General features: G+C 52.5%; 72 protein-coding genes (1 of these 72 cut by a window edge). 50 read left to right on the forward strand and 22 right to left on the reverse strand.

The genetic code is table 11. From position 1 onward, the window contains the following. The 30 genes from terL to ACQ4M4_RS13070 form a co-directional block, all read left to right on the forward strand. A protein-coding gene (terL, locus tag ACQ4M4_RS12925; RefSeq protein ID WP_430684895.1) for a phage terminase large subunit crosses the window boundary here: on the forward strand, nt 1–1,182 show its 3' portion. It extends 309 nt beyond the left edge of the window; only the last 1,182 of its 1,491 coding nucleotides appear in the window; the start codon falls outside the window, past its left edge; it ends in the stop codon at nt 1,180–1,182. Between the two features lie 43 nt (nt 1,183–1,225). After that, nucleotides 1,226–3,082: an AAA family ATPase gene (locus ACQ4M4_RS12930; protein WP_430684896.1), complete on the forward strand. Its 1,857-nt coding sequence runs from the start codon at nt 1,226–1,228 to the stop codon at nt 3,080–3,082. Nucleotides 3,083–3,123: 41 nt separating this feature from the next. Continuing rightward, complete coding sequence (locus ACQ4M4_RS12935) at nt 3,124–4,506, forward strand: hypothetical protein (RefSeq protein WP_430684897.1); 1,383 nt, start codon at nt 3,124–3,126, stop codon at nt 4,504–4,506. Continuing rightward, nucleotides 4,496–5,416 carry a minor capsid protein gene (locus tag ACQ4M4_RS12940; protein ID WP_430684898.1) on the forward strand — a complete coding sequence of 307 codons (921 nt, stop codon included), beginning with the start codon at nt 4,496–4,498 and terminating at the stop codon, nt 5,414–5,416. Before ACQ4M4_RS12935 ends, ACQ4M4_RS12940 begins: the two co-directional genes overlap by 11 nt. Nucleotides 5,417–5,768: 352 nt before the next feature. Further along, entirely contained in the window at nt 5,769–5,966 is a 198-nt protein-coding gene (locus ACQ4M4_RS12945) for a helix-turn-helix domain-containing protein (protein WP_430684899.1), read from the forward strand. Between the two features lie 36 nt (nt 5,967–6,002). After that, nucleotides 6,003–6,692, forward strand: coding sequence for a DUF4417 domain-containing protein (locus tag ACQ4M4_RS12950; protein WP_430684900.1), 690 nt, complete (start codon nt 6,003–6,005; stop codon nt 6,690–6,692). 41 nt (nt 6,693–6,733) lie between these two features. Further along, nucleotides 6,734–7,432 (forward strand): hypothetical protein, encoded by a 699-nt coding sequence (locus tag ACQ4M4_RS12955; RefSeq protein WP_430684901.1) that lies wholly within the window; start codon nt 6,734–6,736, stop codon nt 7,430–7,432. Nucleotides 7,433–7,498: 66 nt separating this feature from the next. After that, complete coding sequence (locus tag ACQ4M4_RS12960; RefSeq protein WP_430684902.1) at nt 7,499–8,125, forward strand: hypothetical protein; 627 nt, start codon at nt 7,499–7,501, stop codon at nt 8,123–8,125. A gap of 61 nt (nt 8,126–8,186) precedes the next feature. Continuing rightward, nucleotides 8,187–9,362 (forward strand): hypothetical protein, encoded by a 1,176-nt coding sequence (locus ACQ4M4_RS12965; protein WP_430684903.1) that lies wholly within the window; start codon nt 8,187–8,189, stop codon nt 9,360–9,362. A 32-nt stretch (nt 9,363–9,394) separates the two neighbouring features. Then, nucleotides 9,395–9,775 (forward strand): hypothetical protein, encoded by a 381-nt coding sequence (locus ACQ4M4_RS12970; RefSeq protein ID WP_430684904.1) that lies wholly within the window; start codon nt 9,395–9,397, stop codon nt 9,773–9,775. Further along, nucleotides 9,768–10,181, forward strand: a complete 414-nt coding sequence (locus tag ACQ4M4_RS12975; protein ID WP_430684906.1) for a hypothetical protein — start codon at nt 9,768–9,770, stop codon at nt 10,179–10,181. Before ACQ4M4_RS12970 ends, ACQ4M4_RS12975 begins: the two co-directional genes overlap by 8 nt. A 2-nt stretch (nt 10,182–10,183) precedes the next feature. Beyond that, complete coding sequence (locus ACQ4M4_RS12980; RefSeq protein WP_430684907.1) at nt 10,184–10,984, forward strand: hypothetical protein; 801 nt, start codon at nt 10,184–10,186, stop codon at nt 10,982–10,984. Next, complete coding sequence (locus tag ACQ4M4_RS12985; protein WP_430684908.1) at nt 10,984–11,391, forward strand: hypothetical protein; 408 nt, start codon at nt 10,984–10,986, stop codon at nt 11,389–11,391. The genes ACQ4M4_RS12980 and ACQ4M4_RS12985 overlap by 1 nt, the downstream gene beginning before the upstream one ends. Before the next feature lie 3 nt (nt 11,392–11,394). Further along, entirely contained in the window at nt 11,395–11,820 is a 426-nt protein-coding gene (locus ACQ4M4_RS12990; RefSeq protein WP_430684909.1) for a phage virion morphogenesis protein, read from the forward strand. Next, entirely contained in the window at nt 11,817–12,329 is a 513-nt protein-coding gene (locus tag ACQ4M4_RS12995; protein WP_430684910.1) for a Gp37 family protein, read from the forward strand. The genes ACQ4M4_RS12990 and ACQ4M4_RS12995 overlap by 4 nt, the downstream gene beginning before the upstream one ends. Nucleotides 12,330–12,364: 35 nt before the next feature. Continuing rightward, entirely contained in the window at nt 12,365–12,598 is a 234-nt protein-coding gene (locus tag ACQ4M4_RS13000; protein WP_430684911.1) for a hypothetical protein, read from the forward strand. Continuing rightward, a complete protein-coding gene (locus ACQ4M4_RS13005) occupies nt 12,599–14,137 on the forward strand; it encodes a phage tail sheath subtilisin-like domain-containing protein (RefSeq protein ID WP_430684912.1) in 1,539 nt (512 codons plus the stop codon). 58 nt (nt 14,138–14,195) lie between these two features. After that, a complete protein-coding gene (locus tag ACQ4M4_RS13010) occupies nt 14,196–14,714 on the forward strand; it encodes a phage major tail tube protein (protein WP_430684913.1) in 519 nt (172 codons plus the stop codon). A gap of 1 nt (nt 14,715) precedes the next feature. Continuing rightward, on the forward strand, nt 14,716–15,291 hold the full coding sequence (locus ACQ4M4_RS13015) for a hypothetical protein (RefSeq protein WP_430684914.1): 576 nt from the start codon (nt 14,716–14,718) through the stop codon (nt 15,289–15,291). A 132-nt stretch (nt 15,292–15,423) separates the two neighbouring features. Beyond that, nucleotides 15,424–17,907 carry a phage tail tape measure protein gene (locus ACQ4M4_RS13020; protein ID WP_430684915.1) on the forward strand — a complete coding sequence of 828 codons (2,484 nt, stop codon included), beginning with the start codon at nt 15,424–15,426 and terminating at the stop codon, nt 17,905–17,907. Then, nucleotides 17,900–18,394 (forward strand): phage tail protein, encoded by a 495-nt coding sequence (locus tag ACQ4M4_RS13025; RefSeq protein ID WP_430684916.1) that lies wholly within the window; start codon nt 17,900–17,902, stop codon nt 18,392–18,394. The genes ACQ4M4_RS13020 and ACQ4M4_RS13025 overlap by 8 nt, the downstream gene beginning before the upstream one ends. Continuing rightward, on the forward strand, nt 18,391–18,612 hold the full coding sequence (locus ACQ4M4_RS13030) for a tail protein X (protein WP_430684917.1): 222 nt from the start codon (nt 18,391–18,393) through the stop codon (nt 18,610–18,612). Before ACQ4M4_RS13025 ends, ACQ4M4_RS13030 begins: the two co-directional genes overlap by 4 nt. A 1-nt stretch (nt 18,613) precedes the next feature. After that, nucleotides 18,614–19,378 (forward strand): hypothetical protein, encoded by a 765-nt coding sequence (locus ACQ4M4_RS13035; protein ID WP_430684918.1) that lies wholly within the window; start codon nt 18,614–18,616, stop codon nt 19,376–19,378. A gap of 61 nt (nt 19,379–19,439) precedes the next feature. After that, entirely contained in the window at nt 19,440–20,477 is a 1,038-nt protein-coding gene (locus tag ACQ4M4_RS13040; protein WP_430684919.1) for a phage late control D family protein, read from the forward strand. Beyond that, nucleotides 20,431–20,949 (forward strand): phage baseplate assembly protein V, encoded by a 519-nt coding sequence (locus tag ACQ4M4_RS13045; protein ID WP_430684920.1) that lies wholly within the window; start codon nt 20,431–20,433, stop codon nt 20,947–20,949. The genes ACQ4M4_RS13040 and ACQ4M4_RS13045 overlap by 47 nt, the downstream gene beginning before the upstream one ends. 123 nt (nt 20,950–21,072) lie before the next feature. Next, on the forward strand, nt 21,073–21,513 hold the full coding sequence (locus tag ACQ4M4_RS13050; RefSeq protein ID WP_430684921.1) for a GPW/gp25 family protein: 441 nt from the start codon (nt 21,073–21,075) through the stop codon (nt 21,511–21,513). Further along, nucleotides 21,506–22,612: a baseplate assembly protein gene (locus ACQ4M4_RS13055; protein WP_430684922.1), complete on the forward strand. Its 1,107-nt coding sequence runs from the start codon at nt 21,506–21,508 to the stop codon at nt 22,610–22,612. The genes ACQ4M4_RS13050 and ACQ4M4_RS13055 overlap by 8 nt, the downstream gene beginning before the upstream one ends. Continuing rightward, nucleotides 22,602–23,297 (forward strand): phage tail protein, encoded by a 696-nt coding sequence (locus ACQ4M4_RS13060; RefSeq protein ID WP_430684923.1) that lies wholly within the window; start codon nt 22,602–22,604, stop codon nt 23,295–23,297. Before ACQ4M4_RS13055 ends, ACQ4M4_RS13060 begins: the two co-directional genes overlap by 11 nt. Nucleotides 23,298–23,334: 37 nt before the next feature. Continuing rightward, nucleotides 23,335–24,483 (forward strand): hypothetical protein, encoded by a 1,149-nt coding sequence (locus ACQ4M4_RS13065; protein WP_430684924.1) that lies wholly within the window; start codon nt 23,335–23,337, stop codon nt 24,481–24,483. A 2-nt stretch (nt 24,484–24,485) separates the two neighbouring features. Then, the gene (locus tag ACQ4M4_RS13070; RefSeq protein WP_430684925.1) at nt 24,486–24,944 is read left to right on the forward strand and encodes a hypothetical protein; all 459 of its coding nucleotides are present in this window, start codon (nt 24,486–24,488) and stop codon (nt 24,942–24,944) included. Nucleotides 24,945–25,659: 715 nt separating this feature from the next. Here the strand turns inward: ACQ4M4_RS13070 and ACQ4M4_RS13075 are convergent. Beyond that, nucleotides 25,660–26,916, reverse strand: a complete 1,257-nt coding sequence (locus tag ACQ4M4_RS13075; RefSeq protein WP_430684926.1) for an AmpG family muropeptide MFS transporter — start codon at nt 26,914–26,916, stop codon at nt 25,660–25,662. A gap of 489 nt (nt 26,917–27,405) precedes the next feature. On the opposite strand from ACQ4M4_RS13075, the gene ACQ4M4_RS13080 reads away from it, so the two are divergent. Then, the gene (locus ACQ4M4_RS13080) at nt 27,406–27,813 is read left to right on the forward strand and encodes a hypothetical protein (protein ID WP_430684927.1); all 408 of its coding nucleotides are present in this window, start codon (nt 27,406–27,408) and stop codon (nt 27,811–27,813) included. 123 nt (nt 27,814–27,936) lie between these two features. Here the strand turns inward: ACQ4M4_RS13080 and ACQ4M4_RS13085 are convergent, their stop codons facing one another. Together ACQ4M4_RS13085 and topA are read right to left on the reverse strand one after the other, a co-directional pair. After that, nucleotides 27,937–28,923: a cysteine synthase A gene (locus ACQ4M4_RS13085; protein ID WP_430684928.1), complete on the reverse strand. Its 987-nt coding sequence runs from the start codon at nt 28,921–28,923 to the stop codon at nt 27,937–27,939. Nucleotides 28,924–29,206: 283 nt separating this feature from the next. After that, the gene (gene topA, locus ACQ4M4_RS13090; RefSeq protein ID WP_430684929.1) at nt 29,207–31,942 is read right to left on the reverse strand and encodes a type I DNA topoisomerase; all 2,736 of its coding nucleotides are present in this window, start codon (nt 31,940–31,942) and stop codon (nt 29,207–29,209) included. A 595-nt stretch (nt 31,943–32,537) separates the two neighbouring features. Between topA and ACQ4M4_RS13095 the strand changes: the two genes are divergently transcribed. Continuing rightward, complete coding sequence (locus tag ACQ4M4_RS13095; protein WP_430684930.1) at nt 32,538–34,106, forward strand: NAD(P)H-quinone oxidoreductase subunit N; 1,569 nt, start codon at nt 32,538–32,540, stop codon at nt 34,104–34,106. Nucleotides 34,107–34,284: 178 nt separating this feature from the next. On the opposite strand, the gene accB is transcribed toward ACQ4M4_RS13095, so the two are convergent. Both accB and efp read right to left on the reverse strand, forming a co-directional pair. After that, nucleotides 34,285–34,782, reverse strand: coding sequence for an acetyl-CoA carboxylase biotin carboxyl carrier protein (gene accB / locus ACQ4M4_RS13100; protein WP_430684931.1), 498 nt, complete (start codon nt 34,780–34,782; stop codon nt 34,285–34,287). A gap of 24 nt (nt 34,783–34,806) precedes the next feature. Next, entirely contained in the window at nt 34,807–35,364 is a 558-nt protein-coding gene (efp, locus tag ACQ4M4_RS13105; protein ID WP_430684932.1) for an elongation factor P, read from the reverse strand. 418 nt (nt 35,365–35,782) lie between these two features. Between efp and ACQ4M4_RS13110 the strand changes: the two genes are divergently transcribed. After that, the gene (locus ACQ4M4_RS13110) at nt 35,783–36,799 is read left to right on the forward strand and encodes a sulfate/molybdate ABC transporter ATP-binding protein (protein WP_430684933.1); all 1,017 of its coding nucleotides are present in this window, start codon (nt 35,783–35,785) and stop codon (nt 36,797–36,799) included. A 403-nt stretch (nt 36,800–37,202) separates the two neighbouring features. Here ACQ4M4_RS13110 and ACQ4M4_RS13115 read toward each other — a convergent pair whose 3' ends face one another. Then, the gene (locus ACQ4M4_RS13115; RefSeq protein WP_430684934.1) at nt 37,203–37,760 is read right to left on the reverse strand and encodes a DUF305 domain-containing protein; all 558 of its coding nucleotides are present in this window, start codon (nt 37,758–37,760) and stop codon (nt 37,203–37,205) included. A gap of 907 nt (nt 37,761–38,667) precedes the next feature. On the opposite strand from ACQ4M4_RS13115, the gene ACQ4M4_RS13120 reads away from it, so the two are divergent. The 5 genes from ACQ4M4_RS13120 to ACQ4M4_RS13140 all read left to right on the forward strand — a co-directional run bounded on the left by ACQ4M4_RS13120 (nt 38,668) and on the right by ACQ4M4_RS13140 (nt 42,476). After that, entirely contained in the window at nt 38,668–38,835 is a 168-nt protein-coding gene (locus ACQ4M4_RS13120) for a hypothetical protein (RefSeq protein WP_430684935.1), read from the forward strand. Nucleotides 38,836–38,885: 50 nt separating this feature from the next. Next, nucleotides 38,886–40,019: a sugar ABC transporter substrate-binding protein gene (locus ACQ4M4_RS13125; RefSeq protein WP_430684936.1), complete on the forward strand. Its 1,134-nt coding sequence runs from the start codon at nt 38,886–38,888 to the stop codon at nt 40,017–40,019. Between the two features lie 196 nt (nt 40,020–40,215). Further along, nucleotides 40,216–41,034 carry an ATP-binding cassette domain-containing protein gene (locus ACQ4M4_RS13130; RefSeq protein WP_430684937.1) on the forward strand — a complete coding sequence of 273 codons (819 nt, stop codon included), beginning with the start codon at nt 40,216–40,218 and terminating at the stop codon, nt 41,032–41,034. 18 nt (nt 41,035–41,052) lie between these two features. Continuing rightward, the gene (locus ACQ4M4_RS13135; RefSeq protein WP_430684938.1) at nt 41,053–42,288 is read left to right on the forward strand and encodes a sugar ABC transporter permease; all 1,236 of its coding nucleotides are present in this window, start codon (nt 41,053–41,055) and stop codon (nt 42,286–42,288) included. Nucleotides 42,289–42,320: 32 nt separating this feature from the next. Further along, nucleotides 42,321–42,476 (forward strand): hypothetical protein, encoded by a 156-nt coding sequence (locus tag ACQ4M4_RS13140; protein WP_430684939.1) that lies wholly within the window; start codon nt 42,321–42,323, stop codon nt 42,474–42,476. A gap of 119 nt (nt 42,477–42,595) precedes the next feature. Here the strand turns inward: ACQ4M4_RS13140 and menB are convergent, their stop codons facing one another. Further along, nucleotides 42,596–43,426, reverse strand: coding sequence for a 1,4-dihydroxy-2-naphthoyl-CoA synthase (gene menB, locus ACQ4M4_RS13145; protein WP_430684940.1), 831 nt, complete (start codon nt 43,424–43,426; stop codon nt 42,596–42,598). Between the two features lie 112 nt (nt 43,427–43,538). After that, complete coding sequence (gene menD, locus ACQ4M4_RS13150; RefSeq protein WP_430684941.1) at nt 43,539–45,383, reverse strand: 2-succinyl-5-enolpyruvyl-6-hydroxy-3-cyclohexene-1-carboxylic-acid synthase; 1,845 nt, start codon at nt 45,381–45,383, stop codon at nt 43,539–43,541. Between the two features lie 135 nt (nt 45,384–45,518). On the opposite strand from menD, the gene ACQ4M4_RS13155 reads away from it, so the two are divergent. Further along, complete coding sequence (locus ACQ4M4_RS13155; protein ID WP_430684942.1) at nt 45,519–46,268, forward strand: glycerophosphodiester phosphodiesterase; 750 nt, start codon at nt 45,519–45,521, stop codon at nt 46,266–46,268. A 57-nt stretch (nt 46,269–46,325) separates the two neighbouring features. On the opposite strand, the gene ACQ4M4_RS13160 is transcribed toward ACQ4M4_RS13155, so the two are convergent. The 6 genes from ACQ4M4_RS13160 to ACQ4M4_RS13185 all read right to left on the reverse strand — a co-directional run bounded on the left by ACQ4M4_RS13160 (nt 46,326) and on the right by ACQ4M4_RS13185 (nt 58,445). Next, nucleotides 46,326–49,769: a sensor histidine kinase gene (locus ACQ4M4_RS13160; protein WP_430684943.1), complete on the reverse strand. Its 3,444-nt coding sequence runs from the start codon at nt 49,767–49,769 to the stop codon at nt 46,326–46,328. Nucleotides 49,770–50,298: 529 nt separating this feature from the next. Further along, complete coding sequence (locus tag ACQ4M4_RS13165; RefSeq protein ID WP_430684944.1) at nt 50,299–51,624, reverse strand: glutamine synthetase family protein; 1,326 nt, start codon at nt 51,622–51,624, stop codon at nt 50,299–50,301. 447 nt (nt 51,625–52,071) lie between these two features. Beyond that, nucleotides 52,072–53,211, reverse strand: a complete 1,140-nt coding sequence (locus tag ACQ4M4_RS13170; RefSeq protein WP_430684945.1) for an aromatic ring-hydroxylating oxygenase subunit alpha — start codon at nt 53,209–53,211, stop codon at nt 52,072–52,074. 141 nt (nt 53,212–53,352) lie between these two features. Beyond that, nucleotides 53,353–54,792, reverse strand: coding sequence for an FAD-binding domain-containing protein (locus ACQ4M4_RS13175; protein ID WP_430684946.1), 1,440 nt, complete (start codon nt 54,790–54,792; stop codon nt 53,353–53,355). A 250-nt stretch (nt 54,793–55,042) separates the two neighbouring features. Beyond that, a complete protein-coding gene (locus ACQ4M4_RS13180; protein WP_430684947.1) occupies nt 55,043–55,681 on the reverse strand; it encodes a histidine phosphatase family protein in 639 nt (212 codons plus the stop codon). A gap of 232 nt (nt 55,682–55,913) precedes the next feature. Further along, nucleotides 55,914–58,445 carry a glycogen/starch/alpha-glucan phosphorylase gene (locus tag ACQ4M4_RS13185; protein ID WP_430684948.1) on the reverse strand — a complete coding sequence of 844 codons (2,532 nt, stop codon included), beginning with the start codon at nt 58,443–58,445 and terminating at the stop codon, nt 55,914–55,916. Between the two features lie 969 nt (nt 58,446–59,414). On the opposite strand from ACQ4M4_RS13185, the gene ACQ4M4_RS13190 reads away from it, so the two are divergent. Then, nucleotides 59,415–60,326 (forward strand): MBL fold metallo-hydrolase, encoded by a 912-nt coding sequence (locus tag ACQ4M4_RS13190; protein ID WP_430684949.1) that lies wholly within the window; start codon nt 59,415–59,417, stop codon nt 60,324–60,326. 191 nt (nt 60,327–60,517) lie between these two features. On the opposite strand, the gene ACQ4M4_RS13195 is transcribed toward ACQ4M4_RS13190, so the two are convergent. Next, nucleotides 60,518–60,901, reverse strand: a complete 384-nt coding sequence (locus ACQ4M4_RS13195; RefSeq protein ID WP_430684950.1) for a hypothetical protein — start codon at nt 60,899–60,901, stop codon at nt 60,518–60,520. A gap of 752 nt (nt 60,902–61,653) precedes the next feature. Between ACQ4M4_RS13195 and ACQ4M4_RS13200 the strand changes: the two genes are divergently transcribed. The 4 genes from ACQ4M4_RS13200 (at nt 61,654) to ACQ4M4_RS13215 (ending at nt 67,178) form a co-directional block, all read left to right on the forward strand. Beyond that, nucleotides 61,654–62,589 carry a DnaJ domain-containing protein gene (locus ACQ4M4_RS13200; RefSeq protein ID WP_430684951.1) on the forward strand — a complete coding sequence of 312 codons (936 nt, stop codon included), beginning with the start codon at nt 61,654–61,656 and terminating at the stop codon, nt 62,587–62,589. Between the two features lie 191 nt (nt 62,590–62,780). After that, nucleotides 62,781–64,019 carry an FtsX-like permease family protein gene (locus ACQ4M4_RS13205; protein ID WP_430684952.1) on the forward strand — a complete coding sequence of 413 codons (1,239 nt, stop codon included), beginning with the start codon at nt 62,781–62,783 and terminating at the stop codon, nt 64,017–64,019. A gap of 339 nt (nt 64,020–64,358) precedes the next feature. Beyond that, nucleotides 64,359–65,117: an ABC transporter ATP-binding protein gene (locus ACQ4M4_RS13210; protein ID WP_430684953.1), complete on the forward strand. Its 759-nt coding sequence runs from the start codon at nt 64,359–64,361 to the stop codon at nt 65,115–65,117. Nucleotides 65,118–65,762: 645 nt separating this feature from the next. Beyond that, a complete protein-coding gene (locus tag ACQ4M4_RS13215) occupies nt 65,763–67,178 on the forward strand; it encodes a SpoIIE family protein phosphatase (protein WP_430684954.1) in 1,416 nt (471 codons plus the stop codon). A 93-nt stretch (nt 67,179–67,271) separates the two neighbouring features. On the opposite strand, the gene ACQ4M4_RS13220 is transcribed toward ACQ4M4_RS13215, so the two are convergent. After that, a complete protein-coding gene (locus ACQ4M4_RS13220) occupies nt 67,272–67,430 on the reverse strand; it encodes a hypothetical protein (protein WP_430684955.1) in 159 nt (52 codons plus the stop codon). Between the two features lie 82 nt (nt 67,431–67,512). Here ACQ4M4_RS13220 and ACQ4M4_RS13225 point away from each other — a divergent pair, with 82 nt between their 5' ends. Both ACQ4M4_RS13225 and argH read left to right on the forward strand, forming a co-directional pair. Continuing rightward, the gene (locus ACQ4M4_RS13225; protein ID WP_430684956.1) at nt 67,513–67,716 is read left to right on the forward strand and encodes a hypothetical protein; all 204 of its coding nucleotides are present in this window, start codon (nt 67,513–67,515) and stop codon (nt 67,714–67,716) included. Between the two features lie 265 nt (nt 67,717–67,981). After that, entirely contained in the window at nt 67,982–69,400 is a 1,419-nt protein-coding gene (gene argH, locus ACQ4M4_RS13230; protein ID WP_430684957.1) for an argininosuccinate lyase, read from the forward strand. Between the two features lie 325 nt (nt 69,401–69,725). Here the strand turns inward: argH and ACQ4M4_RS13235 are convergent, their stop codons facing one another. The 3 genes from ACQ4M4_RS13235 to ACQ4M4_RS13245 all read right to left on the reverse strand — a co-directional run bounded on the left by ACQ4M4_RS13235 (nt 69,726) and on the right by ACQ4M4_RS13245 (nt 74,498). Then, on the reverse strand, nt 69,726–71,153 hold the full coding sequence (locus ACQ4M4_RS13235) for a sugar transferase (RefSeq protein WP_430684958.1): 1,428 nt from the start codon (nt 71,151–71,153) through the stop codon (nt 69,726–69,728). A gap of 1,010 nt (nt 71,154–72,163) precedes the next feature. Next, entirely contained in the window at nt 72,164–73,702 is a 1,539-nt protein-coding gene (locus ACQ4M4_RS13240) for a sensor histidine kinase (RefSeq protein WP_430684959.1), read from the reverse strand. A 439-nt stretch (nt 73,703–74,141) separates the two neighbouring features. Further along, on the reverse strand, nt 74,142–74,498 hold the full coding sequence (locus ACQ4M4_RS13245) for a hypothetical protein (protein ID WP_430684960.1): 357 nt from the start codon (nt 74,496–74,498) through the stop codon (nt 74,142–74,144). 500 nt (nt 74,499–74,998) lie between these two features. Between ACQ4M4_RS13245 and ACQ4M4_RS13250 the strand changes: the two genes are divergently transcribed. The 4 genes from ACQ4M4_RS13250 to ACQ4M4_RS13265 all read left to right on the forward strand — a co-directional run bounded on the left by ACQ4M4_RS13250 (nt 74,999) and on the right by ACQ4M4_RS13265 (nt 78,738). Continuing rightward, nucleotides 74,999–75,907, forward strand: coding sequence for an aldo/keto reductase (locus ACQ4M4_RS13250; protein WP_430684961.1), 909 nt, complete (start codon nt 74,999–75,001; stop codon nt 75,905–75,907). 348 nt (nt 75,908–76,255) lie between these two features. After that, on the forward strand, nt 76,256–77,146 hold the full coding sequence (gene argB / locus ACQ4M4_RS13255; protein WP_430684962.1) for an acetylglutamate kinase: 891 nt from the start codon (nt 76,256–76,258) through the stop codon (nt 77,144–77,146). A gap of 122 nt (nt 77,147–77,268) precedes the next feature. Continuing rightward, complete coding sequence (locus tag ACQ4M4_RS13260; RefSeq protein WP_430684963.1) at nt 77,269–77,856, forward strand: tetratricopeptide repeat protein; 588 nt, start codon at nt 77,269–77,271, stop codon at nt 77,854–77,856. A gap of 147 nt (nt 77,857–78,003) precedes the next feature. Then, nucleotides 78,004–78,738: a DUF3153 domain-containing protein gene (locus ACQ4M4_RS13265; RefSeq protein ID WP_430684964.1), complete on the forward strand. Its 735-nt coding sequence runs from the start codon at nt 78,004–78,006 to the stop codon at nt 78,736–78,738. On the opposite strand, the gene ACQ4M4_RS13270 is transcribed toward ACQ4M4_RS13265, so the two are convergent. The 3 genes from ACQ4M4_RS13270 to ACQ4M4_RS13280 all read right to left on the reverse strand — a co-directional run. Further along, a complete protein-coding gene (locus ACQ4M4_RS13270) occupies nt 78,704–82,297 on the reverse strand; it encodes a hypothetical protein (protein ID WP_430684965.1) in 3,594 nt (1,197 codons plus the stop codon). The two genes, ACQ4M4_RS13265 and ACQ4M4_RS13270, sit on opposite strands and share 35 nt — an antisense overlap. Continuing rightward, the gene (locus ACQ4M4_RS13275) at nt 82,257–85,952 is read right to left on the reverse strand and encodes a hypothetical protein (RefSeq protein ID WP_430684966.1); all 3,696 of its coding nucleotides are present in this window, start codon (nt 85,950–85,952) and stop codon (nt 82,257–82,259) included. Before ACQ4M4_RS13275 ends, ACQ4M4_RS13270 begins: the two co-directional genes overlap by 41 nt. Before the next feature lie 354 nt (nt 85,953–86,306). Then, nucleotides 86,307–86,665: hypothetical protein (locus ACQ4M4_RS13280; protein WP_430684967.1), on the reverse strand; the 359-nt coding region annotated here is incomplete at its 5' end.

Genomic DNA, 86,665 nt, shown 5'->3' on the forward strand with positions numbered 1-86,665 from the left:
ATTAACAGCTATGCAGCGGAGTTGGCGTACACGTTTAGCCGTGCGGCTCGGCAGAACTTTAAGCAAGCAGGTGGCAGCATTAGCGATGCCTCTAGTGCGGTGAACCACTGGGAAACGAATTCGGGCGGTGGTGTGTGGGCTGCGGGTGTGGGTGGGCCGATTACTGGTAAGGGTTTCAGCCTGGGGATTATCGACGACCCGCTGAAGAACCATGAGGATGCCAGCAGCAGCACGATTCGTGAGAAGCAGAAGGATTGGTACGACAGCACCTTTTACACGCGGGCGGAGGAGGATGGGGCGATCGTGCTGCTCCAGACCCGCTGGCATGAGGATGACCTATCGGGGTGGCTGCTTTCCAAAGAGCATGATGAGGACCCGGAAGGTTGGCATATTGTGTGCCTGGAGGCGATTAAGGAGTCCGGAACTCCGGAGTTTCCCCCAAGCTGCACGATAGAACCTGACTGGCGATCGCCGGGTGAGCCGTTGAACCCGGTGCGGTTGGGCCTGCGGCGGTTGCAGAAGATTCGCGCTCGCATTCGGGGCTATTTTTGGCAGGCGTTGTATCAGCAGCGGCCCCGGCCTGTGGAGGGCAATACGTTTAAGGAGTCGTGGTTTCAGCGATTTCGTGAGGTGCCTGACCAGCTGGAGCAATTGATTGTTTCGGTGGATGCGTCGTTTAAGGGCAATAAGACGAGCAGCTTTGTGGTGATTCAGCTGTGGGGGCTGAAGGGTGCTGACTTCTACCTACTGAACCAGCAGCGCGATCGCATGGGGTTTGTGGCGACGAAGGAAGCAATTCGGCGGATGATTGACTACTGCCAGGAGGAGTTTTTGATTGCGCCGTCGGCGGTGCTGATTGAAGATAAGGCGAATGGGCCTGCAATCATTGATGAGCTGAAGACTGAGATATCTGGTCTGGTGCCTATCAACCCTGGCCAGTCGAGTAAGGAGGCCAGGGCTGAGGCGGTGAGCCCGTACTACGAGGGCGGGAATGTGTGGATTCCTGAGAGTGCGATCGCTCGGTTTTCGGTGAAGGACTATGTGGACGAATTCCTATCCTTTCCAGATGGGGTGACCGATGATCAGGTGGATGCCAGCTCCCAAATCATTTGGTGGGTGATGCAGCGCCGGCGACTGCCTAAACACAAGCGTCACCAGGCGCGATCGGTTGGGAATTGGTGAGTACTGTTTGCTAACCTCATGATGGCGGCACTAGTTTGAAAAAATGTACATCTCCAAACTCCAAATCTACAACTACAAAAGCTTCTACGAGTCCGAAGAAGTTGAGTTTACACCTGGATTTAACATTATTGTTGGGCAGAACAATGCGGGAAAAACAGCCCTGGTAGAGGCATTAAGCCTCAAATTTGACAACAAACCTCACCGCAGCTTCAAGACAGCACCTAGAGAAGAATCCAATTTAACCAGTAAAAGTCGAGTTAGTATTACTCTTGGTTTTGGGCCCAAGGAAGCACTTCAAATATTAATTAACCACTTCTCTTTAAAGCAGAAACAAGAGATCAGTTTTACTACGATTGCAGATGGCTCTGCCGAGATAAAAACTGCAAAAGCCTATTTGTTGCTGAGAGAAGTCTTGGAAAGTGGTGGGAATCTGGTCTGTAACTTCCGAGATCAAAAGTTTATCAATCCAGTTCCGTACTTTCAGGAGTATGGATTGATGCTAGGCAATACAGCAGAAATGGCAATACAGCTTAATGAGCTAGGAAACGATCTGAAATATGTTGGATCCCGTTGTTTAGATAATCATCAAAACCATGGTTTTATTCTGGCAAATTTTGCACAAGAGAGGATTTATACATTTAGGGCTGAAAGGCTCAATGTCGGTACGTGCCAGCTAGGCAGATGTACTGAATTGATGAGGGATGCTAGCAATTTGCCAGAAGTGTTGAGTCAGTTGCAAAGCAATCCTGCTCGTTATCGAGAATTCATTAAAAACGTCCAATCCGTATTTCCAAGCATTGCGACTATCACCACGCCTTCAATTGGAAGTGATAAGGTTCAAATTAAAGTCTGGTCTCATGATCCAAATGATGAGCGACCTGACTTAGCTGTATCTCTGGAAGAAAGTGGAACTGGGATTGGTCAGGTTCTAGCGATGTTGTACGTGGTGACAACTTCCAAGCATCCTCAAGCCATAGTTATTGATGAGCCCCAAAGTTTCTTACATCCGGGAGCTATTAAAAAGCTATTTGAGGTTCTAAAGAAATACTCTCAACATCAGTTCATCATCACCACACACTCACCAACAGCGCTGTCTGTCATCAGACCATCTGTGCTATTACTTGTACGGAAGGATGGCTTTGAAAGCCATATTGATACTCTTAAAACAGCAGAAGCGGCTCAAGTACAAGACTTTTTGTCAGAAGTCGGTGCAAGCTTCTCTGATGTGTTTGGGGCAGACAACATTCTTTGGGTGGAAGGGCCTACAGAAGTACAATGCTTCACCTTCATAGTGGAAGAAATTCTTAATGAATCTCTAAAAGGAACCAAAATTTTAAGCGTTTTGCAAACTGGCGACTTTGATGGTAAACACGCCAAAACTGTTGCGCAGATTTACGAGCGGCTAAGCGGAGGTGGAGGGCTGCTGCCTCCAGCAATTGGATTTATTTTTGATCGTGAGGGTAGAAGCCTAAAGGAGCGCGAAGAAATAATCAAGATGAGTAAGGGTAAGTTCTCTTTCCTTCAGAGAAAGATGTACGAGAACTACCTTCTACACCCAGAAGCGATCGCCGCTTTGCTCAACCAGGAAGATTCATCACGCGAAACTCCAGTATCAGCACAGGAAGTGAACGAATTTCTGGAGGAGCATTCTCAGGAAGCCGGGTTATGGAAGGATAAAAAGCGTTTTGATCATCTCAGTCAAGAATGGTTAGAAAATATTGACGGCGCGGAACTTTTGCAGCTTTTGTTTGGGAGCCTAACAGACTTTCGGGTGTCATATAAAGACAACAAAGTGAGATATGGCTTGATACTGACGGAGTGGTTAATTCAGAACAAGCCTTCTGATTTACAAGAAATCGCTGATTTGCTGAAATCAAAGCTATTTCCAGAAACTGCTTGATCTAGTAGGAACCCTGGGGCTGAAGTGTTTCGCTGTCAGACATGGGTTACAAGCCTGCTCAGAGCTGCAAGTCAGCCCAAGAGAATATCGAGTGGTACAAGGGTTTCGACCTGTTTAAGCTGGCCTGGGTTGGGCCGAAGTTCGACAGTCGGGACCCTGAGTACGAGCGGAAAATGGCCGAGCTGAAGCGGGTGTTTCAGGGCCATAACGTGCTGGCAGAGCTGGTTGATAACTGGAAGGATGGGCTGGTCAGCGAGCCGTTTACCTGGTACTTGAAGGACTCGAATGGGCAACGGGTAGAGGCAGCTGAAGCAGAAATCGCCTTGCAGCGGTGGCTGGACTGGGTGAACCAGCAGGCGCTGGAGCTTGACCCGTGCACCACCAATTTTGAACAGACGGATATTTGGTCGGAGTTCGTTTTATCCCTGGGAGTTACAGGCGAGGCATGCCTGCGGCTGTGGCAGCCGGAGCGGTTTGCCGATGACCCTGACCCCATTCACCAGATTCACCTGCATGCACCGAAAACTGGAACGGTGCAGGTGGAGCGTGGGGATGATGGGTTTGTGGATGAGATGTCCTATGCATACGGCCAGGGCACGCAGGAGAAACACACCCGAAACGACCGGGGTGAAATGGTTATCACGACTTCTACCAATGAAGAACCGCTGGTGATTGATACGGGTGGGCGTTGGCTGATTCAACGGGTGCAGGGGCGATCGCTGCTGACGCCTAGTGCGAAGCAGAAGCAGGGCAGCATTTGCCATGCGCTGACGATGAAGCTGCGGAATCAGGAAATTGGCGGGTTTAAGGAACGGACCCTGCTGAATGCTGAGTTTCCGGAAGATGAAGAGGGCAATCCGGTAGCGGTGGAGCGCGGGCCAGGGATTGACCAATACCTCTACGGCATTCCCACCGGAGATCCAACCTCGCCAGGGTATGCGATGCCGCAGATTCATGAATCGCAGCCGGTGAGTGTGCAAACGTTTATCGACAGCATTCAGATTGACCGTACGCTGCTGTATTTGGAGTTCAAGCAGGGGCACCTGCTGAGCAGTGGTGATGGTGGCCTGTCGGGTGAATCACGCATCCAAATGCGCCAGGGATTTGAACTGTTTTTGCGGGGCTACAAACGCCCGGTGGAGAGTGCGATCGCCAACATTTTGAACATTGTGTTGCGGATTTTGGGATACACCGAGCTGGAAGCGGTGGTGCAGTTGAACATCACCACGGGCAAGCTGAGCGCTGAGGAGCGATCGCAAATTATTGAGGAGTATCAATCGGGATTGCTGAGTAAGGCAACGGCGATCGCCACGTTGGGCACGGTGAAGGATGTGGATGCTGAGCTGAGCTTGATTGAGGAGGATATTAACGCTGCGATGGCTCGTCAGGCAGCATTGGCTGAGGCTGAGGACGATGAATCCTGAGGTGTTGAGCCTGATTCGGCGCTATGACCGCCTGATTCGGCAGTTGGAGGAGCCGGTGATTCGGCGGCTGGATGCCTCGCTGGATAGTGCTTATCGAGAGTTTGAGCGGGAGTTTTTGCAGCAGTATCCGGCGATCGCCCAAAAGACCAACTTGCTGGCTACACAACGGCGGGCAGTGCTGATAAACGACCTGGGCAACCTGTTGGCGGTGATTCGCCCTGAGATGGCCGATAGCTATGAGCAAACGTTTGAGCGGTTGATTCGCGGTGCAGGCGTGCTGGGTGGAAACCTAGCGGGTGAACTGATGCGGGCGATCGCCCCTGATAGCTTTGTGCGCCTGTTTGCGGGGATTCCGCTGGAGGCAGTGGCGTTGCAGGCGAGAGATGCCAGGAGACGGCTATACCGCTATAACGAGACTTTTCAGAATAAAGCGAGCGCCATTATTGAGCAGTCGCTGATTCAGGGTTGGGGGCCGCAGCGTGCGGCGGAGCTGCTGCGACGGCAGATGGGGCTGGCCAAGAGTAAGGCGGAGCAGATTGCACGAACTGAGACCCTATCTTCCCTCAACGACGCTGCCCAGATGCGATACCAGGACAACGGCGTTGAGGGTGTGCAGTGGATTGTTACGCCGTCTGAGCAGCTTTGCGCGTACTGCGCGGCGCGGAACGGGTACGTTTACGCGGTTGGGAAGGTGCGGATTCCGGCGCATCCGCTGTGTCGATGTGTGGTGCTGCCGTGGCGGGCTGCTTGGCAGGCTGACGGGTTGACCGCCGACGCGATGCTTTTGGAGTATCGACGGGCGCGGCTTGAGGAGCTGTATCAGCAGAATCAGCAGCCGAACTATGGACCGACTCCGTTTGAACGGGCTGCGGGGCTGACGTGGGCTCCTGAGCCGCTGTGGAAACCGTGAGGCTGGATTCTACGAGGCGATCGCACCACTGGCGAGACATCTGCCCTAGAACGATTACCGTCGCGCAGAGCAGCAGGAATGCGGACCATAACCAACGATAGGTGGCGATCGCCGCTGGTGAAGTGAGCTGGCGATAGCGACGGGTGGTGTCAAACCGACCTTTGCGGTAGACCAGGCGGAATCCGTAGGCGGCAGAGGACGCGGTGATTGCGAAGGAATGGGTAGCGTATTGCATTTTGAAAAACTCCTTGTAGGGTGAGGCCCGGTGTAGAGAGTGGGCCGGAACGTCGCGGCGCTTGGAACGATGCCGCTGAATTCAGGTTAATCTGGTGTTGATGGATATGTCAACACCATGAGCAAAGATCAGTTTTTGAATGCCAGCCTGAGTGAGCTGCAAGTGGCTACGGGGGTCGATCGGGCAACTTGGTCGAAGTGGCTGAATGGGCATTTGTCGCCCCGGCTGGATACTTTGGAGGCGATCGCTGTGAAGCTGGGGGTTGAGGTGTGGGTGCTGGTACATTGGTTCAAGCTGCGGCAGGGGCAAATGTAGGAACCATTGCGGGGTGAACATTTTGAACCCCTGGCCATGACCCGTAGACGAATGATTGATGGCAGCTGGACTGCCAGAATTGCGCGAAATCACTACAACCTCAACACCTTTTGCTTTATGTGGGGCATTCGGTTTGTGGGTGAGTTTGGCATGCCGGAGCTGCGGCCCTGTGATGCAGTGCCGGAGAGCATTTTTCCCTATGACGAGCGGAACAAATGGAAGCCGGAGGATGGGGCAATCCATTTCTACTGTGAGGATTGCGAGTTTGAGAATGTGTGGCTGCGAGCGAACCGCTACCCTCACATGCCTGCGGTGGTGCAGAAGGCTGGTGTGGTGCTGACGCCGGACTTTAGCCTGTTCACAGATTTTCCGGTGGCAACGCAGATTTGGAACGTGTATCGCAGCCGGCTGCTAGGCGCGATTTGGCAACACCAGGGCTTGCAGGTAATTCCTTCGGTGGTGTGGGGCGATCGCGCTTCGTTTGCGTGGTGCTTTGATGGGTTACCTGTAGGTGGCACGCTGGCAGTGAGCACAGGCCATGTGGCCAAGCATGAGCAAGCCGGATTTATGGCGGGGTTTGAGGTGATGCTGGAGCGCTGTCAGCCGGATACGGTGCTGGTGTATGGGCGCGGGATGAAGGGGCAACTGGAGGCGATCGCCAATGTGCGGCGGTATGACTCGCGGCTGACCCAAATCTATGAGGCACGGAAGCGGAAAACTGCTTAGTGCGTGGGAACTCTGCCGCTGAACTGAACGGCATTTCCACGATGGATTTCAAAGAAGCTCTGGCAGCTATCAAAAAACTCGAAAACGGTGCTGAGCTGGTTTCAGCAATCGAGGCGGAAACGGAACGCCTGAACACCAAGAATTTTGAGGTGATCGGCGAGAAGCGAAATGCCACCAGTAAGCTAACGGCCTATGAGACGGCGCTGACTGCGATCGCCACGGCATTGGGTGTCGAAGGTGATGCAGAAGCGGTGCTGGCCAATACAGAGGCCAAAGTGCGGGCGATCGCTGGTGAAGCGGCACAGCTGCGCACCGATAAGGCTGCGCTGGAAACTCGTGCCACTGAGGCCGAGGGCAAGGTGAAGGGACTGGAGCGAAAAACCAAAATTAGTGATGCCGCGGCAAAGTCTGGGGCTAATGCTGCGGTACTGGAACGGTTGCTGGGCGACAAGATTGATGAGCTGGCGATCGCCGAGGATGGCGTGAAAGTTGGCGATAAGTTGCTCAAGGACTATATCGAGGCTGATGAAGGGCTGAAACCGTTTGTGCCTGCGCTGTTCCCCTCTTCAACCGAGCAGAAGCAGGAACCTGAGAAGAAGCCTGCTCCACAACCAAAACTCCCCAGTTCGGCTCCAACCGCAGGCCAGGGCGATAAGCCTGACTTGCTGGCCACCTATGCCGCGAAGAACTACGGCGGTGCGAAGGCCCTAACCGCGACAAAAGCCAAATCTGAAGAATAGCTGCTGGCAGCAGAGCCGCTCGTCTGGTACGGCGGAACCCCGAAACCGTTTACCTAAGGAAACATCATGCCCGGAGTAACTTGGAAAAGTTTTACGATGCAGCAGCCGAATTGGTCGGCTGAGCAGTTGACGGCAGAACGACTGCTGAATGCTGGCACCCAATTGGATATTGCTCAATTTCCCTTTTCTGACAGTGTTGTGGTGACGTTGGCAGCTGGAGCCGTAACCGCTGGCTCGAACAAAACATTGGCTCTAACTTCGCCACTGACGAACGATATCCCTGCTGGAACAATTTTGGATTTTGGCTCTGGCGAATTCGCCACGCTGAGCAGCAAGGCGGTGAAGGGCTCTAGCAGTATTGCTGGGGTAACGCTGGCCGCAGACCTAGAGGGTGGTGAATCGGCTACCTACCGAGGAACTAGCGGTCAGATTACGGTGGCGAGTGGAACATTGGTGGGCCGGACGTATGCCGAGCGGGAGAGTGGGGACGGGTTTGGCCCTGCGACTCATACGGACGATGAGTTTTACATCGTTGCCTTTCAGGTGGAGCGGGCGGAAATTGACGCCGGGGTGACTTTAGTTCGGCATCAGACGCTGGTTTATGAGGATCAGCTGCCCGGTTGGGGGACTGCCAGCGCCGATATGAAAGCCAAGGTGCGATCGCTCTACCAAACAATCGTTTCTGCGGGCTAAGGCTGGCCTAGCCGCATTCTCTGAACGTTTTATCCAGTCTTAGTTAGGGGTAACAGAAACCATGCCAACATCATTTTTTGACCTGTATCAACAGATCCAGGAGGATCGGTACTTCGAGCGACTTGCGCTGGAACCTCAAGCGCAGTTTGGCTCTGAGCAGCAGCCACTTTTGGGTGCAAGTATTCTGCCAGAGCGTCTGGTGGAAGAAAACAGCTACGAAGAAACGCAGGTACGCTACCGTACGCAGCCAGCGCTGGACAACAACCGCTATAGCCCTACCCAGAAGCAAGCCAATGGTCATTTGATTGGCTCTTTTAGAGTAGATTTGGGCCACACAGATACCCAGAAAGAGTTTACTGGCAAGGATTACGACGATCTTTTGAAGCTTTTGATGCGGGACAGCGATATGGAGGCAATTCAGCGCCTGATTCGCTGGAGTGATAACGAACTTGTACGCCCACACACCATCAAAAACGAGATCCAGCGGTGGCAGGCGCTGTTGAAAGCGGAGGTGCAGCGACGCACGAACAACGGTGAGATGGAGACCGTAACCTATTACCGACCCGAAACCCACTTTGTTGAGGTGGAGAGCGGCAGTTTGGCGAACCCTGAAGGCTGGTACGACAACGATTACGACCCATTTGACGACATTGAATTGGGCGTAGAAACGCTAGAAGGCTTGGGCTATCAGGTGACGGGGGCTTACAGCACCAGTTATTTGGCTCGGGTACTGCGGCGCAATGCCAAAATTGTGGGCCGTTCGACTTCGATTACGGTCAACGCCAATGGGCAGATCACTTCGACGACGAACCGGGTGAGCAATACGGTGTTGGATGATGTGATGCTCGACGAGAGCTACCCCGTCATCACGCGCTACAACGGCGGCTATGAAGGTCCGACCAAGTTTCAGCGGTACATGCAGGTTGACGAGGATGCAGACTATTTGCTGCTGACGGGTTCGACGCAGCGCCGCTACGAGCTGGCCACAGACTACGTGGGCGTTACTCAGGCTGACGTGGGTGAGTTTGCTGATGGGGCCTTGGTTTTGGACAACACGCTGGGCTACTACGCAGTGGGCCGCAACGTGGGTCAGTCCAGCCCAGGGCGCACGCTGAAGACCTGGCCTAACGAGAAGAAGCCGGTGGGCATGGGTGGTGAGAGCTATCAGACTGGCCTTCCTGTGCTGGCCGACCCTCAGGCTTACTACGTGATTAAGGTCAAGCGACCCACCGCGTAATTGGATCGAAAGGTTAAGAGCAGATTAAGTAAATGGTTTCTATCCCACCGCTCACCGCTGCAAAATCGTGGCGAGGGAAGTTGTACCGCAAGGGCTGCACGCTGGTTCCTGAAGACCTGGCGATCGCTCTGGGTGTGCTTCCCTTGCCGACTCAACCTGTAACCTCGACCTCGGAGGATGACCTATCGGAGTCCGGAACTCCGGACTCGGTAGCGGCATTGGAGTGCCTGAATGGGGATGCGATGACGATGGCGCAGCTGCCAACCATCGGGCGGGGTGCGGCAGCTCTCATTGTTCGATCGCGGCCTGCGGCAGGCTACTCCAGCATTGACGAAGCGATCGCCCTAAACCCGAAGGTGACGCGCCATCCCTACACGGTGGATTGGGACAAGGTGAGGGCGTGGAATGGTTGATTATCTTGACTCGGCAAGCTGTTTGGATGAGGTGAAGACCAACCCATCGGTGAGGGGTTTGGCCGGAGTTGAGTACGACAGCTATTTAACGAATCAGCTCATGATTTCGGCTGGCATGAATGCTGAAGTGCAGACGGTGTATCGGCCCTATTACGTTGCCGCGAAATTTTTGGAGCAGCTGCGATCGCAGCAAACCGTAAGCAAGGCCGATGGGGCTGATTTTACCGGATTGGCTAAGCCGATTGAGTCGCTTTTGGGGCTACAAGCCTCGTTGGATAAGGCGATGGGGCTAACGATTTCAGATGGATTTGAAGCAATTTTGCCGGACTGCCAGGTTTGTGAAAACAAGCTTGGCGGTGCATCTCGCTACAGGACGCGATCGCACACACCCACAATGAGACCTTAGGTATGAAACCAAATGCTTTAAGTACAATGCCGCTGCAAGAGCTGGGCAAAGCCCAGGCGAAGTGGGTGCAACAGCAATTGATTCGGGGTGGATACCTGCCATATGGCAGCGATGATGGTGTGGTTGGCCCGATGACCCAACGCGCTTTTGCCAAGTGGAAGCAGGATGCGAGTCAGGCATTTCCAGATTTGATTAGCCAGGGCAGCATTGAGCTGCTGGCAGTACTAGACGAGCCCAACCCTGTTTCTGAACAGGTAAATGATTCACCAATTGTTTTAGACCCTAATGCTGGACGATTGACCGGCAAAACGGCACAACTACCGTTGGTTGGTTTGGTGTATCAAAACCAATGGATACTGCCAGATTTGCCTTTTTTCACCTATGGCGAAGCCACGCAAGGCATGAACCCACGGCGGTTGCCAACCACTGAAGAAGAGGTGCGCGGGCTGTTACTGATGGCGCGGGCTGCTGGTGAGGTGAGGAAAGTACATGGTGAGCCATGGCGTATCAACAGCTGGGGACGCCCTGGAAAAGAGAATGAGCGAGTGGGTGGAGCAAGGGGCTCGACACATCGCTGGTTTCGTGGTGTGGATGTGCGCCCAATCAGCGCTAAGCACCGCAGCCCCAACGATCCAGCCTTCAAAAGGTTGACGGCGATCGCCCGCGACAATAAACGAATTTGTGGGATTGGCCACGGTGAGGTACGCGGAATGTTTAAGCACCTGGATGTGGGTTGGGGCAGTGAGCGTGGCGTGCCAGCCAATCTGAGAAACAACACTAGACGGCGAGAGTTTCCCTATTAATGGCCAGCCCGTTTCCAGCTAATGCCACGCTGACGTTCCAGGTTCCTGTGGGTGAGCCTGGAATTGATACGTTGGGAAACATGACCCAAGCGACAGAACCATTTGTGGCGCAGGTTTATTTTCGGGAGGCGAAGAATCGAGGTTCAACCAGCAACGTAGCTGAGGAGAGCGAGCGGGTATCACGCTTGCAGTTGGAGGGGAGATTGGTGGAGCCGGACAGCCTGCCTGCAAACGTATCGGTGAAGGCAGCGGCAGTGTTGCGCGACCTGGGTGGGGTGGCTACCGAACTCGATGGCGATTTCTTTTTGGAGGAATCGTTGGGGAGTGCGTTTGGCACTTCTGCGGTGTTAGGGGCTCCCATTCGCGGCTATTTTGTGCGGCGGGTGCGATGGGGGGAGGCGCTGTAGTTGGTGCGACTCCGGATTGAAGTGAGGGACTTGGGGGCGATCGCCAGCTTGGAGCGGTTGCAAGAGGTGTTGGGCGATTTGTCGGCCCCACTGGATGAGGCTGGGGTCTTTATGGAGAGGGAGACTCGGCTGAATTTTGTGAGCCAAACCACACCTGATGGGGCAGGTTGGGCAGGGCTACGGCCTGCAACGCTGCGACGGAAAAAGACGCGGGCAATTTTGCGGGAGACCAGCACACTGATGGGTGGAATCCAGAAGCAGGCTGCCACGGCCAGCAGTGTGCAGGTAACGAGCACCGGCGCGAAGTATGGGATATTTCACCAGACCGGGACGAGCAAGATGGAGCAGCGGGAATACATTGGCATTGGCGATCGCCACATTCCACGCATTAAGCAGATTTTTGACGGCTACATTCAGAGGGCGCTATGAGACCTGAAACAGAGCAGAGCATTGTTGCCCGATTGGCACCGCTGCGCAGCGTGAATGTGGTGGTACGGGCAGTGCCCAATATACCTGCTGAGTTGGGTGAGCCGACGGGGAACGGTGAGGTGTTGCTGATCTGTAAGCGTGGCAAAGCGGAGAAGCCTTCTGGGATGGGTCGGTTTCAGCAGGAGGTGAACGACGAGTGGCACCTGACGCTGACACTGAAACACATTCGTAGCGAAGCCGGGGTGATGACCTTCATCAACGCCATTATTGCTCTGCTGTTGGGGTTTCGCCCGGAGCAGTGCGGCAAACTGTGCCTGGGAAGCTATGAGATACTCGGGATAGACCAGATGGGCTTTTGGCGGGCTGACCTGATGTTTATGGCTACGCGCTTAGTGCTGGAAACGAGCGAGGATGAGGCGATCGCCCTGCTCAGCCAGATTACTTTTGAGACTGAGGTTTGGGACACACCCGTTGAGCCAGATTTGGTAATTCCTGAGACTGCGGAGTAGTGGGAACGCTACGTCAGCAATTGGGCTGAAGTGGCATGCAGAAATTTCTTTATACAGGCCCGTTAACGGCGCTGACCCTACCTGTAAAGGAGGGTGAACCCATTCGAGAAGTGCAGCTGATTCCTAACAAGGTGGTGGAGTTGCCGACTGATTGGGTTTTTACCACCCGACTGAAAGCGTTGGGTTATTTGACTGCCGTTGAAACGACCGTAAATGAGCCGACGTTGCCAGCCCCGAAGCGCACCAGTCGCAAGCAGGAGGCAGAATAAATGGCAGCAAATTTTTTACACGGCGTTGAGACGATCCAGATTGATGATGGGCCTCGCTCTATCCGCGAGGTGAAATCGGCTGTAATTGGCCTGATTGGGACTGCGCCACTCTACAAGGTGGCAGAAGGCGATCGCACCATCAACACTCCCAAGCTCATCCTCAGTGATGACCGGGAGGCAATTCGCTATTTTGGCAATCGCGCGGCTGGGTTTACGATTCCTGCTGCATTGGATGCGATTTTGGACCATGGCGCGGGCGTCGTGGTGGTCGTGAATGTGTTTGATCCCAGTGAGCATAAGACTGTCGCTGAGGCCATTTCCTACACCTTCTCCACCACTGGTACCAGCAAAGACAAAATTCAGTTGCAGCAGGTAACGGGCACAGCACCCAGCCAGACCGTTGTGGACGGAACCACAGCAGAAGGGCTGACGGGCGCGTTTACCGTGACGAACCAAGATGCTTCAGTCACCTATGTTGCCGCGACGGATTACACCATTAACGTGGTGACGGGGGAGCTGGCACGGGTGACGGGGGGAGCCATTACCAGTGGGCAGCAGGTGCAGGTGACTTACACCTATGCAGACCCTAGCTTGGTGCAACCTTCGGACATTATTGGCACGGTGGATGAGTCGGGCAGTCGCACTGGATTGAAGGCGTTACAGGATGTCTACTCGCTCTATGGCTTTACGCCCAAGATCATCATTTGCCCTGGCTTTAGTGAGCTAACGGCAGTTTCGACTGAGATGCTGGCGATCGCTGAAAAGGTGCGGTCGATGGCGTTGCTAGATGCTCCGGTGGGTGCAACTCGGGACGAGGCGATCGCGGGCCGTGGCGGTGCAGCTCCGGTGGGCAACTTTGGCACGAGTAGCCGACGGGCAATTTTGCTGTACAACCGTCCTCAGGTCTATGACACGGTGACCGACTCCAACCAGATTGAGCCCTATTCGGCTCGGTATGCAGGCGTGATGGCTGCGAATGACCGGGCAAATGGCTATTGGTGGAGCCCTTCTAACAAGGAAATTCGCAGCATTGTGGGCGTAGAGCGCACGCTAACCGCTGGCATTAATGACCCGGATAGCGAAGTGAACCTGCTGAATGAGGCGGGCATTGTCACCATCTTTAACGCCTTTGGCAGTGGGCTACGCACCTATGGTAACCGCTCTGCGGCTTGGCCCACTGACACTAGTGCGCTGAACTTTATCAGCATTCAGCGGACGGTCGATATCTTGCACGAGTCGGTTGAATATTCGATGCTGCAATTCCTCGATCGCCCGATTAACGACGCGGTTTTGGATGCGGTGGTGGAGAGCGTCAACGGCTTCATTCGGGAGCTAATTCTGCGTGGGGCGCTGATTGCAGGCTCTCGCTGCTTCTATGACCCGGCACGGAACCCGGCAAGCCAACTAGCGAACGGCCAGGGCGTATTCAACCTGGATGTGATGCCTCCGCCTCCGTTGGAGCGCATCACGTTTGAGTCTCGCGTGAACATCAACCTGCTCAACAACGTTGGGCAGAATTTGGCACCGCTCGGCATTTAGTTGGGCTGAGTTTTGTTTGCTTCAAGTTTGTGTCAACTCGCTCAGCAGTGAGGTTTAGATGAGCAATAACGCCAATGTTTTGGAAGATGCCGTGTGTTGGCTTGATGGGCGATCGCTCGCGGGCTATGTGAAGGAAATTGAGTTGCCTGAAATTAAGTGGGCAACCGTGGAGCACGAAGCACTGGGCATGGTGGGCACACCGGAATATCCGGTTCGGATTGAGGCGATGGAATGCACTATCACCTGGTCTGAGTTTTATGAGGAGCTAGCGCTGGCTTCCGCTGACCCGTTCAAGCCGGTGCGTCTCCAATTCCGGGCCAATATGGCCCAATACGGCACCGAGGGCAAGATCGGCGATCGCTTGATGAAAGTCGATCTGACGGGACGCTTTAAGGAAAATTCGCTGGGTAGTTTTAAGTCTGGCGAGGCGGGTGAATTTGAAACCATGATGGTTTGCACCTACGTGAAGCAGCACTTTAACGGGCGCGACATTCTCGAAGTGGATGTAAACATTCCGCTTTATCGGGTGAATGGCGAAGACAAGTTAGCTAACTTTCGCAAGAACTTAGGAAATTAAGATGGCGAAGAACGCAGTAATTGAAGCGATCGCCGTCGAAGCGGCTCCTGAGGCTCTGAATACGGTGATTGTGCTACCGGGTGGCCAGGTGGCTGTGGAGCAGGAGCTAAGCGGCGCGGACTATTGGGAATTTTTGAAAATTGCCAGCAAGAACGCCGCAGAGGCTACTCGGTGGCTAATGCTGCGGGCCTATGTGGTGAATGGTGAGGCCCTAACCATTGACCAGCTAGAGGATGAGGACGGTATTGGCTTTGAGGGTGCTGCGGTGCTGAGCAGTGAGGTAGCCAAGCTGTTTGCCCCTGAGGGTGAGGTTGTTGAGAGTGGTATTGCTCTGCCTGGTGGCAAGGTGGCGGTGAAACAAAAGCTGCCGGGGCGGAAATTCTTTGAGTTTCAGCGGATGGCGGGTGAGGATGCGATCGCCGCTACGCGGTGGGTAATGACCCAACTGTTTGAGGTGGATGGGGCAGCGTTGACAGAGGCCATGCTGACAGCGGATGGCCTTGGCTTCAAAGGTGTGGCCCTCCTCAATCAGGAAATTAACAAGCTTTTCAAGGCAGCCCTAGCCCACAAGAAGTAATTGCGATTTCGAGGGAAACGGGCTGGGGCATTGGTGAACTAAAGGAGCTGTCGCTGGAGGAGCTGAAGTTCTGGCGACGCGAGGTGATTACGTTCCAAAAAGCGCGAGAAAAAGCGGAGCGCGACGCGGCGAATGTCTAGCCAGAAGCTACAAATTCTTATTGAGGCGCTGAACCAGGCTTCTGGCCCGATTCGTGAGGTGCAGCAGCAAATTGAAGCAATGCAAAACACCAGCCGGGGTTTCCAGGATTTGGGCAACCAGATCACTGGGGTTGGTAGGGCGATGAGCCTGGGTGTAACGGCTCCCATTGTGGGTGGGCTAGGTTATGCCGCTCATGCTGCGATCGGGTTTGAAGCGGCCATGGCGGATGTGAATAAGGCGCTGGGAGCCGACACGCCAGAGGCAATGGCGGATGTGCGCGAAACGGTAATGTCTCTGAGCACGGAGATGGGCCGATTGCCAACTGATATGGCTGCGATGGTGACTGAGGCAGGCAAATTAGGTGTAGCCAGGGATCAGATTGAAGACTATAACCGCCTTGTTGCCCAGGTCGGGGTGGGTTTTGACATGAGCGCGGGGCAGGCTGGGGAGTCGATCGCCAAGATGACCAATGTGCTGGGCTATATGGACAGCCAGGGCCGTGTCAATATTGACGGTTTGGTGCAGCTCAGCGATACCATCAACTACCTGGCTGATACCGGTGCGACTAGTGAAGCGGCGATCGCTAATGTTCTAGGGCGAGCGGGTGGTACTACTCGAATTTTTGGGATGGCCAATACCTCGGCAGCGGGTTTGGCCACGGCATTTTTAAACCTGGGTGATGCGCCGGAAGTGGTTGGTACGGCTTTGAACAGCATGCTGCCAAAGCTGCAAACGGCAACTAAGCAGAATGACAAATTTCAAAATGCGCTGAAGTCGATTGGTATTGACGCGGGGCAATTTGAGCAGGCGATCGCCAAGGACGCGACGGGGGCATTTCTCGATTTTGTGGATGCGGTTTCGCAGGCGGATAACGTGAGTGGCGTGATCTCTGACCTGTTTGGGACGGGCAGCGATAGCGCGATGCTGGCAAAGGCAACGCAGAACGTTGAAGCATTTCGTGCCACGGTTGAAGGTGCAGGCAACGTTGAGAGCGGAGGTTTGCAGAAAACGTTTGAGATGCGAGCTGCCACGACGGGACAACAGCTGCAAATGCTGGCTGCTCAGGCTCAAATTATGGCCATCAACATTGGATCGGCTTTGTTACCAACAATTTTGTCGATTACTCAAGCGCTGACACCGATGGTTGCAGGCTTTGCAAAGTTTGCAGGGCAGAACCAAGGAATCGTTACCATTGGCGTGGCGATCGCAGCGATTGCTGCGGCGATTGGCCCGGTGCTGGTGGCAGTGGGTGCTGTAGTGAGCGCGATTGGTGCGATTGGTGGAGCGATCGCGGGTATTCAAAGTTTTGGGCTACTGGTAAGCGCCATTATGGCGGGGGTGGCTCCGGCTACTGGATTTGCAGGCGCTGTGGCGGGGATTGCTGCGGCGATCGCGGGTATTGGTATAGGCCCCATTTTGGCAATTGGGGCAGCGCTAGCGGCTGCGGCATTTTTGGTGATTACAAATTGGCAGCCAATCAGCGCCTTTTTCATGAATTTGTTTGCGCAGATTGGGAGTGCGATCGCCCCAATTGCGGCTAGCATTCAGCAGTTTTTTGGTGGGCTTGCGGCTGGTTTTATGACTGGGCTTGCCCCTGTAATGCCAGTCATTCAACAATTTGGCCAATCACTGATGAGCATTGGGCAATCTGTTCTGCTCATTGGCCAAGCCTTCTTTAACGTGGTGGGTGCTATTTTCAACTTCGCGATGGCATTGATGCAGCTGACGCCAGCAAGCATGATTTTGAGTTCGGTGGGCTCGGCGTTTCAGGGTGCGGGGATGAGTGCGGCTAGCTTTGGCCAAATGGTAGGAGGGGCGATCGCCTTTGTGATTGGTGGTTTGGCGCGGTTGGGTGCAGCTGCGGTGGGTGTGATTGCCAATTTTGTGGCGATGGGCGCTGGCATTATTAGCACGGTGAATGGTATTGCGGCGCAAATGTTTAGTGCTGGGGCGCGCATTGTGCAAATGCTAGCGAATGGCATTCGCAGTGCCATTGGAGCGGTGACTAGTGCGATTGGCAGTGTGGCCAATGCGGTGCGCAGCATGCTGCCCAACTCGCCTGTGCCTACTGGACCACTCACGGTGCTGAATAATCCCAATGCGGGACCTGGTGGCAACATTGTGCGGATGCTGGCAGCAGGTATTACGCCGGGGCCGTTGCAAGCGGCTATGGCACGAGCGATCGCACCAGTGCAGCAAATGGCGATGAATTTGCCGTTGCCAGGAATTGCTGGAGGGATGAGCTTGGGGCAACCCGGATTTGGGACTAGGCCCACCGGTGGTGATGTGGGAGTGCGCCCAAGTGTGGGTGCAGGTGGCACGAATAACCAAATTACGCTGTCGATTTCGGTGGATGCGAGCGGTGGAGCTGATGGTGGGGCGATCGCTGACACGTTGGAGGAGCGGTTGAGAGACCTGTTGCCCGGTTTGTTGGCGGGTGAGGATAGACGACGGGAGCGGGTTGCTTATGGCTAGCTGGGTTGGGCCTCCACCGTTGAATAAACCGAAGAAGCGGCTGTGGGGGCTGTTGGGAGATCTGGAATTTGAGGTGGGTGAAGCGCCCAAAAGCTTTGGCCTACAAGAAAAAACCAACTATGCTGAGCACGAGCGAATTGAGGGAAAGCCACGGCTGCAATGGACGGGGGACAGCCTCGACAGTTTGGACCTGGCATTTGCTTGGCATTGCGACTGGTGTGACCCGGATCAGAAGTTGGAAGAGCTACGGCAGTTGAAAGACACGCACGAACCCCAACGCCTGGTGATTGGGGCTCGGTTCATTGGCAGCTTTGTGATTGAGTCTATTAGCTCGAACCTGAAACGTACTGACCCAACCGGGGTGACTATCCAAAGCGAGGCTCAGGTGAAGCTGAAGGAATCTCCAATCATGAAAGACTTCTCGACTGTTGGAAGCCGCTCAGCTAAGAATTTCGCGCTGATTTCACCGTTTAGGAGGCAGGCGTGAGCAAGTTTGTTGAGCTTGTAACAGTGGAGGGCCAGCGGTGGGATGCGATCGCCAATTTGGCGTATGGCAATCCCTATGGGTATGAGCCTATTTTGCGGGCGAATCCACAGTGGCTGGGCGTTGACCGATTGCCAGGGGGAACTGTATTGCAGATTCCGGTGATTGACCAACCGGCTGTGACCATGACCCGCGAACAATTGCCACCCTGGAAGCGCTGATATGGAGCTAGACCAAGATGACTATTTGATGCTGAACCAGTTTCGGCTGGAACGGATGCGATCGCAGGTGAAGGAACTGCAGCTGGCAATGCTGCATGTGGACCATGAAGCGCGAACGCTGAACATTCACTGCACGAACCCAGGCCAGGTGGATGAGCTAATGGAGATGGCCGACCTAGCAGCGATCGCATGGGAAGTGTTGGGCTGCTGGGTGGTGGAAATTTGGTTTGAGCTGGAAGCGGTATGGACGGAACAGTCTTTGCTACCAGATGGCTTTGAGCTACCGCGACTCTCAACAGAAGAACTAGAATTGTTGGCAATCGAAGCTTTTGAGGAAATCGATATGCCGACCGCAACGCTCGACAAACCTGCTGTGATTGAAAAGCCTGCCTCGACTGCATCTACAGCATTACCAGGTCAAAGCTTGAGCAATATTGCCAGCGACTTGGAAATGGATGTGGCGGAGCTGCTGAGCTGGGTGCTGCAACAGAATGCTGTTGTGATTCCTTACAACAATGAGGACATTGTGAGCGGGGAAACGGCGATCGCGGCCTATCAGCATTGGGAAGCGAGCGTGGTTCGCCGGCGCATGGAGCGACGGGGTCTGACTGTGACCAGCACGGCTCCAGTAGAGAACGGAGCTGCACCAAAAGCAGCCACGCCCACTCGCAAAAAACCTGCGGCGAAGAAGCCTGCTCGTAAGACGACGGCTCGCAAGACGACGGCTCGCAAGCCCCAGGCAAAAGCATCTCAAACCGAGGGCTAAATTTCGCTCCCACACACCACATCGGGAATTCTTAACGGGAATTCCCGGTTTTTTATTGCCTATGATTCGCTATCCGACTTTTAAGCTGGTGTATGAGGGCACGGACATTACAGAAGGCCTGAAGCCGTTTGTGCTGTCGATTAGCTACAGCGACAAACTGGAGGGCGAGAGTGATGAGCTGGAGATTGCGCTGGAGAATAGCGATCTGCGGTGGATGGGAACGTGGCTGCCTAAGGAGGGAGATGCAGTTTCCCTGGAACTGGGTTATGACGGCGGGGTGATGCTCGGCCCCATTTTGTTTGAGGTGGATGAGCCGGAGTTTTCGGGGCCACCGGATGTGATTCGACTGAAGGGTTTGGCGACTCCGGTAACGGCCAGCCTACGGCAGCGCAACAGTGCAGCTTATGAGAACACAACTCTGCTAGCGATCGCCCAACAGATTGCCCAAAAGCACAAGCTGGAGTTGGTGGGTGAGGTGCCCGAAATTAAGCTGGAGCGGGTAACCCAGAAGGAGCAAACCGATCTGGAGTTTTTGCGTGAGATAGCTGCGGATTATGGGCTAATTTTCAAGGTGGAAAGCTCGACTAAGCTGGTTTTCTTTCGGGAGTCGGACTTGGAAGCGGCTGATCCGGTGCTGACGTTTACTCGGCAGGATATTGGCCGATATCGAATTCGACGTGGAGCGAAGGGGACTTACCAAGCAGCTGAGATCAGCTATAACGACCCAAAAACTGGCAAGCTGATTAGCGTGAAAATTGACGCGGCGGGCAAGGAAGTGGCAACGCCAGCGGGCGGAAAAACCGAGGTGGCCAGCGGTGACATCCTGAAAATTCGGGAGCGGTGCGAGAACCGGGCTCAGGCCGAGGTGAAGGCCACGGAGGCGCTGCGGAGGGCTAACCGAGGCCAGGTGGAGGGCACGCTGGATATGGAGGGGAATACCTCTGTTGTGGCGGGGCTGAACTTGACACTGAACGGCTTCTTGAACCTGAGTGGGAAGTACCAAGTGAAGCAGGTCAGGCACTCGCTATCTCGCAGTAAGGGATACACCAGCAATGTTGAAATCACAGGGCTCGAACTCGAAGGGGAGCCAGAGCAGTAAGGGGCAGTCGTCGCTGCATTTTGGCGAGGTGACGGCAGTGAATGAGGCCACCGGTGAGGCAAAAGTCCAATTACCAGATTTGGGCATTGAGAGCTATTGGCTGAAGGTTCTGGTACGGCGATCTACTGCTGACCGACATGCTGACTGGCTAGATGTTGGCGATCGCGTGGCGGTGCTTTTGGATGAGAAGGGCGAAGCCGGGGTGATACTCGGATCGGTCTATACCGAATCCAACCCACCACCTATCAGTACGAAGGATAAATGGTATCGCCAGTTCTCAGACGGCAGTTTTATTGAGTTTGACCGCAGTGCGGGTCGTTTGAAAATTAGCTGCGACACGGTTGAGATTGTGTGCAGCAATCGGGTTGAGATTGTGTCGAGCGCTCCATCGGTGCTGCAAGGGAAGGAAATTGTTGTGGTCGGGGGAACTGATAACGATAATCCGGACACGATTATTTTAAGTGGGCAGTGATGGGGAAAATTGTTCGTCGGTGGCAAGCATGGTGGGTATGGCGGTGGCCACTACTGGCCAGTGATGAGCAACGGCGATCGCATGTGAACTATTTGGAGCGTTGTTGGCGGGAACCTTTAGCACATGAGCGATCCAGCAACGAACCATCCTGATTTTGCAATGCTGACGGCCTGGTGGAATAACCGGTTGGCAGTGGCTGTTCCAATTCGACCAAAACAGCTGTGGTGGCAGCACAAGCTTGGCGAAATTGGGGCGATCGCGGCGGATGGTGAAGATCTACAGCAGGCGGTGACGATTATTTTGCAAACACCCAGGGGATCTGATGTGCATCGACCTGAGTTTGCCAGTGACTTGCGGGATTATGTGGATTATCCGGTGGAGCGGGCAACATCGTTTGTGGTGCGGGATAGCGTTGCGGCGGTGGAGCTTTGGGAACCGCGAGTGGATTTGCAATCGGTAGAAATTTTGCCCTATGACTCAGCTATCCATCAAATGACGGTGGCGTTGAGCTGGAATGTCGCAAATAGCGACATCGTAGGAGGAACGGAGGTGCTTGTTGGCTAATTTGCCTCAACCTAATTTTGTAGAACGTGACCCGGCTCAGATTGAGACAGCCGTGATTGCACTATGGGAAACAATTACTGGAACAACGTTGTATCCAGCTCAAGTTGAGCGCCTGTGGCTGGATTTGCTGGTTTACCAGGAAACGCTGATTCGGATTGCGGCGCAGTACACTGCTGAGCAAGAGCTGGTGAACTATGCGGTAGGCAACAACCTTGACCAGCTTGGGGAATTGGTGGATACGCCCCGGCTCCAAGCCGCAGCGGCGCAGATGACGCTGCAATTCACGAAGAATGCCATCAATAGCACGGTACTGGTGCCAGCTGGGACGCGAGCCCAGGCTCAAAACGGGGTGGCCTTTGCGACTGATGAGGATTTGGTAATTGCGCCGGGGAGTTTGACTGGGACGGCGATCGCCACTTGTGAAGAGGCTGGGTTAATTGGGAATGACTTTGCTGTTGGGCAGGTTAACCAATTTGTGGACGCAGCGCCGACAGGGATTACGACGGTTTCTAGTACGACTATCAGCGCTGGTGGTTCTGAAGTGGAAACTGATGAGCCTTACCGTGAGCGCATTAAGCTTGCACCAAATGGGTTTACTACGGCTGGGAGCAAGGGCCAATACCGCTATTTGACACGCAGAGTTAGCCCGCTCATCACAAATGTTGCAGTAACTAGCCCGAAGCGATCGCATGTAAATGTGTATCCGCTTTTGACGACAGGTTTGCCCTCGGTGGAACTGCTGGCCGCTGTTGAAGAAGCGCTAAATGCAGAGGATGCGAGACCTCTGTGTGATGTGGTATCTGTTTTGGCTCCGACAGAGGTGAGTTACCAAATTACTGCTGAGGCGATCGCCTACAGTAATGCGGACCTAAGCCTACTGCAAAGCCAGCTTACGGCTGTGGCTGAGAAGTTTGCAGTGGAGAAGCGGGCCAATTTAGGACAGGATGTGCCCCGCAGCCAGGTTGTAGCGGCCCTGGGAATTGCGGGAGTGTACAGCATTTCGCTGACCAGCCCTGTGGCTGATTTGGTCGTGGCTGAAAACGAATGGGCGAACTGCACCGCAATTAACGTCACTATTTCGGGCACGAATGATGGATAGCTTGTTGCCACCACCCATTGCGATGGATGGGCGATCGCGGGCGTTTGAGCAAATTGCTCAACGACTGAAAGATATTGATTTGAGTGCCTTGCAGGTCTATGACATTGACACGGTGGATAGCTCAGCACTGATTCACCTGGCAGAGCAGTTCAATGTGCTGGGCCTGCGGGGTTGGAACCTGGCGCTGACAGATGCGGACAGGCGATTGCTATTAAAGGAGGCGATTGCGCTGCACAAGCGAGCAGGCACGCCTTATGCCATTCGGCGATCGCTAGCTCTGGTTGGCTTTGGGGATGCGGTTGTGAATGAAAATCCGATTCACTACGCCAATGGTCAAACGTTTGTGGAAGATGGCAGCGTCAGCCTAGCGGATGGGCAGAGCGATGCAGATGGACGATTGTGGGATGCGTTTCAGATCGATTTAGATCCAGACGTGCGAGACCCTAGCCCTGAAGAGGTTAACCTCATCATTCGCTTGGTGATGGAGTGGAAGAATGCACGCACCAAGCTGATTGGGATCAATATTTTGCGGTTAATCCTGCCTGCAAATGGCTTGCCACGGCTGAGAGCAAATGGCGTAATTTTGGCTGATGGCTCGGACGTAGCCGATGGCTACACCGTATTTGCTGATGGAGCACAGCTTGCGGCAGGCATCTACAACCCTGATGGGGTGCCGGTGCCTTGAAGCTGAGGGAACAATGCTGGCAGTTTTGGGCTGACCTATGGCTGACTTAGCAGAATCTGCAATTTGGGAAGGCGTTTACCAAATGGAGCGAACCGACCCTTTAGATGCTGGGGTTGGTGGAAACGGCCAGCTCAATTTGGCTCCTAAAAATCTGGCCAATCGAACTTTCTGGCTGCGACAGAAGATTGAAAATTTAGGTATTGACCTGAATGATGCTGTCGCACAGCTATCGTTTGAGCGTTTTTTGCTTGGAGGCCAAGCTGGGATCGCGCAAGGGCGCTTAACCCTGCAAAGTAACCAGGCAATTCCTACGGGCGATCGTGTTGGCGCTAATGCCACAAGCCTTTTCTATACGCCTTATAACGGCAACCTGATTGGTTTGTACAACACGTCTAAACAAAGCTGGGAAGTTTTTGAATTTGCACAAATTGAGCTTTCACTCGCAGCGTTAACGGCTAACACAAACTACGACATCTTCCTATACGACAACAACGGCGTATTAACACTTGAGACGATTGCTTGGAGTAGTCATGGTGCCGGAACCAGTGCTAGGAACGTATCACTAGCACGGCAGAATGGAATTTTCATCAAATCGACTGATGCACGCCGATATTTGGGCACAATTCGCATGCAGGCGAATGGGCAGTGCGAGCAATCGCTTGGGCTGAGTGGCGGCGCTGCCGGTGGTAACCACCCAAAACAATTTGTTTGGAACGCTGAAAACCGTCGTCAGTACACGGCTGTTGTAAACGACTCGACTGGCAGCTGGACTTATAACGGGGCAATTCGGAACAAGAATAATAGCGCCAACAATCGATTTGGTTTTGTGGTTGGGACATCAGAGGGTGAAGCCTTGAACGTAACGAGCTATGCCCTGACCTCAACCAGCGGAGCCTCAAACAACATCACAAACACTCGACGTGCAGGGTTTGGGTTGAACCAAAACACAAATTACACCATTCCTAACAGTGGTGGAATTGTTGGTTTTACTCCCTCAGCAGACGCAAATATCGCTGACGGCTCGACAGGAAATCGCCAAATCATCAGCACGGCATCTTTTAGAGGCAACACCTTGCTTGGTTACAACTGGATTCAAGAAATTGAATTTAGTGACACAACCGGGAGTGTTGTCACGTCCTGGACTGGCGGTTCATCTTCTGGATCAATCATTACAGGATGGTCATAGTGATGGATGGATTAGCAAAACTGACTCTAGAGCTAAGAGCGATCGCACCCATTTTGGGTGTAGCAGACTTAGGAGGTGGCAACTACCGCATTGATTTTCATGCCGATGCAACACCACAGCAGCAGTTTGAGGCAGAATCCTTTGCAGCAAGTTGGGAGCCTTCACCAGAGACAGTCGAGAAGAATTGGGACGGCATCGAAAATGATTTGCGCGGCTCTGCGGTTTTCTCGCGCATCTACTCCGCAGCGTACATCTCTCCTGGAGTTGGCGTGAACCTGTATGTCATCCTGAACGGGTTGAGAGCACAAAACCTCGAAGACTTGGTTTTTGGATTTAGCCAAGCGCGGCTGGCCATGTCAGAAACAGCGGTGGGAGATTTTGATTCTGATCAGTTGCAGTGGTTGAGAGATCGGCTAGCCGCAAACGGGTTTGATGTCAACCTGTTTGGGCTGGGAGACTAACAGGTTCTCATAAACTGTGAGAACCTCAAATTGTCAAGTCCTGAGGCCAAGAAACTGGCACAACTAGCAGTTTGGGCGCGTACTACAACCTTGGACTAAAAACGGAATGTAATACGATACTACAGGGCTTCACAACCCTGATTCTGCCGTTGCTTGCTGTGGACTAACGATCTGGCCTAAAAAACACGCAAAACCTCCTTAAACAAAGGCTTCTACGCTTTTGCTTAGTTGCGACTTGCGCAACTAAGCAAGCCCAGGCTTTTACCCAACTGTCACAACGAACTTTTTAGGGTCAAGTTGCTCTTCCTGGTCTGTTATTGGTCTACCAACTGTTGAGAATGGTCGTATTGCTTTGGTGGCAATAGCTTCGGATGAAATATTTCATCCTTGACATCGTGGGGGTCACTGGTTCGAGTCCAGTTGTGTCCATCGCCTCAAACCCGCTTCTAAAGCGGGTTTTGTCGTTTATAAGCTTGGTTGTTCATGTCGTGCGCGGCTTGGATGTGCAGCCCAGAGGTGTTGTATCCGTCGTGTTGCCTCTGATCGCCTTCTTGATAGACAAGCCGTCGTGATAAGTAAAACAGTGAGTGGGCTGGATTTTTTGCTGGCAGCTCATAAAAGAACCCATCCTATCTGATGAACCCTTGCACTACGCTTCATGAATAAGTGGAGAGCGATCGCTCTCCACTTATTTTGTGAGTCACCGCCTAAATCTCTACTCTTGCCCCTCTTGCTGAGTGTCTCCTTCCCAAGGCGCAAAAAAGGGCAGCAATGCTAAACCCGGTACCGCTGCAAAAATGGTGCATAGAAAAAATAGTGGCCATCCGGTTTGCTCTGCTAACGTTCCTGCTGGCGCTACTAGGATGTCTCGGCTAACGGCCATCAGACTGGATAGTAGTGCATATTGGGTTGCCGAAAAGCGCGGGTTACAAAGGCTCATCAAAAATGCAACAAACCCTGCGGTGCCCAAGCCGCCACAAAAATTCTCAACGTTAATGGTGAGTACCATTGTGGGATAGTTTTGCCCAACTGTGGCCAGGATGAAGTAGGCCAGATTGCTCAGGGCTTGAAGGCCACCAAAAACCCAGAGCGAGCGATGAATCCCAAGCTGGCTGAGGACTGCCCCGCCAACCAATGTCCCCACAATGGTTGCTAGCAACCCCATACCACCCTGAATAGTTCCAATATCGGTTTGGCTAAAGCCTGTTTGTAGTAGAAATGGGGTGGCCATGTTGTTGACCAACGCATCCCCAAAGCGATAAAGCGTGATGAATGCGAGGATCAGAATGCCTTTTGTCACTCCAGAGCGCTGAAAAAATTCTAGGAATGGAAGTTTGACGGCAGCGGCTAGGGTTTCTGGTGGGCGATCGCGGCCTGCGGGTTCTGGAGCCCAAATTGAGCACAGGACACTAAGCAGCATCAACCCAGCCATGCAGAGGTAAACGAGTGGCCAGGTTAGCCGATCGGCTAAGACGAGCGCTAGCGCTCCGGTGACCAACAGTGCCACCCGATAGCCTAATACCGAGAGGGCGGCTCCTGCCCCCATTTCGCGTTCCTCAAGCAGGTCAGTACGATAGGCATCAAACGCAATATCCTGGCTTGCACTAAAGAAGGCAATTAGCAAGGCATTGATGGCAAGCAGTTGAAGCGACTGTCTAGGGTTTTGCAAGGCCATTGCCGCGATCGCCAACGTTAGGCAGACCTGCATGATCACAAGCCAGCCGCGACGACGACCCAAAAAGGGTGGCACAAATCGATCGAGTAACGGCGACCACAAAAATTTTAGGGAATAGGGCAACGCTACCAGGCTAAACGCTCCAATAGCGCCCAAATCTATATTTTCGACGGTCATCCAGGCTTGTAGCGTCCGACTCGTTAAAAATAGTGGCAGCCCAGATGCAAAGCCAAGTAGCAGGAGGGCGGCCATCTTGCGGCTGGAGAAAACCTGAACAAGGGAAGAAACGTTTTTCACAATCGGCGGCGATATAACAGCTCAGACATCCTTTATAAGAGAGCGGACCTCTTTTGCCAATCTTCGGGTTCCCCAGGGTAGGTTGATACTCCTTGCATCAGCTCCTTCCATCAATGCCTTTCATGCACGTTCGCTTGTAGTCACGGCTTGGTTCCTATCAACAGGTTCCTAACGCTCTTCTGTCACTTTTGCTGGAGCCAACTCTGAAACCCGCTCTGTGGCTCGATCGAACTCAAAGCGCTACAAATAATGGGTAATGTTAGGAAGACAAGCTCTATAAAACCCCAAAACTCCGTGCTGCCCGCACTGCGGGCAGCACGGAGTTTTGGGTCTGGTTTTTAATGGTGTCGAGGTACTTATCAATAGAGTTCGTTCTGATGACAGATGAAGCGGAAGTTTGTCTGGTGTTAGGTTACACGCACTCGGTTGAGCTTAGATGTCTGTTGATGAAAGACAGGTTTGCCCCAAGATTAGTTGAATAGGTTTGCAATGCTTAAACACATGATTTCTGGCTTTAAGGTAGCTGTGGTTGTGACGGTAGGGTTGGCGATCGCGCTCTCTATGGGTTTGTGGAATACTGCGATCGCGGCACCTCTGCCCGCCAGTATGTCCATTTCAGCGTTAACTCAAGGAATGAACCCGAATTTGGATGTAGACAAAGCCGCAGAAAGTGCAGAGCGAGCGTCTGACCAAATCTACGAAGGTTTGGAGCAAACCAAGCAAAAAATTGGGAAAACCGAGGGCCGCAACGAAATCATTCAAAAGGCCCGCGACCATGCCAGTGCAAAGTGGGAAGCGTTAGCGGATAAAGCCCGTGACGCCAATGATACCAAAGCGGTCGAACTGTCACCCGTCGATAAGCATACGCTCACTCGCCTTCAAGACTCGGAACCCTAACGTTCGTCGGTTCCCCGGCTTTTACGCAGGACGCACAGCCTTAGCTTAATAGCCAATAGCTGTACAGAAGCTCTACAGAGCAAGACGCGATCGCCCCCTCCAGCGCAACTCAGGCTGCAAAACTTAAGCTGCAAACGTGGGTGGAGTCAGCCCTTTCGATTGGAGCCACTCCGCATTGTACAAGCGCGACTGATAGCGAGCACCCCCATCGCATAATACCGTCACAATGGTGTGACCTGGGCCAAGTTGCTTTGCCAACTGCACCGCAGCGCCTACATTAATGCCAACCGAGCCACCCATAAATAGGCCATCCTTGTGCAACAGCTGGTACACTACCCTCAGCATCTCCGCATCCCCAACTTGAACCGCACTGTCCACAGGGGCATCTTGCATATTTGAAGTCAGGCGGCTCGTGCCAATTCCTTCAGTAATCGAGCTGCCTTCCATTTTAAATTCGCCCGATTTGAAATAGTGATAGAGTGCACTTCCCATCGGATCAGCCAACACGCACTTCACATCAGGATTTTTATCTTTTAGGAACATCGAAACTCCGGCATAGGTGCCGCCTGTGCCAGTTGCCGCTACCCATGCATCAACCTTGCCATCGGTTTGTGCCCAAATTTCGGGGCCTGTCGTTTCGTAGTGGGCTTGGCGATTGGCCAAATTGTCGAATTGATTGGCCCAAATTGCATTTTCCAGCTCCTCGGCAATGCGGCCCGACAGTTTGACGTAGTTGTTGGGATCGCGATAGGGCACAGCTGGCACCGGACGCACCTCTGCACCCAACGTGCGGAGCAAATCCATTTTTTCTTGAGACTGGGTTTCGGGAATGATGATCAAGCACTTGTAGCCCTTGGCGTTGCAAATATGAGCCAAGCCAATTCCCGTATTGCCAGCGGTACCTTCTACCACAGTGCCACCAGGCTTCAGCAAACCTTTGCGCTCTGCGTCTTCAATGATGTACAGCGCTGCCCGATCTTTGACGGAACCGCCCGGATTGAGGAATTCAGCCTTCCCCAGAATTTCGCATCCGGTTTCTTCACAAAAACTATCTAGGCGGATTAGCGGGGTATTACCGACGGTTCCGACAAATCCGTTTTTGATGTCCATACCTATTCCTACTATCGCTGCCGACTTCAAAACTCTCACAATCGAGTAGCCTCAGCTTTCTATAGTAGTAGGACTTATGCCGTTGGAGAATTGAGCACCACCGGCAGTTGCAAAAATCGTCCGCAATGTAGAAATTTCTAAAAAAACACGCTGGGGAAGGCGATACATCTCCAGCGTGTTTGTTGGCTGCTTCATGGCAACGGGCCATTTAGGGGCTCAGTAGGGATTTTTGCCCTACTGTTTGTTGTCCTACCACTTGGGTACTACTGCAGCAGATCCATCGCTACGATTTGGTCTTGCGGGCGGTGTTGGCACGCGTTGTTTTGCCCGTTGTGGATGATTTGGCCGCAGATTTGGTGGTCTTTTTGGTTGTTCCGCTCTTGGTGGTGGTTTTCTTGGTGGTGGTCTTTTTGGTGGTGCTGGCAGCTTTTGTTCCGGTTGTTGTTTTTTTCGCTGTTCGGGATGATTTTTTGCTGCCCGCTTTTTCGGCGATCGCCTTTAGTGCCACATCCATCGTGATTCCTTCCACCGTTTGCCCTTCTGGCAGCGAAGCATTGACCTTGCCATGCTTGATGTAAGGGCCATAGGGACCATTGTAGATATTCACGGGTTCGCCATCTTCGGGATGAGCGCCCAACTCGCGCAGCGGCGTTGACGATGCTTTGCGACCTCGGCCTGCCTTGGGTTCAGCCAATAGCTGAAGTGCCCGCTCCAGGGTAATCGTCAACACGTCATCATCACCTTTAATGGAGCGATACTCTGGCTTGCCCTCTGGCCCTTTGGCATGCATAACGTATGGCCCAAACCGCCCCAGACTGGCCTGTATCTTGGCTCCCGTTTCGGGATGAACGCCCAGCGCACGCGGGAGCGCCAGCAAGCCAACCGCCATTTCCAGGGTGACATTTTCTGGTTTTACGCCCTTGGGCAGCGAGGCACGCTTGGGCTTGGGGTTTGCCTCCGACTCATCTCCTAACTGCACATAGGGGCCGTAGGGACCAATGAGCTGGTAGATGGGTTCTCCCGTTTCGGGATGGAAGCCCACTTTATCGGGGCCTTCTGTCTTTTGCCGTAGCAGGGTTTCCACCTGCTGGGGATCCAGATCCGATGGGGTCAGGTCTTGAGGAATGGTCGCTTTGACTGGGCCATCATCGTTTTCGGTCTCGATGTAAGCTCCGTAGCGCCCAATGCGCACCTTAGCCTCCAGCCCCTCTAGGGTAATGGTGCGTGCGTTGGCGGGGTCGATTTGGCTCTCTTGCTGTTTTACCTGGGTTTCCAGTCCGGCTTGCCCAAGGTAAAAGTCCTTCAGGTAGGGAAGCCATTCTGCCTCTCCCGTGGAAATGTCGTCCAGGGTGCGCTCCATGCGAGCCGTAAAGCTGGGATCGACCAGATCGGGGAAGTAGTTTTCGAGCAGGGAGGTCACTGCAAAGGCGGTAAAGGTGGGCACTAGGCTGTTGCTGTTCATCTGAGCGTAGCCGCGATCGATGATGGTGCCGATGATGCTGGCGTAGGTACTGGGTCGGCCAATGCCTTCGCTCTCCAAGGTTTTGACCAGGGTAGCTTCGGTGTAGCGGGCAGGCGGTTGCGTTTCGTGGGCGATCGCCTCCAAGTCTACACAGTTGGGCTGATCGCCAACTCGCAGCGTTGGCAAAATCACCTCTTGGCTTTCCAGCGCCGCATCGGGATCATCCGATCCCTCCACATAGGCCCGGAAGAAACCAGGGAAATCAATGCGTTTGCCCGTTGCGCGAAACTCTGCATCTTCAACCTGAATGCTCACCGTGACGTGGGTTTGGCGAGCTTCGGCCATCTGCGTCGCAACGGTGCGCTTCCAAATCAAGTCGTACAGTTGCAGCTCTCGTCCTGACAGTCCAGTGTCCTGCGGTGTGCGGAAGGTGCTGCCCGAAGGACGAATCGCCTCGTGGGCTTCCTGTGCCCCTTTGCTCTTGGTGGTGTACTGGCGCGGTTGGGGACTCAAATACTCCTTGCCGTACTTGTGCTCGACACAACTGCGTGCAGCGCTAATGGCCTGCTGCGACAGGTGCACCGAGTCGGTACGCATGTAGGTAATGTAGCCCTGCTCATATAAGCTCTGGGCAATGCGCATCGTATCTCGCGCCGAGAACCGCAGCTTTCGGTTGGCCTCTTGCTGCAAGGTTGATGTGGTAAACGGGGGCGATGGCTTACGGGTAGAGGGGCGCTCCTCCAGGTTGGTCACATTCCAGGCGCATTGCTGAATGCGATCGCGCAATCCTTGGGCCTCGGCCTCACCCAGCAGCAGCACATTGCGTCCGGCAATAATTTGCCCAGTTGCCTCATCAAAATCTGCCCCCGTGGCAATGCGGGTACCGCCCAGCATCACCAGCTTTGCCTCAAACGGAATCTCCTGCTGCGCCAAAATCGCCTTCAGATCCCAGTAGGAACCCTTGCGGAAAGCTCGGCGCTGCCGCTCTCGCTGTACCAGCAGCCGTACCGCAACCGACTGTACCCGCCCCGCAGAAAGGCCCCAGGCAATTTTTTTCCACAGCAGCGGCGATAGGGTGTACCCCACCAGCCGGTCCAGGATACGGCGGGTTTCCTGTGCCCGCACCAACTGCTCATCCACATCGCGGCAGTTAGTCAACGCGGCCTGAATTGCGTCTTCAGTAATTTCATGAAACACCATGCGCTTGGTGGGCACTTTGGGCTTGAGCACCTGTAGCAAGTGCCAGCTAATGCTTTCACCTTCGCGGTCTTCGTCAGTTGCCAGAACCAGCTCATCCGCATCCTTCAGGGCATCTTTCAGCGCCTTTACAACTTTTTTCTTATCCTGCGGAACGATGTAGAGCGGTTCAAAATTCTCCTCAACATTGACACCAATCTTAGCCCACTCTTCGCCCTTGACCGTGGCTGGAATGTCGCTAGCCGACTGAGGCAAATCACGCACATGCCCCATCGACGCCTCGACCCGGTATCCCGGCGGCAGGTAGTTGCGAATGGTTTTGGCTTTGGTTGGAGATTCGACAATGACAAGTTTGGACATGAGCTTTTGTGCGTTTCAGAGAGGCTAGAACGGCACGGCCAGGGTGCGTGACTGGGTCGCTGAGGCTGGAGTGGAGCAAGGGCTAGGCGCGATCGCGCTCTGGTGTCGGTGCCGCCATCCAATTTGAAATTCAGCAAATGCTCAGCGAATCAGTTGGGGGTCTTGTCGATAAACGACGAAAGAATTGGGTCTCAATTGCAGATCTACTTATAAGTAGTAGTCTTAGCATCTCAGCGTTCGATTGTGCCAGGTTCCAAAGTGAAGACTATGCAACATCTAACCCTGTAGACCTGATCATAAACATCGCAATTGACCTTCCCACTTATAGAACATATCTATCGCATGTACAGAAATTTCAAAAGGAACATCTCCGCCAAACGAGCATACAGCACCAGCTTGCGCGTTATGATGCACATGAGCAGGTTTCCCACTCTGTTGCAGAGTCGTAACAGTAACATCTTGGGTGTAGCATCTGTATATTGTCGTTTTGCTTTATCAGTAGCACCTGTAAGGCAGCAACCGCCTGGCTTCGCAGTCATGGCTTCGCCGCCCCTAACCCTATGTGTTGACCTCGTCTAAAGTTTCCAAAAATCTTATGGATCTAACCAGCCTCTCTGCCCAGCTAAATGCCGGAACTATCGTCCCTGAGGCGATTGTAATTGCGACCCTTCTGGTCGTTCTGGTCGGAGACTTGATCGTCGGACGTACTTCGGCACGATGGACCCCTTATGTGGCGATCGCCGGGCTGTTGTCTGCGGTTGTAGCTCTCTATTTTCAGTGGTCTATCACTGAGCCCATGTCCTTTTTTGGAGAGTTCCATGGCGACGCCCTCAGCGTGATGTTTCGGGGAATCATCGCCCTTTCCGCCGCCTTTACCATCCTGATGTCCATCTGGTATGTAGAGCAGTCCGGCACCTCTCTAGCGGAATTTCTTGTGATTCTGTTGACCGCAACCCTTGGCGGCATGTTCTTGTCGGGGGCAGAAGAACTGGTCATGATCTTCGTCTCGCTTGAAACGCTGAGTATCTCGTCCTACCTGTTGACGGGATACATGAAGCGAGATCCACGTTCTAACGAGGCAGCGCTTAAGTACTTGCTCATTGGGGCAGCCAGTTCCGCGATTTTCCTGTATGGCAGTTCGCTGCTGTATGGCCTGTCGGGAGGGGAAACTCGCCTTACAGCTATTACCACCAGCATTGTCAACAGCGGCCTGCAAGAGTCGTTGGGGTTGGTAATTGCGCTGGTGTTTGTAATTGCGGGGATCGCCTTTAAGATTGCGGCTGTACCCTTCCACCAGTGGACCCCCGACGTATACGAAGGTTCTCCCACTCCCGTTGTGGCGTTCCTTTCTGTAGGGTCCAAAGCAGCCGGATTTGCTCTTGCCATTCGTCTGCTGGTCACGGCATTCCCCGAAATGACCGAACAGTGGCACTTTGTAATGACAGCGCTGGCTCTGCTGAGCATGGTGCTGGGCAATGTGGTTGCTCTGGCCCAAACCAGCATGAAGCGCCTGCTCGCCTATTCTTCGATCGCCCAAGCTGGATTCGTCATGATTGGGTTGATTGTGGGTACACAGGCTGGTTACTCCAGCATGCTCTTTTATTTGCTGGTGTATCTGTTTATGAACTTGGGCGGTTTTGCCTGTGTGATTCTGTTTAGCCTGCGAACCGGAACCGACGAAATTACCGAGTACAGCGGTCTGTATCAAAAAGATCCGCTATTAACCTTGGCGCTGAGCATTTGTTTGCTGTCGCTGGGCGGTATTCCTCCGCTGGCTGGTTTCTTTGGCAAGCTGTACCTATTCTGGGCTGGTTGGCAGGCGGGCGCTTACGGCCTGGTTTTGGTGGGCCTCATTACCAGTGTGATTTCCATCTATTACTACATCCGCGTCGTCAAGATGATGGTCGTTAAAGAGCCGGATGAAATGTCGGATTCGGTGAAGAATTATCCCGAAATTCGCTGGAACTTGCCCGGTATGCGTCCTCTGCAAATTGGAATTGTGTTGGCTTTGGTGACAACCTCGGTCGCGGGGATCTTGTCGAACCCGCTGTTTACGCTGGTCAATACATCCGTTGACCGGACTCCGATGCTGCAAGCTAGTGTGATGCCGGCACCCGAAGCGATGGAAGCATCCCTGACGGTTCCCTCCGAGCCGATTCAATAGTTTTGATCCCGTTCATAAGATTGACAGCAGAGTGCTTTTGGTTGAGGCGCTCTGCTTTTTGCTGATCAGCATTTGGCTGTGAGGACGATCGCCTCAAATCAGATCACAAGAAACCAAAAGAGAGGAGGGCGATCGCCCTCCTCTCTTTACTAAAATGTCGTGCAGCTAAATTGTTCGCCTAAGTCGGATTTACCCGCATCAGCACCTGACCAAATTCGACGGGCTGCCCGTTTTGAACCAGCAGTTCCACAATCTCGCCATTCACCTCAGCCTCAATTTCATTCATCAGCTTCATGGCTTCAATAATGCACACCGTTTGGCCCGATCGCACGCGATCGCCCACATCGACAAACGGAGGCTCATCGGGAGCTGGAGCCCGGTAGAACGTACCCACCATAGGAGACGTAATCTCCACCAGCTTGTCATTTGCCGAAGACGGGGGTGGCGCAGAGAGTGCTGGAGCCGCCGGAGCCGGAGCTGTCGGTGCAGGCAATGCTGCGATCGCCGGTGCAGGCATTTCTACTACCGAAGTTTGCTGGGGCAGGACATATTCTCCTGGCTTCGGCCCTTTCCGCACTGTTAATTCGAAATCACCACTTTTTAACGTAATTTCCGAGATATCTGCTTGGCTAACGGCCGACAACAGTTCACGGAGCTCATCTAGATTTAATTCCACAACCTTATCGCCTAACCAAACACGCTATTCACGACCCAGATAGGTATCCGTCCGGGTATCAATCTTAATTCTTTCACCAACGGAGATAAAAAGGGGCACCATCACGGTCGCTCCCGTTTCAACTTTGGCTGGTTTGGTACCACCCGTGGCCGTATCTCCCTTCACACCAGGATCGGTTTCAGTAATTTCCAACACGACCGAGTTGGGCAGTTCTACCTCTAGCACCTGCTCATTCCACCGAACCACGCTCACTTCCATACCTTCTTTGAGGTACTTAACGCGATCGCCAATTTCACTGGCCGACAGCCGACCTTCCTCGTAGGTATCCATATCCATGAAGACGAAATCGTCCCCTTCTCGATAGGTGTGTTGCATCACACTCTTTTCGATAATGGCTTGAGGAACCGTTTCTCCCGCACGAAACGTACGCTCAACGGTATTTCCGGTTTGTACGTTCTTGAGTTTGGTGCGCACAAACGCCGAGCCCTTACCGGGTTTTACATGAAGAAATTCAACTACACGCCACACCGAGCCATCAAGAACGATACTGACGCCGGGACGAAAGTCATTACTGGAAATCATGAATCTTGTTGCTAGGGGAGAACAATGGCATCTAATTTTACCGCTAGATGGTGCTCAGAGTTTATCTCGATTGCAACAGCGACAACCAAAGAAACTGACAAACCGTTGCGGCGATTTGGCTTGTATGAGAATTGCATGAGGCGAAGGTTGAATCAGCAAAGAGACCACAAAGTGACAGAATATCTGAAGATTCACCCAATTTTTTGTGATATAAATCTACAGTAAGCACATCGAGAAACTGGATTTTGATGGTTTCAGGCCGATTGAACCTGTTGGTTACGAGCTGATTGGGTCTCGAGCCGATTCGTCGTGAACTGATTGGTCGCTCGGTCGAAGCATTGGCGAAGTCAGAATATTGGTTTAGATGTTGGTACAGGCTATCTTGGCAACTTTGTAGCGCTAATTTGAGGTAGGGTTCGTGGGTATCGTTGCACAGGACGTATCAAAGCAGTTTGGCAGCTTCAAAGCTCTCGATCAGGTCAATCTCGAAATTAAAACTGGCTCGCTAGTGGCGCTACTGGGGCCATCGGGTTCTGGGAAATCTACCCTACTTCGCCTCATTGCGGGTTTAGAAAGGCCTGATACCGGACGGATTTTTTTGACCGGACGCGATGCCACTTATCAAAGTGTGCAGGAACGCAATATTGGCTTTGTGTTTCAACACTATGCTTTGTTTAAGCACCTCACCGTGCGCAAAAATATTGCCTTTGGACTGGAAATTCGCAAAACTGACCCCAAACGAATTCGCAATCGAGTTGAGGAACTGCTGGAGCTGGTGCAGCTAAAAGGATTGGGCGATCGCTATCCATCTCAACTATCGGGTGGTCAACGGCAGCGAGTTGCCCTGGCCCGCGCCCTGGCTGTAGAACCCAAGGTGCTGTTGCTAGATGAACCTTTTGGTGCGTTAGATGCCAAAGTTCGAAAAGATTTGCGCGCCTGGCTACGTCGTTTGCATGACGAAGTGCACGTTACCACTGTATTTGTGACCCACGACCAAGAAGAAGCGATGGAAGTGGCCGATGAACTGGTGGTGATGAGCAACGGCAAGGTAGAGCAGGTGGGTACCCCCGCCGAAATTTACGATAATCCGGCGTCGGCCTTTGTTATGAGCTTCATTGGCCCGGTGAATGTGTTGCCCAGCACTTCCAACATCTTTCAGGGCAATGGGTTTGATTCGCCCCACCCTGAAGTGTTTCTGCGGCCTCAGGATGTCGTGATTGAGGTACAGCCCAATGGCACTACGGTTCCTGCTCGTGTGAGCCGCCTCATTCACTTAGGTTGGGAAATCCAAGCTGAGTTGACGCTAGATGATGGACAGGTGGTTAATGCACATTTGACTCGCGATCGCTACGATGAACTGAAGCTAGAGCCCAATCAGCGCGTTTATGTGAAACCCAAAGGGGCCAAGGCTTTTCCGCTGTACTACTCGATCTAAAGTTCGTTAGACCGCGGCGAAGAGGTCACCAACAGGATGCCCATGTCCTCAGGTAATTGGTCTTGCGGTCGTTTTGGCGATCGCAGATAGCTATAGCGCTATTGCAGCATAGATGATGGCAGCCTACCCTCTGGCCAACGGTAATATCAGTTCTCTATCGTCGGGCTACAGATTCCGTCGCCCGCGAATGAATTGTGGGCTAGCCTGGTAAGTCCACAAAACGTAGACTGAAAGGATTCTGTAGCCAGGTCTTAGTCCGGCCAGGACTTTCCCTCATTAGCCCGCAATTCTATTCGCGGGCTAATGAGCAACATAGGATTTGTAGCTAACATCAATCGAATTGATATTAGAGGGACTGTGAGCTGGTCTCTCTGGGTGAATGGAGCTTGTCATCTGGGCTGAGTCACTGTACGACCTGTCTAATCTCATCTGCCATCTCAGGCGTAATGGCCGTAGAGCGAGGCTGAAGTGCGGTTGTACCTTGTTCTCCATTTTGCTCGATATCTTGAATCAGCAGTTTCATCTCTTCAATTTCGCGGATCTGAGATTCAATGATCTGGTCTGCCAGTCTGCGAACGCGCGGGTCGCTAATGCTTGCTTTACGTGCGTTGTTGATGGCGATGGAATGGTGAGGAATCATCGAGCGCATGAACGTAACATCACTGATGGCTGCTTGACTTCTGTTGATGGAAAGCAGGACAGTGCCTGCTAGCACGGCTACTGCCAGAACCACAATCTTGGTGAGCCTGCCGACAAACATGGACCACATGGATGCCAACATCTCAGCCGTCATGACGCATCCCATCACCAAAGACGAAATCACACGGTTGATGCTGAGTGTGGCGTGATCAACCGTGTAGAGCAACTGATACATGAGGAAGAACATGATCAGGGTGGAGATTGCGATCGTTATCGCAAAACGGCCCCAGCTCATGCCCATCATCTGCTTTTGCTGATTCATGGCTCCTCCTTCGTTCAAGATGCGGCACAAAAGCTTAGTGTGCTTAAACGTCCCGCTGCTCCGGTTTGGATCGCACCTGGACGATAGAACACACAATTAAAATCGACATTGACCTTAGGAACGAAAGCGCGACATTGAATCGGGAATACAAACCGTGAAATTGAGTGAATCGAACAGGATTCAAACAAGGTTTAACAGTTACCGCCAAACTGGTCTTACGGGTTATTCGCTTCAATCCCTCAATCATTCGTGTGATGGAAAGGGCCATAGCTTCAGGTTTTTGCAAAAAGGCAGTTTACTGAGGGCTCATATTTCTGGATTGTTTCAAAAGCTTGGAACTTTTTTTTACCTTGAAGCGGCTTTGCCAAAGATGTAAGTTGGCTCAGAAAAAGTCGGTAATGTTGAGTCATAGGTTTAAGCACGAATATTCATCTTTTTACGTTTTTGAACTAACTCATCCGCCAGGGTGTTGACAGGGAGTTGACAGGGAGTTGTTTAGTTTAGAGATGTGAATAGAACCATAATTGATAGGTGTAGATGGTAGCTGAAGTTACAATTTATTGCCCAAAACCCCTACTTTTCTAAGAAATCTGCACAATAAAAATTATGTTGCGCTTGGTAGTCACTTTCTGTTTCCATTATTCACTTGTAACTTTTTTATTCATTTAGATTTCTGAAATTTCCCCCCTCATTTCTTTAAATTTCACGACGAGATACGGCGATCGCTTGATGAGTTTCTAGAGAGTTTGATTGCCTTTTTGTAGGTTTTTTGGGTTTGTTTTTGGTCTTGCTGTTAGAAGCTGCGATCGCGAAATAATCTACGATTTCTATCTTTTGATAGATGGCGCGATCGCTCTAGTTCTTTAGCTCGTCTCTTGAGTTCATGGGCGATAACAATTGAACTCACATGGACTCACAGAGCAATCTGCTGAGCGAAATCGCTTTGGAAATTAGCGGATATTTCGTGATTGCGATCGCTGAATTGGCCAAGAGTATTCAGTTAGCAACTGCGGCATTTCAGCAAACCTACAACGCAACCCAAAACGCCAACATTGCCAGATTTTCTATTGCTTGAAGAGCTGGCTTGTATTCACCCATTTCATCGATAAGGAGACCCGTGCACCCATGGTTAAGATTGGTTCCGCTGCTCTAAAATTCCTGCCCCTGGTGGGGTTATTGGCGCTTGCTGCCTGCAGTGGCCGCACCAGCAATACTGACGCTGCAAATGAACGATTTAGTGCGGCAGAAGGCTGTACAAATGTGGGTATTCTTTTGCCCGAGTCCGATTCATCTGCCCGCTACGAAGCCTACGATCGCCCCTTACTAGAGCAAGAAATTAAGGCCGCGATTCCGGATGTCACTATCCAATATGCCAATGCCAACAACAACGCCACCACCCAGCAAAACCAGGCCGAAGCCGCTCTCACCAAAGGGGCCTGCATTTTGGTGGTAGACCCCAACGATAGTGAACAGGCCGCCGTAATTGTGCAATCGGCCAAAGCCAGCGGAGTTCCTGTAATTGCCTACGATCGCCTCATCCAAGACCCTGACCTAGCCTACTATGTATCGTTTGACAATAAGCGCGTAGGCGAATTGCAAGGTGAGTACATCGCCGAACAATTGCAAGAAGGCAACTATGGCCTACAAGAAGGGGCCAACATTGCCATGATCAACGGTTCTCAAACCGATAACAACGCCCTTCTGTTCCGCGAAGGAGCGATCGAGAAAATTCAACCGCTCGTGGATGACGGGGATTTGAACCTTGTGTTTGACCAGTACACCCCCAACTGGGACAACAACCGGGCTCAAAGTTTGATGGAAGGCGTATTAACCAAAGAAAGCAACGATATCCAGATTGCTTACGTAGCCAACGACGGCATGGCCAACACGGTCATTGCTGCGCTGCGGGCTCAAAACCTGAACGGCCAAGTGCTGGTTACAGGGCAAGATGCGACCCTCACCGGAATTCAAAACATCTTGACGGGTGACCAAGCCATGACGGTGTACAAGCCCATTATTGAAGAGGCTCGCGCCACTGCTCAGCTTGTTGCAGCTTTGCACCGTGGCGAAGATCCGGGTTCATTGGTGAATGGAGAAACCGAAGTGACGGGCGGAACCATGATTCCCTCAGTATTGGCGACTCCCATTGCGGTTGACATTAACAATGTGGAAGACACCGTGATTAAGGATGGCTACCTGAAGCTAGAAGACATTTGTAACGGACTCCCGGCTGGTGCTGGCGGGATTTGTCCCGAATAGCGGATTGGGTTGGCGAGGCTGCTGAGGCGGCATCGTCAACAGGCATGGGATTGACGCCATTGGATGATGTGGCGCGGACTTGGACGATGCCACATCATCCTAGGCTCTTAGGCGTTTTGTCCAAAGTGCGTCTGTCTTGCGGTGCTCGGCAAGCGTGTCTATGAAGCGAGCGGATATTTTTAAGGATGCAAAGACTATGACAAACGGGGTTGTGCTGACTGAAACTAACCAACCGACTCCCCAAGGGCGTGTACCTCGGCTTCAGTTGCAAGGCATCAACAAATATTTTGGTGGGGTACATGCCCTTAAGCATGTGGATTTTGAGGTGTTTGATGGAGAGGTTGTCGGCTTGGTTGGAGACAACGGGGCTGGCAAATCAACGCTGATCAAAACTATGTCGGGGGCGTACATTCCCGATGAGGGTGGTATTTATCTGGATGGTGAGCGCGTTACCATTCAAAGCCCACAGGACTCGACCCGGTTGGGCATTGAAACGGTGTACCAGGACTTGGCGCTGTGCGACAACTTGGATGTTGTCGGCAATTTGTGGCTGGGGCGTGAAGCTCACAAAACTCTGATTCCTGGTGTTTTGAAGGTGTTGGATGAAACGGAAATGGAGCGGCAAACGCTCGATGTGCTGAAGACGCTGGATGTGAAGATTCCTTCGGTGCGATCGCCCGTTGCCACTCTATCTGGCGGTCAGCGGCAGTGTATTGCCGTTGCCAAAACGATTTTGCGAAAGCCCAAAGTAGTGCTGCTTGATGAGCCAACCGCCGCCCTGGGGGTTGCCCAAACTCGCCAAGTGCTGAATTTGATTCATCGACTCAAAGATCAAGGCTTGGCTGTGGTGGTGATTTCTCACAACCTGCACGATGTGTTTGAAGTGACCGATCGCATCATTGTCATGCGGCTAGGCCAGCGGATTGCCACGTTTGACACGGCTACCGCATCGCGCGAAGAGGTGGTGGGTGCCATTACTGGAGCAACAGTTGCTTCGGCTCAAGATATCGCTTAACAAGAGGGCAACTCAAGTATGAAAAGTTTGGATCGGGAAACCCCTCCGAGTGGGGAGAATCAAGCCCTGGTTACTACCAACGAGCCAGCCAGACGACCTACGTTTAGCGTGCGATCGCTGATGCGGGGCGATATGGGCTTCATTCCTGTATTGCTGACCCTGGCACTCATTACAATTTACTTTCAGGTCACCACCAGTGGCGTGTTCCTGCAAGCCCGAAACCTCACCAACCTGACGCAACAGATTGTGGTGATTAGCATTTTGAGTGTGGGCGCGGTGCTGGTGCTGCTGCTGGGGGAAATTGACCTGAGCTTGGCCGCAGTCGCACAGGCGTGTGCGGCGATTATGGCGGTGCTGTCGGTTTATCACAACTTTGGCCCGTGGCTGGCCATTGTGTCGGCGCTGGCCGTGGGTGCATTGATTGGCCTGGTGAACGGATTTTTTGTTGCGGTGTTGCGAGTGCCGTCCTTTATTGTGACGCTGGCCGGCTCCATTGGCTATGCAGGGCTGCTGCTGCTGGTGATGGGCCGCCAAACAACTCTGATTGTGCGCGATCCGGTCATTCGTTCGCTGGCTCCAACGTATTGGGATTCTATTTGGGGTTGGAGTGTGCCGCTGGTATTGGTGGCGCTCTATGCGCTGGGGTTGTGGTATGAGCGTAAGCGTCGTTCCCAGGCGGAACTGTCTGTTCGGCCCATGGCGCAGGTGAGCGCTCAAATGATTATTGCGGTGGCGATCGCCCTCATTCTCATTGGCTTGTTTGAATCCTACCAGGGGGTGCCCCAGTCGGTGATGATTTCCCTGGGCATTATCGTCCTATTTTGGATGGTGCTGAAGAAGACCCTGTTTGGCCGCCATTTGTATGCTGTTGGTGGCAATGCCGAAGCCGCTCGTCGGGCGGGGATTAACGTGGTGCGGATGAAAATGACGGTGTTTATGATGGCCTCGGTGTTGGCTGCGATCGCCGGAATCATGCTCACCTCTCGCAGTACCGCTGTTGCCACGCAAGTCAGCTCGACCTTGTTGCTAAATGCGATCGCCGCTGCTGTTATTGGTGGGGTGAGCTTGTTTGGCGGGCTTGGTTCGGTCTGGGCGGTGGTGCTTGGAGCCCTGGTCATTGGTAGCTTGGACAACGGTCTAGACCTACTCAACCAAGACCAAAGTGTAAAAAGCATGGTGCAAGGTGGCGTATTGCTCCTGGCGGTGACCGCAGATGCGCTCGTGCGGCGATCGGGTGTGCGGGTTGGTAAGTAGGAGTGTGGCGTGAAGAGGTGAACGTTGAGGGGATGGCGTTTTTGTTCTCGTCTCTGCTGAACAGCAAGTTGGGGCGATCGCACCTGTCGATGCACCTCACGCTCCAACCTGTTTCGACTGAGATGCCCCATGGCCTTATCGATAAGGCCATGGGGCTTTTCTCCCGTCAGTTGTGGATTAGCCAATAGCCAAAGCCCATCCGTCTCTGGTTGGCTTCAGGACTGACGCAGTTGAATGATGGTTAAAGCGCTAAACGCTTTAACCATCATTCAACCCCCTGTTTTTTGGATGGCGCAGACGATCGAACCTACGGCAACCAAGGATATTGCCGAAAATTTGGCTTTCGCTTATCCAAAAACGCCTGTTTCCCCTCGCTTCCTTCCTCCGTCATGTAATACAGCAACGTTGCATTCCCTGCCAGTTCCTGCAACCCCGCCTGCCCATCGCAATCTGCATTAAACGCCGCTTTCAGGCAGCGAATGGCGATCGGGCTTTTCTCCAGAATTTCCTGTGCCCAGGCAACTCCTTCTACTTCTAATTGCTCTACGGGCACGACATGGTTTACCAGGCCCATGTCTAGCGCTTGTTGGGCATCGTATTGCCGACACAGATACCAAATTTCCCGCGCTTTTTTTTGTCCGACAATTCGTGCTAGGTAGCTGGCCCCAAATCCGCCATCAAAACTGCCCACTTTCGGCCCCGTTTGCCCAAAGATGGCATTATCTGCCGCAATGGTGAGATCACATACAATATGCAGCACATGCCCGCCCCCGATCGCATAACCCGCCACCAGTGCAATCACCACCTTGGGCATCGAGCGAATCAACCGCTGCAAATCCAACACGTTGAGTCGAGGAATACCCTCCTCATCCATGTAGCCTGCCTTGCCGCGCACACTCTGGTCGCCGCCAGAGCAAAAGGCGTACTTGCCATCGGTATGTGGCCCTGCGCCTGTTAGCAGCACAACACCGATCGAGGTATCCTCCCGCGCATCTACAAATGCTTCGTAGAGTTCCACAATCGTTTGCGGACGGAATGCGTTGCGCTTGTGGGGCCGATTGATGGTGATTTTGGCGATACCATCGGCTTTGTGGTACAGGATGTCGGTGTAGGTTTTGGCGGTGTTCCAGGTTGTCATGGCGAATTCGCTAACGGCAGAAATCCATTGGGGGTGGGTTTCGAATCTGGGGTTATGGTTAGAACATCACCTCCACTGGGCAACGGTGTGAAGGGATGAGCCGGAGACTATCTTATCCTTTTGCTTGCCCCTCGGGTGCTTTCTGCCCAAGCGTTTGTCGGAGCCATTGGGCATTCGCTTTGCGATCGCACCTGACCTCTAGCAGCCGAATCCCGCTGGTTGGCAAGTGGGATACGCACTGTTCCAACTGTTTCCACGACTGAATTGGGATATACTCCACGCCATACACTGCACAGAGCTTGGCAAACTCAATGCGTTGCGGTGTGGCAAAAAAATCCTCAAAAGGTGGCTCAAACTGGGCGATCGCCAGGGTTTCAAAAATACCGCCGCCGTTATTGTTGATCAGCACGATAGTGAGATGGCCTCGCAGTTTGGAGCCAATGAGCAAGCCATTTGTGTCGTGCAGCAGTGCCAGATCGCCTGTAAGCAATACCCCACTGCGATCGCCATGTACCACTCCCAGCGCTGTAGAAAGGGTGCCATCAATGCCATTGGCCCCCCGGTTAAAGTAGGGCTGCACCTGTAACTGGTTGGGTTGCCAAAACCATTCCACATCCCGAATCGGCATGCTGTTGGCAATAAACAGCGGTGTCTTGAACGGTAAACTGCGCGATAGCATCCAGGCCACTTTCCCTTCGATCCATTCCTGCATGGGCGAGAAGATGTGATTGATACTCGCCTGGGCGTGGACTTCGGCACTGAGCCAGTTTGATAGGTAATTCCCTGGTGCTGGGGTGGCTGAGGGGGCGATCGCCTGGGCCACTTCTTCCACCGAATGGTCAAGGTGAGTTGTCCGCAGATGCAGTGGGTCTAAGTTGCGATCGCCCGCATCAATGACCCACTGCAACGGCTGCGTTTGCTGGAGCCACGATCGCAGCTCTTTGCTGGTGGGCGTTTCGCCAATCCGAATCACGACTTCCGGCACCAGCATCTCACGCTGAACTGAGTCGCGCAAAATCCAGTCGTAGGCTGCGATGAGATAGGGATTGAGCGCCGCATAGTTTCGCAGGGGCGATAGCCCTTCTGCCAGCACTGGATAGCCCAGCGTTTTGGACAGATGGGCGATCGCCTTGCAGTAGGCTTCTGCGTCTTCTGGCTGCGCTGGCCCCGCTATGATGATGCCCCGTTCTACCCAAGGCAACGTAGAACAAGAAATAGGCCGAGAACCCATCCCAACCTCGAATGCTTGGGATGGCGCCAATCCCGCAAAAAAGTGCGCCTCGCTGAACCCTTGCCTCAACTGCGTCACCTCCGGTTGGGGAACAGGCGCTAACGGATCGCGAAACGGGCAGTTTAAATGCACCGCGCCAGCGTTGGGAGAGTGCGATCGCGCCCAAGCGTGTACCGCCATTTGCCGCACATAGGCCAGCATGGTTTGATCCGCCATGGGCACCGCCAACTCGTGATACCAGCGGACGTAGTCTCCAAACAGCTTTTGTTGGTCGATGGTTTGGCCTGCGTTGCAGTCGCGTAGCTCTGGTGGGCGATCGGCGGTGAGCACCAGCAGGGGAACCTGGCTTTCGTGCGCTTCAATGACGGCAGAGTAGAAGTTGGCCCCAGCCGTACCCGACGAGCATACCAGGGCGACCGGGGTGTGCGATCGCCGCGCCAACCCCAGCGCAAAAAACGAAGCTGATCGCTCATCTAAAACGGGAATCGCTTCAATATCGGGATGCTGAGCAAAGGCAATCGCCAGCGGAGCCGATCGCGACCCCGGACACACCACGGCTACCTTCAGCCCCAGCCGCGCTAACGTTTCCACTAGGATCGACGCCCACAGCGTATTCAAATTGCGAAAATCGATTGGCATGCTAGCCTCACCGCACAAGCGTTCTGCATTGTATCGCACCTGTTTGGGGAGATCGGCCATCGGCTGAAAGAAGAGGGGTTTCCCCATAAACTTCAGGATTCTCTGTGATCTAGGGCAAGATTAGATTTAGGGCAAGATTGTGTGACACGATGCACGGATCCGTGGCCCGATGGGGATAATGTGGGCTGTGGGTAAGTTGGCATGCGCTAGGTGAGGGGGGTTATGCGACCGCAGATTATCGCCCATCGGGGTGCTTCGGCATACGAAAAAGAAAATACGCTCATGGCCTTTGAAAAGGCGATCGCGCTAGGGGCCGACATGATTGAGTTCGACGTGCGGCTGACCCGAGATAAAGTGTTGATCATTTACCACGATCCAACCCTGCGGAACTATCCCATCCGTAAGCTCACCTATGGCGAAATTTTGAGTGTTGATCCCGATGTGCCCACTCTGGCCTCTGCCCTGGAGGTTTGCCAGGGGCGTATTCGGCTAGATGTGGAAATTAAGGTGATGCGGTGCGAAAAAGAAATCGTCAAGCTGTTGCTGGCGGCCTATCAGCCTGATCAGTTTGTGGTCACATCTTTTTATCCCATTGTGTTGCAGCGGGTGAAAAAGAAATGCCCCGACATTACAACGGGGTTTTTGTTTGGGGATGTGACGGTGGATGTGTGCAAATCGCTGCGGTGTAGTGCCAATTCGGTTCGCAAACGAGTGCGAAAAATGAAGGCCGATTTTATCGCCCCTGACTGGCAACTGTTGGACAGTAAGCTGCTGTCTAAGGTGGTGACTGAACTGCCAATTTGGCTGTGGACGGTGAATGAAGCCGAGGTGATGAGCCAAGTAATTTCTGACCCGCGCATTCACGGCATTATTACCGACAAGCCCGATTTGGGCATGGATATTCGACAGCAGCATGTTAGCGCCTTCCACGAACGAGACAGGCTCGCTTGCGATCGCACCGTGACTGGGTAAGTTCCCATGGGGAGAGATCAGGTTAGGGCTGGCTTCTAGGCGATCGATTTTGGTTGGTTACGCTGGGGGCGCGATCGCCAAACTGGGAATTTGCACCACAAACTCAGTGGTTTGGTGCTGGCTTCTAACCTGAATTTGGCCATGCAAGCGCTCAACTCGTTTGGCGACCAGAGCCAGTCCTAACCCAGTCCCATCATGCCTCCACGGGTCGTCATTGGGAATGCGATAGAACTTGGTAAAAATTTTAGAAAACTCCGCTGATGGAATTTCGATGCCGGTGTTGCGAATCGTAATTTGAACCGTGACTGGAGGCGTCGCGATCTGGCGTTGCGCTGGTATGGGGAGATTCGGCTTGTGTGGGTGGGTTGACTGAACTTGGGCAGAGTTTGGCTCGACAGACTCAACGAGAATTTCGATCGTTTCACGGCTAGGAGTGTATTTCGAGGCATTGTGCAATAGCTCAGTCACAATGCGTTCTAGGTAGGTAAAGTCTGTGGTGATAGATGGTAAGTCGTTGGGAATGGTGCAAATGAGGGTTTGCTGCTGTTGTTGCGTACGAAGCATGAAAGGTTCTGCAATGTGAATGAGCCAGTCGCGGAGCGGCAAGCTTGCCAGCATCAAGGGGTCTGTTTCAGATTCAAGGTGCGATAGCTCAAGCAGATCGTTGATCAGAGCCGTTTCACGCGCGCATTCATCATTCAGTACCGTGAGGTATTCTGTCGCCTGTTGGCGATCGCTTTCCGAAAGCGTTGTTTGTTGCAAGAGCAGCTCTAACATCCCTGTGGCCATTTTAATGTTGGACATGGGCGATCGCAGCTCATGGGAGACCGTGCATAGAAAATTATCTTTTAGCTCATTCAGTTTTTCTAATTGCTGAATGTGTTCTTGGGCTTTTTGGTAGAGTCGGGATTGGCGAATGGCGATCGCACACTGATTTGCCACTTGTTCCACTAAGCAAACTTCAAACGCTTCAAAAACCAGATTTTTTGGCCGAAATAGCCACAAATCACCCAAAATTCCTTGATCATCAATAATGGGGCACACCAGCAGCGCATATTCACGCTTATTGTGGCGAATGGAGGGGCAGTCTCCCCAGCAAAACTGAAGGCTATAGCCGTTAAAGATTTGCGCATAAATCTCGGTATGCTCATCCATGTGAATGGTTCTGTGCTGGGCGGGTTGCACCGTCACCGTGTACTCATAGGCAATAGTTGACAGCCGATGCTCCATGTCGTAAATGCCCGAATCGCAGCAATCGAGCGAAAGCCCTAGCACCAGCTCTTGCACCACCGTTTGCATGATGTGGTCTTCGTTCAAACTATCGCGAACCTTTTCGGTGATGCGTCGTAGTAGGGCTTCAAAGTCAAGACTGCGTTGTAGCTCAAACGTTCGCTGCTGCACTTGGGATTCCAGATGCATATTGAGGCGTTGCACCTGTTCAAAGAGATGAGATTGCTGAATGGCGATCGCCAACTGGTCGGCAATGGTACGAGCTACGTCTACTTCCCAGGTTTGCCAACCTTGGGGCTTGTTGCGCGTAATACAGTGCAAACTGCCCCACACGGTGGACCCAACCTGAAGCGGAATCAGGAGCCACTGTCCTGGAAAAATTTGCCCCAACGATTGATTGGTCGAGTCTGTCAGAGCTGAGGTGTCGTCGATCTGCACGACTTCGGCTTGCCGTAGCCGATCGGCGATCGCGTTATCTTCATCGGGAATGACCGAACCTAAAAATGCAGGATAGTCGCATCGCTGTCGATGCTCCATCCGAACCCACCAGCCCTGCAAATCGGGCCGATGTTGGGCAATGGCTGCGTAGCTAATGTCCAAAAGTTGGCACGTTTGCGCCACCGCCGTTTGAAAAATGGTCGCCAGATCCAGCGAATTGCGAATGGCCTGAATGACCTGGCTCAAGGCTTGTTCTCGCTTGGTTTGCAATCGCAGCTTGTGTTCCAACGCTTTGCGATCGGTAATATCCATGGCCAGACCCGTCACCTTCCAGGTGCCCAGCAGGTCGTTCCATTCAGGAGAGTGGCTGCTCGCAATCCAGCGGATGGAACCATCGCGATGCAGAAATTGATATTCAACGGTAATAACGCGCCCTTCAAACACGGCGGCAGCAATCTGTTCCAGCTGGTCTAAATGCTCGGGCAAAACGCGCGATAGCCATAACTGCTTGTCCGTCAAGAATTCTTGAACAGTAAAGCCAAACAGCTTTTCGCATCCTACCGACATATATTCGTATTCCCAATTGCTATTGGGATACAGGTAATAGCTGAATAAATAAGCCGACACATTGCCAAGAATGTAGTCAATTTGTTCTTGGGTAACGCGCAGTTCTAATTCCAGCTTTTTTTGAGCGGTAATGTCAGTTTCAATGGCGGTTACATTCCAACAGCCCTGTTCGTCACTCCACTGGGAGCGGGTAAGGCTAGAAATCCACCGAATAGAGTTGTTGCGATGGAGAAAGCGGTACTCGTGGTGGCTAATGCCTTGGTTTTGAATGGAGTTGTTTTGATCTTGTAAAAAGGTGTCGCGATCGTCGGGTAAAATCCTGGACATCCACAGGGGGCGATCGGCGGTGAGTTGCTCAACCGGAAAGCCAAACAGCAGCTCATTTCCAGCAGAGCAATAGTCGTGCTGGATGGTGCGGTCAGGGTAGAGGCGATAGCACGTAACGGCGATGGGCAAGGTGTCGAGAATGGAGGTGAAGTTGGCTTGGGTTTTTTTCAGTGCTTGCTCTAACTGTTGGCGATCGCTCATATCCGAGACGAACGCAAAGTACCCCCGAATGTGCCCACTGGGGCTTTTGTCCGGCACCAAAATGGCAGCTATCGAGCGCACAATTCCATCTTTGTACGGAATATTGGCCTGATACGTTACCGTTTCACCCTGCAACACCTGCTCAATTTTGTCTTGCACTAAGGCATAGGCTGTATCGCCAATGACTTGGGAGATGTGTTGTCCCTGTAGGGCGACGCGATCGCAGCGAAACCACGATTCGTAGGTGCGATTGACAAATTGATAGTGCTGCTGGCTATCGGTATAGGAGACGCAAATGGGTAATGCATCAATCAGGTGCCATAGCTCTGTGGTGTGGCCATTGTGAGCAGCATCGGCTTGATTTGTTGAGGCTGGCTGTGGGAGTGCCGTCTCAAACACAAGCAGAATCGTGGGTTCGGCAGTGTTCTGTTCAATGCTAAGCTGAGCAGTGGCGATCGCAGGCCAGCCTGAACCTTTTTGAGGTTGTAGGCGGCAGGGCCAACGGTGGCGGGTTTGAGGCGATCGCGACAGGGTTGTGGTTAACTCGGTGGCAAACGCTGCGCGATCGGCAGGATGAATGAACGGCAGCATCGGTTGACCAACCCAGTCCTCTTCGGCACAGCCAAAACGCTCTGCTGCCATTTGGCTCATGCTTAAAATTTTGCCTTGAGCATTAAGGACAACCAGCACGGCTGGAATCTGCTGAGCCAAGAGCCAACTGTCACGAGTCGTTACCACTAGAATCTCTTGAGCAATAGAGGGGTGAACACGTGCCTGACTGTCTTTCCCTTCAGAAGAAAAATGTTGGCTTGGGTGCTGAAATGGCAGGAAGCAATCATTCACTGTAAGGGGATGTTCGAGAAGTATAACAGTGCCATATTCAGCCTTCGAAATCTTGACTTGGCGGAGGATGCTGATGGGGCATGCTCTGGGGAATATTCACGTCATTTCCCTCTCGACTTGGGTGATGGAGAGAGCCGTTTGGCCTCACTCACCAGCCTGAAAACACCCTCTCAGCATGCCCTGCAAATTTGTAGGAATTTCAACAAAAAGACGTGCTAAAAATTGCTCGTCAAAAGTTTATTAATTAAATAAAACATTAGGTGCTTTTTGCGGTGTAGAAAACCGTGAAAGCATTGAACCATCAGTGATTGTCTCGTAGCCGTTGATGTAATTTTTCTCTGATGACAAATCATTCTGAATTCGATTGAGGCATCTCGAATCCTGCTTAAATACGCTGAAAAATACCGTCATTTGGCGGATGTGATTAGTATCGCTCTAATAATAGAGCTACTTCTTGCTCTAGTGTCCACTCTTTCATCGCTTGCCATTCGGCGGTGCGAACCCCAATAAATGCGGTTGACAAGGGCGCTCCCAGCGCATCCAGGAACAGTGGGCTTTGTTGCAAGTGGGCGATCGCATCATTCAAGGTTTGGGGTAGGCGATCAATGCCCTGGTGGGTGCGCTCGTCCTCACTCAGCAGCGCTGGATTGATGGCGAGCGCATCACCGGGTTCTCGCTGTTGCAGCACCCCATCCAGGCCAGCGGCGATCGTGGCACCAAGTGCCAAATAGGGATTGGCGGAAGCGTCTACCGTTTTTAGCTCAATATGGGTGGGGCTGGGCAGGGTGGGATTGGTGGGAACTCGTACGGCTGCTTCGCGATTATCCATGCCCCAGCAGCGGTAAGCTCCACTCCAAAAGTTGGGCTGCAACCGTCGATAGGAGTTGACGCTGGGCGTGGTAAGGGCCATGAGAGCTGGCAAATGATGCAGAATGCCGCCGATAAAGTGACGGGCGATCGCAGAGAGTTCTCCGCCCAGTCCCGGCATCAGGTTTTTGCCGTTTTGCCACAGGCTCAGGTGCAGATGGCATCCACTTCCAGCGTGGTCTTGAAAAATTTTGGGAACGAATGAGGCTGTATAGCCATGGCGATTGGCGATCGCACGCACCGTTTCGCGAAACATAATTTGCCAATCGGCCGCTTGCAGGGCGTGGGTATAGCGAATTGCAATCTCGTGTTGGCCAGGGCCAGATTCGGGATAATACCGCTCAACTGGAATGCCTTGCTGAATTAACGCTGTGGCGATCGCATCAATGACGGGATGATACAAATCCATAGCCTGAGTCGCGGCAAACAGCGTTTTATCCCCAGAGCCCAGCACGCCCGCTTCGGTACGCAACAGGTAAAACTCATTTTCAAACGCAGCCTGAACCGTATACCCAGCCTCGGCGGCACGGGCAATCATGCGGCTCAAAAACGAGCGAGGACACAAGGCCCAAGGCTCGCCTCGGTGCTGCATGGTGCCCATCACCCGGGCATGACCCGTGGCATAGGGCAGTAGTTGCAATGTGCTCCAGTCGGGCGCTAGCCACACCTCGCCGACAGGCCCCAAGCCGCTGTCGGGCACAACGGCATCATACATCACAGGCACACCCTGCTGTCCCTGTGAAATTCCAATCCCGTGCTGCTGATGCTCGGCTAAGAATGTGGTATGAAACGCTTTTCCACGGATAACGTTGGCATTATCGCACCACACAATTCGCACAAAATGAATATCGTTATCCTTTAAGGCTTGCGCGAGCTGATCCATAAATTAGAACGCATATAAAAATGAATATGAATGAGTATAAACGACAGATCTGAGAACGATCTGAGAATGGAGCTTTCCAGTTTTTTCCCCATTGATCGCGGCTAAAAAATTGCGAATGGCATGCCATGAAGAGTCGCTTAAAATCGGTTTTGGCAACCCAAAAATGAATCCTTTTCGAGTGAATAAGATTGGGAAAGATGACGGATTTATCAAAGATAGGGATGATGCACTTCGGATAGAATCCTAAAGATTTTGGGCACTATTTTGTGAACGAAACTTATGGGGAAATTGTCCGATTGTGTTCGTGAATCAAAGGGATGCATGGAGATGCAGCCGTAATGGGTGCTGGTGCTGCAAACTGTGCGGAGGGAAGAGGCTGAAGGAAAATCGTGGCGATCGCGACAGCGGTTATTCCTGCAAGCAGGAGTGAATGGCCAGGTGATGATGTCAATCAGAAGAGGATGGCTGAAGGTGGCCAAGTGCTTGCAGCACTTCGCGATCGATTTCGGCAAGTAAACTCTCTTGGCCCGCATAGAACCCAGGTTGATAGGCCCGTGAACTCACGCCAATCTGCATTGATTCACATAGCTTCCAATCTTGCCGATTCACCAAATCCCATAGCTCGACCATGGGGCTAGGGTCAAAACTGGGCTGGGCGATCGCCGTTGGAGCAAACAACCACTCGCAGGTCACCCGTGTTTGATGAGGGGCAATCGCTTCCAGTCGATGCACCATGACAAAATCGGGCTGGAGGCTCAGCAGCATGGTCGGAAACAGCAAGTAATAGTAGGCTCGTTGCAAATCTTCGTTGGCGACGGTGCCCAGTGTCGGCAGGGTGCGCTGCCCGTGGATGCTAAGGCTGGTGTAAGGTGCATCGATGCTCATGGGGCCACCCAAGATCGACCCACGGTACAAATCATTGGCGGCACTGCCTGCAGACGACAGTTTGGCCAATTCGGGATGGGCCACCGGGCAGTGGTAGCACTCGGAGTAATTCTGCAAAATAATTTTCCAATTGGCGGCAAGGTTGTACTCGATGCGGTGTCCAACCTGAAGCGTGGGTAGCTGCCAATCGCCAAATTTGCCAAGGAGTGGTGCGATCGCCTGCTCAAACGGGATCGGCTGCTCTGCCAAGTTCACGAATATGAATCCTTCCCACCGAGCGATCGCCACGTTGACTAAGGGGAAATCTTCGAGACGGAAGCCCTCGACCGTCTGCATGAAGGGTGCACTTACGAGCGTGCCATCTAGCCCGTATCCCCATGCATGATAGGGACAGCGAATGGTCGCTGCAAAATGACCACTCGTTTCTGTGCACAACTGCGTACCTCGATGACGGCACAGATTGTAAAACCCGTGGATCTCGCCCTTGCGATCGCGCACCAGAATAAGACTTTCGGTGCCGACCTGCCGCAGCATGTAGTCGCCAGTGTTGGCAATCTCAGATTCGCGCCCCACCAACACCCATCGTTGATAAAAGATGCGCTCGGTCTCTTGAGCGTACAGATCAGCAGAGGTGTAGTAATGCCCCGGTAGCGTTTTGGCTCCGCGTCGTAGCGTGGTGGGCGTTTTGCGAAACAGGGTCATAGGTCGCTTGCCGTAGGGGAAGGGGTTGGTCGAGCAGGGGAAACAATGTTGGTGCGAACCGTCGAACTGACTCGCAACTTCCAGGTTACCCAAATGCGAGCTGACCTACGCTGGCTTGTGCAAACTGGGGTGAATCAGGGCTTATGTGTTGTTGCGCGCTTTTTGTTCGGCGTAGCGTTGTTTGAATTCGGCTTGGCGCTTTTTGTGATCCACAATCGGGGCCGGATACCCACAGGCACGGCGATCGCCCGCGTCGATTTTACCCGTGACCAGCGCTTCCGTATCCAGGCTGCTGAGTTCGGGGACCCATTCGCGTATGTATTCCCCATCTGGGTCAAACTTTTGCGCCTGACTGGCAGGGTTAAAAATGCGCAGTGGCTTGGGATCCATGCCACTGGAGGCGCTCCACTGCCAGCCGCCATTATTGGCTGACAAATCCCAATCCATCAACTTTTGGGTAAAGTACCGCTCGCCCTTTTGCCAGTTGATGATCAAATCCTTGGTGAGGAAGCTGGCCACAATCATGCGGCAACGGTTGTGCATCCAGCCTGTCTCGTTCATTTGGCGCATGGCTGCATCCACGATGGGATAGCCGGTGCGCCCCTCGCACCACGCCTGAAAATGCTGCTCGTTATTCTCCCAGGGAAAGTCCTTGAACGGGTCGCGGTAGGGGCCTTCTGCTAGCTCGGGAAAGTGAAACATAACGTGCTGATAAAACTCGCGCCAGGCCAGCTCTTGCCGCCACACGCGAATGCCGCTGCGGGCCTCGTCGCTGCGGGCTTGCTCGTCGGCTTCTGCCGTTGCGGCCCACACGGTACGAATGCCGATTGCTCCAAATTTGAGAGCTGCGCTTAGGGTGGAGGTGCCGGGTATGGCAGGCTGGTTTCGCTGTTCGTCGTAGTCGGTGATGGATTGGTCGCAAAATTCTGCTAGGCGATCGCGCGCTGCCGTTTCTCCCGGTTCCAGCACAAACCCATTGGTCCATTCAAACCCCAGCTTTCGTGCCGTAGGTAGGGCGATCGCCCCTATCTGGGTTGCCTGATCCCGTTCGGCATCACTCAGCCCCTCTGCTTGGGCAAGGTTTGCAACGGGCGCTGCTTTGGGCCGTGCGCTCCAATTTTTCCAAAAGGGTGAGTAGACCGTATAGGGACTACCTGCGCCAGAAACAATTTCCTGCGGATGGTGTAACAGCTGATCCCAAAAGGCTTGATACTCTACCTTGGCCTCGCTCAGGGCGCTGGCGACGGTGCGATCGCGATCGCGCGAGTACGGCTCTACATCTTTGTTCCAATACACGGCGACAGCATTGAGCGTGGTCGCGAGTTTGGGCAAGGCTTGTACGGGTTGATCATGCAAAATCAGCAGTTGGCTGCCGGCTTTTTGATACTGGTCTTGTAGTTCTTTGAGGCAGCCCAGCAGATAGGCCATTCTCACTGGGGCCACATCATCCCGCTCCAAAATGTTGGGATCGAGGCAAAACACCCCTACGACTTTGTCTGAGCGATCGCGCGCGGCGGCTAACCCTACATTGTCAGAAGTTCGCAAATCGCGACGATGCCAAAACAAGATGAGATCGGACATGACGGCAAAAACGGCAAAAAATGGACAGAAAACCAGCGACAGATGACGCCTGTTTGGCCGTGTTTCAAATGTGTGGTGATTGGTTGTGGAAGGGGTGCGTCGCACCCCTTCCACAACCAATCACCACACGTCTAGAACATCACCCGCCTGTTTTAGGGTAATACATCTTGAATTGCCAGGTGGTGATTCCTGGTATAGATGTTCTTAAGCTGGGGTGCCGTCTTTGGGTTGAATTGGGCGCGATCGCCCGTCAGGTGCCTTCTCGATTGCGCAATTCGTCATCCATATAGGCGCGATCGCCCATCCGTTGCAGCATGGGACCAAACTTGGTGAACTTGACCACGCTAACGGCACCCGCTGGCATATCAATGCGATCGCGATACCGTCCCAAATCAATGCCCAGCAAGCTGCATAAAATAATGCGAATGGTCGCCTTGTGCGAGACCACCAAAACATTGCCATGGGTGTGGGCAGCTTCAATTTCGGCAATCACGCTCATCGCACGGGTGGCAATTTGAACAGCGGTTTCTCCATTGGCTGGAGCATTCCACGCAGGTTCCGTCATCCAGTTCAAATATTCATCCAAAAACTGGGTCTTTACCAACCCGGGAAGCGCATCCTCCCATGTTCCATATTGCATCTCCTTTAAGCCATCTCGAATTTGCATCGTTTGCCCAATGGCTGTGCATAGTGGCGTTGCTGTGGCAATGGTTCGCTTCATGGGGCTCACATATACGGCTTCCCATGTTTGGTGTTGATAGGTATCCGCAAACGCTTGTGCCATTTGAACTCCTGCCTCAGTAAGCTCAGGATTCATGGCCCCACAGTAGCGCCCGGTTTGGCTATAGGTGGTTTCGCCATGCCGCAAAAAGTACAGAGTTAAGCTCATAACAAATGACCGAAAATGACCGACTTGAATAGGATGAATGTAACGCTGTTGAAACGGATAGATTTTGATAGGACTTAGGTACGTCATCCGAAAAACCAGGGGTTGAATGATGATTGGGACGCTTAGCGCTCCAAGTCATTCAATTGCATCAGCCCTGTTTGAGTATGAATGCAAATAAATGGGTGTAAATGCAGCGTTGCACTTACACCCATACCCATGAATTCAATTGCGCCTAAACAGGATTCAATTTTTCTAGGATGTAATCCTCCAGCTCAATTTTGACGGGTTGAACCTGCCAAAAATCTTCGCAGTAATCGCGAATGGAGCGATCGCTTGAAAACTTACCCATCCGAGCGACGTTGAGAATCGACATCGTAGTCCAGCGTTCAACATCTTTAAACGCCATCCCTACTTCATCTTGACAGGCAACGTAAGCGGCGTAATCCGCCATGAGCATGTACTGATCGTGATTCATTAAGTCGTCAATTAATGGCTTAAATAAATCTGGATCTCCATGGGAAAAGAAGCCCGAAGCAATGCGATCGATAGCGAGTTTCAGCTCAGAGTTAGATTCGTAATACTCACTGGGCCTGTAGTTGTTGGCTTTCATGGCCTGCACTTCTTCGGCTGTTAAGCCAAATAGGTAGAAGTTGTCGGCCCCAACCTCTTCTCGAATCTCGATATTAGCGCCATCCAAGGTGCCAATCGTCAAGGCTCCATTCATGGCAAACTTCATGTTGCCAGTGCCCGAGGCTTCTTTGCCTGCTGTCGAAATCTGTTCCGACAGGTCCGCTGCAGGGTACACCCGCTGAGCAAACTTGACGTTGTAGTCTTTCAGGAAGAGAACCTTGAGGCGATCGCGCATATCGGGATCACGGTTCACGACATCGCCCACCGAATTGATCAGCTTAATAATGAGCTTGGCCATGTAGTAGCCCGGCGCGGCCTTACCACCAAAGAGGAATGTGCGCGGCGTAATATCCAAATTCGGATTGGCTTTGAGTCGGTTGTACAGGGTAATAATGTACAACGCGTTCAGATGCTGGCGTTTGTATTCATGAATCCGTTTGGCCTGAATATCAAACAGCGACTGTGGGTCAACGGTTAACCCATAGTGCGCTTTAATGTAATGCGCCAAATCCTGTTTGATGGCGAGTTTGATGCTACGAAATTCTTGACGGAAATCTGGATCGTTGACGTAAGACTCGATCTGGCGGATGTCGCTCAAGTTTTTGATCCAGCCATCGCCAATTTTGCTGGTTACCAGGTTGGTGAGCCGAGGATTGCTCAACACAATGAACCGTCGAGGGGTGACCCCGTTGGTCTTGTTGTTGAACTTTTCGGGATACATGTCATAGAAGTCGTTGAGCACTCCCTTTTTCAACAGCTCGGTGTGCAGTGCGGCAACGCCATTAATGGCATGACTGCCAACACACGCCAGGTTGGCCATGCGCACATAGCGCTCGCCGCTTTCGTCGATGATCGACATCCGCTGAAGCCGTTCCACATCATCCGGAAAGCGAATTCGCACGTCATCTAGAAAGTGCTTGTTAATTTCCAAAATGATTTCTAGGTGCCGAGGCAGCAGCGCACTAAACAGCGAGAGTGGCCAACGCTCTAGCGCTTCTGGCAGTAGGGTGTGATTGGTATAGGCAAATGTTCGCCGAACAATACTCCAAGCTTGATCCCACTCAAAGCTATGCTCGTCGATTAACAGCCGCATCAATTCGGCAACAGCGATCGCTGGGTGCGTATCATTCAGCTGAATGACAAACTTTTCGTAGAACTGTTCTAGCGGCAGCTTTTGCCGATCCATTATGCGGATCATGTCTTGTAGCGAGCAAGAGACAAAAAAGATTTGCTGAGCCAACCGCAACTGTTTGCCTTGAGAAATATTGTCGTTGGGGTATAGCACCTTCGACAAATTTTCGGAATACATTTTTTGTTGCACAGCGCCCACATAGTCGCCCGAGTTAAATGCTTCAAAGTCAAATGACTCTACTGCTTCAGCTCGCCACAACCGTAGCGTGTTGGCTGTGTTGACCTTGTATCCCAAAATGGGCGTGTCGTGAGGAATGCCCAAAATTACCTGATACGGCACCCACCGCACATGATATCGCCCATGATCATCGGTGTAGGATTCGGTGTGCCCGCCAAGTTTCACCTCGACGGCCCACTCTGGACGCGCAATTTCCCAGGGATTGCCGTACTTGAGCCATTTGTCGGTCCGCTCGATTTGCCAGCCATCTCGAATGTCTTGGTCGAAAATGCCGTACTCATAGCGGATGCCGTAACCAATCGACGGAATTTCTAAAGTCGCAAGGGAGTCAAGATAGCACGCTGCTAAGCGGCCCAAGCCACCGTTGCCAAGCCCAGGTTCTTCTTCTTGCTCCATTAAAGTGTTTAGGTCAAGGCCCATTTCTTCAACGGCCTGCTTGACCTCGTCGTAAATGCCTAAATTCACCAGGTTGTTGCCTAGGTGTGGCCCCATCAAAAATTCGGCTGATAGGTAAGCAACAGTCCGTGAGCCATTTCGCCCGTAGGTGCGAGCAGTTTCTAGCCATCGCTTGAGCAAGCGATCGCGCACAGTATACGCCAAAGCCATGTAGTAGTCGTTCAGCGTGGCGATATCGGGAAACTTGCCCTGAATATAGAACAGGTTATCTAAGAAGGCGCGCTTTAGGGTTTCTACATTTAGCCCGGTGCGGTCGTCTTCAACCTGTACTGCCGGACAGCCCAAGGGTAGATTGGGAACAGTTTGCATAGGTTCAATCCTTCGGTTGATCCGTTCGATCAGCAATAAATTCAACGCAGCGTTGCCGTACGCTTTGACTAACGTTGACTACAGGACACGAGATAGACCAGCCTGGGCAGAAATTGCCCTCTATTCCCAGGTCGTTCTCGTTGTATCCTACTCGAGCCCTTTTGGCTCAAAATGTTGTTTACCCTACGGTACTCTCTGCAAACGAGGTTGACTAGAAGGCACGACAAGCCGCCTCTTGCCATTGACCCAGTCAAGAAGCCCGTTAAACCTTGACTCTCGCATGGTTGTACCGTCGGCCAACTCAACCCGGCGGTATAAAATCTTCAGAAACTTTTAAGGAATTCTGTAACTTTATAAGAAGTTAAATTGCTGGTTTTGGCCTGAAAATCTGCCCTGGTTCGTTGTTGGCTTGGTCGTGCTCTGAGTTATGCGCTGGGGCTACCGTCGTATCATGGGTCAACAAACTGATGAAAAGTCTGATGAGCTGTCAGAATTTTTACTGAGGTTGTTGCCCCGCGCTTGAATCTAGTGCGATCGCCAGCATTGTATCGCCAGCATTGTTAGGAGAGGGACAGTTTTGCGGGTGTCCATACCATCCTCAAAACTGTCCTAATCGGAATGGTGCTCGCTATAAAACTGGGTTAGATAAAAGTGGCGATCGCTGTCAAAAAACTTAATTTTTCTGGCTATAGAGCATTTTTGAGCTGGTTTTAATAGCGTTTGGCAGAAAACTCATGCAGTGTCCGTTGCTCTAGTGGAATCTTTGGGAACGATAATAGAAGTAGAAGGCGTGCGCTCTACTAGTCTGTCCATCAACCCAGAGAGTGGGCCTAGGGAGATAGCGTAGCGATCGCACACCTCTGCCCCCTCCACCCCTGCTTCCTTGGCTAGTCATTCAATTGATGAAGTGAGTCAAACTCTCTATCACCTACGTCGATAACGCCCTTTAGCTATAACGTTTGTTTTCCCATGCCTGGTGTTGATCCAACCCAACTAGCTCTCCAGCCCATCAACGGCAATGGTCCTCAAGCCATGGATCGATCCCTCGAAGGATTTACGGTTCGGTTTTGGGGTGTGCGTGGCAACGTGCCAACACCCGGCCTCGAAACGGTTCGCTATGGGGGCAATACAGCCTGCGTTGAAGTTTTGGTCGGCGGTCATCGCCTGATCTTTGACGCAGGCACGGGCCTAAGGGTGCTAGGCAAGCACTTAAAGAAAGAGATGCCCGTTTGCGCACATCTCTTTTTCACCCATACCCATTGGGATCGCATTCAAGGCTTCCCCTTCTTCATCCCAGCTTTTATTCCCGGCAACACGTTCCATATCTATGGAGCTATGGGACAAAATGGTGCCTCGATCAAGCAGCGTCTCTGTGACCAAATGCTGCGGCCCAACTTTCCGGTACCCCTGCAAGAAATGCAGGCCGATCTCCAGTTTCACGAAATTCGCCCTGGGTCGGTGGTCACTCTAGGCGATGTAATGATCGAAACTATTTCTTTAAATCGGCCCAATGCTGCGCTGGGTTATCGCATCACTTGGCAGGGCTACTCACTCGTCTATGCGACTGACATCGAGTGCGCGTCTGGTAACCTAGACCAGAGCTTACTCTACCTATCGCAAGGGGCCGATTTGCTGATCTATGACGCCTTCTACCACAACCATGCTCACGATGCTGCCGATAAAGAAGAGCGGCCCGATGCGACATGGGAGTCGGGGATTGCCGTTGCGTCGGCGGCCAAGGTGAAACGAATTGTGATGTTCCATCACGATCCCCATCATGATGATGACTTTTTGGATCACATTGAGGCGGATGTGCAGTCTCGGTTTTCCCATGTACAGCTTGCTCGCGAAGGAATGGCAATTACCTTAGCCAAAGCTTAGCGACTTCACCAAGATCGCCGTATACATTCAGTCGTACATATCAAAAGAGGAGAGCATCCATGCAGGGCGCTCTCCTCTTTTGGTATTAGACCTCCTGCACGGATTGTTACGATCCAAGCAGCAGGGCTATCGATTGGGAAAGGTTGGTAAAACCGATGTGGGCTGTTGTTAGTTGAGCAACCCGAAGTTGCCTAAGCTGCCAAAAAACTTCGCAGCATCCAATACACCGTTTCAAACGTAATGATGAAGAGCGGGAATGCAATACCGACCATCCCCAACCACCCCAGGGCACGGCTTGCCAGCACTCGCGTTCGGCGTGAGGAACGTTTTGGCGTTTGCCGCGATCGCGCAATTAACCGTGGTGCTATTGACTGAAGTACCGCACCGACCAGCCCAACAGGAATACTAATGGCTAACCATAAAGGGATGCGATCGCCCGGTTGAGTGAGCCCTAGACCTGGCAGTAGTACAAGAGCTATGACTTCCAACACCAGCCATATCGTCAAACATGTCAGAACATTTTTAATAAGAAAGCGATCGCCTTCTCGGGTTAGCAGGGGAAACCGATTTATCATGATCCTCACCCTACATCGGGGATATTACAGAACAATCTAAGTACGCTTTGAAAACCCGATACTAAACAAACTGGGTGTCAGCACCTAGCTTGGCAAGCGGTTACGACACTGTTTTAGTTTAGAAACGAAATTTAAGTTAGCATTCCCAGTCTGTTTTGCAAATGCTGCAAATCGGTTCGAAATCTACCTGCCGCATCGAAACGTCGATTCGTCGCAAATCCCGACTTGACGCCCCGCACGCAGCAGCCAACTCCCCAACCGCCGCCATACACTCAGGGACACAGGCGGGATGAGATATCTCTGAACACTAGGCAGCTTCCAAACAGAGCGATCGCATCAACAACTAGTGGATATTACATAATGTGACTTACTCAAAGTGGCCTCAATCAAAATCGTTGAAACTACTGAAAAATCTGGGGTTCAAGCGTCAAAGAACCTTGTTCGTACCCATCTTGTTTCTCAGATCGATCCGTTAATATAGGTAAAAATTGATACTTCTGTTTAAAAACTCGTCTTTCCATAGGTTACTCATATATTTCGGTTCTATGCTTAACCCGGAATCGCCACTTTTAAGCCTGAAGAAATGAGTAGCTCCTATGGTTTGTCCGTGATTGTTCGTTGATTCGCACTCACCTAAGCCACGCTCCGTCTAGCAACTGTACTGGGGTTCGAGGGGGTGACACCCCACACCCACCTCATCTCTGGATATACTCCATATAGCTTCTACACTTCATTCAAGGCTGTTCGATTGAATGTTACAAACTCCGTTTTCATCTGAATGGTTACAAAAATTTTCAGATCCGTATGCTGTATTGGGTCTTTCGGTAACAGCAGATGATCGCCGTGTGTTGAAGCGCTATCGCGACGTTGCTAAATTGCTGCATCCCGATTCTTTGATTCAGGCAGATGTCACGGAGCGAGAAACCGCATCTCGTTTGTTTTCACGTTTGGTGAGCCCTTCGTATCAAAAGCTGAAGCAAGATAAAGGCCGGGCGGAGTATTTGGCTATGCTGCGATTTAAGGTGCGGCGCATCAATCGAGATACAAAATTTGAACCCAAGCATTCCGCCTCGCAGCGCTTGTTGAGCCTAGGCCCAGCCCAGGTTGATGTGTTTTATGAGCAGGCGATCGCCAAACTCGCAGAACCTCAGTTTGAGAGCCTGTCCAGGTTTGAGTTGTTCACGCCTCAACTTGAAGAGCTAAACCTGGTTTATCTCAAGCTGAAGATGGGTGAGCCCATCATTCGAGAAAAGCGAAGTGGTCTGATTTCGGCGTCCCAAACTGCACCGGTCGAAATCAAAACGACTCCGGCAGATCCGGATAAGCCCGTTGTTGACTACGCCCAGCGCCACTACGACCGGGCCATGCAATACGCTCGACAGTCAAACTGGGCTATGGTCGTCCGGGAAATGCAAGACGCCATCAAGATATCGCCAAAAACCAGTGACTACCACTCCCTGTTGGCGAAGGCATACCTGATGCAGGAGTTGCCCACGATGGCCAAAGTCCATTTTCGGCAGGCACTTAAGCTCAATCCCCAAGATGCCTTGGCGTTGCAATATGCGTCCAAGCTCCAAATTTCGATTGAATCCACCTCGCCCTTGCCGAACGGTTCTAAGCCAGCGGCGACAAAGCCCAAATCGGGCGGTCTTGGAAGCCGCTTTAGCTTGTTTGGGCGCAAACCGTAAACAATGCAAATCATCAAAAACAAGAGCCTAGCGATCCTTGGAGCCCTGTAAAATACGCGGCTGAATTCAGTTGGTCAAAACAGTTTGGCCAATCTCACCACTGTCATATGACGTAGGATTGATGCCAGAAGAATCGTTAGAGTGGTAAGGATAGGTGCTCAAAATTTGGGCACATTCGATCTAAACGACGAATGGCTTCTGTTGCGCGCAAAAATTTGTTTGAAGACATTCCCCGGTTTTTGGTGGCGCAGGCCGGAATTGTGTTTGCGGTGAGCTTGGTTACCATTCAAACCGGAATTCTCAATGGGTTTAGCCGATCTACCAGTACCCTCATTGATGAGTCGCAAGCTGATATTTGGGTGAGTGCTGAGGAAATGGTGAACCTCCAGCTGACGCTGCCCATTCCGGCTGCAACCGTTGTCCAGGTTCAAGAAATTGATGGCGTGGAGTATGCCGAAGGGTTGATTAGTCGGACAACGACTTGGCGTGGTCCGGATGGCAAAATTGCGCCAGTACAGATATTTGGCTTTGACCCGGCAGGTCGTCTCTTTCGGGCTGGACAACTGACTGAAGGCGCGATCGCCGATTTGCAGCAGCCCTATCACCTCATTCCCGACCAGTCAAACCTGGGAGCCTTGGGGATTCAGCAAACCGGGCAGATTGCCACGATTAACTCATTGCCAGCGACCGTGTCTGGGTTGACCAAAGGGACGCAATCCATTGCAGCGAGTTCTTATGTGTTTACCTCGCTCATCAATGCGAATGCCTATTTAACGTCAGGATTTACAACAACATCCAATTGTCGGCTTGAGTCGGGCAATCTAGAGTGTACAAACGCATTTCAGCGAAGCGCAAATTCCAACGAAGTCGAGGCTCCGCGACCTTTGTCGGGCAGCGATAGCATCACCTATGTACTGGTCAAGACAGAGCCTGGAGCAGACGTTGCTGTGGTGAAACAACGAATTGTGGAACGCTTGCCGGGAATGATGGCCTACACACGCGAAGAGATGGCTCTTCGCACGCGTACCTTTTGGGTGCAAAAGACCGGAATTGGCTTTGTGCTGGGTCTGGGTGCAGCAGTAGGCGTAGTGGTGGGTGTGGTCGTAGTCGGGCAGATTTTGTATGCATCGGTGGCGGATCACCTTAAAGAATTTGGAACTCTAAAGGCAATGGGCGCTTCGGATTGGATGATTTACCGCATCATCATTGAGCAAGCGCTTTGGATGGCTGTGTTGGGATATATTCCTAGTTTGGCGCTGTGTTTGGGGTTGGGTTGGTGGACGTTTGCCACTCAGGGTATTGCCATTCTTATTACTCCCACAACCGCGATCGCTGTGTTGGGAATTACGGTTGGTATGTGTGTAACATCTGCTTTGTTTGCGATTCAAAAGGTAACGTACGTAGACCCCGCCGTTGTATTTAAGGCTTAACCAATTGATGAGGATTCCGTGTAGAGGGTTACGGAGGTGCAGGATGAAGCATTTTAGACTGAACTATACCCTAGAGGGGAATCATAAATTCTCACAATATTCCCCGTAAACATGGGCACTAAATCGTGAAGTTAAGGTTCTAAGAATGGTATTGGGGTTAGTGGTAATGGGTGGTATCTACCGGGTGGGATTGTGGAGCGCCAGTCAAGCGCATAGAGCAAGTGGGCAGGAGTGTACAAAGGGCAATCGTGCGATAACGCCCTAAAGCTACAAAAGAATCGATTTTTCTTTTTGTTTGTGTTGTTCTGGCCGATTGCATTCCAAAACATAGATTGACTAATGATTGTTTCTCCAATTACGTTTTCATCTGCCAAGCGAACCTACCTCTCTGAGGCGATGGCTCCCAATCCTGCGTTGGTTGAACCAATCGAAGCGATCGCTGCTGAAGGGTTGCAAATGGTTTTTCAGTCTGGAGCGGGTCAGTTTCAGGCGCTAACAGATATTAATCTCACGATTCCTTCGGGGGTAGTTCAGCTATTGATGGGGCCTTCTGGCTCGGGCAAAACTACCTTGCTGTCTATTTTGGCTGGCATTTTGACTCCGACAGAGGGTACTGTGCGCCTGCTGGGAGAAGACATCACCAAGATGTCGCGGCGCGAACTGTCGCGGTTTCGCCTTGAAAATATTGGCTTTATCTTTCAGGGGTTCAATCTATTTCCGGCCCTAACGGCTGTCGAAAATATTGAGCTTGCCCTAAAGCTGAAGGGCTACCATCCTCGGGCTGCGCGTAAGGAGGCCATGGATCTGTTGGCCCGAGTTGGCTTGGCCGACAAGGCAAAGCATTTGCCGAAAAATCTATCGGGTGGCCAAAAGCAACGGGTGGCGATCGCCCGAGCCCTAGCCGGTGATCCCCCCCTCATCATGGCCGATGAGCCCACTGCTGCACTCGATTCCCACAGTGGCCATGCGGTGATTGACTTGTTGCGCATCCTAGCTAAAGAGCGAGGCCGCACGGTTTTAATGGTGACTCACGATGCCCGCATTATGGATGTTGCCGATCGCGTCCTCTATTTAGAAGATGGTCGTTTGAGACAGTAGCGTTTGGCGATAAATTTACCGAGTTGTGGGAAATTGCCATTCGGGTTGAATGATTCATTCATGGCGCCATATCCGTTGGGACAAACAACGGTATGGCGCTTGTTTGTTGAATAGACTTCAACACGGGGCGATAGAGTGCTTCCAAGCACAAATCCTATGGAAAATTTATATTTTTCAGGTAATCTTCATACTGTTATGGGATTCGTTCCTCTACAATCCACGTAATAGATTGAAGGGGATCTGTCGTCGGCTTTCGGCAAATGGCGAATGAGATGCAGATCGGTAACGTTCAGGTTGGTTGAGCCGTCTTGCGGCTCTAGGTCTTGCGGCTTTAAGTCTTTAAAGTTCAAGTTCGATGAGCATTGGGTTTTTTGCAAGTTGTAGAAACGGCAAATTGCAAAACCTGCTGAGAGCCCCCTTAAGGGCGATCGCTCTTTCGGTTGATTCTATATCTCAATTGGGCCAACATTCGTTAGAATTTAACCCAACGTGTTTTCCATCTTGGTTGCACAACCTGGCAACCCATGCTCTAGTCCATAACAATTTGGTGTTCACAAGGGTTTCCCTGGATGCAGCACCAATCTCCGATCGCTCTCTGTCACTAACCTCAGGCTCGACTCTACTCTGGTATAACCTCTCGCATTTATGGCGACTGCACCGGTTCCTCGAAAATCATCACAACCAGAACTGCCTGGCGGGAGTCCCTCTCCAGACATCACTCCTGTCTTTGCCCTGAAGGAGGTTGTGTCACGCCTGCACCGAGAACACAGTAAAGTCCAGGACTTGCTGAGTTCTCTGGGATTCGCGCTTCGTAGTTTTACCAATCTCAACCAATTTCTAGAACTGACTCCACTGATTGCCAGTCGGGTAACAGATGCCGACGGTGGAGCCCTAATACTGTTTCGCCCGAATGGCCAAATGCGCTTGGAGCAAGTGCACTGTCAGGATAGTCGGCAGTCGCAAAGTGTCCGCAAGGCCATGGAAACGGCAACCCGCCAGCTTACCGCTGCAACTACGGTAGCTGGAGCAGCGGCGCTTACGGGGAGCAAGCTCTCGTCCACGTTGGATAACCAGGTGAGCCACTTTTTGGGGCCTGGGATGCAGCTATTTGGAACAGCCATTTTGGCCAAAAATGTAGAGCGGGGTCGGCTTTATGTGTTTAGCCATGACCCAGCCTATGAGTGGACCGAAACTCGGCAAAAGTTGGTGCGATTGGTGGCAGACCAAACGGCTGTGGCGATCGCCAACGATGAGCTGACAGTTGAGCTGCGCAAGAAGGAGCGCCTGGATCGCGAGCTTGAGATTGGGGCAGAAATTCAGCTTCAGCTATTGCCTCGCCAATGTCCCAAAATCCCTAGTGTGGAGCTGGCGGCCCTGTGTAAAACGGCTAGCCGAGTCGGGGGTGACTATTACGACTTTATTCCGGCCAACTACGATCAAATTCGATCTAAGAAGGGTAACGATGAGTGTCGCCGCTGGAGCATTACCATTGGGGACGTGATGGGCAAAGGCGTTCCGGCTGGCCTGATCATGACGATGCTACGGGGGATGCTGCGGGCTGAAGTGTTGAACGGACACTCCCCATCGCGTATTTTGCAGCACTTGAACCATGTTATGTATGCCGATTTGGAAAACTCGAATCGGTTTGTGACGCTGTTTTATTCAGAATATGACGCAGAGACGCGCACCCTGAGCTATAGCAATGCGGCTCATAACCCACCGCTATTGTGGCAAGCGGCAACCAAGACCGTTAAACGGCTGGATACGTTGGGTATGTTGATTGGTCTAGATATTGACACCCAATATTACGATGCTCAAGTTCAGCTAGAGGCGGGCGATACGCTGATTTACTACACCGATGGCTTTACCGATGCGGCCAATCAAAGCGGCGATCGCTACGACGAAGAAAATTTGCTGCAAGATTTTCAGCGGGCGTGCCTGCATTGTGACGGGCCACAGCCCATTTTGGATTACCTGTTTGGGCAGGTACAGCAGTTTGTGGGCCAAGGCCGCCAGCACGAAGACGACATGACATTAATCGTCATGCAAATTCAGGCTTAATCGCAAACAAAAGCGATATGGTTATTCCAATCTGCCTTGGCTTTGCTGTACCCTTAGGATGCTTCTAATGCTTCCTTGAGGTAATATTCAGCATTACCGTTGAGCTGGCATGATGCAAGCCATTGGGCGATCGCCCAAAGCTCTGGTTTGAGCGGCTAGCTTTACCAACATTGGGTTTTCTTGCTGAATACACAGCTGAAAATGAGGTGTTGGGCTGAGCTGTGCAGGCGACATAGCCCTGTCTTCATTCATAGGTTCCTGGTGGGAGATTCCGATGATTTTGTTGGACTTCATGCATCACAATCTTGCAGTGGTAGCTGATATATGGGGATCGATGCCCCATGGGTCTGGTGTGGATTTGTTACAGGTTCAGATTGACCACGGCTTTGGGAGTTTGCTGGCCCAGGGCCAGTTCGATACTGATGTGTTTGCTGGCGTTCGCAGTGCCTTCAACAATTTCATTCAATCAGGGCAGGTGTGGGCACTGTTGGTCGGAATTGTGTTGGGCTATTTGATTCGCGGACTGACGAGCTATTAGATCTGGGTTGGCTCGTTGCTCAACGGTGCAGACCTGCGCTGGAACTTGGCATGATCAATCGCTTGCAAGAGGTTCTAAGGTGACGTGGAAACCGTTTGCCGAGACCAGAGGGCCAGCGAATGGTCAGTCAACCTACGGTGAATTGCGCCGATGGCTGTTGCTGTTGGGTTGGCGATCGCCCCTCTGATCCTTCTGGCGAAATAGAAACGCCAGTTTGTCAACTCCTTGTCGGTTTCATTGCACAACTTGTTTAGGGTTAGCACCATTGAGTACATCGAAGCCATCTTCTTCTTCTCAAACCTGGAGTCAACGGTTTGAATCGGCATTGCACCCTGCGATCGCCCAATTCAATGCCAGTATTGGGTTTGATATTGAACTGATCGAATACGATATTACCGGATCTCAGGCCCATGCCCGTATGTTGGCGCATACCGGCATCATCTCTGCCGATGAAGGCGAGCAACTGGTGAAGGGGCTAGAGCAAGTTCGGCAAGAGTATCGCGCCGGAGCGTTTACCCCCGGGGTGGAATCGGAAGATGTGCACTTTGCCGTGGAACGTCGCCTGACTGAGTTGGTCGGAGATGTCGGGAAAAAGTTGCACACTGCGCGATCGCGCAACGACCAAGTGGGCACAGATACTCGTTTGTATTTGCGGGACCACATTCAGCAAATACAAGCGCGACTGCGGACATTTCAGCAGGTATTGCTAACCCAGGCGGAACAGCATGTTGAAACGTTGATTCCGGGATACACGCACTTGCAGCGTGCCCAGCCCCTGAGTCTGGCTCACCATTTGCTGGCCTATGTAGATATGGCCCAGCGCGATTGGGAACGACTTGGTGACGTGTTCAAACGGGTCAATATTTCTCCCTTGGGTTGCGGTGCGCTGGCTGGCACCACCTTTCCCATTGATCGCCACTATACGGCACAGCTGTTGGGATTTGAGCAGGTGTATAGCAACAGCCTGGATGGTGTCAGCGATCGCGACTTTGCCATTGAGTTTTTGGCGGCGGCTAGCGTGATCATGGTGCATCTGTCTCGCCTGTCAGAAGAAATTATTTTGTGGGCATCGGAAGAGTTTCGCTTTATTCAACTACGAGATAGTTGCTCTACCGGCTCCAGCATCATGCCGCAAAAGAAAAATCCCGATGTGCCTGAATTGGTGCGCGGCAAAACGGGCCGAGTGTTTGGCCATTTGCAGGGCATGCTTGTGCTGATGAAAGGGCTACCGCTGGCCTACAACAAAGACTTGCAAGAAGATAAAGAAGCTTTGTTTGATGCGGTGAGAACCGTAGAGAGCTGCCTTGAAGCGATGACAATTTTGATGGAAGAGGGGTTGGAGTTTCAGCCTATGCGGTTGACTCAGGCCGTTGCTGAAGACTTTTCCAATGCAACGGATGTTGCCGACTACCTGGCTGCGAAGGGAGTCCCCTTTCGTGAGGCATACAATTTGGTGGGTAAGGTGGTCAAGGCTTCGCTTGCAGCGGGTAAGTTGCTCAAAGACCTATCGATAGATGAGTGGAAGGCGCTACATCCTGCCTTTGAAGCGGATATTTATGAGGCGATCGCTCCACAGACGGTTGTTGCTGCTCGAAATAGCTACGGCGGAACCGGCTTCGAGCAGGTAAAGGCTGCCCTGGCTCAAGCGCGATCGCGTCTGGCCTCCGAAAAATTAGGGAGTTGAATGATGTTTGGCGTGCCTAGCGCCCCAAACATCATTCAACTTTGTAAGTCCTGACGTTACTAGTTCATCAATAGCCATCGACTGGGGTGTGCAACCATCCCCATGGCTAGAGCTGTAACCAAGTATGGTCTGGGCAAGGGAACTCATGGTTGAGACGCTGGGCGATCGCGCTTAAACTCCATCCATCAGCTCAATCCAAAAAAGAGGCCCTGGTATTGCAGTGCCTCTTTTCAAGACCGTGTATGTAGCTGTCTTCAGTTCCTGTGCGTCATTGGCAGGATAGGGAAATGTGGACGCAAGGGAGAGCGATCGCTGCCAAGCAGGCTTAGTAGGCACCCTTCTTGAGCAAAACCACCCCCACAGTATCAAACAGAATTTTGAGATCCAGCCAGAGCGACCAGTTTTCGATGTAGGCAACATCCAAACCAATCGCCTGCTCAAAGTCGGTAATGTCAGAACGGCCTGAAACCTGCCACAACCCAGTAATACCAGGCAGCACTTCATGCCGCAGGTAGTGATATTCAGAGAAGCGCTCCACATCTCGTACCGGTAGGGGACGCGGGCCAACCAAGCTCATTTCACCCATCAGCACATTGAACAGTTGTGGAAGTTCATCGAGGCTGTAGCGACGCAGAAATCCGCCGATTTTTGTTACCCGGGGATCGTGCTTCATCTTGAACAGCACTCCATCCTTCATTTCGTTGCTGGCCTCTAGTTCACGCTGCAACTTTTCGGCATTCTGCACCATGGTTCGAAACTTCCAGGCTTTGAAGTGGCGACCGTGTAAGCCAACCCGGACTTGCCGGAAGAAGATAGGCCCTGGTGAGTCAAGCCGAATTAAAAGACCGATGGTTATCAGGATGGGCGAAAATGCCAAAATTAGGGCGGCAGATGCAAAAAAGTCAAACAAACGCTTCGTCCAAAAGTCAGTGCCCGTGATGGCAGGAGGCGTATAAGTCAGCGAGGGCTGACCGCCAATGATCCACATTTCTGACTTGGGGAGAACGGGCTCTGCACCATTGGGCAAAATATGAACGGTAATGCCTGCTGTTTGGAAATGCCAGCACACAAACATGCGATTCTTAATCGCTTCCCAAGAAACAAAGATCTCGGCAATGCCCAATTCTTGAAGTTTGTGTAGGGTTTCGTTGCGGCGATCGCGGTCTAGGCAGCGGCTGTCAGCAACTCCAAGAATGTCGTAGCGATTTTCGCGGGCAACCAGATTGCAATGTTGTTCACGACTTTCGTCGGTAATAATGAACACGGGATAGCGAATGGCACCCTTGGCGCGCGATCGCATCACGCTTGCATCAACAAAAAACCGCCCTAAGCATACGAAGCAAACCGAGAAAAACCAGAATAAGAGAAATGTTGATCGAGAAACAAACTCATTGGGATCGTAGAGAAACGCTGTCAGCAAAATGATGAAGACTGCCAGCGTGATCGCTTGAACCAATCCAAGATAGTCTCGACGCTTATCTCCAGGTGCATAAAGCCCACGAGCTGAAATCACCCCGACTCCAACGAAAACAATTACGAGATGGAACAGAAAGCCATCTTGTCCTGTCCATGGAGAATTCATCTGGGTACCGATTGCTCTAGCCAAGCGCCAGCCCACCGAAAGGGCAATGACATCAAGGCAAAGCAACGTGAAAACTCGTAGCCAGGATATTGCGGCTCCCCGTCGCAGTTTGGCAGATCCGGGTGAACGAAGGTCAAGTTTGAATTCTGGCGATAGTTGTGGGGAGGGCATGATGTTGTCCTTCAGAATTCGAAATGTAGAGCAACCTGCTAGGCTCATAAACCAAAAGGTTAAGCCAGTTTGCTGGGCGATTGGTCATAGCAACCAGCATTCTCGCAATTGCCCTACAGAGCCTACAGGGCTCTAGTGTGTGTCAGTGTATTTGACCCTCAGAGTATCCCAGTTCCAAATGTGGAATAACCGCCAAGCTCGTGAATATACGCAAACTTCATATTCTAGTCGCCCTATAGATCGCCGTCTTCATACTTTCCATCAATAAAACTCGATGCAAACGTCCGTATTTTCTAGTAATTCGTATGGATACAATTCAGACCCAATCAAAACTTTTTTTGTCTATCGCTAGAGAGATATGATCCCGAGCTTTGATTAAGCCTAGTTTTGATGGGCGATCGCTCTTTAAACCTGCAGCAAATTTAGGGAGTGAAATCCTGTAATGTAGGCTCCTTGCCGCCATTAAAAAAACAGACCCTAAAACTCTGTGTTGCGCGTACGGTGGGCGGTACAGAGCTTTAGGGTTGATGCTGAACGATGGCTGCTTGCTTAGACTTCTTGAAGCTTGGTGATAAGCGTTGCTCAGCTCCGTGCAGCGCTTTGTGGGTGATGGTCCGCATGTCTAGAACATCACCCGCTTTATATTTTCAAGAGGAAATTTGGGCAGAAGATCTCACTCCAAAAAAAGGCTGCATGTAGCATTTAAGACTTAGGCGGCTTGACCTACAACTATGTGGCTCAAAATTGATGAATGAACCGTCTGTATAAACCACTGCACGATGAAGTTGCGTAATGGTTCATTCTTCCTAAAAACTATTCGTGCAGAAGGTCTGAATTGTTAAGAGGAATTAAGAGACCATGAAAGATATTTCAGTGAAATCACGGTTATTCCGTGAACCTCTGGTAAGAAGCGAATTTGCCTTCAGGTTCGTGTCTCTAGTTTTGGAATAGGCTTCTAGAGCGATCGCCGCCTTATCCCAGTTCTAATTCCCATCACGTTCCCCAGGCTGCTAATCGTCGCCCTTGCGGCTATCCAGTGGAAGATAAACGGTTAGCACTTCGCCTTGTTCTGGCCGCTGTTTAACAATCAGCTTGCCACCCAAAGCCTGAAACAAGTTTTTGGTTACGCCTAGGCTAAGGCTAAGGCTGCCCGTCTCGGGTTGAAACATGAGCAATTGACCCAGTGACTTGAGTGGTGTTACTGGATGGTTAAAGCCCTTGGCACCACATTCTCGGCTGGATGTGGCTTGAGGCTGCGATTGAAATTGAAGTTTGAGCTGGTGTCCCGCAAGCGATACCTGTAGCTGCATGTGACTCCCTGGCTGTAGGGTTTGGGTAATTCGATCGATGAGCCCAGTGAGCACCTGGTCGAGCATGGTGGGATCGGTAACGACCATCGGCAAGTTGTGAGGCAGCACTAAGTTGAGCGTGAGACTACGCTGCTGAGCAATTTGCTGCCACCGTGGTTCGTTTTGCTGAAATACTTGAGCTAGCGAAATGGGTGCTAGTGGCGAAATTGGCTGCTTAATCTCAGCCGTTTCCAGCTCAACTGCCCGAAAGATGAGGTTGAACCGATCAATTTGCTCGGTGCATTCCTGGTCAATGATCGAGAGCCGCTTCAGCACATCGGGGCTCAGATCTTTGCGTTTGAGCAGCAGTCGAGTAAGAGTGCGGATCGTGGTGAGAGGCGTGCGTATTTCGTGAACTAGCGCTTGCAACAGCTCCGTGTCAAAACTTTGAGATTGTTGAGCCAAGGCCTCAAGCGATCGCTCATCTCCCGATGAATCGAGCTGATGCACAGGCACCACAGGTTCGATGTTGTTGGGGGATGAGGTGCGAGTTACCGATTGCGCACTGCCTGAAATATGCTCAGGAGCCCAGTCGCTTGCCTCAGGAAGATAGGACACCATGAGCCGACTAAACTGAGTCACAATGCGATAGTCGGGCTGACGTGGGAAAAAACGCTGTACTAAGTCTTCGAGCCGATGCGTCATTGCTGAGTTCATAAACAGCAACCGGGCTCGCAGCGCATTCCAAGACTGTTCAATAATGGCTGGGTCAAACGAAAATAGAAATGCTGGGTTGCCGTCGAGGTCATCTCCCAACACCATGACCAGACTGAGCTTGTCGGTAATGATTAAACAAAACTGCTCAGTCCCCAATGGATCGTTAGGAACTAGCGGCACCGTGGAAGCGGCAGCTTGACTGAGAACCGTTTGCTTACCGTGCTCAGGTAACAGGCGAAACGGCATCCAGGTATTGGCCCAGAGGGGATTACTTGTAAAAGTCCAGCTAGATAGCCCAGGCAGCTTCTCTGGCTGCTCCAATACGGGAACTGGCCCCGACAGGATGAGCCCACATTGAGACGCCTCTGCACAGGGAGCTTGGTTTGCAAATTGTGCCCTCAACAAGACATTGACGGCTGCGATCGCCCCACTCCAGCTTTGCTCAGCCCGTACCCGACGTTGAGAGATGGAACCCGTTGCTTCGGTATCTAACACATCCTGAGCAACGATTTCGCTTAATGTTGGCAAATACCACTTGAACACGTGCTCAGGCTCTCCAACTGTTAGATCTTCGAAATCGAGAGATTCACAGCTTATCCACAGGAAGTATACCCTGATGAATCGTGATTTCTATTAAGACGATAACGAGAAGGTTGGCTGAAAGCCTAGGTGTAGAACCGAACCCCCAAGGTCGCAATCACCTCCGGTGGTTTCTGTGATGGGGATGCAGCCTGAATCAGTCGAGATAGGTGCTGTCGTGCAGATGCATCTGTACTGTTACAGCTGCATCTTGTAGGCGTACCTTTTGTGGGCATGCCTTGAGCTCTTGCGCTGTGCTGAAATCTTCTATGCTGGCCTTCCTAGGTGACTTGGCAGACCGACCGATGGGCGATCGCATCCTTGAATCCTCCATGACCACTGCGCTGTGGCCTTGCTCCTCGATGAGGTTCAAACGTGAGGTTCAAACATGAGCTTCAATGCCCTAGCCAAACCAGGTGGATGATAGAACCCCTGCAGACATGGAAGCAGGAATGTGATGCTCAACCCAAGCAGAATGATTCTGCAAGATTTGTTCAATTCCCTGGTGAATGATGTTATCCATATCATCCTGATGCTTGGCCAACATCGTATCCTGATGCCAATCCATGACATCTGATTGAGTGTCGTCCACCACTTGGTAATGCCCCGGTAAATGATTCATGACATAGGTCATCAGCTCTTGCCGCAATGTGGGAATCGAAAAGGCTTGTTGATAAGGATGATGGGGATACGATTCAAGAACGACTGCAACCTCATGCTGAATTGCTGAGAAGGTTGAATTGATGATTTTGGTACCCATGATTCGTCTCCTGGCAGTGGCTTTTCATACTGATTTTGGATGGTTTTACGTGTTGATTGATGCGTGGATCTGAATGAGAACAGCGATCGCTTGAACGACACAGAATCATTTGCCTGATTGCATGACGGACAATTAACGGACGATCAAATAACAACAAGACCGCAGGCTAATCAATGATGAGAATTAAAGTTTGATCTGGTATCGAATCGCACTTAGGTCTTTGGGTGCTTATTGAGTGCTTGTCGAATATCGAAATACTGATGAGTTTCTGAAGGATGAACAACAGCTTCGATTACAGGATGTTAATTGAAATAGGATGAAGCGCGATGATAGAAACTCAACAATGCTGCCTAATTTAATTATCTCTGGTCTGTTGGATGAAAAGATGGGTCACAGGGATGATGTTTAAACAGCTTAAAAATTGACAAAATTGGACTGCTTGTTTGGATGGCCTACCCTGCATGACGAGTTGCTTGTTGAAAGAATCATCGGTTGTTGAAATGAATTTTCCTTCGCTGCGTCTGCATCCTCAGGGGCCATTGTGTTCTCGTTTGGCGGTGGGCGTTTGGCGGCTGGCAGAATGGAAGTTGAGTGCAAATGAGCTTCGAACTTGGATTGAAGCTTGCTTGGAGATGGGGCTAACAACCTTTGACCATGCTGACATTTATGGCGACTACACGTGCGAGGAACTGTTTGGTGCAGCGCTGAAGAAACAGCCTGGATTGCGCGATCGCATCCAGCTCATTAGCAAATGTGGCATCAAGCTCGTTTCTCCAAACCGACCGCACCATGGCATTCACAGTTACGACACCAGCGCCGAGCACATCATGATCTCGGTAGAGCATTCCCTCCAGGCATTGAATACCGATTATTTAGATGTTTTGTTGATTCATCGGCCCGATCCGTTGATGAATGCTAATGAGGTTGCGTGTGCTTTTACCAAACTGCGAGAGGCAGGTAAGGTATTGTCTTTTGGGGTGTCAAACTTTTTGCCCAGCCAGGTGGAGTTGTTGGCGTCTCGGCTGGATTTTCCCTTGGTCACCAACCAGTTGGAAATATCGGTGATGCAGTTGTCTGCCTTTGTAGACGGTACCTTGGATCAGTGTCAGCGATTGCAAATGGCACCAATGGCGTGGTCGCCCCTAGGCGGCGGTGGTTTGTTTGCCGGGAGGAGCGCTCAAGCTTGGCGGCTGCAAAGGGCTCTGGCAACGGTTGCTAAGGAATTGGATGCTCATTCAGATCAAGTGGCGATCGCCTGGTTGCTCACCCATCCAGCCAACATTGTGCCAATTTTGGGAAGCGGCAAATTAGAGCGTCTTCGCTCTGCTGTTCAGGCCATAGATTTGACCCTAACGCGCGAGCAATGGTTCTCGATTTGGATGGCTTCTACTGGAGAAGACTTACCCTAGCGATCGCCTCAGGCAAGTTCACCAAAATACCGACAAGAATCAGGCTGGACTTACGCATTGGTGTTGTGGGTAGGGTGCGAAGCACCCTACCCACAACACCAACACACCAGATTTAGTAGACTTGCGTAAGTCCTGTCAGGCTTAAAGAATCAAATTTGGTGAATGGGTTGAGGACGCGCTGCCAAAAACTACAACCCTTGAGGTATCCAGGTTATCGCGATCGCATGATCTAACAGGTTAGAAAATGTTTGTGTCTGAGGCTGTGGATTCCAGCCTGAACAGATGACAGCTCCTGGGCCACTCCTGCTAAACTTCACATCAGTTCATTTTTGCAGTCCTCCCCTTGCCATGCTCACCAGCGAATACATCGAAAGAGCCGAAGCTACGCGTGTCCGTGTCCTCAGCGAGGCGTTGCCCTACATCCAACAGTTTGCCGGACGCACCGTTGTGGTGAAGTACGGCGGCGCTGCCATGAAGGACAGTAATTTGAAGGAAACTGTCATTCGCGACATTGTGTTTCTCTCTTGTGTCGGTCTGCGTCCGGTGGTGGTGCATGGCGGTGGGCCAGAGATTAATTCCTGGCTGGACAAGCTGGGCATTGAGCCTCAGTTCAAAAATGGGTTACGGGTTACCGATGCACCCACCATGGATGTGGTGGAAATGGTGCTGGTGGGCCGAGTGAATAAAGAATTGGTAGCGCTGGTGAATAAGGCCGGTGGCAAGGCGGTAGGGCTGTGTGGCAAAGATGCCAATTTAATTAAGGCACGGCCTCAGGGCGGAGATGATATCGGCTTTGTGGGCGAAGTTCAAAGCATTGATACTAATATTTTGGGTTCGCTGGTGCGCGAAGGCTATATCCCAATTGTGTCGAGCGTTGCTGCCGATGAAAACGGCCAAGCCTACAACATTAATGCTGATACGGTGGCTGGTGAATTAGCAGCGGCCTTGGGAGCCGAAAAATTGATTTTGATGACGGATACGTCAGGTATTTTGCGAGATTACCACGATCTCACGACCCTCATTCCCAAGCTGGATATCCAGGAAGCACGCAACTTGATTGATACCGGGGTGGTGTCGGGCGGCATGATTCCCAAGGTGAACTGCTGTGTGCGATCGCTCGCGCAGGGAGTGCGTGCAGCCCATATTATTGATGGTCGTTTGCCTCATGCGTTGCTGCTCGAAATTTTTACAGATGCGGGGATTGGCAGCATGATTGTAGCGTCGGGATATATGAGATGAGGGCGAAGCGCTAGGGTGAGCGATGTGTCATACCCTGGGCAAGTTTCAAGTTTCTTCTAAGGTTTGAGGAAGGGCTTCGTGCTGAGTCGCTATGCTGGAAAGGTGGTGACGGGAATTGTGTTGTGAAGGACAACGAACAGAATCAGGAGCAACAGCAAGAGCAGGAACGGCTGGAACAAGAGCAAAAAGCGAAAGCGCAGACGCAGTACATGGCTGGGCGCGATGCATTTGAGCGCGGGCGGTATCGCGAGGCGATTGAGCTGTTGCAGGGGGCGATCGCCCTAGTTGAGCGGGGTACAGCCCTGGGTGGCGAAATGCAGATGTGGCTGGTGTCGGCCTATGAGGCGGCAGGCCAAAACCAGGAAGCGATCGCCCTGTGCGACATTATGACGCGGCATCCTAACCTGGGTACTCGCCAACAAGCCAAGCGCATTCTCTACATTCTCAAGGCACCCCGGCTCAAAACGCGCCCCGAGTGGCTCACGCAAATTCCCGACTTGGAAAATTTGGATGAGGGCGATCGCGATAGCCAAAAAGCTTACATCAACAAGCCTGCCACTCCTAGACCGGCCAAGCCCAAACAAAAAGCCCCACAAGATTTGCCCCCGCTTGACCTGAGCCAAGTGAATACGAAAGATAATGGATTTGTGTGGGCCGCTTTGGGGGCGATCGCGCTATTGTTAGGCGGGCTCTTTTGGTTTGGCCGCTAGCTTGGGCTCGCCGCTTGGGTGTTTGCGAGGCTAACCGACCTCCTGCCCTCCTGCCTAGCCGTGCGGCTGTGGAGAGCCTCTCCACAGCAGATTCTCCCGAACCTCCAATTCCTCGCCCCGACTCCCGATTCCCTACTCCCTCCCTACATGAAACGCCTCCTCTCCCTCCTCTTCATTCTGGTCGCCCTATTCGGCCTGTCGGGCTGCATTCGTTACGATGTGGGCATCAACTACGCAAGCCAAACCCATGGGGAAATTGTGCAGCGCATTCGGGTGGGGCAGCCCATTGCCAATCGGGGAGATAGTCAGGCTAAGGTGTGGTTGACGACGCTAGAGCAGCGGGCTAAAAAACTGGGTGGGCGCATTCGTCGGCCCAATCAGCAGGAGTTGGTGGTCACGATTCCGTTTAACAACGGTAGTGAACTTACCCAAAAGTTCAATCAATTTTTTGCTGCGCTATCGGACGAGGATGCAGGTGAGGAAAGCGGTGTTGCGGTGCCAGAGATCGCCTCGAAGCTGAGCCTGCGTGAAAGTAATTTGCTGTTGGTGGAGCGCAATCGCCTGGTCTATGACGTGGATTTGCGATCGCTTGGGGTGTTGTCGCCAGATGGGACGGTGCTGGTCAGCCCAGGAGCATTGTTAGAGATGGAGTTTAGCCTGAATACGCCGTGGGGTGGGCGATCGCTGGATGATAGCCTGATTCCCAAAATCGATCGATTGGGGCGGCGGTTCACCTGGACGCTCAAAGCGGGGGAGACCAACCACATCGAAGCAATTTTTTGGATTCCCAGCCCATTGGGAATTGGCACCGCAGTCATTGTGGGGTTGGTGGCGTTGGGGGCTGGGTTTAAGGCTCAGCTATCACGCCAAGCTCCAGTGTAATGGGCAGCGCCTCGCTCAGAGTTTGGTGACTTGTTGACAGGATGGTGTCGAGATAGCGACGCAGGATGGCCCACTGTTGCGGATTGGGGCGATAGGTTTGATCTCCCTCTCGCAAAAACAGGGGAGCTGCCAGCAGGGCCTTGTAGTCGGGGTTTTGCTGCGACTCTAGGGTGAGCAGGTAGCCATCGCGTTCGGCGGGGATCAGACCCGGTGGCAAGTGCCCTTCGAGCAGCGCCAAAATATGAGGCTGACATTGCTGCGTTTTGATGCCGCGCCGTTCCAAAATTTGCATCAAGCTGGGAACGGTGATGGGTGCATCGGGAAAGGCCCGCAGCAGTTCCATCAGCAAGAAGTAGTCGCTGTATTGGTGCCGTGCCAAATCCAAGACATGGGGATGCAATGGAGCGGCAGCGAGCCCATAGGCAACTCGGCTGCACACGGGCAAATGATGATCGCTGGGATGCGTGGGTGGGGCGTAGGTGTCTTGAATGATGGTGGCGTTGGGGAGCTTTTGCCGTAGCCAACGGGCGATCGCAGGGAGAGACGCTGTCCCCCCCGAGCAAATGACCTGGTTCACTCCTAGAACGGCGCTGCCTGCCTGGGTCAGGAGGGTGTTCAGTTCGCGATTGAGGCGTTGGATGTAGGGGAGCAGGACGCGGCTTCCCAAATCTTGCCGAGTGATGGTGATGGTTTGGCCGCCAATGATTAGGGTGATGCGTTCTTGCTGCTGGAGCGATAGCTTGAGGTAGCGGGCCGCTTCCAGCAAACTGGTGCCCACATCGGAACTGAGCAGTCGCCGCTGGAGTCGATAGCGATTGACCATGTCGGGATCGCCCACAATGGGGAGTGTCAACAGTTCCCATCGCATCATGCGCCAGGGATCGGCGATCGCCCCCAGGTCATTGGCAAAGGTGGGCTCGACAGCTGATGCGGTGGAGCGAGACGACTCGGGCGATTGCGGTTGGGCTGATTCGCCATGGCTTTGGTGGGCTTGCCGAATCCAGGCGGGATAAATGAGCTGACACAAAATGTCCTGGTCTAGGGCTTGGCCTCCATAGGAGAGCGATCGCGTCAAAATATCGCGGTGGGCCAACTGTTGTAGTTGGGTGGGCACATTGGCCAGAGCCAACTCCGTCGTTGTTGCTCCAGCATTGATGACCAGGGTATTGCCGCGCCAGCTTGCGCCAAACAGCTCGGGGCTTTGGCTCAAGCCAGCGGGTAAAGTTATGCTGCGTCCGTCGCCACTGGGCAATTCTGATAGCAACGTGGCGATCGACTCTTCAACAAAGTAAATTTGCTCAGGTTGGGCTACCAAACGGGCTGCCAGCAACGCCTCCCGCAGGTTGAAGGTGTAAGTGTCTGACCAGTTGGCGGGATAGCTCACCATGACTGCAGAGAGCTGCTGTAGAGCGGCTTGCAAAGCGCGCTCATCGAGCCCGACGGCTCCACATACGCGCTCCACAACATCTTGGTTGGCTGCGGGGGCAGGCACGGCGCAGGCCAGGGTGGCTAGCAGGACCCGAACTCCCTGCTGCAAGATACTCAGCGGCAATGGTTGGGTATCTGTCCACTGAATTACAGGCTCCCAGCGCAATTCGCTCGGCAGATAGTACGATACGCCCGATCGCAAAAAGGGCTTAAAGCCTCGCAGAGTATTCAAATCTGCATCGGGTTGACGAGCGCCCATCGAGGGCAAGGTGACCCGGGCGGTGGCACTTTCCGCATCGATACGTACGACTTCAAACGGGAGGCAGAAGGTTTTGTTGGAGGTGGCGGGTCGATTGGCCAGGGCATTGCTGCGATTGATCGCCAGCCAGTAAATCGGAAACAGCTCGCAGGTATCGCGATTGAGCAGCACAGCCGAAATGCCGGTGGTGCCCACATCAATTCCCAAATACCAGCGCTTGAGGTCGGGCATGGAGGGGGGCCGACCCGATGGAGTAACCGCCTCCAGCGATAGATCTTCTTCCAGCGGATCGGGCAGGACGGGCAGCACATCGTCCAAATCTTCTTCTGCTAGGCGCAGCATCGACAGGCTATCGTCTTCAACTTCGGCTAGCTCTTGAAACTGCTCCAAAATCTCGTCTAGTTCTGAGTCAATGACGTCGGGAACGTCTGACTCGAATTCGGAGTCGAGATCGGGGGCATACAGGCTGGGGCGATCGCCCTCATCCTCAAAACTGTCGAGCCCGGATGGCATATCCTCCAGCAGCTCTGGAGCGAGATTTGAAAACAGGTCAAACGCTGCCGATCGCTCAAAGTCACGGTTTTCTGGCTCGGACTCTGGATCGTTGGTTGCCAGCAATGCATCCTCAGAGGCGCGATCGCCCAACTCTGTTGCTGAATCTGGCTCATCACCTGAGTCTGGAATGGGTTCTGCTAGGTTCCCCAATCGATCATCCGACTCTGTGCCTGGTTCCTCATTGGGCAGTCCAGGCGGATGGGATGTTGAACCCAAGATTTCGTTCAAATCCTCTAAGGTCAAGCTTTGTGTAAAAGCTTCCGGATCAGGGGTATCAGACGAAGCTGGTTCCGAGCGTTCACAATTCTCAAGGTCGCTCGAGTCCTCCATTGTGGCTGACGCGTCTAGCTCCATTGGCTCAGCGGGTTCCTGAGCCTCTTCAAGGGGCGCAATCGGCGGTAGCGCTTCTGGCGGAGGAGGGCCTGCTGGCTCAGCTTGCCACTCGGTCGCGAGGTCTCCTAAGGTGGGCTCCTCAGACGTTACCAACTCGGGTGGCGGTGGCGGTACAGCCGCCATGACCTCGTCTTCTGTGGCCAACCCAAAATCTGCCGCCAAGTCATCTGGCGTGAGTTCTGTATCCAACGCCAGATCAGACTGCAACGCCAGATCAGGCTGTAGCTCATCATCAGGTGCCTCTAAGTCTTGGCGGTCGGCTTCCTGAGGGGATGCTGCCTGAAACACTGCCTCATTGGTTGGCTGGGGCTCTAGCTCTGGTTCTGGTTCTGGCTCTAGCTCAAACTCGCCCGTGAGAGCAGCAGCAAGGTCGGCAACGGTAGGCGGCGAAGGTTGGGAAGGACTCTCCTCGGTCGTCCCAAAATCAGAGAACAGATCATCAACGGATGGAGAGGACGCTGCGGACTGCTCCTCCTCTGGAGATGGCGCGAGGGGAAATTCTGGCTGGTATTCGCTTGTGAGCGCTGCCGTGAGATCGCCGACGGTGAGTTGAGGGGTCTGGGATGAAACGGCCTCTGCTGCACCAAAGTCAGGAAATAGTTCATCAACAGGTGCGCTAGAGGGTAGACCGGGAAGCGGCTGGGCGAGGTCGTTGGCAAAATCCAGCACGGTATCGGCGGGCTTGTTGGAACCTGAGGAAAAATCCACGGGCGCGATCGCCTCGCTGCCAATGCTGTAGGCATCGAGATCGGTGGAAAGGTCGGCAAGGGTTAGGTCGATGCGGTCCTTGGGTTCCACATTGGGTGCTGCTGGACGCGCCACATCAAACGATGCCGACAAATCATCCAATGTGTCGGCTACAAAATTGGTGCGATCGCCCGACTCATCGGCGGCGCTTGTTTCGTTCGGCGAGACCGCCGCCAAATCCGCGCGGCTTATTGCGGGTAGGTTCTTTTTTTTTTCCCTCGTCTTCGGGTGAGACGGGGGGCATGGTAGAACCGAATGCACCGGCCTCAGCTTCAAGCGGGGAAGAGCTGGGCGGTGGTGAACTGTTGAGGTCGCTGTTTGGGGTTGTATTGGCTGTTTTAGCGGTTGCTTCGGGGGTTGAGTCTGCTTCCAGAGGCTCTGCTTCTAGAGGCTGTGACTTGGGAGAGGATAGTGGCTCAATGGGTGGCAAATCTTCGAACAGACTGCCCAATCCCTCAAGGGTGAATGTATTGGAGGATGGTGGCGAAGCTGGTTCTGCGATCGCCTCATCATCTTCGGTATCTTCGGCAAAGGAAAGCGCAAACTCTTCGAGCGATGCATCAGCAGATTCGCCCGACAAGAATGCAAAGGTATCGGCCTCGCTTTCGCTTTCAGCAAATTGTGCTGCAAGGCGAGACAGATTGCTACCAGCAGCTGGCGGGGGGACAGGCGTAGTGGCTAGCGGCTCATCCGATAATAAATCTGCGAGTTCGTCTAGGGATAGAGCCGCAGTGGGTTCTTCTAGGCTAGAAGGTGCGATCGCCTCTGGTGTTTCAACTGCTTCAATCCCTGGTTCATCTTCGGCTGCCAAGGGGTTGACTTCATCGGAAACCTCCAACAGCTCGATATCGGTAGGGTTAGAAACCGAGTCTGTTTCATCAACATCGAACAGTTCCACATTGTCAAATAGCCCTTCGAGATCGGAAGGAGGTGTCAGCGTGTGGGTTGGATCAACCAGATCTTCTTCAAAAACGGTTTCGTCAAACAGATCTGTATCTAACGAGTCTGTATCTAACGGATGGGTGTCGAATGGGTCGGTATCCGCCAGGGATGCATCGTCTAACTGTAACCCCGGCTCATCGGTGTCAAAGGTCAGCTCGTCGAGGGTGAGTGCTGTTTGGGAAGAGTCCAACTCGGCTGGAAAATCGGCTGGCTCTGTGACTGTTTCTGCAGCGGGTTCTGTGGGTTCAATGGGAGCGATCGCCTCCGAGGTTTCAGCATTGACCTGCACATCAGTCACAGAAGACTCGGAGCTGGCAGGCGAAACCGGAAATGGGGCTAGCTCGCTCAAATCAAGCGTTCGTTCGTCATCAATGGCGGGGGATGGTGGGGAAAATGGTTCGGCAAACCCAAAGTCCAAGTCAGTTTCGTCGCTGATGTCCATGGGCGGCCATTCTTCCATGCCATCGGGCAGCACATCTTCCGGCATGACAGCTTCGGTAGATAGCGGCAAGCTCAAATCAGTGTTTGGGCTGACATTTTCTGCATCTAGGACAAGCGGAATATCTGCGAACTCAGGAGACGCCTCTTGGGTTGGGTTGGGTTCTGGTACTAGCTGCTCGGCTGGCTCAGGCGATACCGGGGTGTCTGCTTCGGCAGCATCGGCCACCGCACCTTCGGTTTCTAATCTGGAGAGGTCGGCGGTTAGCTGTTGCAATGTTTCGGATGCAATCTCAAAATCGACGGGAGCCTCAACCGCTTGCTCCTCGGTGACCAGCAAATCTTCGTCGGGAGATGCGGCAATGTAGCTCTCTTCATCCTGGCGATCGCTCGTGGTAGGCAGAGAGAGCGATCGCTCCTGCTCCGTCAGCGTGATCAAATCGGTCAGCGAAGTAATGGTTTCAATTGGGCGCGTGCCGCCAGCAAACGCGGCGGCTGTATCGAGGAGCAATGTCTCGTCGTCACTGGCTTCGGGAACAGGTTCATCGAACAACACCTGCTCAAACGATTGAGGGGCAGCACCCGGTTCCTGCAAAGCTGGGTCGGCAGCAGGACTGGCTTCGATGATGGCTGAAGGCTCCTCGGGGCTGTCGGCCTCTAGCTCTGACAGATCGGCTAAACCAGAAAACAGCTCCCGCTCAAGATCGAGATCCGCTTCCTGCCCAATTTCGGCTTCGAGATGGCTGATGTGGGTTACATCTGTAGCGGCTTCATCGGCGATCGCAGGATGACTTGAGGCGGGCTGATCAGAGAAAACTCCTGCATCCGCAGCGCTTTCATCCTCAACTGGCAGCTCATCCAAAAAGTCGGCCCCTAAGTCGGCTCCGCCATCGGCGACGTGAGAGTCGACGGGTGGCTCTGCCAAATCCACCGCTTCCAGGCCCACATCCAGTCCAAACAAGCTGTTGTACAGCTCGTCAACCTCATCGATTTCTTCGGCAACAGGGGGCTTGGCCTCCGTAACGGATGCTTCTACGTCAATGGTTTCGGGCAACGGTTCCAGCTGTGCCGCCTCGCGACCCATGGTGAGTCCTGTCGTGATTTGATCGAGCAGATCTAAGCTGTTGTCAAAATCACCCAGCTCAATGTCAAACCCATCATCGGATGCAGTCGCTCGCTGAGCCAAAATATCTTCGTTAATTTGAAAAACCGTGAGATCTTCATCGTTGGGCATGATGAGCCGCGACTCATCTACCTGAAAAATGGTGAGGTCTTCATCGCCCTCAGTCATGGGCGAAGTCGATAGGTCTAAGGCATCCCAATCAAACTCAGGTTCTGCCTGGGGCCTGGGGGCTGCGGCAGGTGGGACTGATCGGCTGGATGGCTTGGAAAGCTCGGCAAAATCGGCCAGATCATCTTCCAAATCTGGCTGAATGACGGTGGAACTGGTGAGTTCGTTGAGCAAGACATCAATTTCGTCGAGTTCGTCATCGGAAATAAGCTCGGCGATCGCATCGGGTTCTGGCGGTGTGGGCACGTTGGCGGTAGCTCCGGGCGTGAGCTGGTTGGGCTCGCGCCATTCAGCTGCATTCATCGACGACTGCAAATAGTTCGAGGCTTCTTGCCCAAGCTGTTGCGCCAGCCGATCGATCAGCGTGCTGAACATCGCTTCACCCTGTTGGCCCAGGCTGTGCATTTTGTCGAGGCCCTGGCCCAACGAGTCTTGATACGTTTGAATATTGCGCTGAAGTGAGTCGAAAATGACGCGCAGGGTGCTGTCTAGTTTGAGCAGCAGTTGATCAGACTGAGCCTGAATTTGCTGAAGCTGCGCTAACCGCTCTGCCGGAGACAGGCTGGCTTGTTCGGCAGCAGCCCAACTGCTGGGAAAAGGATCGCCCGGTAGTAGAGGCTGGGACTCGCTGGTGGATTGGCTCAGCGCAGTCTGGCTTGGCAAATTGCCAATGGTTTGCATGACCTGACTGCTGAGGTTGTCCTGTAGCCGTGTCATCAACGTTTGTAGAAAATCGTTGATGAGTTGCTGCTGGTTCACGGTTTGGCCGGGTAGGGCATATTGCTGGCGCTGGGCTTCTAATTCACGCACTTCCCGCAGCAAATTTTCGCGCTGCTGACGCAACAGCTCCACATCATTCCGCATGGGCTGCATCACGTTTAGCCGCAAGTAGCTCATCTCTTGCAGCACCGCTTGCAAAACCTGCTGCGCCGACTCAACAGAAACATTGGCCTGAGCAGGGGCAGATGGTGTGGTGGTGGCGATCGCTTGAGACTGCTGCTGTTGCTGAAGCGATCGCAAGTAATTGCGGGTCTGCTCTAAAACTTGACGCTGTTGCTCGGTTTCTGCGCCCCCAAACCAAGGCAATCGAGGGCCGGTCTTGCTCAACACCGCATCTATACTATTCAGCAATTCTTGAATCTGTGCTTGTTGAGAAGTCACCTGACGGAGTTCCTACGACGATAGCGTGCCAATGTATGCAGCTGCGTGGGCGCAACTTGAAAGACAGCGCTGCACGAACTGAAGTGATGGGCAACCCATCATTACCCAATGGTTGAAGAAGAGCTGCGGCCACTGCCTAAATATTAATTTAGATTTCTGAGAGTGTTCGCGATTTTCAGAACTCGCAGCTGGTTTTCTTCAAAAAGGCGGAGGGAGCGGGTTTGACCAGGCTGAGCAGCGAGGCTAGGTGCTCAATCGAGGCAGATTGGATCATTGGTGAGCCAAAAAAAGAGCCTTTCACCATCTTCATAAACTTGTATGCCCATGTTGAGGAACAAAGTTTCACCTGTTCTGTCAAGAATTGTTTGATAAAACAGCAACCTGGGAGGTTATCCGTTGAGCCGTAAAATTCTTGAACCAGGGCAAGCCAATAAAGATTGCTGCGGCCTCGCTCCAGCTCAGATCGGGCCTTTTATCAAAGCTGTGATTGCAGTATGGAATGGAGTTCAAAACGTTGGTCACGATCAAGTTCTTCCAAAAACAAATCCAGGACTGCCGCAATCGAATGATGGTTGGAACGATAAGCGCTTCAACCATCATTGCAATCCCCTGGTTTTTCGGATGCAGGGCGTAAGTCCTGAGATCTTTACTGGACTCACGCATTGGTGTTGTGGGGGGGGGGGGGATCTCCCCACCCCACACCACAAACACGA

The organism is Leptolyngbya sp. AN02str (assembly GCF_050565595.1).
Classification (GTDB): Bacteria; Cyanobacteriota; Cyanobacteriia; order Elainellales; family Elainellaceae; genus Kaiparowitsia.

Bases quoted from the DNA above. Each gene is read 5' to 3' on its own strand.
- ACQ4M4_RS12930 (WP_430684896.1), top strand. From the start codon at position 1,226: ATGTACATCTCCAAACTCCAAATCTACAACTACAAAAGCTTCTACGAG.
- ACQ4M4_RS12935 (WP_430684897.1), top strand. From the start codon at position 3,124: ATGGGTTACAAGCCTGCTCAGAGCTGCAAGTCAGCCCAAGAGAATATC.
- ACQ4M4_RS12940 (WP_430684898.1), top strand. From the start codon at position 4,496: ATGAATCCTGAGGTGTTGAGCCTGATTCGGCGCTATGACCGCCTGATT.
- ACQ4M4_RS12945 (WP_430684899.1), top strand. From the start codon at position 5,769: ATGAGCAAAGATCAGTTTTTGAATGCCAGCCTGAGTGAGCTGCAAGTG.
- ACQ4M4_RS12950 (WP_430684900.1), top strand. From the start codon at position 6,003: ATGACCCGTAGACGAATGATTGATGGCAGCTGGACTGCCAGAATTGCG.
- ACQ4M4_RS12955 (WP_430684901.1), top strand. From the start codon at position 6,734: ATGGATTTCAAAGAAGCTCTGGCAGCTATCAAAAAACTCGAAAACGGT.
- ACQ4M4_RS12960 (WP_430684902.1), top strand. From the start codon at position 7,499: ATGCCCGGAGTAACTTGGAAAAGTTTTACGATGCAGCAGCCGAATTGG.
- ACQ4M4_RS12965 (WP_430684903.1), top strand. From the start codon at position 8,187: ATGCCAACATCATTTTTTGACCTGTATCAACAGATCCAGGAGGATCGG.
- ACQ4M4_RS12970 (WP_430684904.1), top strand. From the start codon at position 9,395: ATGGTTTCTATCCCACCGCTCACCGCTGCAAAATCGTGGCGAGGGAAG.
- ACQ4M4_RS12975 (WP_430684906.1), top strand. From the start codon at position 9,768: ATGGTTGATTATCTTGACTCGGCAAGCTGTTTGGATGAGGTGAAGACC.
- ACQ4M4_RS12980 (WP_430684907.1), top strand. From the start codon at position 10,184: ATGAAACCAAATGCTTTAAGTACAATGCCGCTGCAAGAGCTGGGCAAA.
- ACQ4M4_RS12985 (WP_430684908.1), top strand. From the start codon at position 10,984: ATGGCCAGCCCGTTTCCAGCTAATGCCACGCTGACGTTCCAGGTTCCT.
- ACQ4M4_RS12995 (WP_430684910.1), top strand. From the start codon at position 11,817: ATGAGACCTGAAACAGAGCAGAGCATTGTTGCCCGATTGGCACCGCTG.
- ACQ4M4_RS13000 (WP_430684911.1), top strand. From the start codon at position 12,365: ATGCAGAAATTTCTTTATACAGGCCCGTTAACGGCGCTGACCCTACCT.
- ACQ4M4_RS13005 (WP_430684912.1), top strand. From the start codon at position 12,599: ATGGCAGCAAATTTTTTACACGGCGTTGAGACGATCCAGATTGATGAT.
- ACQ4M4_RS13010 (WP_430684913.1), top strand. From the start codon at position 14,196: ATGAGCAATAACGCCAATGTTTTGGAAGATGCCGTGTGTTGGCTTGAT.
- ACQ4M4_RS13015 (WP_430684914.1), top strand. From the start codon at position 14,716: ATGGCGAAGAACGCAGTAATTGAAGCGATCGCCGTCGAAGCGGCTCCT.
- ACQ4M4_RS13020 (WP_430684915.1), top strand. From the start codon at position 15,424: ATGTCTAGCCAGAAGCTACAAATTCTTATTGAGGCGCTGAACCAGGCT.
- ACQ4M4_RS13025 (WP_430684916.1), top strand. From the start codon at position 17,900: ATGGCTAGCTGGGTTGGGCCTCCACCGTTGAATAAACCGAAGAAGCGG.
- ACQ4M4_RS13035 (WP_430684918.1), top strand. From the start codon at position 18,614: ATGGAGCTAGACCAAGATGACTATTTGATGCTGAACCAGTTTCGGCTG.
- ACQ4M4_RS13040 (WP_430684919.1), top strand. From the start codon at position 19,440: ATGATTCGCTATCCGACTTTTAAGCTGGTGTATGAGGGCACGGACATT.
- ACQ4M4_RS13045 (WP_430684920.1), top strand. From the start codon at position 20,431: ATGTTGAAATCACAGGGCTCGAACTCGAAGGGGAGCCAGAGCAGTAAG.
- ACQ4M4_RS13050 (WP_430684921.1), top strand. From the start codon at position 21,073: ATGAGCGATCCAGCAACGAACCATCCTGATTTTGCAATGCTGACGGCC.
- ACQ4M4_RS13060 (WP_430684923.1), top strand. From the start codon at position 22,602: ATGATGGATAGCTTGTTGCCACCACCCATTGCGATGGATGGGCGATCG.
- ACQ4M4_RS13065 (WP_430684924.1), top strand. From the start codon at position 23,335: ATGGCTGACTTAGCAGAATCTGCAATTTGGGAAGGCGTTTACCAAATG.
- ACQ4M4_RS13070 (WP_430684925.1), top strand. From the start codon at position 24,486: ATGGATGGATTAGCAAAACTGACTCTAGAGCTAAGAGCGATCGCACCC.
- ACQ4M4_RS13080 (WP_430684927.1), top strand. From the start codon at position 27,406: ATGCTTAAACACATGATTTCTGGCTTTAAGGTAGCTGTGGTTGTGACG.
- ACQ4M4_RS13085 (WP_430684928.1), bottom strand. From the start codon at position 28,923: ATGGACATCAAAAACGGATTTGTCGGAACCGTCGGTAATACCCCGCTA.
- topA (WP_430684929.1), bottom strand. From the start codon at position 31,942: ATGTCCAAACTTGTCATTGTCGAATCTCCAACCAAAGCCAAAACCATT.
- ACQ4M4_RS13095 (WP_430684930.1), top strand. From the start codon at position 32,538: ATGGATCTAACCAGCCTCTCTGCCCAGCTAAATGCCGGAACTATCGTC.
- efp (WP_430684932.1), bottom strand. From the start codon at position 35,364: ATGATTTCCAGTAATGACTTTCGTCCCGGCGTCAGTATCGTTCTTGAT.
- ACQ4M4_RS13115 (WP_430684934.1), bottom strand. From the start codon at position 37,760: ATGAATCAGCAAAAGCAGATGATGGGCATGAGCTGGGGCCGTTTTGCG.
- ACQ4M4_RS13120 (WP_430684935.1), top strand. From the start codon at position 38,668: ATGGACTCACAGAGCAATCTGCTGAGCGAAATCGCTTTGGAAATTAGC.
- ACQ4M4_RS13125 (WP_430684936.1), top strand. From the start codon at position 38,886: ATGGTTAAGATTGGTTCCGCTGCTCTAAAATTCCTGCCCCTGGTGGGG.
- ACQ4M4_RS13130 (WP_430684937.1), top strand. From the start codon at position 40,216: ATGACAAACGGGGTTGTGCTGACTGAAACTAACCAACCGACTCCCCAA.
- ACQ4M4_RS13135 (WP_430684938.1), top strand. From the start codon at position 41,053: ATGAAAAGTTTGGATCGGGAAACCCCTCCGAGTGGGGAGAATCAAGCC.
- ACQ4M4_RS13140 (WP_430684939.1), top strand. From the start codon at position 42,321: ATGGCGTTTTTGTTCTCGTCTCTGCTGAACAGCAAGTTGGGGCGATCG.
- menB (WP_430684940.1), bottom strand. From the start codon at position 43,426: ATGACAACCTGGAACACCGCCAAAACCTACACCGACATCCTGTACCAC.
- menD (WP_430684941.1), bottom strand. From the start codon at position 45,383: ATGGGGAAACCCCTCTTCTTTCAGCCGATGGCCGATCTCCCCAAACAG.
- ACQ4M4_RS13155 (WP_430684942.1), top strand. From the start codon at position 45,519: ATGCGACCGCAGATTATCGCCCATCGGGGTGCTTCGGCATACGAAAAA.
- ACQ4M4_RS13165 (WP_430684944.1), bottom strand. From the start codon at position 51,624: ATGGATCAGCTCGCGCAAGCCTTAAAGGATAACGATATTCATTTTGTG.
- ACQ4M4_RS13170 (WP_430684945.1), bottom strand. From the start codon at position 53,211: ATGACCCTGTTTCGCAAAACGCCCACCACGCTACGACGCGGAGCCAAA.
- ACQ4M4_RS13175 (WP_430684946.1), bottom strand. From the start codon at position 54,792: ATGTCCGATCTCATCTTGTTTTGGCATCGTCGCGATTTGCGAACTTCT.
- ACQ4M4_RS13180 (WP_430684947.1), bottom strand. From the start codon at position 55,681: ATGAGCTTAACTCTGTACTTTTTGCGGCATGGCGAAACCACCTATAGC.
- ACQ4M4_RS13185 (WP_430684948.1), bottom strand. From the start codon at position 58,445: ATGCAAACTGTTCCCAATCTACCCTTGGGCTGTCCGGCAGTACAGGTT.
- ACQ4M4_RS13190 (WP_430684949.1), top strand. From the start codon at position 59,415: ATGCCTGGTGTTGATCCAACCCAACTAGCTCTCCAGCCCATCAACGGC.
- ACQ4M4_RS13195 (WP_430684950.1), bottom strand. From the start codon at position 60,901: ATGATAAATCGGTTTCCCCTGCTAACCCGAGAAGGCGATCGCTTTCTT.
- ACQ4M4_RS13200 (WP_430684951.1), top strand. From the start codon at position 61,654: ATGTTACAAACTCCGTTTTCATCTGAATGGTTACAAAAATTTTCAGAT.
- ACQ4M4_RS13205 (WP_430684952.1), top strand. From the start codon at position 62,781: ATGGCTTCTGTTGCGCGCAAAAATTTGTTTGAAGACATTCCCCGGTTT.
- ACQ4M4_RS13210 (WP_430684953.1), top strand. From the start codon at position 64,359: ATGATTGTTTCTCCAATTACGTTTTCATCTGCCAAGCGAACCTACCTC.
- ACQ4M4_RS13215 (WP_430684954.1), top strand. From the start codon at position 65,763: ATGGCGACTGCACCGGTTCCTCGAAAATCATCACAACCAGAACTGCCT.
- ACQ4M4_RS13220 (WP_430684955.1), bottom strand. From the start codon at position 67,430: ATGAATGAAGACAGGGCTATGTCGCCTGCACAGCTCAGCCCAACACCT.
- ACQ4M4_RS13225 (WP_430684956.1), top strand. From the start codon at position 67,513: ATGCCCCATGGGTCTGGTGTGGATTTGTTACAGGTTCAGATTGACCAC.
- ACQ4M4_RS13235 (WP_430684958.1), bottom strand. From the start codon at position 71,153: ATGCCCTCCCCACAACTATCGCCAGAATTCAAACTTGACCTTCGTTCA.
- ACQ4M4_RS13245 (WP_430684960.1), bottom strand. From the start codon at position 74,498: ATGGGTACCAAAATCATCAATTCAACCTTCTCAGCAATTCAGCATGAG.
- ACQ4M4_RS13250 (WP_430684961.1), top strand. From the start codon at position 74,999: ATGAATTTTCCTTCGCTGCGTCTGCATCCTCAGGGGCCATTGTGTTCT.
- argB (WP_430684962.1), top strand. From the start codon at position 76,256: ATGCTCACCAGCGAATACATCGAAAGAGCCGAAGCTACGCGTGTCCGT.
- ACQ4M4_RS13265 (WP_430684964.1), top strand. From the start codon at position 78,004: ATGAAACGCCTCCTCTCCCTCCTCTTCATTCTGGTCGCCCTATTCGGC.